87 protein-coding genes and 1 pseudogene (1 of these 88 running past the window's edge) are annotated in these 115,343 nt (G+C 67.0%); 48 read left to right on the forward strand and 40 right to left on the reverse strand.

Going from position 1 to position 115,343, the window contains the following annotated elements; genetic code table 11:
• On the reverse strand, positions 1 to 2,450 hold a 2,450-nt coding region (locus B2R83_RS20840), incomplete at its 3' end, for a glycosyl hydrolase 115 family protein (protein WP_292044605.1).
• A 264-nt stretch (positions 2,451 to 2,714) separates the two neighbouring features.
• Between B2R83_RS20840 and B2R83_RS20845 the strand changes: the two genes are divergently transcribed.
• Together B2R83_RS20845 and B2R83_RS20850 are read left to right on the forward strand one after the other, a co-directional pair.
• The gene (locus B2R83_RS20845; protein ID WP_292044607.1) at positions 2,715 to 3,422 is read left to right on the forward strand and encodes a GntR family transcriptional regulator; all 708 of its coding nucleotides are present in this window, start codon (positions 2,715 to 2,717) and stop codon (positions 3,420 to 3,422) included.
• 135 nt (positions 3,423 to 3,557) lie between these two features.
• Entirely contained in the window at positions 3,558 to 3,995 is a 438-nt protein-coding gene (locus tag B2R83_RS20850; protein WP_036211267.1) for a universal stress protein, read from the forward strand.
• Between the two features lie 102 nt (positions 3,996 to 4,097).
• Here the strand turns inward: B2R83_RS20850 and B2R83_RS20855 are convergent, their stop codons facing one another.
• Entirely contained in the window at positions 4,098 to 6,842 is a 2,745-nt protein-coding gene (locus tag B2R83_RS20855) for a Tat pathway signal sequence domain protein (protein WP_292044612.1), read from the reverse strand.
• 273 nt (positions 6,843 to 7,115) lie between these two features.
• Here B2R83_RS20855 and B2R83_RS20860 point away from each other — a divergent pair, with 273 nt between their 5' ends.
• Together B2R83_RS20860 and gudD are read left to right on the forward strand one after the other, a co-directional pair.
• Entirely contained in the window at positions 7,116 to 8,948 is a 1,833-nt protein-coding gene (locus B2R83_RS20860) for a glycoside hydrolase family 2 protein (RefSeq protein ID WP_292044614.1), read from the forward strand.
• Between the two features lie 39 nt (positions 8,949 to 8,987).
• Positions 8,988 to 10,328: a glucarate dehydratase gene (gene gudD, locus B2R83_RS20865; protein ID WP_292044616.1), complete on the forward strand. Its 1,341-nt coding sequence runs from the start codon at positions 8,988 to 8,990 to the stop codon at positions 10,326 to 10,328.
• Between the two features lie 28 nt (positions 10,329 to 10,356).
• Here the strand turns inward: gudD and B2R83_RS20870 are convergent, their stop codons facing one another.
• Together B2R83_RS20870 and B2R83_RS20875 are read right to left on the reverse strand one after the other, a co-directional pair.
• Entirely contained in the window at positions 10,357 to 11,802 is a 1,446-nt protein-coding gene (locus B2R83_RS20870; protein WP_292044618.1) for a sialate O-acetylesterase, read from the reverse strand.
• Positions 11,799 to 12,608: an NAD-dependent epimerase/dehydratase family protein gene (locus tag B2R83_RS20875; protein ID WP_292044621.1), complete on the reverse strand. Its 810-nt coding sequence runs from the start codon at positions 12,606 to 12,608 to the stop codon at positions 11,799 to 11,801. Before B2R83_RS20875 ends, B2R83_RS20870 begins: the two co-directional genes overlap by 4 nt.
• Positions 12,609 to 12,795: 187 nt before the next feature.
• Between B2R83_RS20875 and B2R83_RS20880 the strand changes: the two genes are divergently transcribed.
• The 7 genes from B2R83_RS20880 (at position 12,796) to B2R83_RS20910 (ending at position 27,918) form a co-directional block, all read left to right on the forward strand.
• The gene (locus B2R83_RS20880) at positions 12,796 to 15,756 is read left to right on the forward strand and encodes a glycoside hydrolase family 2 protein (RefSeq protein ID WP_292044623.1); all 2,961 of its coding nucleotides are present in this window, start codon (positions 12,796 to 12,798) and stop codon (positions 15,754 to 15,756) included.
• Positions 15,757 to 15,773: 17 nt separating this feature from the next.
• Positions 15,774 to 16,481, forward strand: coding sequence for a GntR family transcriptional regulator (locus tag B2R83_RS20885; protein ID WP_292044625.1), 708 nt, complete (start codon positions 15,774 to 15,776; stop codon positions 16,479 to 16,481).
• Positions 16,482 to 16,763: 282 nt separating this feature from the next.
• Positions 16,764 to 20,498 (forward strand): TonB-dependent receptor, encoded by a 3,735-nt coding sequence (locus B2R83_RS20890; protein ID WP_292044626.1) that lies wholly within the window; start codon positions 16,764 to 16,766, stop codon positions 20,496 to 20,498.
• Positions 20,499 to 20,730: 232 nt separating this feature from the next.
• Positions 20,731 to 23,925, forward strand: coding sequence for a TonB-dependent receptor (locus tag B2R83_RS20895; RefSeq protein ID WP_292044628.1), 3,195 nt, complete (start codon positions 20,731 to 20,733; stop codon positions 23,923 to 23,925).
• 74 nt (positions 23,926 to 23,999) lie between these two features.
• A complete protein-coding gene (locus B2R83_RS20900) occupies positions 24,000 to 25,052 on the forward strand; it encodes a glycoside hydrolase family 43 protein (RefSeq protein ID WP_292044630.1) in 1,053 nt (350 codons plus the stop codon).
• A gap of 635 nt (positions 25,053 to 25,687) precedes the next feature.
• Positions 25,688 to 26,767, forward strand: coding sequence for a hypothetical protein (locus B2R83_RS20905; RefSeq protein ID WP_292044632.1), 1,080 nt, complete (start codon positions 25,688 to 25,690; stop codon positions 26,765 to 26,767).
• Positions 26,768 to 27,051: 284 nt separating this feature from the next.
• On the forward strand, positions 27,052 to 27,918 hold the full coding sequence (locus B2R83_RS20910) for a hypothetical protein (protein ID WP_292044634.1): 867 nt from the start codon (positions 27,052 to 27,054) through the stop codon (positions 27,916 to 27,918).
• Between the two features lie 996 nt (positions 27,919 to 28,914).
• On the opposite strand, the gene B2R83_RS20915 is transcribed toward B2R83_RS20910, so the two are convergent.
• Positions 28,915 to 30,579: a sodium:solute symporter family transporter gene (locus B2R83_RS20915; protein WP_292044636.1), complete on the reverse strand. Its 1,665-nt coding sequence runs from the start codon at positions 30,577 to 30,579 to the stop codon at positions 28,915 to 28,917.
• A gap of 311 nt (positions 30,580 to 30,890) precedes the next feature.
• Here B2R83_RS20915 and B2R83_RS20920 point away from each other — a divergent pair, with 311 nt between their 5' ends.
• Both B2R83_RS20920 and B2R83_RS20925 read left to right on the forward strand, forming a co-directional pair.
• Positions 30,891 to 34,676, forward strand: coding sequence for a beta-galactosidase (locus B2R83_RS20920; RefSeq protein WP_292044638.1), 3,786 nt, complete (start codon positions 30,891 to 30,893; stop codon positions 34,674 to 34,676).
• 16 nt (positions 34,677 to 34,692) lie between these two features.
• Entirely contained in the window at positions 34,693 to 37,149 is a 2,457-nt protein-coding gene (locus tag B2R83_RS20925; RefSeq protein ID WP_292044640.1) for a glycoside hydrolase family 95 protein, read from the forward strand.
• A 4-nt stretch (positions 37,150 to 37,153) separates the two neighbouring features.
• On the opposite strand, the gene B2R83_RS20930 is transcribed toward B2R83_RS20925, so the two are convergent.
• The 8 genes from B2R83_RS20930 to B2R83_RS20965 form a co-directional block, all read right to left on the reverse strand.
• Positions 37,154 to 37,573: a hypothetical protein gene (locus B2R83_RS20930; protein ID WP_292044642.1), complete on the reverse strand. Its 420-nt coding sequence runs from the start codon at positions 37,571 to 37,573 to the stop codon at positions 37,154 to 37,156.
• Positions 37,574 to 37,789: 216 nt separating this feature from the next.
• Entirely contained in the window at positions 37,790 to 38,212 is a 423-nt protein-coding gene (locus B2R83_RS20935) for a hypothetical protein (protein ID WP_292044644.1), read from the reverse strand.
• A gap of 252 nt (positions 38,213 to 38,464) precedes the next feature.
• Complete coding sequence (locus B2R83_RS20940; RefSeq protein WP_292044645.1) at positions 38,465 to 39,862, reverse strand: FGGY-family carbohydrate kinase; 1,398 nt, start codon at positions 39,860 to 39,862, stop codon at positions 38,465 to 38,467.
• Between the two features lie 16 nt (positions 39,863 to 39,878).
• The gene (locus tag B2R83_RS20945; protein ID WP_084416561.1) at positions 39,879 to 40,916 is read right to left on the reverse strand and encodes an ABC transporter permease; all 1,038 of its coding nucleotides are present in this window, start codon (positions 40,914 to 40,916) and stop codon (positions 39,879 to 39,881) included.
• Complete coding sequence (locus B2R83_RS20950) at positions 40,913 to 41,911, reverse strand: ABC transporter permease (RefSeq protein WP_292044646.1); 999 nt, start codon at positions 41,909 to 41,911, stop codon at positions 40,913 to 40,915. Before B2R83_RS20950 ends, B2R83_RS20945 begins: the two co-directional genes overlap by 4 nt.
• Before the next feature lie 5 nt (positions 41,912 to 41,916).
• On the reverse strand, positions 41,917 to 43,494 hold the full coding sequence (locus B2R83_RS20955; protein ID WP_292044648.1) for a sugar ABC transporter ATP-binding protein: 1,578 nt from the start codon (positions 43,492 to 43,494) through the stop codon (positions 41,917 to 41,919).
• Positions 43,495 to 43,558: 64 nt separating this feature from the next.
• Positions 43,559 to 44,590, reverse strand: a complete 1,032-nt coding sequence (gene rhaS / locus B2R83_RS20960) for a rhamnose ABC transporter substrate-binding protein (RefSeq protein ID WP_051306714.1) — start codon at positions 44,588 to 44,590, stop codon at positions 43,559 to 43,561.
• Positions 44,587 to 45,447, reverse strand: coding sequence for a DeoR/GlpR family DNA-binding transcription regulator (locus B2R83_RS20965; protein WP_036215764.1), 861 nt, complete (start codon positions 45,445 to 45,447; stop codon positions 44,587 to 44,589). Before B2R83_RS20965 ends, rhaS begins: the two co-directional genes overlap by 4 nt.
• A 372-nt stretch (positions 45,448 to 45,819) precedes the next feature.
• Here B2R83_RS20965 and B2R83_RS20970 point away from each other — a divergent pair, with 372 nt between their 5' ends.
• From B2R83_RS20970 to B2R83_RS20980, 3 genes are read left to right on the forward strand one after another with little or no spacing between them, the layout of a single operon-like run.
• Entirely contained in the window at positions 45,820 to 47,928 is a 2,109-nt protein-coding gene (locus B2R83_RS20970; RefSeq protein ID WP_156923863.1) for a bifunctional rhamnulose-1-phosphate aldolase/short-chain dehydrogenase, read from the forward strand.
• Positions 47,929 to 47,985: 57 nt separating this feature from the next.
• Positions 47,986 to 49,281 (forward strand): L-rhamnose catabolism isomerase, encoded by a 1,296-nt coding sequence (rhaI, locus tag B2R83_RS20975; protein WP_292044652.1) that lies wholly within the window; start codon positions 47,986 to 47,988, stop codon positions 49,279 to 49,281.
• Positions 49,282 to 49,337: 56 nt separating this feature from the next.
• The gene (locus tag B2R83_RS20980) at positions 49,338 to 49,658 is read left to right on the forward strand and encodes an L-rhamnose mutarotase (protein ID WP_292044654.1); all 321 of its coding nucleotides are present in this window, start codon (positions 49,338 to 49,340) and stop codon (positions 49,656 to 49,658) included.
• Positions 49,659 to 49,832: 174 nt separating this feature from the next.
• Here B2R83_RS20980 and B2R83_RS20985 read toward each other — a convergent pair whose 3' ends face one another.
• Positions 49,833 to 50,747: an alpha/beta hydrolase gene (locus B2R83_RS20985; protein WP_292044656.1), complete on the reverse strand. Its 915-nt coding sequence runs from the start codon at positions 50,745 to 50,747 to the stop codon at positions 49,833 to 49,835.
• Between the two features lie 37 nt (positions 50,748 to 50,784).
• On the opposite strand from B2R83_RS20985, the gene B2R83_RS20990 reads away from it, so the two are divergent.
• On the forward strand, positions 50,785 to 51,423 hold the full coding sequence (locus B2R83_RS20990) for a 3-keto-disaccharide hydrolase (protein WP_292044658.1): 639 nt from the start codon (positions 50,785 to 50,787) through the stop codon (positions 51,421 to 51,423).
• On the opposite strand, the gene B2R83_RS20995 is transcribed toward B2R83_RS20990, so the two are convergent.
• The gene (locus B2R83_RS20995; RefSeq protein WP_209588483.1) at positions 51,424 to 52,770 is read right to left on the reverse strand and encodes a hypothetical protein; all 1,347 of its coding nucleotides are present in this window, start codon (positions 52,768 to 52,770) and stop codon (positions 51,424 to 51,426) included.
• 154 nt (positions 52,771 to 52,924) lie between these two features.
• Here B2R83_RS20995 and B2R83_RS21000 point away from each other — a divergent pair, with 154 nt between their 5' ends.
• From B2R83_RS21000 to B2R83_RS21010, 3 genes are read left to right on the forward strand one after another with little or no spacing between them, the layout of a single operon-like run.
• Positions 52,925 to 54,589 (forward strand): rhamnogalacturonan acetylesterase, encoded by a 1,665-nt coding sequence (locus B2R83_RS21000; protein ID WP_292044660.1) that lies wholly within the window; start codon positions 52,925 to 52,927, stop codon positions 54,587 to 54,589.
• Complete coding sequence (locus B2R83_RS21005) at positions 54,589 to 55,269, forward strand: DUF6250 domain-containing protein (RefSeq protein WP_051996478.1); 681 nt, start codon at positions 54,589 to 54,591, stop codon at positions 55,267 to 55,269. Before B2R83_RS21000 ends, B2R83_RS21005 begins: the two co-directional genes overlap by 1 nt.
• A gap of 16 nt (positions 55,270 to 55,285) precedes the next feature.
• Positions 55,286 to 56,704, forward strand: coding sequence for a glycoside hydrolase family 88/105 protein (locus B2R83_RS21010; protein WP_036211204.1), 1,419 nt, complete (start codon positions 55,286 to 55,288; stop codon positions 56,702 to 56,704).
• Between the two features lie 80 nt (positions 56,705 to 56,784).
• On the opposite strand, the gene B2R83_RS21015 is transcribed toward B2R83_RS21010, so the two are convergent.
• From B2R83_RS21015 to B2R83_RS21035, 5 genes are read right to left on the reverse strand one after another with little or no spacing between them, the layout of a single operon-like run.
• Positions 56,785 to 57,756: a glycoside hydrolase family 43 protein gene (locus B2R83_RS21015; protein ID WP_292044663.1), complete on the reverse strand. Its 972-nt coding sequence runs from the start codon at positions 57,754 to 57,756 to the stop codon at positions 56,785 to 56,787.
• A complete protein-coding gene (locus tag B2R83_RS21020; protein WP_292044664.1) occupies positions 57,753 to 59,063 on the reverse strand; it encodes a rhamnogalacturonan acetylesterase in 1,311 nt (436 codons plus the stop codon). The genes B2R83_RS21015 and B2R83_RS21020 overlap by 4 nt, the downstream gene beginning before the upstream one ends.
• Positions 59,064 to 59,073: 10 nt before the next feature.
• Positions 59,074 to 61,770, reverse strand: a complete 2,697-nt coding sequence (locus tag B2R83_RS21025; RefSeq protein WP_292044666.1) for a Tat pathway signal sequence domain protein — start codon at positions 61,768 to 61,770, stop codon at positions 59,074 to 59,076.
• A gap of 2 nt (positions 61,771 to 61,772) precedes the next feature.
• The gene (locus B2R83_RS21030; protein WP_292044668.1) at positions 61,773 to 62,993 is read right to left on the reverse strand and encodes a DUF4861 family protein; all 1,221 of its coding nucleotides are present in this window, start codon (positions 62,991 to 62,993) and stop codon (positions 61,773 to 61,775) included.
• Positions 62,994 to 63,022: 29 nt separating this feature from the next.
• The gene (locus B2R83_RS21035) at positions 63,023 to 64,921 is read right to left on the reverse strand and encodes a rhamnogalacturonan lyase (protein ID WP_292044670.1); all 1,899 of its coding nucleotides are present in this window, start codon (positions 64,919 to 64,921) and stop codon (positions 63,023 to 63,025) included.
• Positions 64,922 to 65,171: 250 nt separating this feature from the next.
• Here B2R83_RS21035 and lldD point away from each other — a divergent pair, with 250 nt between their 5' ends.
• On the forward strand, positions 65,172 to 66,305 hold the full coding sequence (gene lldD, locus B2R83_RS21040; RefSeq protein ID WP_292044672.1) for an FMN-dependent L-lactate dehydrogenase LldD: 1,134 nt from the start codon (positions 65,172 to 65,174) through the stop codon (positions 66,303 to 66,305).
• A gap of 374 nt (positions 66,306 to 66,679) precedes the next feature.
• The gene (locus B2R83_RS21045) at positions 66,680 to 67,159 is read left to right on the forward strand and encodes a DUF3016 domain-containing protein (protein WP_292044675.1); all 480 of its coding nucleotides are present in this window, start codon (positions 66,680 to 66,682) and stop codon (positions 67,157 to 67,159) included.
• Positions 67,160 to 67,581: 422 nt separating this feature from the next.
• Here the strand turns inward: B2R83_RS21045 and B2R83_RS21050 are convergent, their stop codons facing one another.
• Entirely contained in the window at positions 67,582 to 68,043 is a 462-nt protein-coding gene (locus tag B2R83_RS21050) for a hypothetical protein (protein WP_292044676.1), read from the reverse strand.
• A gap of 135 nt (positions 68,044 to 68,178) precedes the next feature.
• Entirely contained in the window at positions 68,179 to 69,504 is a 1,326-nt protein-coding gene (locus B2R83_RS21055) for a DUF3422 family protein (protein WP_292044678.1), read from the reverse strand.
• 337 nt (positions 69,505 to 69,841) lie between these two features.
• On the opposite strand from B2R83_RS21055, the gene B2R83_RS21060 reads away from it, so the two are divergent.
• On the forward strand, positions 69,842 to 72,964 hold the full coding sequence (locus tag B2R83_RS21060; protein ID WP_292044680.1) for an amidohydrolase family protein: 3,123 nt from the start codon (positions 69,842 to 69,844) through the stop codon (positions 72,962 to 72,964).
• Between the two features lie 13 nt (positions 72,965 to 72,977).
• Here B2R83_RS21060 and B2R83_RS21065 read toward each other — a convergent pair whose 3' ends face one another.
• Together B2R83_RS21065 and B2R83_RS21070 are read right to left on the reverse strand one after the other, a co-directional pair.
• A complete protein-coding gene (locus tag B2R83_RS21065; protein ID WP_292044681.1) occupies positions 72,978 to 73,754 on the reverse strand; it encodes a slipin family protein in 777 nt (258 codons plus the stop codon).
• Positions 73,751 to 75,166 carry an NfeD family protein gene (locus B2R83_RS21070; protein ID WP_292044682.1) on the reverse strand — a complete coding sequence of 472 codons (1,416 nt, stop codon included), beginning with the start codon at positions 75,164 to 75,166 and terminating at the stop codon, positions 73,751 to 73,753. The genes B2R83_RS21065 and B2R83_RS21070 overlap by 4 nt, the downstream gene beginning before the upstream one ends.
• 168 nt (positions 75,167 to 75,334) lie before the next feature.
• Between B2R83_RS21070 and B2R83_RS21075 the strand changes: the two genes are divergently transcribed.
• Genes B2R83_RS21075 through B2R83_RS21085 form a run of 3 tightly spaced genes read left to right on the forward strand, consistent with a single transcriptional unit; the run spans position 75,335 to position 79,267 of the window.
• A complete protein-coding gene (locus B2R83_RS21075) occupies positions 75,335 to 77,389 on the forward strand; it encodes a TonB-dependent receptor (protein ID WP_292044684.1) in 2,055 nt (684 codons plus the stop codon).
• 4 nt (positions 77,390 to 77,393) lie between these two features.
• Positions 77,394 to 78,530 (forward strand): DUF1624 domain-containing protein, encoded by a 1,137-nt coding sequence (locus tag B2R83_RS21080; RefSeq protein ID WP_292044686.1) that lies wholly within the window; start codon positions 77,394 to 77,396, stop codon positions 78,528 to 78,530.
• Between the two features lie 26 nt (positions 78,531 to 78,556).
• The gene (locus tag B2R83_RS21085) at positions 78,557 to 79,267 is read left to right on the forward strand and encodes a YjjG family noncanonical pyrimidine nucleotidase (RefSeq protein ID WP_292044688.1); all 711 of its coding nucleotides are present in this window, start codon (positions 78,557 to 78,559) and stop codon (positions 79,265 to 79,267) included.
• A 60-nt stretch (positions 79,268 to 79,327) separates the two neighbouring features.
• On the opposite strand, the pseudogene B2R83_RS21090 reads toward B2R83_RS21085, so the two are convergent.
• A pseudogene (locus B2R83_RS21090) lies at positions 79,328 to 80,297 on the reverse strand (IS1595 family transposase).
• 153 nt (positions 80,298 to 80,450) lie between these two features.
• On the opposite strand from B2R83_RS21090, the gene B2R83_RS21095 reads away from it, so the two are divergent.
• A complete protein-coding gene (locus tag B2R83_RS21095) occupies positions 80,451 to 80,858 on the forward strand; it encodes a CopG family transcriptional regulator (protein ID WP_292044691.1) in 408 nt (135 codons plus the stop codon).
• A gap of 12 nt (positions 80,859 to 80,870) precedes the next feature.
• The gene (locus tag B2R83_RS21100) at positions 80,871 to 81,989 is read left to right on the forward strand and encodes an alpha/beta hydrolase family esterase (protein WP_292044694.1); all 1,119 of its coding nucleotides are present in this window, start codon (positions 80,871 to 80,873) and stop codon (positions 81,987 to 81,989) included.
• Positions 81,990 to 82,001: 12 nt separating this feature from the next.
• On the opposite strand, the gene B2R83_RS21105 is transcribed toward B2R83_RS21100, so the two are convergent.
• Positions 82,002 to 82,937 (reverse strand): N5-glutamine methyltransferase family protein, encoded by a 936-nt coding sequence (locus tag B2R83_RS21105; protein WP_292044696.1) that lies wholly within the window; start codon positions 82,935 to 82,937, stop codon positions 82,002 to 82,004.
• A gap of 182 nt (positions 82,938 to 83,119) precedes the next feature.
• On the opposite strand from B2R83_RS21105, the gene B2R83_RS21110 reads away from it, so the two are divergent.
• From B2R83_RS21110 to B2R83_RS21125, 4 genes are all read left to right on the forward strand, one after another.
• A complete protein-coding gene (locus B2R83_RS21110; RefSeq protein ID WP_292044698.1) occupies positions 83,120 to 83,308 on the forward strand; it encodes a hypothetical protein in 189 nt (62 codons plus the stop codon).
• A gap of 33 nt (positions 83,309 to 83,341) precedes the next feature.
• Entirely contained in the window at positions 83,342 to 84,211 is an 870-nt protein-coding gene (ypfJ, locus tag B2R83_RS21115) for a KPN_02809 family neutral zinc metallopeptidase (protein ID WP_292044700.1), read from the forward strand.
• A 215-nt stretch (positions 84,212 to 84,426) separates the two neighbouring features.
• Positions 84,427 to 85,611, forward strand: coding sequence for a zinc-dependent alcohol dehydrogenase (locus B2R83_RS21120; RefSeq protein ID WP_292044702.1), 1,185 nt, complete (start codon positions 84,427 to 84,429; stop codon positions 85,609 to 85,611).
• 9 nt (positions 85,612 to 85,620) lie between these two features.
• Complete coding sequence (locus tag B2R83_RS21125) at positions 85,621 to 86,271, forward strand: hypothetical protein (RefSeq protein WP_292044704.1); 651 nt, start codon at positions 85,621 to 85,623, stop codon at positions 86,269 to 86,271.
• Between the two features lie 57 nt (positions 86,272 to 86,328).
• Here B2R83_RS21125 and B2R83_RS21130 read toward each other — a convergent pair whose 3' ends face one another.
• Positions 86,329 to 87,579 (reverse strand): PepSY-associated TM helix domain-containing protein, encoded by a 1,251-nt coding sequence (locus tag B2R83_RS21130; RefSeq protein WP_292044707.1) that lies wholly within the window; start codon positions 87,577 to 87,579, stop codon positions 86,329 to 86,331.
• Between the two features lie 163 nt (positions 87,580 to 87,742).
• Here B2R83_RS21130 and B2R83_RS21135 point away from each other — a divergent pair, with 163 nt between their 5' ends.
• A complete protein-coding gene (locus B2R83_RS21135; protein WP_292044709.1) occupies positions 87,743 to 89,836 on the forward strand; it encodes a TonB-dependent receptor in 2,094 nt (697 codons plus the stop codon).
• A 141-nt stretch (positions 89,837 to 89,977) separates the two neighbouring features.
• Positions 89,978 to 91,777 carry a M4 family metallopeptidase gene (locus tag B2R83_RS21140; RefSeq protein WP_414674459.1) on the forward strand — a complete coding sequence of 600 codons (1,800 nt, stop codon included), beginning with the start codon at positions 89,978 to 89,980 and terminating at the stop codon, positions 91,775 to 91,777.
• On the opposite strand, the gene B2R83_RS21145 is transcribed toward B2R83_RS21140, so the two are convergent.
• Together B2R83_RS21145 and B2R83_RS21150 are read right to left on the reverse strand one after the other, a co-directional pair.
• Positions 91,771 to 92,493 (reverse strand): M23 family metallopeptidase, encoded by a 723-nt coding sequence (locus tag B2R83_RS21145; RefSeq protein ID WP_292044711.1) that lies wholly within the window; start codon positions 92,491 to 92,493, stop codon positions 91,771 to 91,773. The two genes, B2R83_RS21140 and B2R83_RS21145, sit on opposite strands and share 7 nt — an antisense overlap.
• Positions 92,494 to 92,520: 27 nt before the next feature.
• Positions 92,521 to 93,567 (reverse strand): L,D-transpeptidase family protein, encoded by a 1,047-nt coding sequence (locus tag B2R83_RS21150; protein ID WP_292044713.1) that lies wholly within the window; start codon positions 93,565 to 93,567, stop codon positions 92,521 to 92,523.
• Positions 93,568 to 93,692: 125 nt separating this feature from the next.
• Between B2R83_RS21150 and B2R83_RS21155 the strand changes: the two genes are divergently transcribed.
• Positions 93,693 to 93,992: a 2Fe-2S iron-sulfur cluster-binding protein gene (locus B2R83_RS21155; RefSeq protein ID WP_292044714.1), complete on the forward strand. Its 300-nt coding sequence runs from the start codon at positions 93,693 to 93,695 to the stop codon at positions 93,990 to 93,992.
• A gap of 33 nt (positions 93,993 to 94,025) precedes the next feature.
• Here B2R83_RS21155 and B2R83_RS21160 read toward each other — a convergent pair whose 3' ends face one another.
• Positions 94,026 to 94,928 carry an alpha/beta hydrolase gene (locus B2R83_RS21160; protein ID WP_292044717.1) on the reverse strand — a complete coding sequence of 301 codons (903 nt, stop codon included), beginning with the start codon at positions 94,926 to 94,928 and terminating at the stop codon, positions 94,026 to 94,028.
• A 148-nt stretch (positions 94,929 to 95,076) separates the two neighbouring features.
• Between B2R83_RS21160 and B2R83_RS21165 the strand changes: the two genes are divergently transcribed.
• Together B2R83_RS21165 and B2R83_RS21170 are read left to right on the forward strand one after the other, a co-directional pair.
• Positions 95,077 to 95,262, forward strand: coding sequence for a hypothetical protein (locus B2R83_RS21165; protein ID WP_292044719.1), 186 nt, complete (start codon positions 95,077 to 95,079; stop codon positions 95,260 to 95,262).
• Between the two features lie 137 nt (positions 95,263 to 95,399).
• Entirely contained in the window at positions 95,400 to 95,549 is a 150-nt protein-coding gene (locus B2R83_RS21170) for a hypothetical protein (RefSeq protein ID WP_292044721.1), read from the forward strand.
• A 227-nt stretch (positions 95,550 to 95,776) separates the two neighbouring features.
• Here the strand turns inward: B2R83_RS21170 and B2R83_RS21175 are convergent, their stop codons facing one another.
• Entirely contained in the window at positions 95,777 to 95,965 is a 189-nt protein-coding gene (locus B2R83_RS21175) for a hypothetical protein (RefSeq protein WP_036211137.1), read from the reverse strand.
• Positions 95,966 to 96,176: 211 nt separating this feature from the next.
• On the opposite strand from B2R83_RS21175, the gene B2R83_RS21180 reads away from it, so the two are divergent.
• Together B2R83_RS21180 and B2R83_RS21185 are read left to right on the forward strand one after the other, a co-directional pair.
• On the forward strand, positions 96,177 to 96,314 hold the full coding sequence (locus tag B2R83_RS21180) for a hypothetical protein (protein WP_169728098.1): 138 nt from the start codon (positions 96,177 to 96,179) through the stop codon (positions 96,312 to 96,314).
• A 60-nt stretch (positions 96,315 to 96,374) separates the two neighbouring features.
• A complete protein-coding gene (locus B2R83_RS21185; RefSeq protein WP_292044724.1) occupies positions 96,375 to 96,752 on the forward strand; it encodes a hypothetical protein in 378 nt (125 codons plus the stop codon).
• A 4-nt stretch (positions 96,753 to 96,756) separates the two neighbouring features.
• Here the strand turns inward: B2R83_RS21185 and B2R83_RS21190 are convergent, their stop codons facing one another.
• From B2R83_RS21190 to B2R83_RS21200, 3 genes are all read right to left on the reverse strand, one after another.
• The gene (locus B2R83_RS21190; RefSeq protein ID WP_292044726.1) at positions 96,757 to 96,987 is read right to left on the reverse strand and encodes a hypothetical protein; all 231 of its coding nucleotides are present in this window, start codon (positions 96,985 to 96,987) and stop codon (positions 96,757 to 96,759) included.
• Positions 96,988 to 97,119: 132 nt separating this feature from the next.
• Positions 97,120 to 99,996 (reverse strand): bifunctional diguanylate cyclase/phosphodiesterase, encoded by a 2,877-nt coding sequence (locus B2R83_RS21195; protein WP_292044728.1) that lies wholly within the window; start codon positions 99,994 to 99,996, stop codon positions 97,120 to 97,122.
• 148 nt (positions 99,997 to 100,144) lie between these two features.
• Positions 100,145 to 100,942 carry a transferase spermidine synthase gene (locus B2R83_RS21200; protein ID WP_292044730.1) on the reverse strand — a complete coding sequence of 266 codons (798 nt, stop codon included), beginning with the start codon at positions 100,940 to 100,942 and terminating at the stop codon, positions 100,145 to 100,147.
• Positions 100,943 to 101,037: 95 nt separating this feature from the next.
• Here B2R83_RS21200 and B2R83_RS21205 point away from each other — a divergent pair, with 95 nt between their 5' ends.
• The 7 genes from B2R83_RS21205 to B2R83_RS21235 all read left to right on the forward strand — a co-directional run bounded on the left by B2R83_RS21205 (position 101,038) and on the right by B2R83_RS21235 (position 109,605).
• Complete coding sequence (locus tag B2R83_RS21205; protein ID WP_036211783.1) at positions 101,038 to 101,313, forward strand: hypothetical protein; 276 nt, start codon at positions 101,038 to 101,040, stop codon at positions 101,311 to 101,313.
• Between the two features lie 15 nt (positions 101,314 to 101,328).
• Entirely contained in the window at positions 101,329 to 102,501 is a 1,173-nt protein-coding gene (locus tag B2R83_RS21210; RefSeq protein ID WP_036211786.1) for a GGDEF domain-containing protein, read from the forward strand.
• Positions 102,502 to 102,689: 188 nt separating this feature from the next.
• Positions 102,690 to 103,835, forward strand: a complete 1,146-nt coding sequence (locus tag B2R83_RS24005) for a GGDEF domain-containing protein (RefSeq protein ID WP_292044736.1) — start codon at positions 102,690 to 102,692, stop codon at positions 103,833 to 103,835.
• A 117-nt stretch (positions 103,836 to 103,952) separates the two neighbouring features.
• Positions 103,953 to 104,771: a substrate-binding periplasmic protein gene (locus B2R83_RS21220; RefSeq protein ID WP_292044738.1), complete on the forward strand. Its 819-nt coding sequence runs from the start codon at positions 103,953 to 103,955 to the stop codon at positions 104,769 to 104,771.
• 22 nt (positions 104,772 to 104,793) lie between these two features.
• Positions 104,794 to 107,871, forward strand: a complete 3,078-nt coding sequence (locus B2R83_RS21225) for a response regulator (RefSeq protein WP_292044739.1) — start codon at positions 104,794 to 104,796, stop codon at positions 107,869 to 107,871.
• On the forward strand, positions 107,868 to 109,028 hold the full coding sequence (locus B2R83_RS21230; RefSeq protein ID WP_292044740.1) for a response regulator: 1,161 nt from the start codon (positions 107,868 to 107,870) through the stop codon (positions 109,026 to 109,028). Before B2R83_RS21225 ends, B2R83_RS21230 begins: the two co-directional genes overlap by 4 nt.
• A gap of 91 nt (positions 109,029 to 109,119) precedes the next feature.
• Complete coding sequence (locus tag B2R83_RS21235) at positions 109,120 to 109,605, forward strand: hypothetical protein (protein ID WP_292044741.1); 486 nt, start codon at positions 109,120 to 109,122, stop codon at positions 109,603 to 109,605.
• 7 nt (positions 109,606 to 109,612) lie between these two features.
• Here the strand turns inward: B2R83_RS21235 and B2R83_RS21240 are convergent, their stop codons facing one another.
• The 6 genes from B2R83_RS21240 to B2R83_RS21265 form a co-directional block, all read right to left on the reverse strand.
• The gene (locus B2R83_RS21240; protein WP_027864977.1) at positions 109,613 to 109,900 is read right to left on the reverse strand and encodes a hypothetical protein; all 288 of its coding nucleotides are present in this window, start codon (positions 109,898 to 109,900) and stop codon (positions 109,613 to 109,615) included.
• A 177-nt stretch (positions 109,901 to 110,077) separates the two neighbouring features.
• Positions 110,078 to 110,722 carry an ABC transporter ATP-binding protein gene (locus B2R83_RS21245; RefSeq protein ID WP_285377834.1) on the reverse strand — a complete coding sequence of 215 codons (645 nt, stop codon included), beginning with the start codon at positions 110,720 to 110,722 and terminating at the stop codon, positions 110,078 to 110,080.
• 13 nt (positions 110,723 to 110,735) lie between these two features.
• On the reverse strand, positions 110,736 to 111,527 hold the full coding sequence (phnE, locus tag B2R83_RS21250) for a phosphonate ABC transporter, permease protein PhnE (protein ID WP_292044746.1): 792 nt from the start codon (positions 111,525 to 111,527) through the stop codon (positions 110,736 to 110,738).
• Positions 111,524 to 112,345 carry a PhnE/PtxC family ABC transporter permease gene (locus tag B2R83_RS21255; protein ID WP_292044748.1) on the reverse strand — a complete coding sequence of 274 codons (822 nt, stop codon included), beginning with the start codon at positions 112,343 to 112,345 and terminating at the stop codon, positions 111,524 to 111,526. The genes phnE and B2R83_RS21255 overlap by 4 nt, the downstream gene beginning before the upstream one ends.
• Positions 112,345 to 113,172, reverse strand: a complete 828-nt coding sequence (locus B2R83_RS21260; protein ID WP_292044750.1) for a phosphonate ABC transporter ATP-binding protein — start codon at positions 113,170 to 113,172, stop codon at positions 112,345 to 112,347. The genes B2R83_RS21255 and B2R83_RS21260 overlap by 1 nt, the downstream gene beginning before the upstream one ends.
• A 21-nt stretch (positions 113,173 to 113,193) precedes the next feature.
• Entirely contained in the window at positions 113,194 to 114,081 is an 888-nt protein-coding gene (locus B2R83_RS21265) for a putative selenate ABC transporter substrate-binding protein (RefSeq protein WP_292044752.1), read from the reverse strand.
• A gap of 165 nt (positions 114,082 to 114,246) precedes the next feature.
• Between B2R83_RS21265 and egtD the strand changes: the two genes are divergently transcribed.
• Both egtD and egtB read left to right on the forward strand, forming a co-directional pair.
• Positions 114,247 to 115,218 (forward strand): L-histidine N(alpha)-methyltransferase, encoded by a 972-nt coding sequence (gene egtD / locus B2R83_RS21270; RefSeq protein WP_292044755.1) that lies wholly within the window; start codon positions 114,247 to 114,249, stop codon positions 115,216 to 115,218.
• On the forward strand, positions 115,218 to 115,343 hold the start of the coding sequence (gene egtB, locus B2R83_RS21275; protein WP_292044757.1) for an ergothioneine biosynthesis protein EgtB. It continues 1,101 nt past the right edge of the window; only the first 126 of its 1,227 coding nucleotides appear in the window; its start codon is at positions 115,218 to 115,220; its stop codon lies off the right edge, out of view. Before egtD ends, egtB begins: the two co-directional genes overlap by 1 nt.

Below are 115,343 nucleotides of genomic sequence, written 5' to 3' on the forward strand. Positions count from 1 at the left end.
GGGTCTGGAAGCGGTATTCGAGGGGCTTGGCCTTGGAGAGCGACGCGACGCTGCGCGTCGGCAGGTCGAGGCGGGCGCGCATGGCTTTGCCCGAGGTGCCGAGGCCGGGCTGCGCTTCCCAGTCGCCACCGGCTGCCGCGCTCCCGGCGGGCAGGGTCACGATACGCTCGCGCTCGCCCGGCAAGGCCTGGTCGCCCGCGCTGTGCGCCTGCACGTTCAGCTTGATTTGCTTGCCGCCGCATTCGAGCGCCAGCAGCGGCCTGGCCGATCCGTCGTAGTCCAGCGTGATGCGCTGCTCGTAGCCATTGGATGCGTCCAGCCTGCCGCCATGGACCTGCGCGCAGGCCCTGTGCGCCGGGAGCGACCGACCACGCCGCCGCTTCGCCGCCATAGCTGACCAGGGTCACGGTACGGCTGGCCGCCCGGCCGGCCGGCAGCACCAGGGTGCTCGCCTCGACCGAATGCGGCGCGGGATAGACCAGGCCGCAGCCGCGCCGCGCGGACGCCGTCCAGGACGGATAAAGCGGTTCCGCGAACACGGGAAGCCGGCGTGGCGCGATGTCCATCATGTGGGCCCACTTGCCGCCGCCGAGCGCGTTGTAGGCGGCGGCATCGCGCAGCAGCCCCGCATGCGCCTCCTGCGCCTGGCGGGTGTAGAAGGCGGAGGAGGGGCGCTGCTGCAGCGCGTATTCGGCGGCGAGGTCGAGCTTCAGGATGCGTTCGTTGAGCCTGGCGCTGGAGCGCACCGGGTAGAGCACCAGTTGGAAATATGCGTCGCGCAGCTCGGCCGGCAGGCGCTGTTCGATGGCCTCGGCGCGCGCCACCAGCGCGGTGTAAGCCGCCAGGCGCCGCTCGGCCTCTTCGCCGCCGCTGCGCACATACTCCGTGCCGCGCACGGGCCGCGTCGGTTCGGTCTGGCTCCAGCCCATGAATTCGGGGCGGCGCTCCCAGGCCAGGCGGTAGTACTCCTGCTGGATGGCGGCGATCTCTGCACCGTGCTCGGGGCCGAAGGCCTGCGCGGCCCAGGCGCGCAGATGACGCGCCGGGTCCTGGCGCAGCACGCTCGCATCGAAAGCGGCGTCGAGGAAGTACTGGGTCAGGTATTCGTTCGGCTTGATGTCGCCCACGTTCACTACCCACATGCGGCGCGCGCCCGTGCTCCAGGCCCGATCGAGCTGGTCGCGGATCAGGGCCGGGTGGGTCGTGCCCAGCCACAGGTAGTCGTGCGGGCGGCCCCAGTAGGAGATGTGGTAGTAGATGCCGTTGCCGCCTGGACGAGCGCGTTCCTTCGCCGTGCCCAGCTGGTGCAGGTAGCCGTAGTTATCGTCCGGCCACACCAGGCTGACGTCGCCGGGCACCTTCAGGCCCGCGTTGTAGTAGTCCAGCACCTCCTTGTACATCGTGAACACGGTCGGAATGCTCGATGCCGGCTTGCCCAGGCTGCGGGCGAGCATGTCGCGCTGCAGCTTAACCACCTGCTGCACGGTGTCGCGCGCATGTTCCGGGCTGCTTGCGCCTTCCATGGCCGAGTCGTGCACGCCGCGCAGGCCGAGCGTGTAGACGTTCTCGAAACCCTTGACCTCGTCGACGCGTTCCTGCCAGTAGCCGAGCAGGCGATCGCGGTTGCTGAAGAAGTTGAAGGGGCCGTCGGATTTCTTCCATTCGCCGACGTTGTTGCGCATCATCGGCTCGGCATGCGAGCTGCCGACCAGCATCGCGTAGTCGTCCGCCACCTGGGCATTGCCCGGCACGGTGTAGAAGGCGCGGGTGGAATCGTGCATGGCCGGCCACACCAGGTTGGCCTTCAGGCGCCACATCAGTTCGAACACGCGCGCGTAGGCAGCAGGGCCGATGTCCCTGGCCGGATCGAAGGTCTTCGCGGCCCAGGGCTGCAGGCCCCAGTCCTCGTCGTTGATGAAGATGCCGCGCCAGGCCACGGAAGGCGCGGGCGACAGGCGGCGCTCCCCGTCCAGGGAGAGGCCGGTGCGGCGGCGCGGCGCGACGTCGGCCCACCATTCCCAGGGGGAGATGCCCAGTTCGCGCGAGGCGTCCACCACGCCGTAGACGGCGCCGCGGCGGTCGGCCCCGGCGACCAGCAGCACGCTGCGGCCATCCAGCATGCCGGCGGCGCGGATGTAGCGCTCCTGCTGGCCGGCGAGGGGCGCCAGGTCGACGCCCATCGCCCGTGCGACCTGGGTTACCAGGGGCGAGCCGATGGCGCCGATCACGATGCAGCGCTCGCGGCAGTCGTCCAGGCGGTCGGTGCGTGTCGCGGGAAATCCGGTCAGCTGCTGCAGGTCGCGGCCGAGCAGCTCGCCGGCAAGGCGGAAGGTGGTGCGCGCCTCGGTGACGATGACGGGCAGGCGACCGTTGGCGTCCAGGGAAAAAGGCGCGGCATGGGCGAGGCCGTGTGCGAGCAGAAGGCTCAGAGCGAGAAGGCGTGGTGTCATGTTGGGCGCATTGCGCTAATGTATTAGTGCATTATAACGAGTTTGCATGGGAGAATATGCATCGATCAGAAACGCTCACGTCGCTGAGTGGGACGCAATGGGCTTCCCGGGCCTGCCTCCACCGAAGACCCCAGGCCGCCCTCGTTCGACTGGCACTAATGTGCTAGCATCTTGTCAATTCGGCAGGAGCCAGACTGGTACTCCGCCGCCACGCGCCGCGTGTAGCTTCGAATAACAATCATGCAGCCTTTGAAGGCTTCACCAATGGAAACAATCGCATTCAGCGGCCCGTTCACCCTCGACCGATCGCGCCAGGCCGCGGTCCAGGTGTACGAATACCTGCGCGAGGAAATCGTCAACCTCACGCTCAAGCCCGGAACCCTCCTGTCGCGCAACGAACTGTCGGCGCATTTCGAGCTGTCCGTCACTCCCATCCGGGACGCCCTGATGCGCTTGGAAGAGGAAGGACTGGTCGACATCTACCCGCAGCACGCGACGCGCGTGCGCGGCATCAGCATCGCCTCGGCGCGCCAGGCCCATTTCCTGCGGCTGTCGATCGAGCTCGAGGTGGTGCGCACGCTGGCCCGGAAGAACGACGCGGTGCTCGGCCAGTCGCTGCAAAGCCTGGTGCTCCAGCAGCGCGCGGCGCTCAAGGCGAACGACCTGGAATCCTTCTACCGGGTCGACCACGCCTTCCACCGCCAGCTCTACGTCGCGGCCGACGTCGAGGAATTGTGGCGCCTGATGCGCCACCGCAGCGGCAACATGGACCGCCTGCGCCGCCTGCACCTGCCGCTCAACGGCAAGGCCGACCAGATCCTGAAGGACCACGGCGCCATCGCCGACGCGGTCGCGCAGGGCGATGCCGCCGCGGCCGAGGCGGCGGTGCGGCGCCACCTGTCGGGCACGCTGTCGGAACTGGATGCGCTGCGCGAGCAATACCCGAACTACTGGATGCCGGGAGCGGACTGAGCGGCGCTACGAGCGGGCTGCGCTTGATCTGCATCACAAAACCCGGGCAATGGCCCAGAACATGCCGACGGCAGCATGCTCCAAAGCGTATCGGCGCCGCGCGAAGCGTGCGTCGCTTCTATTCTGGAGCCGGACATGTACAAACGCATATTGTTACCTACCGATGGATCGGAGGCATCCCGACGCGCCATCGACGCCGGCGTCGAATTCGCCAGGGAAAGCGGGGCGGAGCTCGTCGCCATGACGGCCACGGCGCCGTTCCGGGCCATCACCGCCGATGCCGAGATGCTGGAACTGACCGCGGAGCAGTACGAAGCCAGCAGCCGCCAGCACGCCCAGCGCCGCCTGGACGAGATCGCCAATCTGGCGCGCGACGCCGGCGTACCCTGCACGGCCGTGCAGGTCGTGTCCGACGATCCCGACGAGGCCATCATCGCCACCGCGCGCGAGCGCATGTGCGACCTGATCATCATGGCCTCGCACGGACGGCGCGGCGTCAAGGGTTTGCTGCTGGGCAGCGTGACGCACAAGGTGCTGGTGCACAGCGCGATTCCCGTGCTGGTGCACCGCTAGGCAGGAGGGCGGAGGCAGCATCAATACCGCAAGCTGCGGTATTGATGAGCGCTGCGCATGAATCGCCCGCTTTATTGTTGAGCTGGAGAACTGAATCCCCGTTCAGGGCAGCAGTCCGGCCGCGCGCGCCGCCTCGTCCAGCGTGTCTCCGCCAAGCGCCATGTGCTGGATCGCAGCCAGGCCCCACTGCGCCGAGCCGTTGGTGCTGATGCCGCTCATCTCGTCGACCGGACGCAGCACCGCCGGGCCGTCGATGCGGCGCACCGTATGGCGCGGGCTGCCGCGCTTGAGCCAGTCCGAGGCGAAGAACTCGCGCCAGGCCCGCAGCGCCAGCGCCCGGTCGCCCAACTGGTAGGCGGCGTAGGCGGTCATGCGCGAATTGGTGTCGCTCATGCCGCGCCCGCCCGGATCGCGTCCCAGCAGCGCCACCACCTCCTCCCTCGGCGCATTGTAGGTGCGGCAGTACTGCAGCCAGGTCTTGCGGTACTCCGGCACGTCGACCAGGGTCAGGAGCTCGGAATTCATCTCGACCACGCCGAACACGCCGTTCAGGTTCGAGAACGAGGGCTTGTCGCCGGGGCCGTGGAAGCGCCCGGTAGTGTGGTCGTAGGGCGCGCCGGCCGCGAACCAGCCGTACTTGAGCGCCGCGATGCTCTTCATGCCATTGACGATCTTGTCGCGCCAGCGGGTGTCGCCGCTGCGTTCCCACTCGGCCAGCCAGGCCGAGATCAATGAACCCCAGACGGTGCCGAATGACGCGCCGATAAAGGCGTCCGGCCGCGCGCCCGCCACCTTCAGCTTGCGCGAGATGTCGACCTTGTGCAGGTCCTTGTCCGAATCAAGCAGTTCGCGCATCAGGTCGCCGACGCGCTCGTCCGCCGTCAGGAAGTAATAGATGCGGCGGTAGGCCGCGTTCGAGACGCGCGGCTGCTTCGACGAATCGGCCCAGTGCTGCACCGCGTGGCGGGTGCCGAAACCCTTGAAGGGACCGAGGTGGTAGACGTCGACCTCGCCGGTATGGCGTGTCATCGCTTCGGCATAGCGGAACAGGTCGGCGCGCCCGGTGCGCAGGTAGCTGTACCACAGCCACAGGTCGGTCGACAGCTCCGAATTGTCCCAGGCGTAGCCGCCGATGTCGTAGCGCCACATGTGGCGGTCGGGGTCGTAGCTGTGCATCACGTCGCCATAGGACCAGAAGCCGTACCAGCGGTGCTGTTCGGTTTCACGCAGGTACTGGTCCAGCTGCAGGGCCAGGCGCTCCTCGATCAGCTTGCGCGCCGGTGTCCCGGCATCGACCGGGTCCCAGTCGCCGAACACGCCGCATTGATGGATGCGCTGCGGCGTGAGCACCAGGCGCGCCGGACGCGCCACCTGCTCGGCCATGTCGGACAAGGCCTCGTGCGAGGGCGTTCCGCCCAGCACCCACAGCTGCAGCTCGGAGCTGCGGGCCACGCCCGTGGCCGAGTCCCAGCCCGCCTCGTAGTCTTCGTAGGTGATGTTCAGACCGGCGATCTGCTTCTCGTGCGTGTCCATGCCGTCTTCGCCGCGGTAGGAGCGCACGTCCATGCTTGGGGCCGAGGGCGCCCACATCCAGGCCGTCACCTCCGCCATTGGGCTGGCCGCATTGCGCACGTCCAGCTGCACCGGGGCGCGCTGCCAGAAATCCTTCAGGCCCAGGGCCACGCCGCCCGCGGCCCCGCCGGCGTACAGCAGGCCCTTGCTGCGGGTGCCGGCATTCGAGTCGATCCAGGCGCGACCCGCGCGCAGGCGCTTCTGCAGCGTGAAGCCGTCCGGCGAGAGCTGCGCCAGCGTGAAGTCGCCCCATTCGGGGATCCACTGCAGGCCGTCCTGCACCGGCTTGGCCATGCCGGCGAGCGGCGGCAGTGCCTTGCCCGCCACCTGGGCCGCGCGGTAGGCGTCGCCCGGGTCGCGGCGCAGGCCGGTCACCGGTCGCACCGCCTCGCCCCAGACGCCGACGCCTTCGCCCGAGAAGCGCACGTGACGGTCGTAGCTCTGGTCGCTCATGGGCACCTGGGCGCTCACGCCCAGGCCCGCGATGAAGTCCTGTTCCGGATTGCCGTCGTAGATGAAGGAGTGCACGATGCGCACGCTGTCCGAGCCGGTATAGAAGTACAGGCGCACCGAGAAGGGCAGCCAGTCGCGGCTGCCGTCGCTGTGCATGCCGTCGAACTTGACCACCGCGCGCACCGGGCCGCTTTGTTCCACCGTGACGGCAAGCAGCTTGCTGGTGAAGGCCTGGCGCGCCACGCTGCCGCTCTTCTCCAACTGGGCGCCGTCCTGGCGCAGGGCCACCAGCTTCATGTTTTGCATCGTCACGCGGCCGGCTCGGGTCGCGCTGCGCACCAGCACCTCGCCGCGGCGCGGCAGCATCCACGCCAGCTCGCCCGCGGTGACCAGGATGTCGTCCGCGCTTTCCTTCACCGAGACCGTGCCGCGCGCCTCGGCGCCGCGTTTCAGCTGGTAGCCTTCGGCCGCGAACTTGCCCGCGACCCCGCCCGCGACCGCGTGCGCGGTCCACTTCAGCGAGCCGTCCGGCCAGTAGGCCAGCGGCCAGGACTGCATGGCGGGGCCGTTCGCGCCCAGCGTGAAGTCGAGCAGTTTGTTGGCGGGCAGGCGCAGCGTGCCGCGCGGCCAGGGTACGCCCAGGGTGCAGCCCTCGAAGCGGGCCGGGGCATGGCCGTCCAGCCAGCGCAGCGCGGTTTCGGACGCGGGGACCGGCTTGGCGCCGGTGTTGGCCGTTACCGCGCCGGCCAGGCCAGAAAAGGAGGCAAGGAAGGGAAGGGCGCTGGCCGAGCGAAGGAAATGTCTGCGCGATGAAATGGGCACTGTCGGTCTCCGTGCCGGCACTGCCGCTGGGCGGCGCGACGGTCTGTATTGAAGTGGAAGGGGGCGTGGTCGCTGCTGATATATTAGTTAACGAAGCGAATACTAGATCGTCTCTGGCCCGTGGTCGACATGCCGTGCTGAATCACTCAAGTGCTTGACTGAACGCGGCCAGGCCATCCGATCACAAGATTGAGTGCATCGACGGCGGTACGCCCTGTAGACTTATGTGGCATACTAATATATCAGCGCCCGTCAACCGACTACCCTGAACCCATGAAAAAACTTTTCGCAGCATTCTGGATCCTCATCGGCACGCTCGCCTGCCTGCCGGCCATGGCGGACGACCTGCGGCCTGCCTTCCTGCTCACCGGCGCACTGCACCGCGATGGCCAGGACCTGTCGGGCCAGTGGACCTACTCGAAGGACCTGTACCGCACCGGCCTCACCGACATCAACGGCTGGGTGGCCAAGTCGCGCATGCAGCGCTACCGCGACCTCGACGTCGCCGCCGTCGAGGCCAAGGGCGGGGTGGACTTCTTCGAGTTCGACCTCGACCGCGGCCCGATCGTCAACGTGCCGGGCGCCTGGAATGCCGCCGCGCCGGAGCTGCGCTACTACGATGGCCTGATCTGGTTCCAGCGCAAGTTCAATGCGCAGGCCCTGGGCGGCAAGCGCGCCTTCCTGCGTTTCGAGGCGGTCAACTACCGCGCCTACGTCTACCTGAACGGCAAGGAAGTGGGGCGCCACGAGGGCGGCTTCACGCCCTTTGTGCTGGAAGTGACCGAGCTTCTCCGCGCCGGCGACAACCGCCTGGTGGTCGGCGTCGACTCGACCCACGACGCCCAGTCGATCCCGACCTCCATCACCGACTGGGACCTGTACGGCGGCATCACGCGTCCGGTACGCCTGATCACCACCCCGGCCACCTTCATCGACGACGCCATGGTCCAGCTGCGCCCGGACGGCCGCATCGCCGGCGAAGTGCGCCTGCAGGGCCCGCAAGCCGCGAACCAGCAGGTCAGCGTGGCGATCGGCGCGCTCGCCACCGTGCGCGCCACCACCGACGCGAGTGGCCGCGCCAGCTTCGAGCTGGCCGCGCCGAAAGGACTGGAGCGCTGGTCGCCCGAGAAGCCGACCCTGTACGAGGTGCGCTTTTCCGCCGCGGGCGACGCGCTACGCGACCGCGTCGGTTTCCGTACCATCGCCGTGAAGGGCAATCAGATCCTCCTGAACGGCAAACCCATCTGGTTGCGTGGGATCTCGCTGCACGAAGAAGAGTTCGGCCCCAACCCGGCGCGCAACATGACGGAGTCGAGCTCGCGCGCGCTGCTGCACGAGATCAAGCATGGCCTCGGCGGCAACTACGTGCGCCTGTCGCACTATCCGCATTCGGAAACCACGGTGCGCCTGGCCGACGAGATGGGCCTGCTGGTGTGGAGCGAGATTCCGGTGTACTGGACGGTGGACTGGGACAACCCGGCGGTGCTGCGCAAGGCCCTGGCCATGCAGGCCGAGACCATCTACCGCGACCGCAACCGCGCCTCGGTGATCATGTGGAGCGTCGGGAACGAGACCCCGGTTGCAGACGCGCGCACGCGCTTCCACAGCGCCATGGCGGACAACGTACGCAAGCTGGATCCATCGCGCCTGGTGAGCGCGGCCCTGCTGGTGAAGCACGATGGCGACGCGCTGGCGATCGACGATCCGCTGGTCGGCAAGCTCGACGTGCTGGCGGTGAACATCTACGCCGGCTGGTACGGTTCCGACACGCTCGACGCCGTCGCCAAGCTCAAATGGAAAGTGCCGAGCGACCGCCCGCTGATCCTGTCCGAGTTCGGCGCCGACGCCCTGGCCGGCTACCGCAACGACGGCATGAAGAAGTTCACCGAGGAATACCAGGCCGAGTACTACCGCCAGACCCTGGCGATGGCCGATCACATCCCGACCCTGCGCGGCATGTCGCCCTGGATCCTGAAGGACTTCCGTTCGCCGCGCCGCGAGCACCCGGTGTTCCAGAACGGCTGGAACCGCAAGGGCATCGTGTCCGAGACCGGGGTGCGCAAGCAGGCCTTCGGCGTGCTGGCCGACTATTACCGTAACAAATAAGCCGCGGCAAATAATTTCATCACATACCTGGAGTCATCCATGAATTCGAACATCAGCGGCGCCCCGGTCGTTACCGCGATGCGGGTCGTTCCCGTCGCCGGCCAGGACAGCATGCTCATGAACCTGAGCGGCGCCCATGGCCCCTGGTTCACCCGCAATGTCGTGGTCCTGACGGACAGCGCCGGCAACGTCGGCCTGGGCGAAGTGCCGGGCGGCGAATCGATCCGCCAGACCCTGGAAGACGCGCGTGGGCTCATCGTCGGCAAGTCGCTGGGCGACTACAACGCCGTCCTGAACGCCATCCGCAGGGAGTTCGCCAAGCGCGACGCCGGCGGCCGTGGCCTGCAGACTTTTGACCTGCGCACCACCATCCATGCGGTCACCGCGGTGGAGTCGGCATTCCTCGACCTGCTGGGCCAGTTCATGAACGTGCCGGTGGCAGCCCTGCTGGGCGAGGGCCAGCAGCGCGCCGCGGTGCCGATGCTGGGCTACCTGTTCTACGTCGGCGAGCGCCAGCGCACCGGGCTGCCCTACCGCAGCGAAGAGGGTGCGGACGATGCCTGGTTCAGGCTGCGCAACGAAGCGGCACTGACCCCGGAGGCGGTGGTGGCGCTGGCCGAAGCGGCGCAGGCGCGCTACGGCTTCCAGGACTTCAAGCTCAAGGGCGGCGTCTTCTGCGGCGACGAGGAAATGGAAGCGGCCATGGCGCTGCACGAGCGCTTCCCGCAGGCGCGCGTCACGCTCGACCCGAACGGCGCCTGGTCGCTGGAGGAGGCGGTGCGCCTGTGCCGCGACAAGCACGATGTGCTGGCCTATGCCGAAGACCCCTGCGGCGCCGAGAACGGCTTCTCGGGCCGCGAAGTGATGGCCGAGTTCCGCCGCGCCACCGGCCTGAAGACGGCCACCAACATGGTCGCCACCGACTGGCGCCAGATGGCCCACTCGATCCAGCTGCAGTCGGTCGACATCCCGCTGGCCGACCCGCATTTCTGGACCATGCAGGGCTCGGTGCGCGTGGCCCAGCTGTGCGAGATGTTCGGCCTGACCTGGGGCTCGCACTCGAACAACCATTTCGATATCTCGCTGGCGATGTTCACCCACGTCGGCGCGGCGGCGCCGGGCAGGGTCACCGCGATCGACACCCACTGGATCTGGCAGGACGGCCAGCGCCTGACCAGGGAACCGCTCAGGATCGAAGGCGGCGAAGTCAAGGTGCCGGCCCGGCCGGGCCTGGGCATCGAGCTGGACGAAGATGCCTTGGCGGCCGCGCACCAGGCCTACAGGAACATGGGCCTGGGCGCGCGCGACGACGCGGCGGCCATGCAGTTCCTGATTCCGGGCTGGAAGTTCGACAACAAGCGGCCTTGCATGCTGCGATGAGAAAATGCGGCGCGATGCGCCGCTTTTCTCATATCCGCGGGGGATTCTTCGGAATCGGGTGCTCCGACCGGAAGGGGACGGCCGGCAGGCCGGCGCCGTTGACCAGGTTGGGCGTGGCCGCCTCATGCCAGCCGAAGCGCACGGACTTCGGTTCGTTCACGAGCGGGCTGTCGACGAGCACCTCGTTGTCCCGGATCGTCGCCGTCGCCGGATGGTAGCGGTCATCGCTGCCGGCGATCTCGAACCAGTCGAGCGGCTTGCCGTCGCGGGCGGCCAGCCCCTGCGCATGGTCGAAGCTGAGGATCGCCTGTCTGCCGGCGAAGCGGATCGCGCGGTAGGTCGGGCCATAGGGCTCGATACCCGGCCGCTCGTAACTCTCGGCCAGCGCCAGGTTGGCCAGGCGCAGCCCGACGCTCTGCTTGTCGCGCGGATGGATGTCGCGCAGGTCGTCGGCCAGGTCGGTGGTGACGATCATGCCCGTCTTCGGAATGCGCAGCGCATCGAGCTGGGCCTCGCGCAGGCGCGGCAGCGATTCCGGGCCTCCGACACCCTGGTCCTTGCGCACCACGGAATACAGATGCGGCGCCAGCTGCACGTAGTAGAAGGGCAGATCCTGCCCAAAGGCGCGGCGCCAGCCGCGGATCATCGCTTCCATCTTCGCCGTGTAGGCGGGACCGTCGTCGGTGTGGAGGATGTTCGATTCGCCCTGGTACCAGAGCGCGCCCTTGAGCTTGACGGGCGCCAGGCCGGCGATCATGCCGTTGTACAGCGAGGCCGGCTTGTCCTTGACCGCGGGCGGCAAGTCCAGTTGCCCGAGCAGGTCCGGCGGCGTCCACGATTCGATCCGGGTGCCGCCCCAGGTGGCGTCGATCAGGCCGACGGGCGCGCCCAGCTCCTCCTTGATGCGGCGCCCGAAGCTGTAGGCGGCCGCCGAGAACTGGGTGGCAATGAGCGCGGCAGGCGTGCTGCGCACCCAGGCGCCGCTGACGTCCTCGCCCGGCTGGGCGGCCTTGAGCCTGGCCACCTTGAACAGGCGGATCTCGGGCTGCTCGGCGCCGGCGAGCGCTTCCTCGGAACCGAAGGTGGGCAGCTGGCCCTTCTTCTCGCCGAAGGGCTTTTCCATGTTCGACTGGCCCGAGGCCAGCCACACTTCGCCGACCAGCACGTCCTTGACGACGATCTCGTTGCCGGCGCCGCGCACCGACAGCACGCCGGGCGTCGACGGCGCCTGGCTCAGGTCGAGGTGGAGGCGCCAGCGCCCGTCGCTATCGGCGACCGTGCCGAGCGTCTGGTTCCCGAAGCGTACCGATACCGCCTCGTTCGGCGCCGCCCAGCCCCACACCGGCACCCAGGCCGCGCGCTGCAGCACCATGTGGTCGGACAGCACGCTGGGCAGGCGCACCTCGGCGCCGGCGGGCAGCGCCAGCAGCAGGAACGCGACCAGGCCGGCCGCGCGGGCGTGAGGGGATCTCATGACGGGTACTTCGGTCCGATGTTCAGGAAGGGGCCACCCTGCAGGAAGGTGGTGAGGTCGTCCGGCGCCGGATACGTGACCTCGGTAGGCAGCTTGTCGAGGAACTGCGCCGAGCTGTCCTTGGCGACGAAGGCCAGGTGGCGCGAATGGCGGTCGTCCCACCAGCTGCCCGGGTTGCTTGAAACGCCAAAGGCGATGGTGTGACCGACGCGCGGCGTGACGAGGGAGCGGCGCAGCAGTTCGACCAGGTCGTCCAGGCTGAGCCAGGTGACCATCTGGCGGTGGGTGCCGGGTTCCGGGAAGCAGAAGCCGATGCGCAGGCACACGGTCTCGATGCCGAAACGGTCCCAGTAGTAGCGCGACAGGTTCTCGCCCCAGACCTTGGACAGGCCGTAGTAGCCGTCGGCGCGCGGCAGCATGCCGGCGTCGACCCGTTCGCAGGTTGGGTACATGCCCATGGTGTGGTTGCTGCTGGCGAAGACCACGCGCCGGATGCCCAGCTTGTGCACGGCTTCGTACAGGTTGACCATGCCGAGGATGTTGGCCTGCATGATGGGCGCGAATTCGACTTCGGTCGAGACGCCGCCGAAGTGCAGGATCGCGTCCACGCCTTCGCACATGCGCATCACCTGGTCGCGGTCGGCCAGGTCGCACTGCACCACTTCCTCGCCCGGGCCCGCGGGTCCGATGTCGGCGACGTCGGCCAGGCGCACGATGTCGGCGAATTCGTGCAGGCGTTCGCGCAGGCGGCGCCCCAGGTTGCCGCCTGCGCCGGTGAAGAGGATGCGTTTGAATGGTTTGCTCATGGTGCTCATGGCCTTATAGGACTGGTTGAAACGGATGCGCCATTACCGGCGCATTCGCGGCGGGTGTCAACGTTCGGTCAGCGAACGCTCACGATCTTGAGTAATTCGGCAAATGCTGAACAATAGCACGCTAAGCTACTAATATATTAGTGCGCATCCGCGCCGTGTTCTACCCTGGAGACCTTCGATGTTCCGTTCCGCTCCCCTGAGTCTGTCCGCCTTCGCGCTGGCCGCCTTCCTCGCAGCCACCCCGGCCCATGCCGAGCGTGCCCAGTACGACTTCAATCCCGGCTGGAAGCTGATGGTCGGCGACCCGGCGGGCGCGTCCCGGGCCGGCTTCGACGACAAGGCCTGGAAGCCCGTCACCCTGCCGCGCGCCTGGAACGAGGACGACGCCTTTGCCAAGGACATCGTCGACCACTCGACTGGTGTCGCCTGGTATCGCAAGCGCTTTCGCGTCAAGGACCTCAAGCCGGGCCAGAAGGTCTTCCTCGAATTCGAAGGCGCGCGCCAGGCGGCGGAAGTGTTCGTCAACGGCCGCCGCATCGGCCTGCACGAGAACGGCGTCACCGCCTTCGGCTTCGAGATCGGCGGCGCCCTGGTGAAGGGCGAGAACGTGATCGCGGTGCGCACCGATAACCGCTGGGACTACAAGGAGCAGGCTACCCTCCAGCGCTACCAGTGGGCCGACCGCAACTTCAACGCCAACTACGGCGGCCTGCCGAAGAACGTGCGCCTGCACGTGACCGAGCCGCTGTACCAGACCCTGCCGCTGTATTCGAACCTGGGCACCACCGGGGTCTACGTCTATGCGCGCGATTTTGACATCCCGGCACGCACGGCCACCATCGCCGCCGAATCCGAAGTGCGCAATGACGGGCCGCAGGCGCGCAGCTTCACATACGAGGTCGAAGTGCGCGACAAGGACGGCAAGACGGTGGCGCGCTTCGCCGCGCCGGCCCAGACCCTGGCGCCTGGCGCCACCACGGTGGCCAAGGCCAGCGCGAATGTGAAGGGGCTGCACTTCTGGAGCTGGGGCTACGGCTACCTGTACGACGTGGTCACCACCCTAAAGGTCGACGGCAGGCCGCTCGACCGCGTCACCACCCGCACGGGTTTTCGCAAGACCGAATTCGGCAATGGCGTGATCAAGCTGAACGACCGCGTGCTGCAGATGAAGGGCTACGCCCAGCGCACCTCGAACGAATGGCCGGCGATCGGGCTCTCGGTGCCGGCCTGGCTGAGCGACTACAGCAATGGCCTGGCCCTCGAGAGCAACGCCAACCTGATCCGCTGGATGCACATCGCGCCCTGGAAGCAGGACGTGGAGTCGCTCGACCGCATCGGCCTGATGCAGGCCATGCCCGCCGGCGACTCAGAGAAGGATGTCGACGGGCGCCGCTGGGGCCAGCGCGTGGAGACCATGCGCGACGCCATCGTCTACTACCGCAACAATCCGAGCATCCTGTTCTACGAGTCCGGCAACAAGGGCGTGAGCGCCGAGCACCAGCTGGAGATGAATGCGCTGCGCGACCGCTTCGATCCGCACGGCGGACGCGCCGCCGGCAGCCGCGAGATGCTGAGCACCGCGCTGCAGCAGGTGTCCGAGTACGGCGGCGAGATGTTGTACATCAATAAGAGCGCGCGCATGCCGATGTGGGCCATGGAATACGCCCGCGACGAGGGCGCGCGCAAGTTCTGGGACGAGCTTAGTCCACCCTTCCACAAGAACGGCGACGGCCCGCCGCACAAGGGCCAGCCGGCGCCGTCCTATAACCACAACCAGGACAGCTTCGCGATCGAGACCGTGCGCCGCTGGTACGACTACTGGCGCGAACGTCCGGGCACCGGCACGCGGGTCTCGAGCGGCGGCGTCAACATCATCTTCTCGGACAGTAATACCCACCACCGCGGCGCCGAGAACTATCGCCGCAGCGGCGAAGTCGACGCCATGCGCATCCCGAAGGATGCCTTCTATGCGCACCAGGTGATGTGGGACGGCTGGGTCGACGTCGAGCGCCCGCGCGCCCACATCGTCGGCCACTGGAACTACGCGCCCGGCACGGTGAAGCCGGTGCACGTGATCTCGAGCGCCGAGACGGTCAAGCTCACCCTGAACGGCAAGACGGTCGGCAGCGCACGCCAAAGCGAACGCTTCCTGTTCACCTTCGACCAGGTGGTTTGGGAAGAGGGCGAGCTGAAGGCGGTCGGCTATGACGCCAAGGGCAGGCAGATGTGCGAGACGCGCCTGGCAACGGCAGGCAAGCCGGTGGCGCTGCGCCTGAAGAACATCCCCTCGCCGCACGGCCTGCGCGCCGACGGCGCCGACCTGGCGCTGGTGCAGGTCGAGGCGGTCGATGCCCAGGGCCGCCGCAACCCGGTGGCGCTCGACACCGTGCACTTCGAACTGGATGGCCCGGCCGAGTGGCGCGGCGGCATCGCGCAGGGGCCAGGCAACCACGTGCTGGCGCGCTCGCTGCCGGTCGAGGGCGGCGTGAACCGTGTGTTCGTGCGCAGTACCACGCAGCCGGGAAAAATCACCCTGCGCGCCCGCGCCGATGGCCTGGCGCCGGCGACGCTGAGCTTCGCCTCCAGAGCGGTCAAGGTCGAGGGTGGCCTGGCCGCGCTGCCGGCGCCGCCGCCGCTGCGCCTGGACCGCGGGCCGACACCGGCTACGGCGTCCTTCACGGTCTCGCGCATCGCGGTGCCGGTGGCCTCCGCGCAAGCCGCCAGCAACGGCGAACAGGCCGCGCACTCCTTCGACGACGACGAAACCACCAACTGGACCAGCAAGACCGGCGAGGCGGCGGAGATCACCTATAGACTGGCGCGCCCCGCGCTGCTGCGCGAAATGACGCTCAAGCTGGCCGGCTGGCGCGAGCGCAGCTATCCGCTGCGCGTGTTCGTGGATGGCGTCGAGGTCTGGCGCGGCACCACCTTGACGAGCCTCGGCTACGTCACGCTGCCGCTCAAGCCACACCGCGGCAGCCAGGTGCGCATCGCGCTCGACGGCCAGGCGGACGATGCCGGCGCGATCCAGCTCACCGAGGTGGCGAACCAGGCCAATACCGACACCGGCGCCCAGCGCGTTGCGCGCACCGCGCTGGCCATCGTCGAAGCCGAGTTCTACGAATTCCCGGAATCCTGATTGCGGGAGGAGCTTCGATGAATCTTGTCGGTATTCCGTTTCGCCTCGACCGCTCGCGCAACGCGACGGTTCAGGTGTTCGAGCACCTGCGCGAGCTGATCGTCAGCCTGGCGGTCGGGCCGGGCACCGTGTTGCCGCGCCCGCAGCTGTGCGAGTACTACGGGCTGTCGCTCAGCCCGGTGCGCGAGGCGCTGCTGCGCCTGGAGGAAGAACACCTGGTCGACATCTATCCGCAGCACCAGACCCAGGTGCGCCGGATCGACCTGGCGCAGGCGCGCCAGGCCCACTTCCTGCGCCTGTCGGTGGAGCTCGAAATGGTGCATACGCTGGCCCAGCGCAGCGATGCCGCACTCGGGCGCGCGCTGCAAGGCCTGGTCGCGCGCCAGCGCGCCTGCCTGGAAGCGGGGGACCTGGCGGGCTTCACGGCGGTGGACATGGAATTTCACCGCGCCATGTACGACGCGGCCGCGGTGCCCGACCTGTGGGCCCTGGCCCGCAGCCGCAGCGGCAACCTGGACCGCCTGCGCCGCCTGCATCTGCCGATGAACGGCAAGGCGCGTTCTATCCTGGCGCAGCACGCCGAGATCGCGGAGCGCATCGCGCGCGGCGACGCCGAGGGCGCGCAGCGCAGCGTGCGCACCCACCTGTCCGGCACCCTGAACGCGATCGACGCGCTGCGCGAGCGCTACCCGGAGCTGCTGCTGCCGGTCGATTACCGGAGCTGAGCCATGCGATCGCGATCGAGCGATAACCTGGCGCGGCCTTGCGATGTCATAAACGGCATCAGTCGCCATCGGCAGATGTGGCGCTTTCGCACCAACCGCTCAAGCCCATGAGTGTTTGGCGCAATTAGTTCGAAGCTGGTTGTTGTATTGATTTCATTCAATAACAATCGACTGCGTTCATCGTTGAGCACAACGATCACATAAGACAGACAACAAGGAGGAGAGATGGCACCGTATACTAAGCATGGGTTCCCCGTAAACCGCATCAGTCAGGCAGTCGCCATGGCACTGGCTTCGCTGGTCGCGACTGGCGCATACGCGCAGCAGGCGGCGACGCCGCAGGCATCGTCGACCTCGTCCACGGCGGCAGCCGCGGCGGATGGCGCCGTCGAGACGGTGCTGGTGGTCGGCTCGCGCGAGTCGCAGCGCAGCGCGATCGCACGCAAGAAGAACGCCGCCACGGCGCAGGATTCGATCATCGCCGAAGACGTCGGCGCTTTCCCGGACCGTAACGTCGCCGATGCGATCTCGCGCATCGCCGGCGTGGCGGTCGACCGCGGCGAATTCGGCGAGGGCATCAGCGTCTCGATCCGCGGCAACGGCCCGGAACTGACCCGCGTGGAACTGGACGGCATGGGTGTGCAGCAGGCCGGCGGCGCCGACATGTTGGGCGGCATCAGTGCCGGCGCCGACACCTCGGGCGGACGCGCGGTCGAGATGCGCCAGCTCTCCTCGGACCTGATCAAGAGCGTGGACGTGGTCAAGGGCTCGACCGCCGACATGACCGAAGGCTCGCTCGGCGGCGGCGTGCGCATCCAGACCCGCAACGGCCTCGACTTCAAGAAGGACTACCTGTCCTTCCGCGTGGCGGCCCAGCAGAATTCGCTCAACAAGAAAAAGAACCCCAACCTCAACCTGATCGGCGCCAAGAAGTTCATGAACGACCGCCTGGGCGTGCTGGTCAACCTCTCGAAGAGCAAGGTCAACCAGGAAGCCCACTCGATCAACCAGGGCGGCAACAGCGGCGTGGTTGGCCAGTACCGTCCGATGGACTTCGATAATTCGCCGGAGAAGACGGTCGCGCTGCGCCCCGATACCCTGAACCTGAACGACGCGGCCTCGACCACGCCGTTCTACACGGTCCCGTACAGCAATGCGGCGATGGGCAACTGGACCAGCATGACGCCGAAGGACGTGCTGGAAGGTTCGGCCGCCGCCAAGACCAAGGCCGAGTGCTACCAGAAGTTCCCGCTGCTGCCGGCCAACGTCGCCAGCCAGCTCAGCACCGGCAGCAACGGCCGCACCAATGCCCAGAACATCACCCAGCTCGCGCTGCTGAGCTGCCTGGGCCAGTGGAACGACTGGGTGCCGAGCAATACCCGCTACTTCGTCAACCGTTGGAACGACGACCGCACCAGCGGCGACATCCGCCTCGACTTCAAGGTCAATGATGCGCTCACCGTCTATGCCAAGCATAGCCGCAGCAAGGGCGACGTCATCTCCTACAGCACCAACCTCGGCTACGGCGGCGTGGCCGTGAATCCGGCCACCGTGCGCGGACCGAACGGCTTCAGTGGCGCGCCCTTCGTCGACACCATCTCGACCACCCAGCTGGCCAACGGCGCCTGGGGCACCCGCGCCCTGAACCCGGCCTCCGGCTACTACCTCTATCCGGGCGAGCTGACCTATCGCAGCACCGGCGCCCTGAACGGCGCGGTGTCCAACGTCAACCCGAACTCGGTGACCGTCGACGGCAACCACCACGTCACCGGCTTCGAGTTCTCGGACGGCGTCTACGGCGTCGACAACACCACGATCACCACCGGCACCAAGTCCAGCTATACCCAGGCCGGCGGCACCTACAAGAAGGGCATCGTGCGCGCCGAGTTCCTGATCGGCGATTCGAAGTCCGATTTCTACCGCTATGAAAAGCGCATGGGCCAGAGCGCCTACCTCGGCACCACCAAGGCCACCGTGCTGCCGAACGGTATCTGGAACTATGAGGCGGCCGGCTCGGTGGACCTGAGCAACCCGAACAGCTGGCTGACGCTCGCCAACCAGGCGGCGCAGGCCGCGGTCGCACCGAGCTTCACCACCCCGGGCTCTCCCGCCTACACCGCGGCCCAGCTGCCGCGCGTGAACGGCGCCACCACGCTGGCGTTCCAGAACCCGCGCATCAACGAGTCGTTCGAGAAGACGGCCAAGCTGGACCTGGACGTGTACACCGACGAGTACATTCCCTTCGTCCCCTCGATCAAGGTCGGCTACAGCCGCCGCAAGAGCGGCTACGACCACTGGGGCACCGGCGGCCCGACGGTGCAGGACGCCGTCGGCACCTTCGGCACGGCGGGCTACATCCCGGGCATCTACGTCTCGACCAACAACCTGCGCACCAGCTTCCAGGTGTGCGAGAACACGCCGGGTTCGCTGGCGCCGGGAGGCCGTCCTTGCCAGTACGGCTACAACCCGAGCACCGATCCGCGCAACGCGCGCCAGGGCACGATCGTGATCTCGCCGGAGCAGTACCGCGCGCTGTTCAACCAGGGCTACACCAAGGAACCGACCGCGCAGTTCTATGCGGGCGATCCGGACCGTCCAGGCACCCTGACCAACGGTTGGACCGAGTTCGACATCGACAAGGTCTACGCGCTGCTGGGCGTGCCGAACTACAACCTCGACTGCATCAAGGAGTGCATCGGCAGCGACGGCCAGATGTACAAGCAGCCGGTGAACTCGATCGTGGAAACCGTCGATGCGGGCTACATGATGGCCAACTTCGAGGTCGACCGCCTGCCGTTCACCCAGCGCTCGCTGCCCTTCGGCATCGTCTTCGATGGCAACGTCGGCGTGCGCGCCGTGCGCACCAAGGTGATCGGCAGCGGCCAGCTGACCTTCCGCTCGATCGTGCCGACCGCCGCCTACAACCCGCTCGACCCGAACAACGCGAACGGCATCAGCACCCGCGTCTATCGCCGCGATACCGCGATCAATGCGACCACCACCGACTACCTGCCGTCGGCCAACCTGAACACCTGGCTGATTCCGGACAAGCTGGTCCTGCGCTACAACTGGGGCAAGACCATCGCCCGTCCGGCCGCCGGCCGCCTGATCCCGAACGGCACCTGCGAATACGACGGCCGCAACCTGATCGAGCTCGACGGCGACGGCAACGAAGCGTCGATGCGCTGCACCGACGTCATGGGCAACCCGGAGATCAAGCCGCTGACCAACCATAACCAGAACCTGTCGCTGGAATGGTATGCCAACCGCGACATCATGCTGGCCGGCGCCGTCTACAAGCAGGAAGGCGTCACCGGCGCCCCGACCCTGATCGAGACCGTCGACAACGTCAAGCCCTTCGCCGGCTCCGACGCGGTCGACCCGCAGACCGGCAAGTCGCTGTCCGACCTGGTGTTCACCCAGCGCCGCTGGACCAACCAGATCCCGTTCACCCGCAAGGGCTTCGAGGTCTCGGCCAAGGTCGCCTTCACGGTCCTGCCGTGGTACCTGCGCTATACCGGCGTGGACGCGAACTACACCCGCAACAAGGCGACCCTGAACGGCGGCGGCCTGCGCGACCTGATCACTGGCGAGCTGCTGCCGGTGGCCGGCGAGCCGCGCCACTCGTGGAACGCCTCGGTGTGGTACGACGACGGCGCCCTGTCGATGCGCGTCGGCCTGCAGGTGAAGGCGGATACCTTCTCGTGCACCTCGGGCTGCAACACCAACTCGGTGAACAACTACCCGGTGGTCGGCATGACCAACGTGCGCTTCCCGACCTACAGCCCGGGTGCGCCGCTGTTCCGCCTCGGCACCCGGTACGTGGACGCCAAGATCGCGTACCGCTTCAACAAGAACGTCGAGTTCTTCCTGGAAGGGCGCAACCTGGGCAAGACCCACACCGGTTCCAACACCGGCGGCTACTCGGTGTTCGCGGATGGCACCCCGAACGTGTACACCGACTCGTACGCGGGCAGCACCTACATGGCGGGCCTGAACTTCAAGTTCGGCGGCTAAACATCACGTAGGATGGCAGGGCCGGATGGCCGCCGCACTCGCGGCGGCCATCTGCGTTTACGGGCGGCCGCATCCGAAACAATCACCGTATTGATCGGTTGCCGATGCAATTTTGCCATTTCGATCAGTTCGGTGATTCTTTCGATCCTGAATGGATTAACACGACCCTGCGCACATAGAATGTTTTCAAGGCCAAGCCGTATTTCAAACTACAGAGCCCATGGAGACATCGATGAATCAAGCCATGACCAGCACCTCCGTGCTGCACCCGACCCGCTGCGCCCGCGCAGTCGCCGCAGTGATCACCCTCCTGGCGGCACAAGCCGCGCTGGCGCAGGAAACCGCGCAAGCACAGGCAGCGCCCGCCGCATCCGCTTCCACCTCGACCGCCCAGGGCCAGTCCGGCGCCGGCGCGACCGCTTCCGGTAGCGCCGACGCGGCGCCCGCGCCGCAGGTCGTCCACATCGCCGGCACCCGCCAGTCGGTGGCCTCCGCCATCACCCGCAAGAAGAACGCCGGCACCGTGTCGGATTCGATCGTGGCCGAAGACATCGGCCAGTTCCCCGACAAGAATGTGGGCGAAGCGCTGTCGCGCGTGACCGGCGTGCAGCTGTCGCGCGATTTCGGCGAGGGCACCCAGGTGGCGATCCGCGGCGTCGAACCGGACCTGAACCGCGTCGAGGTCAACGGCATGTCGGTGCTGGGCACCAATGGCGGCGCCGGCCGCGGCGCCGAACTGCGCGAGCTGGCCTCGGAGCTGATCGGTTCGATCGACGTCTACAAGGGCCTGACCGCCGACATGACCGAAGGCGGCGTGGGCGGCACCGTGCAGATCACCACCCGCAAGCCGCTCGACTTCAAGAAGCCGACCATCGGCACCAGCATCGCGGCCGAGCACTCGACCTCGCGCGGCGGCGTCCAGCCGCGCGGCAACCTGTACATGGCCGACAAGTACTTCGACGGCAAGCTGGGCCTGATGGCCAACTTCGTCTACGACAAGGTGCTGACCCAGAACGACTACGCGCGCAACACCTCGTGGCGCTTCCTGCAGGACTGGGACAACTCGCCGGAAAAGACCGTCAACAGCATCGACCCGAAGGTCGCCGCCGTGGGTAGCGCCGCCGCCTGCGCCACCTCGGGTCTCAGCGCCGCCCAGCAGACCGCCTGCCGCAGCCAGTGGTTCGATTATTCGCCGGGCATCGCCCGCTACGGCCTCTGGACCCGCGACCACAAGCGCTCCTCGGGCGAAGTCACCGCCCAGTACGCGTTCAGCAAGGAGTTCAATGCCTACGCGACCTACCAGGCCAATACCCAGCGCCAGCGCCTGAACGACCGCAACTTCGGCACCGACTTCGCCAACGCGGGCCGCCTGGCCAATACCGGCCGCGCTCCGGTCTACGGCGCCAACGGCGTGCCGACCGCCGCCGGCGCCTGCACCGCGCCGACGGGCGCGACCCCGGGCATGGTGGTCAGCAACCACCACGTGACCGAATACGTGGTCGGCTCCTGCCTGTTCGGCGCAGGCGTGGGCGGGCAGGGCGCCTTCAGCACCTCGGCGCGCGACTTCCAGCTCGACATCGACTCGCGCTACCTGTCCTCGGGCTTCAGCTTCAAGCGCGACCGCCTCGAAGTGACCGGCCTGCTCGGCACCTCGAAGTCGCTGTACGACAGCGACAGCAACAGCATCGTGCTGACCCAGAATGCGCCCGGCCTGAAGGTGGCGCTCGGTCCGGACAGCATTCCGCGCTTCACCTTCCCGGCGGGCTACAGCCCGGACAATCCGGCATCCTATGTCCAGGCCCAGCTCCAGTACCGTCCGAGCGAAACCGAGAACAAGGAACACCAGGCCAAGATCGACTTCAAGTACAAGCTCGACACGCCGTTCTTCAACAAGGTCTGGTTCGGCGCCCAGGCGCGCAAGTCTTCGTCCGAGCAGTTCAACGGCGGCGGCTACCTGGCCAGCAACGGCGCCAACCTGAGCTCGACCGCGGACGACATCAACGTGCGCGGCGCCAACGTCAACCAGACCGCGGTCTACGACCCGCTCTACACCGGCTCGGCGCAGCGTCCGAACGATACCCAGACCTTCATCAACTCGGGCTTCGCCACCCGCTACCTGAACGCCGCCCAGATGGCCGCCCTGGTCACCGCGGTGCAGGGCCGTTCGCCCGGCACCTTCTTCGACGGCTACGACAAGGTGTCAGGCCTGCCGGCCAACTGGATGTCGCCGGTCTACGCCAACGCGACCCAGTTCTTCGACACCTCGAGCTTCAACCACGCCTACCTGCGCAACGCGCCTGGCAGCGACGGCAACATGTACCCGCAGATCCCGGCCTTCATGATCGACGAGCGCATCGCCGCGACCTACCTGCGCCTGGACTACGCCACCCAGGTACTGGGCAAGGAAGTGGAAGGCAACGTCGGCGTGCGCTATACCCGCACCCGCGACCGCTCGACCGGCCTGGCGCGCTACTCGATCCGCCAGGCGACCGCGCCGGGCGCGTCGACCTTCAGCGACATCGTCGTCAGCAACTCGGTGGCGACCGTCGAGAACACCTACAACGACGTGCTGCCGAGCTTCAACGGCGCGGCCTGGCTGATCGACAACAAGCTGGTGACCCGCGTCGGCTGGTCCAAGGCCATGGCGCGTCCGCGGATGGACCTGCTGGCCCCGAACGCCACCTGCATCCGCGGCAGCGGCAATCCGCAGTTCGGCGGCGACGGCACCGACGACTGCAGCGCCGGCAATCCGGACCTGAAGCCCTACCGCTCGACCAACACCGACCTGAGCATCGAGTACTATCCGGGCGCCGACAGCCAGCTGTCCGTGGCTTTCTTCAAGAAGGACATCACCAGCTACGTGATGGAGCGCGTGCTGACCCGCGGCGTCGACCTGTTCAAGAACGGCGAGCTGTTCGACGTCACCCAGGCCGTGAACGGCGAGGGCGCCACCACCAAGGGTGTCGAGATCGCCGGCCGCACCGCGCTGACCTTCCTGCCGGGCTGGCTGAGCGGCTTCGGCGTGGACGCCAACTACACCCGCATGGACTACAAGTATGCGGCCGGCACCGAGCGCCTGAACGTCCTCGACAACACCGTGCTGCCTTACCCGGGCATGTCGAAGAACGCGTACAACCTGTCGCTGTGGTACGACAAGGGTCCGATCAACGCGCGCCTGGCCTACAGCTACCGCGACCGCTTCTTCACCGGCGGTAACGACGTCTCGGGCAACCCGGTGTTCGAAGCCGCGACCGGCTACCTGGATGCGAAGATCCAGTATCGCTACAACGACAACATCACCTTCGCGCTGGAAGGCAAGAACCTGACCGACGAAGTGAAGCGCCTCGACGCCGGCGACAGCTTCCGCCTGAACGAGCTGGCCTGGGCGGGCCGCCGCTACTACTTCACGGTGTCGATGAAGCTGTGATCGCCTTGTAACGACTCCTGTTCCGATTTGCCAGTCATCTTGCGGTGACTGGCTTTTTTACTTGCCGAGGTCCGATGAACCGTCCTGCCGTTTTCGCCGCCGCCGCCATGCTGGCGCTGCTCGCCATCCAGCCGATCGCCGCCGCGGAAATCAGCTTCGCCAACCCGCTGGTGCGCCAGCGCGCCGATCCCCACGTCACCCTGCAGCCGGATGGCTGGTACTACTACACCGCCACGGTGCCCGAATACGACCGCATCGAGGTGCGCCGCGCGCGCAGCCTGAACGAGCTGGGCGCTGCCGACGCCAAGGTGGTGTGGCGCAAGCACGCCAGCGGCGAGATGGGCGCGCACATCTGGGCGCCCGAGATGCACCGCATCGACGGCAAGTGGTACATCTATTTCACCGCCGGACGCGCCGACAAGATCTGGGAGATCCGCCTGTACGTGCTGGAGAACGCGTCGGCCAATCCGCTCGAAGGGCAGTGGCTGGAGCGCGGCCAGCTCAAGACCGGCTGGGAGAGCTTCTCGCTCGACGCCACCACTTTCGAGCACCGCGGCCAGCGCTACCTGAGCTGGACCCAGCGCGCACCCGACGGCAGCAAGGGCACCAACATCTACCTGGCGAAGATGGACGGGCCGCTGGCGATCCGCCAGCCGGCGGTGCTGCTCACGCGGCCGGAGTACGCGTGGGAGAAGATCGGCCACGAGGTCAACGAGGCGTCCTCCTTCCTGGTGAAGAACGGCAGGGTATGGATGACCTACTCGGCCAGCGCGACCGACGCCAACTACGCGCTCGGCCTGCTCAGCGCGCCGGCGGATGCCGACCTGCTGGATGCGCGCGCTTGGACCAAGTCGCCCGTTCCGGTGATGCGCAGCAGCGCGGCCAACGGACAGTACGGGCCGGGGCACAACAGCTTCACGACGACGCCGGACGGCAAGACCGACATCCTGGTCTACCATGCGCGTAACTACCGCGACATCGTGGGGGAGCCGCTGCGCGATCCGAACCGGCATACGCGGGCGCAGGTGCTTCGCTGGCGCGCGGACGGAACGCCGGACTTCGGTGAGCCGGTGGCCGATCAAGGTGCCGGAGGGGCGGTAGCGGTCGCTCGGACGGCGCCACGTTAGAACGGCAACTCCGTTCTCGGTCGGGCTAATACCATGGCAAAAGCACTGTGGGCTGAAGGGCTGTGGTCTTTTATCGCAGCTCTGCTTAATGTAAATGCCTCCCTTCCAAGCGGAAGTCCACGCCGTCAAAGACCGAGCAACTCTCACTGGGGTTCTGTTTGGGCGAGGACTAGAATAGCTGAGGAATATCTGCCGCGTGAGCTGGGTACGGAACCGCATGAACTGCTGGCGTCGATTACACGAATGGATGCAAGCTGGAGTCGGGATCGCAAACGTTCGGGAAAGCTCCATGCCGATCGAGCCTATGCTTCCAAGCAGACCGAATCCGGCTGGGGCGAAAAGGGATTGCATTACGGATCGCGCGCTACGCGTCGAGTTACGCAAGAGGCCTGGCCGACCGTGGTTGGGATTGATAGGGATTCCAGCGACTTTCGGCTGCGAATTCGCGACGAGCGTCGAGCCGATCCATTATGCCTCCACTGGACTGGTCTCTCATCTGCCTAAAAGCCACTGCAAGGTTGTATTCGAGGTCCTAAGGTCTCATGACCCCATTTAGTGATTGCAATTTTTTTCAGATTGCCACAAAGTAGAGTAGTTGTCAGAAAGAAGCGTCCGCACTCGCGAAGGGGGAACTCATGTCACCTGATGTCTTGCAGATGTTGAGGCAAAGTAATTATTTCGTCGCCTATGCGGTTAAACCTGCTGGGTTGGACAATTTTACGGTGCATGGTCAATCTGTAGCAGCGCTCGCCAGCATTGTCCAGGCGGCCGTAAAAATGGCAAAGGACCAGGACTTTACGAACTGGCAAGCGGATGTAAGTGACCAGCTTGATCAAATATTGGCGTCACTTGTAGAAATCCATAGGGAACTACGCGCTCTACGGGTTTGGATCGACGAGCGAATCAAGGAAGAAACCCGGGTAGTTTTTCACATGAGGATAAATTCCTTATGTCTCCAGATTAACGGAATACTTTCAACCCTCAGCCAACATAACAACCTCCCTTCGGAAGTGCAGACGCGTGCGCTTGAAGCCTATTTCAATGAGCTTACTGTTGTGCTCGACGATTTGATGCAAACGGATGGTTATACGCATGTCATAGGTGTTGTTACCGGGGCTACAGTCGCCTTACCTCTATTTCAGCTGGTCGGGCGTGGGTCGGAGCTCAAAATATGGGGTTCACGGGTGTTACGCTACCTGAATGAATCTTTATCGCCGACCAATCCAAAGTCGATTGAATATGCGAGAAACACCCAAGCAGCCGAATTTCTCCAGAAACAGACGCTTATAGCATCCCGGTTAAACCGGACTTGGCGCACAAATTATCTGGCTCCCAGAGAAGGAGGTATCGTCATGGTCCCCGCCCAGACCACGAACCATATCCCTGATAGAGAGCCACCTGACAGGCCGGAACGGCCGTCGAGGCCGGGAGAAGCCTGGGTGCAAAGCGCAACTGGTACGATCGACGGGGGCATAAGCCTGGCAGGTCGGGAGAAAATTGCTGTTCAACCTTACTCAGGAACCTATGATTGGTATCCTGAATTGCGGGAGCATTACGATATGGGGGACGGCCCTGCGAAGTCATGGGCCGACATGGCTGCCAATCTTGAGGCCTATCGGCAAGATGCCTTGCACACAGCAGTCAATGTACAAAAGTTGGAAGATCAGCTCAAACAAATCCGTGAAATCTCTCGAGGTTTGGAACAAATATCATAGTTCCGGGGAGATGTTGATCAAACACGAAGAAGTCTAGCAGACGGTTGCGCTTCCTCGCGCCCGAAACAGTGCCGGTTGGCTCGGACGAGTAAGCCTACCGGACGTTTGGTCCCGGAATCAGAATTAGACCTGCACATGCTGGTCAAGACGATCGATTTAAAAGGTTTCAATGTCTGTAAAATTTTGCGCCATTGGTGACGGTAATCGGTAGCTTGAGACACCCGATCTTTCATCAAATGGTAACCGAGCAGCTGCATATAACCAACGCTCTAATGGAGAACCATATGTCTGATCCAGATGTTCGTCTACTAATCTCGACACTGCTCGCGCAGAAAATATTGAATGGAATTGACTTTCCAATTGTAACCACTGTCAATCCCTTTGCTTCACCCCACGGCTTGCCGCTCGGTGAGGCCGAGATCGCAGTAGCCCCAACAAGCAGCGATCTCCCGGACTTTTTCGAGTTGTCGGCCGCAATTGAAGATTTCTTGGTTGACATCGCGGCTCAGGTAAGAGATGGGACCATCGATACTACCGGCGAAGACCCACAACTCTTGGAGGATCTCCGCCTTATTGGAAGCAAAATCCCCGGGCCCGGAAAATCCACAACGGAGATCTTCAAGGAGAGCGCGACCTCGGCGGTTGGGGAAGCGATTGCTCGGATTCTCAATACAAAGTCGCTGAAGGTTACCGTTAACTGGGTACGTGTTGAGATGGAGAAGCCTGCCTTGGTACTGGGCAACCCTATTGTTTTGAATGACACAGCTGTGAAAGTCCAGGCGCAGATAAGAGGGTGTATTAAAATTATTAAGGAGTTTTGCGCAACGGTTACGTCGCCGAGAGTGCGGATTGAAGGCAGAAAAATTAGCTTGAACCTGCGCCCTCAGGGCACGAAGATCTTTGCCACGGCGAGCGTTGACGATATCGATATCGTGGTCAAGATTAAGATTCTGAAGTGGAGTTTTGAGATCCGTATCGGGATTACGGGAATAGTCAACGGACAACTCAAAAAAGAGCCCCCGATTGAGATAGTGGACCTGTCGTCCTTTGAACAGGCAATACCGTTCAGCAACAAAAAAGCAAGGATTAGTGACATTTCCATCTCGTCCGCTGAAGGATTATTGATAACCGCCACAATGAAAGTTTCATAATCGTGGCAATGCTGCTTTGGCGCGGTCTGTTCGCCAAGGCAGCAAACTTCAGAAGGCGCTCATTGAACGCCCGGATCAGCCTGCGATAACGATTACTGTCGAAGTTACGCGCGACGACACGCCCATAGTGCGGCCATATGAGGCCGCAGGCTGTATGTTCGCCTACCTGCCGGATCGCAAGGCATCCATCCAGGCCTATTTAGCCGGCTTCGCGGGTGGCGCAAGCCGACGCATATGGCCGCTTCAATGCACTGTTCGACCATGGCGGCATCCATGCAGCGGTCTATTGGCGTATGCGCTCCGTGAGTCTATGACCCTGCATGAGGCCCGGCCGTGCCTCCTTGACTACGGGGGTCTTACGGCTGTTCGCCGAGCTGTACTGTATTGATGCCGAGATCTGGGGGGGCAAGCCGCCCCACGAACTGCGGCAGATTCGTCAGGCAAGGCCAAACCGCTGTTCGCCAATCCAGAAACCCCGCTGCACCATGTGCTGGCGTGCATCGCTGAGCACCCCATCAATCGTGTTGCCGAGTTCGTGCTTGGCGTCGCGCCGAACAGTTTCCGGCTGCTTGCATTCTCCGATTCCCAGCGGCTAATAGCATCACAGTTCGACTAGCCAACCGGTTCAAGACGGTCTGGGTTGACGCTTACCGCGCGAGGAGGAAACACGGAAAACCTGCATTGGTCCAATCGTAATAGGTTCGCATCGGGGCCGGTTGCGGTCACTCGACGATTAGCCTTCACGGCAGAAACCCTACGCCGTCATCACTATCCCGTTGTCAAAGGATTCGGGCGTCGCGAACGTGTCTAGGTGGACGGCATCGCTCAAACCATGCTGCAAGCGGATAACGCATTTTGCCGCGTCAGCGACTGAGCGTAAGCAAAGGCATGCCCTACAGCCGGCGTGACGCGCATGTCGCGAGCCTACGGCTCCAGGTTCTTGCATGTTGCCGCCTCCGGAGTTGGAGCAGGCCGGAGGCGGCTCATCATCTCAGATCACCACCAGGCCGCGTAGATGATCACCAGGATCGCGCACACCACCGCCGAACCGAAGGCAAAGCCCGGCTCCACCTTGAACAGGCTGCGCTCGACCTTGACGATGGTCGATGCCGGCTGGCGGCCCAGCAGGCTGATGATGGCCATGCCGATCACGATCATCAGGAACACGATCAGGGTGCGGTCCAGGAACGGAATCTCGTAGACGCCGCTGCCGTTGTTGGCCGCGAAGCCGATCGGCGCCAGGAAGGACAGGTCGACGAAGTCCGGCAGGAATTTCAATACGATCGACAGGCCCACGCTGGCGATGGCCGCGAACATCGCGGCGGCCCCGGTCGTGCGGCGCCAGAAGAAGCCGAGCAGGAACATGGCCAGGATGCCGGGCGAAACGAAGCCGGTGTACTCCTGGATGTACTGGAAGCCGCCTTTCTTGTCGATGCCCATCAGGGGTGCGATCGACACCGCGATCGCCATCGCGACCACCACCGTCATGCGGCCGATCCAGACCATGTGGCGCTCGCTGGCGTCGGGGCGGAACTTGGGACGGTAGATGTCGAGGGTGAAGATGGTGGCGATGCTGTTCGCCTTGCCGGCCAGGGAAGCCACTACGGCCGCGGTCAGGGCGGCGAAGGCGACGCCCTTCAGGCCTTCCGGCAGCAGGGTCAGCAGGGTAGGGTAGGCGCGGTCGGGGTTGAGTTCGCCGCCCGGGCGCAGCGAGTCGCCCAGCATGCCACCCTGGTCGAGCGCATAGGCCGCGATGCCCGGCAGGACCACGATCACCGGCATCAGGAGCTTGAGGAAGGCGGCGAACAGCAGGCCCTTGCGCGCCACCGGCAGGCTGGCGCCGAGGGCGCGCTGGGTGATGTACTGGTTGCAGCCGAAGTAGCTCAGGTTGACGATCCACATGCCGCCGATCAGGGTCGACAGGCCGGGCAGGTCCATGTAGTTCGGGTTGTCGCGCGAGAGCACCATGTCGAAGTGGCCGCCGGCGCGCTCGAACAGCTCGCGCACGCCGACCATCGCGCCTTCGTTGCCCGACAGGCGCGCCACCAGGTCGAGCGCGATCCAGGTGGTGACCAGGCCGCCGATCACCAGGCAGAACACCTGGATCACGTCGGTGTAGCCGATCACCTTCATGCCGCCCAGGGTGATGATGGTGGCGAACACCGCCAGGAACAGCATGCAGGGCAGCACGCCGATGCCGACCATGCTGTTGATCGCCAGCGCGCCCAGGTACAGGATCGCGGTCAGGTTGACCACGATGTACAGGACCAGCCAGAACCAGGCCATGACGGTTGCCACCCTGGGGCCATAGCGCTGCTCCAGGAACTGCGGCATGGTGTAGATGCGGTTCTTCAGGTAGACCGGCATGAAGAACACCGCCACGATGATCAGGGTGGCGGCCGCCATCAGCTCGTAGACTGCGATGGCCATGCCGATCCGGAAGCCCGAGCCGCTCATGCCGATGAACTGCTCGGCCGAGATGTTCGAGGCGATCAGCGACGCGCCGATCGCCCACCAGGTGAGCGATCCCTCGGCCAGGAAGTAGTCGTGCGATTCCTTGCCGGAGCCGTTGCGCCGCCGGTAGATCCAGATGCCGTAGCCGGCCACGATCACGAAATAGGTGAGGAAGACGAATGTGTCGAGTGAGGAGAACGAATTCATTGGGTAGCGGTGTCTCGTCTTGGCAGTGCGGCGCACTTCCTTGTTATCCGGCCGGCTTCGCGGCGGGCGGAGCGCCAGGGACGGGCTCCGCGGTCCCAATCTTTGCATAACGGGCAAGAACTGCGTGCCCCCGCACGAAATACTCATGCGCTTGAGCGAATGCCCGTATCCGTCCTTACATCCGATCACCCGTCTGATTCTTTCTCCACTGCGTTGATCGGTATACGGAAGAGCACCTAGAATGGCGTGCATATAATAAGGAGACAGCAATGATGTTGTTTGATTCCAGCAGTGACAGGCAGGCGGGGCGCATGCGCGCCCTCGCATTCGCAGTGGCGGCGGCAATCGGCGGTTCGGCCGCGGCCCAAGAGCTCGGCATTCCGCAAGGATCCGGCCAGCAGGCCGGGACGCCCAGCGCCCAGGCCGCGTCGAAGTCCGGCCAGGTGATCCTGATGCCCGCGCTGACCGCCGGCGCCGCGAACGCGCTCAGCCTGCTGTCGTCGAACGACGGCGCCAATTTCGTCTCGCTCGCCTCCGAGACCTGGACCCCGCCGTCCGGCAAACTGAATGATCCCACCCTGGCGCGCCATGCCGACGGCCGCTACGCGCTGGCCTATGCCGGCGCCGCGCCGGGTTCGATCGGGCTGGCCAGCTCGCAGGACCTGCGCCGCTGGGACGCGGCGCGCGAAGTCCAGCTTGCCTCGGGCCAGGTCCGTGCGCCCAACTGGGTGCGCGGCGCCGACGGGCAGCTCCACCTGGTCGTCACCATCGGGCGCGGCAGCCACGTCCTCACGCCGGACGCGCAGCTGGCCAATCTGTCGGCGCCCGTGCCGATGCGCGGCCTCGAGGACGGCTACACCGACACCGTCGTCGCCCTGGAGGGCGACGGCTTCGTGGCGGTGACGCGCGAAGCGGCCAGCGGGCGCCTGGTGCTGGCGCGCGCGGCCGACCTGAAGGGGCCGTGGCGCATCGAAGCGCAGTCGACCCTGAACGGCCTGGGCACGGACATCAAGGCGGCCGGACTGGTGCGCCTGGGCGCGACGCTGCGCCTGTACACCCGCGGCGACGACGGCCAGCGCGCCTGGTTCGCCGACAGCCAGGACGGTGGCCGGACCTGGAGCGCGCAAAGCCGCCTGACGGGCACCGCCGCCATGGCGTCCTCGTTCGGGGTCATGGGCGAAGAGGCCAAGGCCTTCGATCGCATCGCCGCGCCCAAGGGACGTCCGAAGACGATCGCCTGGGACCAGTATTCGCTGAAGGTCGACGGCAAGCGCATCGTGGTCTGGTCGGGCGAGATCCACCCGTTCCGCCTGCCGAACCCTTCGCTGTGGCGCGACGTGATCCAGAAGATGAAGGCGCTCGGCTTCAACGGCGTGGCCTTCTACTTCGACTGGGGCTACCATTCGCCGGCGCCGGGCGTGTACGACTTCTCGGGCATCCGCAACGTCGAGCGCGCGCTGCAGATCGCGAAAGAGGAGGGCATGTACGTGATCGCGCGCACCGGTCCTTACGTGAATGCCGAGCTGACCGGCGGCGGCTATCCGGGCTGGATGCTGCGCAGCCGCGCCGAAGCACGCACCGACGACCCGGTCTACCTGTCCGCCGTCGACGAGTGGATGACCCAGATTAACGCGATCATCGCGCGCCACCAGGCCACGGACGGCGGCGGCAACGTGATCGCCTACCAGCTCGAGAACGAACTGGGCAAGGTCGAGCCGAAGCACGTGCGCCAGATGGAGCACCTGGCGCTCAAGGCGCGCGCGGACGGCATCACCGTGCCCTTCTTCCACAACGCGGCCGGCCGCCTGCCGGACTGGGCGCCGAAGAATTCCAGCGCTCCCTGGGCCAACCAGGGCCCGACCGACATCTACGCTTTTGATGGCTACCCCGGCGGCAGCTGCGACGTGTTCGCCAACCCGGCGGGCGCCAACAAGGCGCCGGACTGGGGCATCTACGCGACGGGCAGCGGCAAGGTCGGCTCGCTCACATCCCCCAACACGCCCGGCTTCGCCGCGGAGCTGGGCGGCGGCTGGTTCGACTACTGGGGCTCGAACGGCACCTACAACTGCACCGCCGAGCGCCAGGGAACCGGCTACCAGCGCGTGTTCTACGGCACCAACCTGATCAACCGGATCACGATCCACAACGTCTACATGACCTTCGGCGGCACCTCCTGGGGCTGGCTGGCCGGCCCGGTGGTGTACACCTCCTACGACTACGGCGCTCCGATCTCGGAAGACCGCGGCATGCGCCCGAAAGCCTATGCACTGAAGCAGCAGGGCATGCTGGTGCAGGCGGCCGAGCAGGTGCTGGCCGAGATGGACAAGGGGCCGGCGCTGGCGCCCGCGGACGGCAAGGTCAAGGTCTACCACAACGTCAACCGGCGCCTGGGCACGCACGTGATCTTCGCCGCCCACAACCCGACGGATGGCAAGGGCGAGGAAGCCTTCAGCGTCAAGCTGGCCACCCGCGACGGCGAATATAGTTTCGGCACCACGCTGCGCGGCCAGGATGCGCGCATGCTGCTGGCTTCCTACGACATGGAGCGCCAGCGCCTGGTGTACTCGACTTCCGAGCTGCAGACCCACTTCCGCAACGGCGAACGCGACATCGTGCTGCTGCACGGGCGCGACCGGCAGGCCGGCCAGACCGTGCTGCGCTATACCGGCGCGCCGAGCGTCGAGGTGCTGGCAGGGCAGGTGAAGTCGCGCTGGGACGCGGCCAGGGGCGACCTGGTGCTGGACTACGTGCACGACGGCCTGGCACGGGTGCGCATCTCGGGCGGCGGCAGGGCGCCGATGCTGCTCCTGCTGGCGGACGAACAGACCAGCCTGCGTTTCTGGACCCAGGAGACCGGCGCCGGCCGCGCGCTGCAGCTCAGCCCTGCGCTGGTGCGCTCGGCCCAGCTCTCGGGCGGCAAGCTTGCCATGCGCGGCGATGCGGGCGAGGACAGCACGTTCGAGATCTGGGGACCCGCTTTTGAAGCCGCCAGCTTCAACGGCCAGGACCTGGCATTGACGCGCCAGCCGGACGGCAGCGTCCGCGCCGGCACCGTCAAGGGACCGGAGGCGGTGAACCTGCCGGACCTGGCGCGCCTGGCCTGGACCCGCCGCATGGACAGCCTGGAAAGCGCGCCGCGCTTCGACGACAGCGCCTGGGTGCAGGCCGACCGCCGTCCGTCCGCGGCCCAGACCTGGACCATGCCGGAACGCGGCCAGCCGACCCTGTCGATGAGCGACTACGGCTTCCACCACGGCGACGTCTGGTACCGCGGGCGCTTCACCGCCGTTGACGCGAAGGTGAACCAGCTGGAACTGTTCTACGGCGCCGGCGGCGCCGGCCTGATCCAGGTCTGGATCGACGGCCGCTTCGTCGGCCAGCATGAGCTGGACACCGGCCGTTCCTTCCCGGAGACCACCGACAGCGTCAAGCTCTCGCTGGGCGACCTGAAGCCCGGCGAGCACGTCATCTCGGTCATGGTGCGCAACAACGCCCACAACTGGAACCTGATGGCCGACGACTACCACCGCGAGGCGCGCGGCCTGATCTCGGCCTCGCTCACCAAGCGCGGCGGCCAGCGCTTCGGCGTGCCGATCGCCTGGCGCATCCAGGGTCGCCAGGGCGGCGAGGAGATCGTCGACCGCATGCGCGGCCCGATGAACAACGGCGGCCTGTTCGGCGAGCGCCAGGGCTGGCATCTGCCGGTGGCCTCGCCGAAAGGCTGGCAGGCGGCGCGCACCACCGATGCACCGCCCGCGGCCGGTACCTACTGGCTGCGCACCAGCTTCAAGCTGGACCTGCCGAAAGGGCATGACATCCAGCTAGGCCTGGCCTTCGGCGACACCACCAAGCCGCGTTCGGAGCGCGAGAACCGGGCGCTGATCTTCGTGAACGGCTGGAACATGGGGCAGTTCATCGCCCACATCGGCCCACAGCGCACTTTCGTGATCCCGCCGGGCATCCTGAACCCGAACGGCGAGAACACCATCGCGCTGGCGGTGACGACCGACGGGCGCAAGGAAAACGCGCTGGAGCCGCTCAAGCTGGTCAAGCTGCGCGCGGTGCGCGGCGGAGTTGACCTGGAAATCATGCAGTAAAACGGAGTCCGCACCGATGCCCCCATTTCGCCTGATCCTGGCCGCGCTGGCGGCCGGCCTGAGCCTCTCCGCCGGGGCCCAAGCCGGCGACGCCCTGACGCTGCACTATGACAAGCCGGCCGCCGTCTGGACCGAAGCCCTGCCGGTCGGGAACGGCCGGCTGGGGGCGATGGTGTTCGGCCGGCCGGGCGAGGAACTGCTCCAGCTGAACGAAGCCACGCTCTGGAGCGGCGGGCCGGTGGGCAAGAACATCAACCCCGGTGCGTATGCTGCCCTCGGCAAGGTGAGGGCCGCGCTGGCCAGGGAGGATTACGCCCAGGCCTACGCGCTGTCGCGCCAGATGCAGGGGCTGTATACGCAAAGCTTCCTGCCGCTGGGCGACCTGAAGCTGCAGCAGGATTTCAAGGGCGGCGAGGTCTCCGGCTACCGGCGCGCGCTGGATATCCGCGACGGCATCCAGACCACGAGCTTCACGGCGAACGGCGTGCGCTACCAGCGCGAGGTGTTCGCCTCCAACCCCGATCAGGTCATCGTCGTGCGCCTGCAGGCGGACCAGCCGCGCCGGATCAGCCTCGACTTGGGGGCCGCAAGTCCGCTGCGTTCCAGCAGCACCGTGGAGCAGGGCGTGCTTCGCCTTGGCGGCAAGGCGCCTGCCCAGGTGGACCCGAACTATGTGCGTGACAACCTTGAACCGATCGTGCAGGACGACTCTGCGGGTTGCCGCGGGATGCGCTTCGCCCTGCTGGTCAAGCCGGTGGTGCGCGACGGCACCGTGACGCAGCAGGACGGGCGCATCAGCATCCGCGACGCCTCCGAAGTGACCCTGTTGCTGTCGGCCGCGACCAGCTTCAACGGCTTCGACAAGTGCCCGGACAGCGCCGGCAAGGACGAGGGGGCGCTGGCCCGTGCCTACCTGGAGCGGGCAGCCACGCGCGACGCCGCCGCCCTGCGCGCGGCCCACGTGGCGGATTTCCGCGCTTTGTTCGACCGCATGTCCCTGGTCATCAATCCGGGGGCGGAGGACCGCAGCGCGCTGCCCCTGGAGCGCCGCCTGCAGGAATACACGGACGGCGGGGCCGACCCGGCGCTGGAAGCGCTGTACGTGCAGTTCGGCCGCTACCTCTTGATCTCCTCCTCGCGCACGCGCGGAGCCCCTGCCAACCTGCAGGGTATCTGGAACGCTGCCGTCAGACCACCCTGGAGCAGCAACTACACCACCAACATCAACGTCCAGATGAACTACTGGCCGGTGGAGAGCGCCAACCTGGCCGAGCTGTTCACGCCGCTGGATGACCTGATCCGCAACCTGGCCGTCACCGGCACGGAGACGGCTGCCTCCTACTACCGCGCGCCCGGCTGGGCCCTGCACCACAATTCCGACATCTGGGCCGCCAGCAATCCGGTCGGGAACCTCGGCAAGGGCGACCCCAAATGGGCCAACTGGGCCATGGGCAGCCCCTGGCTGGCGCGGCACCTGTGGGAGCACTACCAGTTCACGGGCGACCGCCGCTACCTGGAAAGCGCCTATCCCATCATGAAGGATGCGGCGCGCTTCCTGCTCGCCTGGCTGCAGCCGGATGCCCAGGGCCGCCTGGTCACCGCGCCCTCGACCTCGCCCGAGAACGATTTCTTCTATGGCGAAGGGCGCAAGGGCAACGTGACTGTCGCCTCCACCATGGACCTGGGGATCGCGCACGACCTGTTCGAGAACGTCGCCGCCGCCGGCGAGGTGCTCGGGGTCGATGCCGCGTTCCGCCGCCAGCTCAAGGATGCGCGCGCCAGGCTGTTGCCGTTCCAGGTCGGCGCCCGGGGCCAGCTGCAGGAGTGGCACAAGGACTTCGAGGAGGTCGAACCGCATCACCGCCACGTGTCGCACCTGTATGCGCTGCACCCGGCGCGCGTGATCTCGCCCCTGTCGACGCCGGAACTGGCCGCCGCCGCCCGCCGCAGCCTCGAGCTGCGCGGCGACGACGGCACCGGCTGGAGCCTGGCCTGGAAGGTCAACTTCTGGGCGCGCCTGTACGACGGCAACCACGCCTATACGCTGTTTCGCAAGCTGCTGCGCCTGACCAAACCGGGCGACAAGCACGGCGGCGCCTACGCCAACCTGTTCGACGCCCACCCGCCGTTCCAGATCGACGGCAACTTCGCCGGCACGGCCGGGGCGATCGAAATGCTGTTGCAGAGCCAGAACGGCGAGCTGCACCTGCTGCCGGCGCTGCCGGACAGCTGGCGCGACGGCCGGGTGAGCGGCATGGTCGGGCGCGGCAACCATGTGGTCGATATCGACTGGGAAGCGGGAGGCCTGAAGTCGGCCCGCATCACGGCCCGTGTGGGCGGACGCACGGCGATCCGCAGTCCGGTACCGGTGGCGGTCGAGGGAACGGGCATCCGCAGCAGGCCGGACAGGATCGGGCACACGCTGTCGTTCACTGCCGTCAAGGGCCGGACCTACGTGCTGCGCCCGCGCTGAGTGCTCAGCGCTGCGCCAGCCGCGACTCCAGCACCACACGCTGGCCAAGGCGCAGGTCGGGCACATAGCTCATCCGCATGTCCGCGCCATCGGAGCCGCGCTTGAAGTCCATGGTGATGTTGCCGTCTCCCGAGACGAAGCGGTAAGGCGCGATCGCGGCCAGGCGGATCGGCTTGTTATCGTCGATGATGGCATCGATGTAATGCGCGGACGTCAGCACGCGCAGATACCAGCCATTCGACATGTCGTAGGCACCGGATATTTTTTCAGCCTCCGCAGCGCGGATCCGTGCCGCCTTGCTGGGAGCACTGACCTGGACCGAGGCGATCGGCGCCGTGTCCGCAGGCGGGTAGGGCATGGTTTGGGCATCCGCGCCGGTGGCCGACAGCAGCAGGGATGCGGCAAGGAGGATGGGGGAGCGCATGGTGGTTCCTTCACGAAGCGGAAATGGACCCTGGGGCGCCGGGATGCGTCCATGCGCATCCCGGATGATTCAGTCTAGGGCGTCCACCACGGCGTGCAAGGACCAAGACGGACACATCACCAAACAATCTGTACCGGCGCAAAGCAAGACAGGTGCGACATGATTCAAAAGCCGGGGGCGGCAGTCCAGTTTTGCGTCATTTTCAAGGCACATCATTCAACGTTGCGCGAGCCGCGCGCTGAGCACCACGCGCTGGGCAAGCCGCCCGCCGGGCTGGTAGCTCATGAGCATCTCATCGCCTGCCGCGCCGCGCTTGAACTGCATGCTTACCTTGCCGTCGCCGGACACGAACCGATACGGTGCAACCGGTACCAGGCGCAAGGGCGGCTGGTCGTCGATGATGGTGTCGATGTAGCGGCGGCCGGTGTGCACGCGCAGGTACCAGCCGTTCGACATCTCGTAGGCCCCCGAGATCTGCTGCGCTTCGCGGGTCGCGATGCGCGGGGCAGTGGAGGGCGCCGTCACCTGCACCCACGAGATCGGCGCGGTGTCGGGCGGTGGGTAGGCCATGGCCTGGGCGCCCGCGCCGCCAGCGGGCAGGAGCAGGGAGACGGACAGGAGCAAGGAAAGGGGACGCATGATCGTTCCTTCGCGAAGGGGGAAGCGGCCTTCGGAACAGGCGTCGCGCGCGGGCGCGGTGTCGACCGTCGGGATGCCGCGCTGCGCAGGGCGCAACGCGGATGATTCAGTCTAGGATGAGGCCCGCGGCGCGCAAGGGCGCGCGGCGGCCCATCACGAATCAATCTCAGTGCCGGTCGAACCAGAACGCTGCGAAATGATTCAGATTCCGTGGCATTGCACGGATTTTCGAATCATATTTGAGCGTGCCGCTCAACCGGCAGCAGCGACCGGAACGCCGGCCTGCTGCAGCGCCGCGCGCCACTTGGCGCGATAAGCTTCCAGCCCGGCCAGCGCACGCGGCGGCTTCGGCACGCTCAGGCCCGGTGGCGTCGCATCGCGGTAGCGCAGCAGCCAGCCGCCGCAGGTGGTGCCGCTGGCGTCGTCCGAATAGCTCAGCGCCTGCTGCGGCCGCAGGCCTGCCAAGAGGGGGCCGAACCAGGGATTTGCGGTGAAGCTGCCTTCGACCGTGATCGGACCGCGGGCGCCCAGCGCGTCGAGGCAGTAATCCGTCATCAGCACGCAGTACAGCGTGGCCAGGGCAAAGCGCTCGCCCGCATCGCGTGGCGCCAGGCCCTTGATGCGCCCGGCACGTCCGGCGAACGGGCCGCCGCTCTCGGCAAAGCAGGGAATCGCCATGCTGCCGCGCGCCACCATCTGCTCGAGCTGCAGATAGGAACAGGTGGCCGGCTGGTCGCCCGCCAAGGCGCCGAATTCGCGCCCGCCCATGAAGCGCATGCAGGCCACCGGCTGGCCCAGCGCATTGGTATTGGCCAGCATGTCGGCGTCTTCGCGCAGGCCGTCCAGGCTGGTGCCGAAGGCGGCCGCGATCACCCAGGTGCCGGTCGAGAGCACCGTACGCGGCGCAGTAGCTGCATCGATGCCGAGGTAGCGCACCAGCGAGGCATTGCTGTCGTGGATGCCGCACAGGACTTCGCATTCCGGCGCCAGGCCGGTCGCTTGCGCGACTTCCGGCAGCAGGGTGCCGAGCGAGGCCGACGGGGCGGCGATCGGCGGCAGCTTGTCCAGCCAGCCCATGCGCGCGGGCAGCGACGAATACACCTGGCGCACCGGATCCCACAGGTCCGTATGGCAGCCGAGCGAGGTGGCCTCGCCCGCGGCGACGCCGCACAGGCGCCAGGCCCAGTATTGCGGGTACATCAGGATGTGGCGGCTGCGTGCGAACTGCTCGGGATGGCGCTGCTGGAGCCAGGCCAGCTGGCGGCCCAGGTTCAGGCCGGCCGGCAGCAGGGGCGAATAGGTCTCGGCGTAGGCCGGGCGCAGGGACGCGTAGTCCAGGCCGGGCAGGGCGGTCTCGTAGTCGAGCACCGGCAGCACCAGGCCGGCATCGTCGACCAGGGCGGCGGTGGCGCCGTGGGTCACCGGGACGATCGCGGACACCTGCGCCTGTTTCGCGAAGCCGCGGCAAGTCGCCAGCATCCACTGCCAGATGCCCTCGACGTCGTGGTGCGGGTAGGGTCCATCGTTCAGGATGGCGTTCGGGCGGCGCGCTTCCGCGATGGGGCGGCCGGCGGCGTCGACCAGGGCCAGCTTGACGTTGGTCTTGCCGATGTCGAGAACGATGAGGGCGTCGCCCGTCCTTGCTTGCATTGCGTGCTTCCCTAGGTCAGTGACGGGTCGGCTTGCCGCGCACCAGGCGCGACACGGCGATGGTGGCCAGCAGCAGCACGCCCACCACGATGGTCATGTAGATGCCGGGGACGTTGGCCAGGGCCAGGCCGTAGGTCACGGCGCCCATGGTCAGCACGGCCAGCATCACGCCGCCGATGGTGCCGGCGCCGCCGGCGATGCTGACGCCGCCCAGGATCACCATGGTGATGATTTCCAGTTCCCAGCCGGTGGCGATGTTCGGGCGGGTGCTGTCGATGCGGCCGGTGAGCAGGAAGGCTGCCAGGCCCGCCATGGCGCCGGTGAGCATGAACAGGCCGAGGCGGTAGCGGTCGACGGCGATGCCGGAGAAACGCGCGGCGTCCGGGTTGTTGCCGATGGCATAGATGCGACGGCCGGTCGAGGTCCAGTGCAGCACCAGCGCGAACAGCAGGGCGAAGGCGAGCAGGATCACGAAGGAGCGCGGCACCATGCCGAAGAACACGCCCTGGCCCCAGCTGGTCATCGCTTCCGGATAGCTGGTGAAGGCCTTGTCGCCCAGCACCACGCTGCCCAGGCCGCGGTACAGCGAGAAGGTGCCGATGGTGACGACGATCGAGGGCAGCATGAATTTCGTTACCAGGAAGCCGTTCAGCCAGCCGCACACCAGGCCGGTGCCCAGCGCCACGAACAGCAGGCTGCCCGCCGGGGCGCCGGCCTGGTGGGCCAGGCCCATCGCCACCGAGGACAGCGCCAGCGTGCCGGCCACCGAGATGTCGATCTCGCGGCAGATGATCAGGAGGGCCATCGGCAGTGCGATCAGGGCCTTCTCGCTGAAGTTGGCAGTGCCGTCCAGCAGGTTGTAGGGATCGAGGAAGTGCGGCAGGGTCACGCCGCCCGTCACGAACACCGCCAGCAGCAGCACGGCCAGCAGGGTTTCCCAACGTGCGAGCAGGTGGCGCAGCGCCGGCTTTTCGCGGTCCAGGATGGTGTAGCGCGAGGTGCTGGCGGCGGCTTCGCTGGCCGCCTCGGTTTGTGCAATGGTGGTCGCGTTCACGCGGCGCTCCTCAGGTTGTCAAGCTTGTGCAGCGGCAGGATCTGGCGGCTGCGGTTGCGGTTGCCGCGGGCATTCATCAGGACGGCGACCAGGATCACGGCGCCGGTCAGGGCGCTTTGCCAGAAGGGCGAGACCTGCAGCACCGGCAGCGCATTGCCGATCACCGACAGGAACAGCGCGCCCAGCATGGCGCCCGCTACCTTCCCGACCCCGCCGGCGATGCTCACGCCCCCGATCACGCAGGCGGCGATCACGGTGAGTTCGAAGCCGTAGGCGATCTCGGTATAGGCGACCGCGTAGCGCGCCACCCACAGGTAGCCGCACAGGCCGGCGACCATGCCCGACAGGCCATAGGTCCAGAACAGGCGTTTCGCAGTCGGAATGCCGATGTAGGCGGCGCAGTGCGGCGCATTGCCGATGGCGTACAGGTCGCGGCCGAAGCGCGTGTAGCGGGCGACGAAGACCATCAGCAGGACGGTGGCCAGGGCAATCCACACCAGATGCGGCAGGCCGAGCAGGCGCTGCAGCGGGAAGGCGACGAAGCCGGCCGGCATCTGGTGGGCCGAGACCCAGGTCCCGCCCGAGATCACGAACACCAGGCCGCGGTACACGCTCATGCTGCCCAGCGTGACGACGATCGGCGGCAGCTGCAGGTAGCCGATCAGCCAGCCGTTCAGCAGGCCGGCTACCAGGCCGGTGGCGGTGGCGGCCAGCATCACGACCACCAGCGGCAGGCCGGGGTTGGCGCTGGCCAGCATGGCCGCGACCATGCCCGCCAGGGCCAGGGTCGACGCGACCGACAGGTCGATGCCGCGCGTGACGATCACCAGCATCTGGGTCAGCGCCAGCATCACCAGCAAGGTGCTGTCGGTGAGCAGGTTGGCGAGCGAGCCTGCGCTCACGAAGACCGGCGCGCGCAAGCCGACCAGCAGCACCAGCGCGACCACCATCAGGGCGAGCAGGGGCTCGCGGTGTTTAAAAGGGTTTTTACTCATGCTATTCATGCTGCCACCTCGTTTGCGGCGTTGAGCTCGACGCCGGATGCGGCCGCGACCACGGTTTCGGGCGTGGCGTCCTGGCGCGCGAACTCGCGCACCACGCGGCCCTGGCGCATCACGACCACGCGATCGGCCAGGCCCAGCACTTCGGGCAGTTCTGAGGACACCAGGATCACGGACAGGCCGCGCTCCACCAGTTCGCTGATGAAGCGGTGCACCGCAGCCTTGGAGCCGATGTCGATGCCCTTGGTCGGCTCATCCAGGATGATGACTTTCGGATCGGTGGCCAGCCACTTGCCCAACACCACCTTCTGCTGGTTGCCGCCCGAGAGTTCGGCGACGTTCTGCTGCAGGTGGTGGGCCTTCAGTTCGAGCTGTTCGGCGAAGCGGCGCGCCACTTGGGTTTCAAGCTTGGCGCGGGTGAAGAAGCCGAAGCGCGACAGGATCGGCAGGGTGATGTTGTGGGCGATCGGCTGGCTCAGGTGCGCGCCGTGGTGCTGGCGGTCTTCCGGCACGTAGGCCAGGCCGGCGGCGATGGCGTCGCGCGGGGCGCCGAACACGGCGTCCTTGCCTTCCAGGCGCACGCTGCCGCGCACATTGCCGGTGAGGCCGAACAGGGCCTGCATCACTTCCGAGCGGCCGGCGCCCACCAGGCCATAGAAGCCGAGGATTTCACCTTTGCGCAGCGTGAAGCTGACGTTCTGGAATTCGGTCGGGTGGCACAGGTCGCGTACTTCCAGCAGCGGCGTGCCGATCTCGACCTGGGCTTTCGGGTAGGCCTGGTGCACGGCGCGGCCCACCATCAGGGCCACCAGTTCCGGCTCGCTGATGTCGGCCAGGCGCCCTTCGGCCACGAACTGGCCGTCGCGCAGCACCGTGTAGCAGTCGGCGACTTCGAAGATCTCGTCGAACTTGTGCGAGATGAAGATGACGGCGGTTCCGGCGGCCTTCAGCTGGTCGATGATGCGGTACAACTCGCGGATCTCGCGCTGCGACAGGGCGGCGGTCGGCTCGTCCATGATCACCACGCGCGCATCCTGCGACAGGGCGCGCGCGATCTCGACGAAGTGGCGCTGGGCCACCGACAGGTCGCGCACGCGCGCACGCACCGGCAGGGCCACTTCCAGGCGCGCGAACAGGCGCTCGGCCGCGTCTTCGATGTTCTTCCAGTCGATGCGCCTGGCAAGGCCGCGGGTCGGGTGGCGGCCCACGTAGATGTTCTCGGCAACGGTCAGGTCGTCGAACATGACCGTCTCCTGGTGCACCGCGGTGATCCCGGCCGCCATTGCCTCCTGCGGGCTGCCGAAGGCGACTTCCTTCCCGTCGAGCAGGATGCTGCCGGCGTCGGGGCGGTGGATGCCGGTCAGGGTCTTGACCAGGGTCGACTTGCCGGCGCCGTTCTCGCCGATCAGGGCCATGACTTCGCCCGGACGGATCGAGAGGCGCACGCCATTGAGCGCATGGACGCCGTTGAAGCGCTTGGTGATGCCGCTCAGCTGGAGGACCGGGGCATCGGCAAGATTCGCGGATGCTGCGTTTGCGCCGGGTAGGGGAGGGCTTGCAAGTTGGGTCACTGGCATACGGGTGTCGCTAAAGGTAAAAGGCGCCGCGCGGGAAAAAGATCGCGCGCGGCGGCGGAGCCGGTCAGAACAGCTTGGCGAACTGCTCGACGTTCTCGGCGTTGTAGGTGAACGGCGGGCCGAGCGCCGCTTCGCCGTTGGCGTCCAGAGTCACGTTGCCGAGGCGGCCGACCGAGACGCTGGCGCCGTCTTCCGCTTTGGCCTTGCCGGTCACGAACTGGTGGGCGGCATAGGTGGCGGCGTAGCCGAGGTCGATCGGGTTCCAGATCGCGAATTCGCGCACCGCACCGCTCTTGACGTGGCCGGCCATCTCGGACGGCAGGCCCAGGCCGGTGACGAACACCTTGCCCACCAGGCCTTCGTCGGCGACCGCCTTGCTGGCGGCGACGATGCCGACCGTGGTCGGGGCGATGATCGCCTTCAGGTTCGGATGGCTGCGCAGCAGGCCGATGGCTTCGCGATAGCTCTTGTCGGACTGGTCGTCGCCGTAGACGGTGGCCACCAGCTTGAGGTCCTTGTATTCGGGCTTTTCCAGAGTCTTCTTCATGACGCCGATCCAGAGGTTCTGGTTGGTCGCCTGGGCCGAGGCCGAGAGGATCGCCAGCTCGCCCTTGCCGTTCATTTCCTTGGCGGCCATCTGGATCTGCTTCTCGCCGATCATTTCCGGGTTCGACGGGTTCAGCTGCATCTGGCGCCCGCCGGGGGCCAGGCCGCTGTCGAAGGAGATCACCTTGATCCCGCGCTGCATCGCCTTCTTGGTGATCGGCACCAGGGCGTTCGGATCGTTGGCCGAGACCACGATGGCGTCGACCTTCTGGCTGATCAGGGAATTGATGATCTCGATTTGGCCTTCGGCGCTGGGCGTCGTCGGGCCGGTGTAGATCACCTCGACGCCGCCGATCTGGCTGGCGGCTTCCTTGGCGCCGGTGTGGGCGGCGTCGAAGAAGCCGTTGCCCAGGCTTTTCACGACCATCGCGATCCTGGTCTGTTGCGGCGCTGCCGGATCGGCCTTCTTTTCACCGCAGCCGGCCAGGCCGGCGAGGATGCCGACGGCGGCGGCCGCGAGCAGGAAGTGTTTGAACGGCTTGATCTTCAATGGGAAAGCTCCATCAGGGCAGCGGACTGCAAGTCATAGGGCGCGCTGTAGCGCGGGGCGTTTTGGGCGATTGGATCGCCGTCTGGTTCGACGGTGACCACCTTCACGCCGTACTGCTCGAGCAGCTGCACGGCCTTGTCGGAGGCATTGGTATCGGTGATGACGGTGGACACGCGGTCCAGGCCGCACAGGATCAGGCCGGCCTTGCGTGCGAACTTCGAGCTGTCGGCCAGCACGACCAGTTCCTCGGCCTGGCTGATCAGGCGCTTCTCGGCCTGGATCAGCAGCGGATCGGCTTCCATCAGGCCCAGCAGCGACAGGCCGTACACGCTCATGAACATCTTGGTGGCGTAGTGGTGCTGGGTGATGTCGTTATCAAAAGGCGAGAGGATGACGTTCTGCTCGCGGTACACGCGGCCGCCCGGCACGATGATCTCGTTCTCGCTCGAGACCAGCAGGCGCTCGGCCATCAGGAAGGAATTCGTGAGGATCTTCAGGTGCTTGTCGGTCAGGAACTCGGCCATCATGAAGGTGGTGGTGCCACCGTTGATGATGATCGTTTCGCCGTCGGTGCACATGCCGGCCGCATGGCGGGCAATGGCACGCTTGCGCGCCGCGAAGCACTGGATGTTGTTCTGGAAGGTCTCGCTGGTCAGCGAGAACTGGCGCGTCTTCGGCAGCAGGTTCTCGGCGCCGCCGCGGGTGCGGGTGAGCAGGTTGCGGCCAGCGAGCCAGCTGATGTCGCGACGAACCGTCGCGGGGGATGCGTTGAGCCATTCGACAAGCTGCTGGACCGTTGCCGTCTGATGCTCGGCAAGCAGCTTCAGCAAACGCTTGCGGCGTTTGTGATTCACCATGTTGTCTCCTCCGAAAGCCGTCTGTTTTTAATGCGGCATATATGTCGGGTGCCTGCGGCGCCCGGCCGTCGTTCCTTCTGGAATCGCGGTGTGTATCAAAAGTATTAATCAAGCACTGGCGTAACGTCAATCACCAAATGATCAACGGCCTGATTATTTGCCTTCGCTGCAACGCACAAACGCGCAATTCGCTCAAGTCGATGATTGATTGGGACTTGGTCAGCAAGTTGATTATTTCTGCGTTGACACCCCTTGCCCGGCTGCTTTCTACTGTCTGTCGATGCCGCAGAACGTGGCGGTTGCAGGACATTGGAAGAGAGACGCATCGTCCGCTCGGACGATGACAAAACAATCAACTTGGAGAATATCTTGATGGGCGCAATGAGCGAAACGAAACAACGCGAAGCAATCACTTCGCGCTGGGACGACGGTGTGGCCGCGAACATGAGCGAGCCGGAACTGTTGCTGTACCGTTCAAACCTGCTGGGTTCGGACCTGCGCATTACCAATTTCGGCGGCGGTAATACCTCGGCCAAGGTCACGATGACCGACCCGCTCTCGGGCCAGCAGGTCGAGGTGCTGTGGGTGAAGGGCTCGGGCGGCGACCTGGGTTCGATCAAGATGGACGGTTTCTCGACCCTGTACATGGACAAGCTGCAGGCCCTGAAAGGGCGCTACCGCGGCCTGGAGCACGAAGACGAGATGGTCGGCTACCTGCCGCACTGCACCTTCAACCTGAATCCGCGTGCGGCCAGCATCGACACCCCGCTGCACGCCTACATCGCCCACAAGCACGTCGACCACATGCACCCGGATTCGTGCATCGCGATCGCCGCCTGCAAGAACAGCCGCGAACTGACCGCCAAGATCTTCGAAGGTGAACTGGGCTGGCTGCCGTGGCAGCGTCCGGGCTACGACCTGGGCCTGAAGCTGGAACAGGTGTCGCAAGAGAACCCGGAACTGAAGGGCATCATCCTGGAAGGCCACGGCCTGTTCACCTGGGGCGACACCTCGAAGTCGTGCTACGAAACCACGCTGGCGATCATCAAGCGCGCCGAGGATTGGCTGGCTGCGAACATCCAGCAGCCGGTGTTCGGCGGCCAGGCCAAGCAGGCACTACCCTCGGCCGAGCGCGCCGCCCTGGCAGCCCGCCTGATGCCCCTCCTGCGCGGCAAGATCAGCCAGGACGAGTACAAGCTGGGCCACTTCGACGACAGCGACGCCGTGCTGGAATTCGTCAACTCGCAGGACCTGGCGCCGCTGGCGGCCCTCGGCACCTCCTGCCCTGACCACTTCCTGCGCACCAAGATCCGCCCGATGGTGCTGGACTTCGATCCGGCAGCGCCGGACTTCGAGCGTCTGGTCGCCGGCCTGGACCAGGCACTGAGCGACTACCGCGCCGACTACACCGCCTACTACGAGCGCTGCAAGCGTTCCAACAGCCCGAAGATCCGCGACGCCAACCCGATCATCTACCTGATCCCGGGCGTCGGCATGCTGTCCTTCGCCAAGGACAAGGCAACCGCCCGCATCGCCGGCGAGTTCTACGTCAACGCGATCAACGTGATGCGCGGCGCGAACGGCGTCGACAGCTACGTCGGCCTGCCGGAGCAGGAAGCGTTCGACATCGAATACTGGCTGCTCGAGGAAGCCAAGCTGCAGCGCATGCCCAAGCCGAAGAGCCTGGCCGGCCGCATCGCCCTGGTGACCGGCGGCGCAGGCGGCATCGGCCAGGCGGTCGCCCGCCAGCTGCTGCAGGAAGGCGCCTGCGTGATGGTGACCGACATCGACAGCGAAGCCCTGGCCGCTGCCCAGCAGGACCTGAGCAAGGTGGCGGGCAAGGACAACGTCGCTGTCGTGCGCGGCAACATCACCAGCGAGGAAGACGTCGCCCAGGTGCTGGCCGATACCGCCCTGCGTTTCGGTGGCGTCGACCTCCTGGTGTCGAACGCCGGCATTGCCTCGGCCGCGCCGCTGGACGAAACCACGCTCGACATCTGGAAGCGCAACCAGGACATCCTGGTCACCGGCTACTTCCTGGTCAGCCGCAGCGCCTTCCAGATCATGAAGCAGCAGAAGCTGGGCGGTAGCATGGTCTTCGTGGGCAGCAAGAACGGCCTGGTCGCATCGGCCGGCGCATCGGCCTACTGCACCGCCAAGGCGGCCGAACTGCACCTGGCACGCTGCATCGCGCTGGAAGGCGCCGAGCACGGCATCCGCGTCAACGTCGTCAACCCGGACGCGGTCATCAAGGGTTCGCGCATCTGGGACGGCAAGTGGAAGGAAGAGCGCGCCGCATCGAACAAGATCGGCACCGACGACATCGAAGAGTTCTACCGCAAGCGCTCGATGCTGAAACTGAGCGTTCTGCCGGAAGACATCGCCGAAGCCGTCTACTTCTTCGCCAGCGACAAGTCGGGCAAGAGCACCGGCAACATCCTGAACGTCGATGCCGGCAACGCCGGGGCATTCACCCGCTAAAATAGAAGGCTGCGCAGCGGGCATATCGTCCGCTAGCGCAGCATGAAGGAGACACGCATGAAACACCTGATCGACGCCGGCCTGGTGCAAGACCAGAACGCCAAACTGGAAGCCAATCTGCAGGCTGACTACGACGCCCTGGGCGGCGTGCTGTCGCGCCGCGGCCTGGACATCGACAAACTGACCGCACTGGCGCAGACCTTCGAAGTGGCGGTCCCGAGCTGGGGCGCCGGCACCGGCGGCACGCGCTTCGCGCGCTTCCCGGGCCGCGGCGAGCCGCGCAACGTGGTCGAGAAGCTGGAAGACTGCGGCGTGATCAACCAGCTGACCCGCGCCACCCCGGCCGTGTCGCTGCACTTCCCGTGGGACAAACCGAGCGACACGTCCGAACTGCGCGGCGTCGCGGAAGAACTGGGCCTGGGTTTCGACGCCGTCAACTCGAACACCTTCCAGGACCAGGTCAGCCAGGAACACACGTATAAATACGGCAGCCTGACCGCCAACAACGCCCAGGCACGCGCCCAGGCAGTGGCCCACAACATCGAATGCATCGAACTGGGCCAGGCGCTCGGTTCCAAGGCACTGACCGTCTGGGTCGGCGACGGCGCCAACTTCCCGGGACAGAGCAACCTGCGCGGTGCGCTGGAACGCTACCTGGAAAGCATGCGCCAGATCTACGCCGCGCTGCCGGACGACTGGAACATCTTCATCGAGCACAAGCTGTTCGAGCCCGCGTTTTACGCCACCACCATCGCCGACTGGGGCACGAGCTTCGCCTGCGCCACCACCCTCGGCCCGAAGGCCAAGTGCCTGGTCGACCTGGGTCACCATGCACCGAATACCAACATCGAGATGATCGTGGCGCGCCTGGCGCAGTTCGGCAAGCTCGGCGGCTTCCACTTCAACGACAGCAAGTACGGCGACGACGACCTGGATTCGGGCTCGATCAATCCGTTCCAGCTGTTCCTGGTGTTTAACGAGCTGGCCGACGCCGCCCTGCGCGAAGGCCCGGGCTTCAAGCCGGCCTACATGCTGGACCAGTCGCACAACGTGACCGATCCGATCGAAAGCCTGATGAGCAGCGCCGTCGAAGTGCAGCGTTCCTTCGTGCAGTCGGCCCTGGTCGACCGCGCCGAACTGGCTTCGCTGCAGGAGCAGAACGACGTGCTGCAGGCCGCCCAGTGCCTGAAGCGCGCCTTCCGCACCGACGTCGGCCCGATCCTGGCCATGGCCCGCGTACGCGCGGGCGGCGCCGCCGATCCGGTGGCGGCCTACCGCGCCAGCGGCTACCGCGACCGCGTCGCCAGCGCCCGTCCGGCCAAGGCCGGCGCAAGCAGCAGCGGCATCGTCTGATCCTGGTTGTGGCGTCCTCTCGGGGACGCCATTTTTTTTAAGAAGCAGGAGAAGAGATGAGCACCACGACGCGCGCATTCCGGATGAAACTCAAGCCGGGCAACGAGGAAGAATACCGCCGCCGCCACGACGAGATCTGGCCGGACCTGGCCACGCTGCTGCACGGGGCAGGGATCCACGATTATTCGATCTTCCTGGACGAGGAGACGCTGGACCTGTTCGCGGTCATGAAGCTGCATCCGGGGCACGCACTCGGGCCGCTGCCGGAACATCCGGTGATGAGGCGCTGGTGGGATTACATGGCGGATTTGATGGAGGTCGAGCCGGGGAACCGGCCGAAGGAGTGGCCGTTGAAGCAGGTGTTTCACCTGGCTTGATTGTGCTCGCACCGCCTATTCTCTGCGTTGACCCATGAACGTCATTCCCGCGAAGGCGGGAATCCAAGTTTGCATACGTTTCGACAGCTTATGCAGAACTTGGATCCCCGCCTTCGCGGGGATGACGTGCTGAGGGCGCGGGCACGTTCAAGCGCCACCCTAACTCGCGCAGCCTCACTTCGCACGATCGAGCAGCCCACGCATCTTCAACCACTCCTCCGCCCGCCGCGGCCAGCCAGATGCCGTCCCCAGCCCATCCCGCATCCCCATCCCGTGCGACCCCTGCTCGAACAAATACATCTCCGCCGGCACCTTGTGGCGGGTGAGCGCCTGGTAGAACAGGATGCTGTTCTCGACCGGCACCGCCTGGTCGGCCTGGGTATGGATCAGGAGCGTGGGCGGGGTAGCGGCCGTCACCTGGCGCTCCGGCGACATCAAGGCCAGGTCCGCCGCGGACGGCGCGGCCCCCAGCAGCGCCTTGCGCGAGCCGGCGTGCACGGCCGGGCCTTCCATCGCGATCACCGGGTACATCAGCATCAGGAAGTCCGGTCGCGCACTCAGCTTGTCCAGTTCCGCGCCGGTGCGCCCGAGCGGATGCTCGTACAGGGTGCCGGCGGTGGCGGCCAGGTGCCCGCCGGCCGAGCTGCCCATCACGCCGATGCGGTCCGGCTGGACCTTGAAGCGCGCCGCCTGCGAGCGCACCAGGCGCACCGCGCGCAGCACGTCGCGCAGCGGCGCCGGGTGGCCGAATTCCTGCTGGCGGTAGGTCAGGACAAAGCTGGCGATGCCAAGGGTGCTGAGCCAATGCGCGTACTGCTCGCCCTCGCGCCGGGTCGACTGGCGCACGTAGCCGCCGCCAGGGCAGATGATCACGGCGGTGCCGTTCGGCCGGTCCACCGCGGCCGGGTAGACGGTCAAGCTCGGCTCGGTGATGTTGGTGGTGCGGCCATCTTCATCCACTTTGTTGGGCCCGAGTTCTGCCTTGGCGTCGGGCACGCCTTCGGGCCACAAGGGCAGCACCAGCGGGCCGGCGACGGCGGGCAGCGATCCAAACGTCGTGAGCGCGAGGCCGGCAGCCAGCTGCGTCATCGTGCGTCTCCTGTTTTCATTCATGGAAGATCCTCTTATGGTAAAGCTGACTGAACTTTGCAGCATTTTCGCATCCGTCGCCCTGCTGGCCGGTTGCGCCACCCAGGGCGTGCGTCCCTTCGACGGCGCCGGTGAACTGGAGCTGGTGAGCGCCCCGGGCATCGACCCCTCGACCGTCTGGTCACGCGGCGCCGATGGCGTCGTCAAGGTGAGCGGCAAGCCGGCCGGCTACATCGCCACCCGCGCCGGCTACACCAACTACCGCATGCACGTCGAATGGCGCTGGCCGGGTCAACCTGGCAACGCCGGCGTGCTGCTGCACGTGGCCTCGGGGCCGAAGGATGGCGCCTGGCCGCTCAGCCTGCAGGTGCAGACCAAGCACGGATTCGCCGGCGACATCCTGCCGATGGCCGGCGCCGGCTTCGTCGAGCCGCTCACCACGGCGCCGAACGCCTACCCGGCCATCAAGGGGCATACGGGACCGGACAGCGAACGCCCGGCAGGGGAATGGAACAGCGCCGACATCCTGGCGCGCGACGGCGTGATCGAGGTGGCAATCAACGGCGTGCCGCAGAACCGCGTCAGCGCGGTGAAGCCGGCAGCCGGCCGGATCGGCTTCCAGCTCGAGGGCGTGCCCTACGAGCTGCGCAACATCGCGATCACGCCGATCGACTGATCACTTTCGCTTCAGCCAGGCGTCGGGAACGGGCACCACGACGATGTTCATCGAACGGCCGTCTTCCGACAGCATGGCCGACTGGATCTGGATCTTGGTCCCATCGGCGCTGAAGGTCGGGTGCGGGTGGTCGGCGGCGGTGGTCTTGTGGCCGGTGGTGAGCATCATCATCTCGCGGGTCTTGCGGTCGATCAGGTAGACGCTGCGGCTGAAGTCGTCGCCGACGGCGAAGCGGCCGTCGCTGGAACCGTGCACGTGCCACAGGCCGCTGCCGGACGGGGTCTGTCCAACGATCTGCATCTGCCGGGTCCGCAAATTGACGATCGCCAGGCCGGTCGGCTTCTCGCGGGTGCCGGTCTGGCCCCAGCCGTCGTCCTGGCCCGGGTTGGCGCCGCCGACGTCGGTGGCGGGGCCTTCCACGGCCTTGGCCGCGCCCGGGATCGGACGGTGGCCCATGATCGCCATCGCCACTTCATCCTTCGAGATCACTGCCTCGTGCGTCACCCATTCGTAAGAAGCTTCCGGGTACAGCGGGCGCAGGCCGCTGCCGTCCGCCATCACGGTCCAGGTGCGCTGCGGCGACTTGCCGCCGGTCTCCCAGCAGAACACGATCTCGCCCGGGTTGTACAGGTTGGCCTGGATGTGGCCGACCTGGAAGGGCACCGAGACCACGTGCTTGACTTCGCCGGTCTTGACGTTCAGGCGCGCGATGCCCTGCGGGCCGGCGCCCATCTTGCGCGGGCCGAAGGCCGGCTCGATCTTGGTGCCGGGCGCCAGGTGCTTGGCGGCCTGGCCCGGGCCCACCTTGAAGTAGACCCATTCCTCGTCCGCGTCCAGGGCCAGGTCGCCGCCGGCTTCCAGTTCCGGCGGCAGGTTGGCGGTCACGCGCTGGTAGCTGCTGGCCGGCTGCATGCGGCCGGCGGCGCTGTCGGCGAAGACCCGCGCAAGGTCGGTCTCGACGATCTGCAGGACTTTGTCGTTGTCCGGCGCCTTGCGCATGTAGTACAGCTTCATGGACTTCTGCGCGAGATTGAGCATGCCGGTGTAGCCCCCCTCGGTCACTTGCACCAGGTCGCCGGTGGCCTCGTTCACGGCCACCGCTTCGCTGCCGGCCAGGCGCGAGCGGAATACCAGCCACTTGCCGTCCGAGGTCCATTGCGGGTGGGTCGGGTAGATCTTCGAGTCGCCGTGCGGTTTGCTGGTCAGGAAGGTGAGCATGGTGCCGGTCACCGGGTCCTTGACGACTTTGCGCTCGGACGGGAAGCGCTTGCCGATCTGGGCGGACGCGTCGAGGCTCAGCGTGAGCGCGGCGGAAAGGCAGAAGAGGGTGGCTAAGCGGGATGGCATGGTGGGGTCTCCATATTGTGATGTTGTCCGCTCATTCTCCCAGCAGGAGTTGCTCAGATCTAATCATTCTGGTGATTCTTTCTGCGTCTTTACTGCCGGGTTGAGCGGTGGCGCATAGAATCAAGGGAAAGCTATAACACATGGAGACCCGTCGATGTCATACCTAGACGCCTTGATTCGCGCCGGCGCGATCCTGTTGCTGGCCTGTGGAATCGCACAAGCACAGACCCCGGCAGCTGCCGTCAATACCGATCCGGCGCGCGCCCAGGTCAAGCTGCCCGAGCCGGCCAACCCTGCGCTGCCGTCGATCATCCTGATCGGCGATTCCACCGTGCGCAACGGCCATGACGACGGCCAGGGCAAGGGCGCGGAGGGGCAGTGGGGATGGGGCAATCCGCTCGCCGCTTACTTCGATCCGAGCAAAGTCAATGTGGTGAACCGCGCGGTCGGCGGCCTGTCCAGCCGCACCTACGTCACCTCCGGCCACTGGGAGCGCACGCTGGCCTTCGTGAAGCCGGGCGACATCGTCCTCATGCAGTTCGGCCACAACGACGCCTCGGCGATCAACGACGACAAGCGCGCCCGCGGCAGCATCCGCGGCATCGGCAGCGAGTCCCAGGAGATCGACAACATCCTGACGGGCAAGCGCGAAACCGTGTACAGCTACGGCGGCTACCTGCGCAAATACATTCTTGAAACCCGCGCCAGGGGCGCCACGCCGGTGGTGGTGTCGCTCATCCCGCGCAAGGCCTGGGTGGAAGAAGGGCCGGATGCCGGCAAGGTCCGCCGCAACAAGGGCGACTACGCCGGCTGGGCCGAGCAGGTCGCGCGCATGGAGAAGGTCGGCTTCATCGACCTGAACGAGCTGGCGGCGCGCCGCTACGACGAGATGGGCCGCGAGGGCGTGATGAAGATGTTCCCGACCACCGTGCCGGACGAGCGCATCCACACCAACTGGGCCGGCGCGGCGCTCAATGCGCAGCTGGTCGTCGGCGGCCTGAAGGCCCTGGGCGACCCGCGCATGGCCAGCTTCCTCAAGCCGGTCGAGGACGTGCGCCCGGTGGTCGACGCGCGTACCGTGCGCGAAGAAGCGCCGCTGGACGCCAGGCTGCCGACCCTGTTCCTGGTGGGTGACTCCACCGTGAAGAGCGGCGGCCAGAACGGCGCCATCGGCTGGGGCGAGCGCATCGCCCAGTACTTCGATACCCGGAAGATCAATGTGGTCAACGCCGCCATCGGTGGGCGCAGCAGCCGCACCTTCTTCACCGAAGGGCGCTGGGACCGCGTGCTCGGCCAGATGAAGCAGGGCGACATGGTGGTCATCCAGTTCGGCCACAACGACGGCGGCCGTATTGGCGACCCGGCCAACAAGAACCGCGCCTCGGCGCCCGGCATCGGCCCGGAGACGGTCGAGGATACCCGTCCAGACGGGATTAAGGAGCAGGTGCACAGCTTCGGCTGGTACACCGCCAGGTACATCGCGGACGCGAAAGCGAAGGGCGTGACCGTCGTCATCGCCTCGCCCATCCCGCACCGCGACAAGTGGCAGCAGGAGCGCGACTTCGCCAACTTCGCCGACTGGGGCCGCCAGGTTGCCCAGGCGGGCGGCGCGCACTTCATGGACCTGACCATGCTGGTCACCGACGGCTACCACAAGATCGGCGCCGAGCGCGTCGACACCTTCTTTTCGGACGCGCGCACCCACACCAATGCCGCCGGCGCCGAATTTAACGCGCAGCGCGTCGTCGCCGGCCTGAAGGCGCTGCCGGGCAATCCGCTGCGTCCGTATTTCTCCGACAAGGCAACGGGCATCCAGTGATGAAGGCATTGTTCGCGACCTTGCTGCTCGCCGCGGGCAGCGCGCAGGCGGCCTGTGAGAGTTGGGGCGAGAAGGGCGCTTTGCTCCATCAGGACAATTTTGACGGTTCGCTGGAGGGCTACGTCAGCGAATATGTGCGCAAGCCGGTCAACTTCATCGGCAACCGCGACGGCCGCCTGGTCATCGATGTCGACTCCGGCGCCACCGTCTGGCTCGACAAGCCGCTATCCGGCGACATCCTGATCGCCTACACGCGCCGCGTCGTAATGGCGGGCGGCCCGAACGACCGCCTGTCCGACCTGAACCACTTCTGGATGGCGCGCGACCCGGCCAACAAGAACCTATTCACCCGCTCGGGCAAGTTCGAGGACTACGACGACCTCGACATGTATTATGCCGGCGTCGGCGGCAACCACAACGAGACCACCCGCCTGCGCCGCTACGCCGGCGGCCAGCGCGTGATGGTCGCCGAGCGCCTCGGCGCGGACTGGATGCTCCAGCCCAACCGCGACTACCGGGTCGAGATCGCGGTCTACCGCGGCTGCACCCGGATGCTGCTCGACGGCCGCGAAGTATTTTCCTATCGCGACCCTCACCCGTTCACCCAGGGCTACATGGGATTTCGCACCACCTGGTCGCGCCACACCATCGATAACCTGACGATTCACCAGCTGAAATAAAAAGGAGACACCCAAGATGACCACCCCCATGCCGCGCCGTGCACTGATCGGCCTGCTCGTTGCGAGCCTGTTCCCGGCCATGAGCGCCATTGCCCAGGACGCGCCGGCGGCCCAGGAAAAAGGCCCGGCCGCGGCCGATGCGATGCTGCACGCCCTGGACGTCAAGTACCCGACCCGCTACCAGCCGATGGAAGCGGGCGAGGTCAAGGCCGTGCTCGACCGCGTGTTCGCCTACCTGGACCGCACGACGCCGGCTGAGCTGATCCACAAGGGCGACAATTCGCCGATCACCGACCTGAGCAAGGCCGAGCCGGACGCTGTCTTGAGGCCGGGCGACTTCCGCCTGACCAGCTACGAATGGGGCGTCACCTACCTGGGCATGCTGGCCGCCGGCCAGGCCACCGGCGACCAGCGCTATACCGACTACACCCAGAAGCGCCACGCGCTGCTGTCGCAGCTGACCAGGACCTACCTGCCGGTGGTGCAGGCCGACCGCGCCAACTCGATGGCGCCGATCAAGAGCTTCCTGAACCCGCACGCGCTGGACGACGCCGGCGCCCTGTGCCACAGCTTCCTGAAAGCCCAGGTGGGCGGCTCGAAGGTCGACTACAGCCAGATGGTCGGCATCTGCGGCGACTTCGTCACCAAGCACGAGTACCGCCTGAAGGACGGCATCCTGGCGCGCGGCGGACCGGACGGCAAGGGCGGCCGCAAGATGCGTCCGCTGCCGGACACGATCTGGCTGGACGACATGTTCATGGGCGTGCCGACCATGGCCTACCTGGGCAAGGTCACGGGCAACCGCAAGCACTACGACGACGCCGTCAACCAGGTGCTGCAGTTCTCGAAGCGCATGTTCAACCCGAAGCTGGGCATCTACATGCACGGCTACGTCGAAGGCATGCGCGACCATCCGGAGCTGCGCTGGGCGCGCGCCAACGGCTGGGCGGTGATGGCCATGGTCGAGGTGCTGGAAGTGCTGCCGAAGGACCACAAGGGCTACAACCAGGTGCTGGCGCAGCTGCGCGCCCACATCAAGGGCCTGGCCGGCTACCAGACCAAGGAAGGCTTCTGGCACCAGCTGATCGACCGCAACGACACCTACCAGGAGACCTCGGCCACCGCGATCTACACCTACGCCATCGCACGCGCGGTCAACCGCGGCTACGTCGATGCGCAGATGTACGGTCCGATGGCGAACCTGGCCTGGAACGCGGTGGCCAGCAAGGTCACGACCGCCGGCCAGATCGAGGGCATCTGCGTGGGTACCGGCATGGCCTTCGACCCGGCCTTCTACGCCTATCGTCCGACCAGCGTGAAGGCGGCGCACGGCTACGGCCCGACGCTGCTGGCCGGCGCCGAGATCATCGAGATGAACAAGAAGTACAAGTTCGGCTTGAATGACAGCGGCCTGATGTTCCAGGGCGCGCGCTGACCGATGTGATGGCCGGGTCCGACCCGGCCTGCTGAAAAACTCGGGGGGTGATCGGCGTTGCCGGTCCCCCCCCGTGTCGTTTATGGTTTCGCGGCCCTGATCCTGTCAACCAAGCTGGCCGGCACCGCGAATGCCGTCCCATGCCGCACCCGCTGCGTGGTGCCGGCGTTCGGGAAGCGCAGCTTCGCAGTCACGTCCTCCCAGTTCACCATATCGCGCGTGCGCAGCGCACCGTAGTGCCCGGCCGTATAGGCGTCGTAGTACACGATCACCTCGTCGCCCACCTGCAGCACGCTCGGCCCCTCGCTCCACAGGCCCGGCGGCGTGATCGGCGCACCCAGCGCCCCGAACGGTCCCTCGAAGCTGGACGCCTGCGCCACCCGCAGGTGCTTCATCGGCGGATAACGGGTCTCGTCCTTCACCAGCAGCCAATCCTTGCCGAAAGCGTGCGCCAGCGTGGCGTCGATCACCGAGAAGCCCGGGTCGTAATACAGACGCGTCGGCGTGAAGCTGACGAAATCCTTCGTCGTGGTGGCATAGATGCGGTGGTTGTACTTCTCCTCGCTCTTGCCCTCGGTTTCCGGGAAGCGCCCCGGGACCGTGGACGACCACAGGATCAGGTAGTGGCCCTGTTTGGCGTCGTAGAAGAGCTCGGGTGCCCAGGCGTTCAGCGCGGTCGGCTCGTGCCCCATCACCGGGATCTCGCGCTGGGGCGACCAGGTCAGCAGGTCGGGCGAGGAAGCGTAGCCGATGCCGCGGTCGTTCCAGCCGCTGGTCCAGACCATGTGGTACAGGCCGTCCGGCCCGCGCACCAGGCTCGGGTCGCGCATCAGTTTCGCGCCGCCCACGGTGGGCGTGAGGAAGCTGGCGCCGCCGTGCAAGGCTTCCCACTGATAGCCATCAGTACTGGCGGCCAGGTGCAGGCCGTCGCCGCCGTTGCCGATGAAGTAGGCGAACAGGTAGGCCTGTTTCTCCTCATTGCGCAGCAGCGGCGCACAGCCGGCCAGCAGGGCGGCGCCTGCGATCGCGCCGAGGGCGGCGCGGCGCTTCATCGGGCGCTCCCGGTGCTGGAGACGCGCACCTCACGGTTGCTCTCATCGCCGGCCGGCCGCTCGGCCTTGCGGCCGGGGCTGGGCGGCACGGCGAATGCGCTGACCGGGTCGGGACGGGCCGGGTCGAAGGCGAAATCGTCGACCACGTGGCTGGCCACCGGCAGCTTGGCCTGGCGCATGCCGAGCACGATGGCCTTGGCCAGCACGTAGCTGCCGTAGTTGTTGTGGTGGGTATTGTCGAGGCGGTCCGGCGCGGGCAGGGCGAAAGCCGCCTTCGAGCCTTCGACGCCGAGGGCCGTATACATGGTCTGGCTCATCGCATGCAGGTCGATGAAGGGCACGTTCAGTTCCCGGGCCGACTGGCGCGCCGCCTCGGCGTAGTCGGTCAGGGTGAGCTGGATTTTCCCCGCCGGGTCGAAGCGGCGCCGTTCCATCGACGAGACGATGACCGGCAGCCCGCCCCTAGCGCGCACCATCTCGACGTGGGTCTTGATCTCGGCCTTGTAGGTAGTGAAGGGGCCGCCCTTGCCGGACGCGATCTGCTTCTGGTCGTTGTGCCCGTACTGCATCAGGAGCGTGTCGCCCGGCTTCATCTGGCTCAGGATCTTGTCGATGCGGCGCTTGGAGAGCGAATCGCGATAGGTTTCGCCCGATTGCGCGTAGTTGGCCACCGCCACCGAGGGCTTCAGGAAGCGCGGCAGCATCTGGCCCCAGCTGTTGTAAGGCTCGCCCGGCTGGTCGCTGACGGTGGAGTCGCCCAGCAGGAACAGGGTCGGCACCTGTACCGGCGTGATCTCAACGGTACGCACCGCCGGGCGCGTGCCGTTGAATTCCAGGGTCAGGCGCTGGTCCCAGGCCCAGGCTTCGCTGACGGTCTCGCGCGGAACGTTGAGCTTGACTTCGCCCGGCGCGACGCCGTTCGCCGCCGGGATCTGCGGAGTGCGCACGTTGACGATGAAGCTGCGCTCGAGCTTCTGGCCGGGCGCGGTCTGCACGTTCTCGAGCGCCAGGCGGCGCAGTTCGGACTTGATGGTGGTGGTAGACGGCTGGGTGTCATCGCCCAGGGTGACCGTCACGCGGTAACTCCCTTCCGGGAGGTCGACCGAAAAATAGCTGCCCTGGGCCGCACCCGGCTCGAAGCCGTAGCCGCGGCCGGCGTCGTAGATGGTGCCGGTGCTCACTGGAGTGTAGCCGGCCGGGGCCGCGCTCCCGAAGGCGAAGCGCTTCGCCTGGTCCGCCCGGGGCTGGGCAGCGCAGCCCGCGAGCAGGAGGGCGCCGATGGCGGCGCCAAGGATGGTCAATCGCATATTCGTCCTTTCAAGACGCCGGCAGCGCGTCGCCGACCAGGGCCAGGTTCTGGATCGCGGCCAGGCCCCACTGGGCGGTCTCGTTGGTGGTCACCCATGGCACCTCGTTCACCGGATTGAGCACGGCCGGACCGGCCACGCGCCGCGGCGTGAAGGGTGGATACGGCCGGTTGGCGCCGGCGAATTCCTTCCAGGCGCGCCGCGCCAGTTCGGGGGCCTTGCGTTTCCAGGCCGCGTAGGCCGTCATGCGCGAGTTGCCCTGGTAGATGGCGTCGGTGCCGCCGTGGGTCTTGCCCAGCCTGCGGCGCTGTTCCTCGGCGGGCGCGTTGTACAGTTCGCAGTACTCGATCCAGGCCTTCTCGAAAGCCTTGTCGCCGGTGAGGTTGATCAGTTCGTCGAAGATCTCGATGGCGCCGAACACCGCGTTCAGGTGCGAGGCTTTGACATCGGTGCCGATCATGTTGTGCAGGCGCCCGGTTTCCAGCTCGTAGCCCATGCGCTCGGCGTTGAAGAAGCCATGCGGCATGGCGGCGATGTCGCGCATGCCGGTCAGGATGCGGTCGCGGTACTTCGTGCTGCCGCTGCGTTCCCATTCGGTCAGCCAGTTGGCCGCCAGCGAGGCCCAGTCGGTGCCGAAGCTGGCCCGCACCGGGAACTGTCCCTTGGGCGGCTGGTTCGGAAGTTTGCGCACCGGGTCGACCGCTTCCAGGCGCTGGTCGGCGTCGAGCGTTTCGCGCATGACGTCGCCGATGCGTTCGTCGGCCGTCAGGAAGTAGTACATGCGGCGGTAGACGGCGGTGCTGATGCGCACCTGCTTGGCGCTGCAGCCCCAGTGCTGGACGTTGTGGCGCGTGCCCAGTCCGGCGAAGCGGCCCAGGTGGTAGGTGTCGACGTCGCTGGTGTGGCGCACCATGGCTTCGCCGACGCGGAAGATGTCGGCGCGGCCGGTACGCAGGAAGGAATACCACAGCCACAGGTCGGGCGATAGTTCCGAGTTGGCCCAGGCATAGCCGCCGACGTCGTAGCGCCATTCGTGGCGGTCGAGATCGTAGGTATGGCGGAAGTCGCCGTGGTCCCAGAAGCCGTACCAGCGGCGCTGCTCGACTTCCTTGCGGTAGAAATCGAAGTGGGCATCCAGCCGGTCCTCGATATGCGCTTTCGCAGGCGTGGAGCGGTCGGGCAGGGACCACATGTTGCCGAACACGCGGGTGGCGAGGATGTGGGCGGGCGCCGCCGCCAGCTGCGGCGGCGTCTGGACATGGGCCGCCATCTGCACCAGGCGCTCGCGCGCCGGCGTCGCGCCAAGGGCCCACAGGGTCAGCTCGCTGCTGCGCGCGACGCCGACCGGGGTGCCGAAGCCTTTTTCGTAGTCCTCGTAGGTGATGTCGAGGGCCTGCAGTTCTTCGGCGTGGGTGTCCATGCCCATGCCGTCGTGGTAGAAGCGCAGGTCCATGGCCGGCGCGTCGGGCGACCACATCCAGAGGGTGACCTGGGCCGCGTCCGTATGGGCGTTGCGGATGTCGAGCTGGGTCGGGTGGCGCTGCCAGAAGTCGCGCATGCCGAAGGCGACGCCGCTGGAGGCGCCGCCGATGTAGCCCAGGCCCGGCGCACGCCGGCCCCAGGCCGCATCGATCCAGCCGTGGCCGGCCTTGGTGCGCTTGCGGATGCGGAAGCTGTCGGCGGACAGTTGCGACAGGCTGTAGTCGCCCCAGGCCGGCACGTACTGCATGTTCTTGCGCACGCGCTCGCCGATCTCCGAGACTGCCACGCCCTGGCCGGCCAGCTGGGCCTTGCGTACCGCCGCGCCCGGGTCGCGCCGCAGGCCGGTGAGGTTGCGCACGCCTTCGGCCCACAGGCCGCCGGCTTCGCCACCGAAGCGTACGTGGCGGTTGTGTTCTTCGTCCGTCAGCGGCACGTCGAAGCGCAGGCCGATCCCGCGCACGAAGTCCTTCTGCTCGTCGCCGTCGAAGACGAAGGTGTGCATGATGCGCACCGACTCGGCACCTAGGTAGAAGTACAGGCGCACGGTGAAGGGCAGCCAGGCGCGGCTGCTCTTGACGTCGCGGTGCATGCCTTCGAGCTTGACCACGCTGCGCACCGGGCCGCGCTGCTCGAGCGTGACTTTGGCGAGCTGGCTTTCGTAGGCGCTCTGGCGCGTGCTGCCGTCCGGCTGATCGTCGCTCAGCGCCACCAGCTTGCCGGCGCGCGCGATCTCGGTCTTGCCGCGCCGGATGCTGCGGATGATGTCGGCGCCCTGGCGCGGCACGACGCATTCGATGACGCCGGTATCGATCACGATGGCGTCCGCAGATTCCTTGATGGCCAGCGCCTGGGCGGGCAGGCGCGCCTTGCCGGGCTTGAGCTGCAGGCGGCCAGGCATCGCGTCCTGCGCGGGCAGGGCGTGGGCGGTCCATTTCAGGGAACCATCCGGCCAGTAGGCGAGCGGCCAGCTCTGGCAGGCCAGCTCGCCGCCAGGGCTGGACAGGGCAAAGGCCTGGTCCTTGCGCAGGGCGCCGCGCGGCCATGGCACGCCGAAGGTGGTGCCGGTCATGAGCGAGGGCGCACCCTCCAGCCAGGAAAGGTCGGCGATGGTCGGGGAGGACGGCGCGGTGGGTGCGGCGACGGCGTCGACCGCACGCATGCCGAAGGGCAGCGCGGCGGCCAGTGCGCCGGTCTTGAAGAAGCTCCGGCGGGACAGCGGGGCCATGCTCAATTCCCTTTGGCGAGGGTGATTGCAACCGGCGCACGCAGGCGCGCCGCCTCCTCGGCCACGTGGCGCTGCCAGTCGGCCTGGGTGGCGAAGGGGCTGCCGCGGGTCCAGGCGGCGCCCACGTGGTAGCTCAGCGGCTGGCCGGAGCTGACCGGTGCGACCACCAGGCCGTTGCGTTCGTCGGCGGCAAAGCCCGATGCGCTCGGCACGATCACGGCGACGCCGAAGTCGCCGAAGCTGCGCTGGGTGACCCATTGCACCAGGCTGCCGTCCTTCTTGTTCTCGCTGAAGTCGACCTTGACTTCCTGGCCCTTGTCGCTCGGGCGCTTGTTCAGGCCCACGGCCGCGTTCAGGCTGGCCGGGCCCGTGAAAACGAAGGTGCTGTCGATGCGGTCGAAATAGCGGCCGGCGTCGACGGTGAAGCGCTTGACTTCCGAGACCTTGGTGCCCTGGGCGTCCCAGCCGTCATAGTGCAGCTCGAACACGGTGCGTACCGGGCCGTTGGCCAGGATCTTCCAGGTCTTGTAGTTGGTGTCGACAAACAGCTTTTGACCGTCCCAGATGCCGGTGCCGCCCGCGCCGCGGGTCGGGCCGACGTTGTACATGTCGATGCCTTCGCCTTCGTCGACGTGGTAGTGATCGTGGCCGATGTTGTACCAGCGGTCGACGATCGGGTAGGGCACGCGCTTGAACCAGATATCCATGCCGCTGGTGACCAGCACTTCCTTGTCGCTGCCGGCGGGTGCCGGAGCGGCGAGGGCCGGGCCGTAGGTGCGGTGAGCCAGCTTGTCGTTCTCCCAGGCGAAGTCGTCGAGGCGTTCCTGCACGAAGCGCGCGTAGGCCTTGGCCGGGAAGGGCGGTACGGTGGCGCCGGCCTTCTCGATGGTGACCGTGGTGCGCTTCTCGCCCGCCTTGAAGGCGACCTGGAACAACAGCTCGCCATAGCCGGCGCCGATCATCTTCGGGTCCTTGCCGGTGGGAGCGATATTGGTGACCTGGTAGGGCAGCACGCGTCCCGCGGCGTCCTTGACCACCAGTTGCTGGTTCAGGGCCTGCGGCAGGGCCTCGTTGACCTTGGTCCAGGGGATGGCAATGGTCTCGGCCGGGCGGGCGATGTCCAGCGTGTGGCTGACGGTGACGGTGAGGCGTTCGGCAGCGTTGGCGCCGGTGGCGAACAGGGCTGCAAGGGCGATGGCGGACAGGGCGAAGCGAGTAGTCATGTCGGAATGCGCTTATCGAGATGGGTGACTTATTTGGACGAATGCGGCGGCGGGGGCATGCCTTCGCCGAGGAAGAAGCTGGGGTGGGGCGGCTGGTTGTAGCCGGCGTTCTGGGCCGCCACCTGCACCCGGTACTGGGCGTCGTGCATCAGGGTCGGCAGTCGGTGCGCGGTCGGCACGGTGGTGCTGAACACCAGCAGGGCGTCGTCCGTATTGCTGCGCCAGACGACTTCCTCGCGCCAGTCGCCGAACAGGTCGGCCGACAGCACGGGGTTGGCCTTGGTGCCGTTGTTGGACGCGGCGCGCAGCGGCGCGGCGTCCAGCAGCAGGTCAAGGCGCTGGGCCTGCGGGTTCCACTTCTCGACCTTCGTGCCGTCGAGCGATTCGCGCAGCAGGTCGCCGTCCCACCAGAGGCCGAAGTTGTAGGCGCGCGGGCGCACCGCCGAGATCTGCTGGCCTTTGGCGTTGTACAGGCCGCCGGCCGGATTGGTGATGCCGCCGATCGCGGCCCAGCATTCGTTGCCCGGATGGGCGGCGTCGATGTCCATGCAGATGCCGCGGCCGACGTCGATGGTGCTCGGGATGCCCCACAGGACCTTGCCGGTGGCGGCATCGCGCATGGCGGCGCCGTTGCCGCGGTAGCATTTGGGCGACTCGTGCACCATGAAGACCTGCAGTCCCGGCAGGCTCGGGTCGTGCTTGCCCACGTGGAGGGCGTCGCCGTGGCACAGGTTCGATGAGTACATCAGCTTGCCGCTGCTGGCGATGGTGGCGGCGCCGTAGACGATGTCGTCGCGGCCGTCGCCGTCGGCGTCGGCCACCGCCATCCAGTGCGCACCCTGGCCGGCGGCCTCGCCGTTGCCGGGCGTGTCGCTGTCGAACACCCAGCGCTGCGTCAGCTTGCCGTCGCGCCAGTCCCAGGCCGCCAGCACGGCGCGTGTGTAGTAGCCGCGCGCGAACACCGCGCTCGGCTGCTTGCCGTCGAGGTAGGCCACGCCGCCGAGGAAGCGGTCGACCCGGTTGCCGTTAGCATCGCCCCAGGCCGCGCCGTTGCCGCCGCGTGCCGGCGTATAGCCGGTGGTGGCCAGCGCGGCGCCGCTGCGGCCGTCGAACACCGTCAGGAATTCAGGACCATCCAGGATGAAGCCCCGGTTGTTGCGGTAGTCGGCCTTGGCGTCGCCGATGACCTTGCCCTGGCCGTCGACGCTGCCGTCGGCGGTCTTCATCATCACTTCGGCGCGGCCGTCGCCGTCGAAGTCGTAGGCGAGGAAGGTGGTGTAGTGGGCGCCGGCGCGGATGTTCCTGCCCAGGTCGATGCGCCACATGAAGCTGCCATCGAGGCGGTAGGCGTCGATATAGGTCGAGCCGGTGTGGCCGCTGTGCGAATTGTCCTTCGCATTGGTCGGCTGCCACTTGACCAGCAGTTCGTAGCGGCCGTCGCCATCGAGGTCGGCCGCCGAGCCGTCGTTCACCTGGTAGCTGTAGGCCACGCCGTCCGGCGTGACGCCGTCCTGCGGCTTGCGCAGGGGGATGCTCAGGAAGGGCTGCTGCCAGGCGGCGACCGGCTTGGCGTCGTCGCCCGCTTCGGCATTGCCGCGCACGGCCCGCACGCTGTAGCTTGCCCCTGGAGCGACGCCCTTGTCGACGAAGTTGGTGGCGGCCAGCGGCGCATCGTTGAGGCGCTTGCCGTCGCGGTAGAGGTTGAAGCTGGTGGCCGCGTCTTCCTGGCCGAGCAGGCGCCAGCTGACGAAGTTGCCGTCCTGGGTGTGGATCGCGACCACGCCGCGGTCGAGTCGTTCGAGCTGCTTGCCGCCGAGCTGGGTGACGGCGGGCGCCGTGCTCGTGGTCGCGCAAGCGGTGCAGGCAAGCGCCAGCATGCCGAGGGCGATGCTGCGCTTGCTGGTGTCGTTACAGGTCTTGGGTGCCATGGTGTCCGGGGTTGGGCGTCGAGGGTAGCTCATCCGAGTATTGGATGCCATGCCGACAGTGTCAACAATCGGGGGGTGTGGCGGGACATTTAATCAGGCGCTTGAGCGGATCCTGCGCCGTGTGAATACAGCGCGAGCGCTCCCTTGCGATCAAGGCGCTGATCGAAGCATCAGTTGAGCAGAGCGGGATATGGACGCTCATGCGCATGCCAGCGTAGACTGTGCGGATTCGTTCTCTACCAGCCAGTACATGATCATCTCGTCCGCCACCGATTTCCGAGAGGCCGCACGCCGCCGGCTGCCCCCTTTCCTGTTCCATTACCTCGATGGCGGCGCCGGCGCCGAGCAGACGCTGCGCAGCAACGTCGACGACCTGCAGGCCGTGAAGCTGCGCCAGCGCGTCCTGCGCGGCTCCGAGCAGCTGGACCTGGGCGTGCAGTATTTCGGCCAGGATTACGGGCTGCCGATCGCGCTGGCGCCGGTCGGCCTGACCGGCATGTATGCGCGCCGCGGCGAAGTGCAGGCGGTGCGCGCGGCTTGCCGCCGCAATATCCCCTTCATTCAGTCGACCGTCTCGGTGTGCCCGCTGGCGGAAGTGGCGGCCCAGGCGGCAAATCCGATCTGGTTCCAGCTCTACGTCCTGAAGGACCGCGGCTTCATGCGCGACGTGATGCGCCGTGCCTGGGAGCTGGGCGCCACCAACCTGGTGTTCACGGTCGACATGCCGGTGCCGGGTGCGCGCTACCGCGACGCCCACAGCGGCATGAGCGGCCCGAACGGCCCGCTGCGGCGGGTGCTGCAGGCAATGACGCATCCGCGCTGGGCCCTCGACGTGGGCGTGTTCGGGCGTCCGCACGACCTCGGGAACATCTCGGCCTACCGCGGCAGCGCGACCGGGCTGGCCGACTACATCGGCTGGCTGGGGGCGAACTTCGATCCTGGCATCAGTTGGCCCGACCTGCAGTGGATTCGCGACGAGTGGAAGGGCAAGTTCATCGTCAAGGGCATCCTCGACCCGGAAGATGCGCGCGATGCGCTGGCCTTCGGGGCCGACGGCATCGTCGTGTCGAACCACGGCGGGCGCCAGCTGGACGGGGCGCCGTCGTCGGCCCAGGCGCTGCCGGCCATTGCAGCGGAAGTGAAGGGCAAGCTGGCGATCTTTGCCGATGGCGGGGTACGCACCGGGACCGACGTGTTCCGCATGCTGGCGCTGGGCGCGGATGGGGTGCTGATCGGGCGGGCCTTTGTCTATGCGCTGGCGACGCAGGGGCAGGCGGGCGTGGAGCGGCTGCTTGCGATCATGGAGAAGGACTTGCGGACCAATATGGTGCTGACCGGGGTGCAGTCGGTGCGGGAGATCGGGCCGCACTTGTTGGCCAAGTGAGGCCGATCGGGGCAGGCGGCGATCATCAATGTGTGGCGTTTGCATTGCGGCGATCAGCCGTGGCGATGCCATCTACGTCCGCTATCGACCCAAAGCGGTCCTTCACGGAAGGTGGCCGGGCTAGCGATGGACGACTTGGACAGAATGAGGCACTCGCGTTTCGAAGGCCTCGGCAAACGCGACGACGTCAGCAAGAGATTCATCTTTGTGCGATGTCGTAACGATTACATATTCACCCAGTCCTTCCTCTCCGATACATGTCCAATCGAGAGCGTCTTCCCACTAAAAGCGCGGGCATTGTGAATGAGACCGACACCTCCAAATAAGCGTATATTCATCGATTGAATGAATAGGAACACGCAAAGGGGTTGGTAATGATTAAGCTCATCTACAAAGGCACGCTGGCAGTGGCGGTGATGATCGTTGCGTTGAATGCATCGGCCGAGGCGATCGTGACGTTCGCCCATCCAGCAAACATGGCGGACGTGCCGCGCTCGGCCATCGACCGGGAAAACATGGAGTGGCACTTTAGCGAGCATTTCGCGCACCTGTCGAAACAGTTGCCGGCGGGGCAGAAACTGAAGGTCGAGATGCTCGATATCGACTTGGCCGGGGACGAGTTCCCGCGCGTGGCGATTCGTGATGTGCGCGTGCTGAAGGGCCGCGCCGACTGGCCGCGTCTGCACTTGCGCTACACCATCGAGCAGGACGGGCAGGCAGTGCGCACCGGGGAAGCCAAGCTGTCCAATCCCAACTACCTGATGGGAGTTAATCGCTATACCCACGAGATGTACTCGCACGAGAAGCAGATGGTCGAGGACTGGTGGCGCAAGGAGGTGGTGGCGGCGCACTGAGCGCCCATCTACTATCCCGCTTCTCACGCGCCCGGGCTCGCCGGGGGCGGATTACGCCGGCGCCGTGGCGCATCGAGCCAAAAAATCGCATGTTCCCGGCTGTCACCGCACATTTATCCCGACGCTTGCACCGCATAAAAGGCGGGCCGGTCGTCTCTGCAAGAACTCGGTATCAGCCAATATTTTCCGTGATCTGCCAGCGGCATCTTCTTCCAGAGGTAGCGCCGAATGACTTCATGGCATCGTGGAAGGCGCTGGCCCACCTCGGGCTCGTCCTTCACCAGGTAGACGTCGTAGGTAGCCGCAGCAGCGCCATCGCGGCCTCGTCGAACTCGGCCTGTCGCATTTTTTCGGCATTATTCAATGGAATTGACAGGGTAGGACGCTGTCTAATGTAGAATGCGTCGCCCAAAGCCGCGAGGTTATATACTGGGCCAGCCCACCGGCCATTGTTCATGGTGGCTCCGTATGGCCCTGTATGTCGAGTCACCCGTCCTGATTTCGCTAGTACAGTTGGCCGCGATCTTAAAAAATTCGCCTTTATCAATAGGCTTACCGTCTTTTCCAATGTAGAAGCTGCCTCGAGGGCCTGGCGGTGCAGGAACACGCTCCAGTTCAATAACGACTGACAAAAGTGCTGACGACAGCTCGGCGATGGGGATGTTGTGCTTTTGCATGTCCTGCAGCAGCCACCCATTAAGTTCATGTGCAATCGAGACCGAACTGATAGGACTGCCATTAAAATTGCATTTTGCCTCTAACACGTCAATATCGAGAACGCCAGAACCAAGGGTCTGAAGTTCAACGTAAGAATTCGACAGCCGCCAGCCGCAGAACATCGCACAGAAAGTTTCAGCGGCGTGATTCAACCTTTTGCGACCCATTTAAGATCTCTCACCAACCTTAATTCGAGCACGGCGCGCGAGTCTCAAACGACCGCTTCTGGCCGATGGCAGACATCGCAACGGCTCAGTGTACGGTCTTATTGCGCTTGCAACAACAACGGATTGGTCGCGCTCCTAATGCCCGCGCCGCCCAATCCGCTGATGCACCCGCCGCTGCGCCACCCACACCCCGACCGCCACCACCGGCACCAGAATCCCCAGCGCCAGGTCCGGATTGATCGGCACCCCAGCCGCCTTGGCCGCCTTCCCCGCATAGCCGAGCAGTCCCACCAAGTAGTAGGAAATCGCCGCCACCGACAATCCTTCAACCGCCAGCTGCAGCCGCAATTGCTGCGCCGCACGCGCATTCATCGATTCCAGGATGCGCCGGTTCTGCAGCTCCTGCACGATGCCGACCCGGGTGCGCAGCAGATCGTTGGTGTCGGCGATGCGGCGCGCCAGCGCGTCCTGGCGCGCGCTGACCGCGGCGCAGGTCTGCATGGCCGGCGCCAGGCGGCGTTCCATGAATTCCTCCACCGTGGGCGTGCCCTCGATGCGCACTTCGCGCAGCTCCTCGATGCGCGCCTTGACCAGGCCGAAATAGGCTTTCGAGGCCGAGAAGCGGTAGCCGTTGTCGAGCACCAGCTTTTCCAGCCGGGCCGCCAGCCGCGTGATCTGCGCCAGCAGGCGCTGCTCGTCCTGCGCGCCATGTTCGACGGGCGCCATGTCGGTCGCCACCATGGCGCTGGCCAGCGAGGACAGCTCCGCTTCGATCGCGTCCAGCTCGGTGCCGACGGTGCGCGCGGCGGGCAGGCCGAGCAGGGCCATCATGCGGTAGGTTTCGATTTCCAGCACCCGCTGCACCAGGCGTCCGCCCTGCAGGTGGCGCATGCCGAGGTCGCGGATCACGAAGCGGCTGAAGCCGTCGGACTGGATCGCGAAGTCGGTCCACAGCTCGGCGCCCTGCATCACCGAGGAACCGGCCAGGCCGTTGCGCTCGAACACCGAGGGCAGGCGCGAGGCGTCGGCCGCGCCCTTGACCAGCGCCACGTGGGCCGCAGCCATCAGGCTGCCTTCCAGGCTGGCCAGCCAGCTGGCGGGCAGGAAGGACAGGGGCACGTGGGAGAAGGCCTCGTACGCTCCCATGTCCGGCGGGAGCGGCGTGGTCACCGTATAGGTGGCGAACTCGGTATGGCATTCCCACTTCAGGCGGAAGCTGCCGAAGTCGTGGAAGAAGTGGCTGCTGCCCGGGCCGGGGGCGGCGACGCCGAAGTGGCCGCACAGGGCTCCCAACAGCTGGTGCTGGGAATGGCGCCCCGGCGGACCGGCTTGCCCGCCATGATAGACCGCCAGGTGGGTGATTGCCTCGGGCGCGTCGAGACGCATGAACGGGCGCGAGTGAAGTTCGGCGGCGAGCGGCACCCGCAGGGGATGGTTCAGCGATACGTTGAAGTCTCTCACTCGACGCTCTCTCAGTAGTAGTGAAGTATTCCTTTTCGCTATTGTGTCATTACTTGACGTTTTGTGCACTGCATCAAATGATTAGCATCGAACACTCAAGAGCTTGAGCGGAAAGTGTTGGAAATGATCATCAGACATGGCTTTTACTCACCCGACTCACTTTCCCGGGTTGCGTTCCTGCACATGCTTTGAGCACGGTCAGGCGGCCTGCGTTTAGCGGCGCTTTCATTTCTAGGCGAACTCATCTGTCAGCATTTCGTCAGACGCCCGGCCGAGGATCGATCTGTCAAGCCCGCACCATTCTGGTGCAATTTGGCAATCCATCCAGGAGGAAAACATGACTACCCGCAGCTTCCTGCGCCGCAGTTTTCACCACCCCTGCCGGCTCCGCCAACCCCGACTTTCCCTGCTCGCGTTCGCCGTCGGCGCGGCCCTGCTGTCCGCCTGCCAGTTTCCCAGCGGCGGCCGGGTCGATGAGCTGAACAAGCTGCGCGGCCCCACGCAAGACCTCACGGTCGAACTGCGCGAAGGCACCAACATGGCGGCGGCGCCATCGCCGGACGGCCGCCTGATCGTGTTCTCGGCCCAGGGCGCGCTGTGGATCATTCCGCGCGAAGGCGGGCAGGCGCGCCGTATCACCGACTGGCGCGTCGAGCCGACCGCGCCGGTGTGGTCGCCCGACGGCAGGCGCATCGCTTTCCAGAATTACGCGCCGGAAGGGAACTTCCATATCTGGACGATCTCGCCGGACGGACGCAACCTGCGCGAGCACACCACCGGTCCGTTTGACGACCGCGAACCGGCCTGGCTGCCGGACGGCAGCGGCCTGGTGTTCTCGTCGGACCGCAGCGGCGACGGCCAGTACAAGATCTGGCGCGTGGACGTGAACGGCGGCGCGCCGGCGCAGATCACCACCGGCCCTGGGGCCGAGAGCAATCCGGTGGTGTCTCCGGACGGCAGCCGCCTGGCCTATGTCGACGGCGCCAACGTCGTCACCGCCCCGATCGGCGGCGGCGCGCCGACGGTCGTGGCGCCGGGCACGGCCCCGGCCTGGACCCCGGACGGCAGCGCGCTGGTCTACCAGAACGCCGCGCGCCAGCTGGTGGTGGGCGGCACGGCGGTGACGACCGACGAGGACATCTTCCCGTTCCCGGTGCGCTTCCTCCCGGACGGGCGCTTCCTGTACACGGCCGATGGGCACATCCGCATCCGCGACGCAAGCGGCGCCAATCCGAACGATGTAGCTTTTCGCGCCGAACTGAGGCTGCGCCGGCCCGACATCCGCGAAGGCAAGGACCGCAACTTCGACAACTTCAGGCCGCGCCAGGTGAAAGGCATCAGTGCCCCGGTCCTGTCGCCGGACGGGCGCAGCATCGCCTTCGTGGCCCTGAACGACGTATGGGCCATGCGGATCGGCGAAGCGCCGGTGCGGCTGACCAACGATCCGGACCGCGACGTCAACCCGCAATGGACCGCGGACGGGCAGGCGGTCTACTTCTCGTCCGAGCGCAACAATGCCGGCCAGCTGGCGGTCGACCAGGTCGACGTGGCGACACGCGCCCGCACGCGGCTGGCCGCCATCCCGGGACGCTCGATGGCGCTGCCGAAGCTGTCGCCGGACGGCGGGCGCATCGCCTACACCACCTTGTCGGGCCAGCTCGAGATCTGGAACCGCGCCGCCGGCACCTTCGAGGTGATCCTGCCCTCGGTGAGCACCCAGGTCAGCACCCCGCAATGGACGCCCGACGGCCAGCGCATCATCGTGGTGGACAACGAGCGCATCAACAACCGCTTCCGCGAGGGCTACAACAAGCTGCGCGTGATCGACCTGGCCACCCGCACCGGCACCTTCTACGCGGTGGCGCCGGCGCCGCGCCAGATCGCCGAGCGCGACGAGGGCGCTGCCGTGCTCTCGCCGGACGGGACCCGCGTGGCCTTCATCATGGATTCGCGCCTGTACGTGATTCCCGTCGGTCCGAACGGCGCCCCGACGGGCGAGGCGCGCCGGGTTACCGAGGACATCGCCGACCTGCCGTCCTGGGGCGGCGACTCGCGGACCATCCTGTACAAGTCGGCCGAGCGTGTGCGCACCGTGCGCGTCGACGGCAGCGGCACCCGCGAGATTCCGGTCAGGCTCGAGTATCGCCAGGCCGTGCCGGAAGGGCGCACCGTGATCCGTGCGGGGGCGCTGTGGGATGGCGTCGGCAGCAGTTTGCGCCAGAACGTCGACATCGTCATCCAGGGCAATCGCATCGTGTCGGTCGGACCGCAGACCGATCATCCGGCCGGGGTGCGCGTGGTCGACGCCAGCGGCCTGACCGTGATGCCGGGCCTGATCGAAACCCACCTGCATCCGCTGACCCTGTACCAGGGCGGCCAGTTCGGCCAGATCGCCCAGCTGATGCTGTCCTACGGGATCACGACGGCGCAGTCGGTGGGTGGTCCGCTGCACCAGAGCGTGGAGATGCGCGAGTCGCTCGAGGCCGGGAACCTGCTGGGGCCGCGCCTGTTCGTCTCGCCGCCGCTGTGGGAGGGCAACCGCCAGTTCTACCACTTCGCGCGTACCCTGCGCACGCCGCTCATCGCCGAGCTCGAGATCGCCAAGGCCAAGCGCTTCGATGCGGACTTTTTGAAGAGCTACGTGCGCGCGCCGATCCCGATCATGGAACGGATCGCGCAAGGGGCGCTCGACCTGCGCGTGCCGAGCGGAACCCACATGGTGCAGCCGGGCGCGGCGACGGGCCTGGGCGGCACCACCCACCTGTCGGCGACGCAGCGCATGGGCTACGGCTGGTCGAAGTCCTTCGCGCGCGCGATCACCTACCAGGACGCGGCCGACATCTACGGCAAGGGCGACTTCCACCTGATCGACACCCTGTTTTCAAGCAGCGCGCTGGCGGGGCTGGATCCGGGCATCGTCACGGACCCGCGCTTCATCCTGGTGCCGCCGAACTTCGCCCCTGGCCTGCAGAACGCGCAGCCGCCCACCGCGACCCAACTGGCCAGCATCATCAACGACGCCACCCAGCAGGCCAAGGTGCGCGCCGCCGGTGCGCTGGTTGCCAACGGCACCGACTCGCCCCTGGTGGTGCCGGGCATCTCGCTGCACCTGAACATGCGCGGGGCGGCGATCGTGCAGGGCAACCTGACGGCGCTGTACTCGGTGACGCGCGACGCGGCGCGCATCGCGCTGGTGGGCGACGACCTCGGCACCGTGGAAAGCGGCAAGCTGGCCGACCTGATCGCCGTGGGCGGCAATCCGCTGGCGGACCTGCGCGCCGCCGCCGACGTGCGCTTCGTGGTCAAGAACGGCCGGGTGATCACGGTGCCGGAGATCCTGGCGCCGGCGCAGACCCCGGAGCAGCTGGAGGCGCGCCGGCAGGCCCTGGCCGCGCGGGAGACGCTGTGCCGCGAGGAGCCGCATCACTGCGAGGAGCCCGGCGGGGGCCACGCGCACTGAGCGCGTGATCCCGCTAGCCGGCCTCCTTGCGCGCCCGCGCATCGAGGCCGGCCAGCACGTCGATCGGCAAGGGGAAGACGATCGTGGACGACTTGTCGCCCGCGATCGTGCTCAGCGTCTGCAGGTAGCGCAGCTGCATCGCGCCGGACTGCTGCGCCAGCACGAAGGCGGCCTGCTGCAGTTTTTCCGAGGCCTGCAGTTCGCCTTCCGCGTGAATCACCTTGGCGCGCCGTTCGCGCTCGGCTTCGGCCTGGCGCGCAATCGCCCGGATCATCGATTCGTCCAGGTCGACGTGCTTGATCTCGACGTTGGCCACCTTGATGCCCCAGGCGTCGGTCTGGGCGTCCAGCACCTGCTGGATGTCGAGGTTCAGGCGCTCGCGCTCGGCCAGCATCTCGTCGAGTTCGTGCTTGCCGAGCACCGCGCGCAGCGTGGTCTGGGCCAGCTGGCTGGTGGCTTCCATGAAGTTGGCGACCTGGATGATGGCGCGCTCCGGGTCCACCACCCGGAAGTAGATCACGGCGTTGACCTTGACCGAGACGTTGTCGCGCGAGATCACGTCCTGGGTCGGCACGTCGAGCACGATGGTGCGCAAGTCCACCCGCACCATCTGCTGCAGCACCGGGATCAGGAGGATCAGGCCCGGCCCCTTCACGCCCCAGAAGCGGCCGAGCTGGAAGACGACGCCGCGTTCGTATTCGCGCAGGACCCGGATCGCCGTCGCCAGCAGCGCCAGCACCAGGAAGAAGAGGGCGGCAAGGCCGAGGCCGAATCCGGGGATGACGATCATGTTGCCTCCTTGATGGTATCGACGGGAACCACTTCGAGGGTCAGGCCGGATCGGCCGACGATGCGCACGGTCTGGCCCGCGCGCAGGGGCGTGGCGCCGAGCGCATGCCAGAGTTCGCCTTCTACCCTGACCCAGCCCTCGTGCGGCCGCGCGGCGTCGTGGCGTTCGACGCTGCACAGCGTCCCGATCATGGCCGCTGCGCCGCTGGCGACCGGGCGCCGACGCGTCTTGAGCGCCAGGTGCGCGGTGCCGAACAGTACGAGTGCGCTGCCCACGGCCAGGGCGGCGACCAGGCCGACCGGGACGCCGTAGCCGGGCAGCTCGGTATCGATCAGCATCAGCGCACCGGCCACGAAGGCGGCGACGCCGCCCAAGCCGAGGATGCCGAAGCTGGGCAGGAAGGCTTCGGCGAGCATGAAGGCCAGGCCGAGCACGATCAGGGCCAGGCCGGCATAGTTCACCGGCAGCAGCTGCAGGGCATACAGGCCCAGCAGCAGGCAGATCGCCCCGATCACGCCGGGGGCCACCGCGCCCGGGTTCATGAACTCGAACACCAGGCCGTAGATGCCGACCGTCATGAGGAGCAGGGCGAGGCTGGGATTGGCGATGACGGTCAGCGCACTGGTGCGCCAGTCGGGCGCGAATTCGACCGGCAGCGCGCCCTTGGTCTGCAGGCGGCGCTGCTGGCCGAGTACGTTCACGCTGTGGCCGTCCAGCTGCGCCAGCAGGGCAGGCAAGTCCGCAGCGACCACGTCGATCACCTTCAGCCGCAGTGCCTCCTCGGCGGTCAGGCTGACGGACTCGCGCACGGCCCGCTCGGCCCAGTCGGCATTGCGGCCGCGCAGCTGGGCCAGGCCGCGCAGGTAGGCGGCGGCGTCGTTGAGCGCCTTGGCCTGCATGGGCGAGGCAGTTTCCTTCGGGCCGCCCTTGGGGGCGTCCTTGCCGCTGCCGTTGCCGCTGGGCTGGGTCTGGCCCGGCCCAATGCCGATCTCGACCGGCGTTGCCGCGCCGACGTTGGTGCCGGGCGCCATCGCCGCGACGTGGCTGGCGTACAGGAGGTAGGTGCCGGCACTGGCGGCGCGTGCGCCGCTGGGGGCGACGTAGACGGCGACCGGCACCGGTGCGGCGAGGATGGCCTTGATCGCGGTGCGCATCGAGGTGTCGAGTCCGCCCGGCGTGTCCATCCGGATCACCAGCAGCGCGTGCCCGAGCGACGCGGAGCGCGCGATGCCGCGCACGACCTGGTCGGCGCTGGCCGGGCCGATGGCGCCGTCGATGGTCAGGAGGCCGACGGACGTGGATGCGGAACCAGGGGCGGATGCAGCCGCGCCGGCGCCCGGGAGCGCGAACAACATGACGAGCGAGAGCGCAGCCAGGACCGGCAGCAGCGCGGCGAGCTTGTGGCGCAACACGGTCGCCTCCCAGGATCGAGCCTTGCCGGCCACGAAGCGGACCGGTCACGACTTGGACCGCGATCCGCGTCCGGGTGTTCCCGGCTTGCGCTCATCCGCTCATGGTTGAGTCGATAACGATAATGCATTATCATTAGCGACTTATCCGTGCTCCGAGGTAACCGATCCATGAAACGCTCCTTCCTGCCGATGCTGCTGACCCCGGCCTTGTCCCTGTCGAGCCAAGCCGCGCTCGCCGACGATCCCGTGATGGTGATGGGCGAAGTCCGGGTGAGCGCCCAGCGTCCGGGCGGTGCGCTGCTCTCGAACAGCGTCATGAGTTCGGTCGACGTGCTCGGCGCCGACAAGCTCGAGGACAAGCATGTCGCCAACAGCTGGGAGCTGCTCGGCCAGCTGCCCGGCATGCAGCTCACCGAGACCCGCATGGGCGCGGAGTCCGGCAAGGCGAGCTTCCGCGCCTTCAATGGGGAAGGCTATATCAACGGCATCAAGGTGCTGATCGATGGCGTTCCCAGCAATGTCAACAGCGGCAACCAGCGCTTCATCGACATGGTCTTCCCGCTCGAGGTGGACTACATCGAAGTGGTGCGCGGCACCAACGATCCGTGCTATGGCCTGCACAACATCGGCGGGAACATCAACTTCGGCACCCGCCAGGGCGGCAACTACCTGGACGGGCGCCTGAGCGTCGGCAGTTTCGCCAGCCGCGAAGCCCAGCTGGCGCTGGGACGCGAGCACGGCGCCCTGGCCCAGAACTACTTCGTCGCCAAACAGCAGTCGAACGGTTCCCGCGCGCACAGCGGTTCGGACAAGTACACGGTGGGCGCCAAGTGGTTCCTGAGTTCGCCCGACAAGGCGCTCAGGGCCGGCCTGGTGCTGCGCAGCTACCGGCACGATGTCGAGGAACCGGGTTTCCTCACCGCGCAGGAGCTGGCCGCCGACCGCCGCCAGTCGCCCGCCAAGAACGCCAACGACGTCAGCGAGCGCGACATGCGCCATGCGAGCGCCCACCTGGACTGGCAGCTCACGCCGCAAACCTTCTGGAGCAACAAGCTGTACTACAACCGCTACCTGGATGACCGCCGCGTCACCTTCACCAGCAATCCAGCGGGCACGGCGCCGCGCCAGCGGCGCCTGTGGGACGAGGCCCAGACCGGCTTTCTCAGCACGCTGACCTGGCGCGCCCATGCCGCCCTGGTGGTCGAGAGCGGCATCAGCGCCGAGCGCCAGGACAACGCTTACCGCCGCCTGCGCTACAGCTTCGCGCTGCCGACGAATTTCACGACCCCGGCCGCCGTCCAGAACGACGACAGCTATACCCTCGACAATACCGGCGCCTATGTACAAGCGGTCATCAAGCCGCTCGAATCGCTCAGGATCATCCCGGGCTTCCGGCTGGATAAGTTCAGCGGCGGCTTCCTGAACAATGCGAATGGACTGCGCGCGCGCCTGCAGGACTATGGCTGGATCCGGCAGCCCAAGCTCAGCATGGTCTACAGCCCGGCGCAGGAACTGAGCCTGTACGCCAACTGGGGGCGCACTTTCCAGATCCTGACCGGTTCAGGCGCGCCGGCCTACCTGACCCCGGGACAGGAAGGCTTCGCGCCTTCGATCAATACCGGCAAGGAGCTCGGCGTCAAGTTCAAGCCAGCGCCCGGGGCCGACCTGCGCATCGCGGCCTGGCAGCAGGACGCCACCGGCGAAGTGGCCAACATGCCGGCCACCGGCACCACGGTCGGCCTGGGCGAGACCCGTCGCAAGGGGCTCGACCTGCAGGTGTCAAGCCGCATCGGCGAGCGCGTCGACCTGACGTTCTCGCACTCGCTGCAGAGAGCCGAAGTGGTGAGCGCGTTTACCGCCGACGGGGTGTCGCTGGCCGGGAAGGAGGTATTTCACACGCCGCGCCACATCACCAACCTCGGCGCCGACTATCATCTCTCGGAGCGCTGGCGCTTCGGGCTGCAGGGACGCGCGCAGGGCAGCTACTACATCGACAACGCGAATGCGCTTGGCAAGTTCGGCGGCCTCGTGCTGTTCGACGCCAGCGTGCGACATCAGCTTACCCGGACCGTGAGCCTGGACCTGCAGCTCAAGAACCTGGCCGACCGCCGCCATGCCTACGCCTGGTACGACAACTTCTTCTGGCCTGCCGCCCAGGCCCAGCCGATGTTCTCGGCGGGAGCGGGGCGCGCCGCCTATCTGTCGCTGAACGTGAAGCTGTAAGGCCATGACGAAGCTGCTCCATTCCCGCATCATGGGCATCGACGCGCTGCGCGGCCTGGTGATGGTGTTCATGCTCGCCGACCACGTGCGCGAGACCTTCCTGCTGCACCTGCAGGTGTCCGACCCGATGGACGTGGCGACGACATCCGGCCCGCTGTTCGCCTCGCGCCTGCTGGCGCACCTGTGCGCGCCGGTGTTCGTGTTCCTCACCGGCCTGTCCGCCTTCCTGTACGGAGCGCGCCAGCAGGACGGCGCAGGCGCGGCGGCAGGCTTCCTGTGGAAGCGCGGCCTGTTCCTGGTGGTGCTGGAACTGACGGTCGTCAACTTCGCCTGGACCGCGAGCTTTCCGCCCAAGGTGATCTACCTGCAGGTGATCTGGGCGATCGGCCTGTCGATGCTGGCGCTGGCGGCGCTGGTGCGGCTGCCGCGCGCATTCCTGATCGCGCTCGGTCTGGCGATCGTCGCCGGCCACAACCTGCTGGACCCGCTGCACTTCGCGCCCGGCCATCCGCTGCACGCCATCTGGGCGGTGCTGCACGAGCGCGGCTGGCTGGAGTTCGGCGACACGCTGCGCCTGCGTACCTCCTATCCGGTACTGCCCTGGATCGGCATCATCTGCCTGGGCTATGCCTGCGGGCCGTGGTTCGGCGCAAGCTTCACGCCGCAGCGCCGCGCAAGCCGACTGCTGGGGTGGGGTATCGGAGCGCTGGTCGGCTTCCTGCTGCTGCGCGCGGCGAACGTCTACGGCGACCGGCCGTGGAGCGCCGGCACCACGGCGGTCGACACGGTGATGGGCTTCTTCAACGTCACCAAGTATCCGCCTTCGCTGCTGTTCACCGCGCTGACGCTCGGAGCGGGCCTGTTGCTGCTGCGCGCGCTGGAACGCCGGCAGGGAGCACTCGTGCAACGGCTGGCGGTGCTGGGCGCGGCGCCGATGTTCTTCTACATCGCCCACCTGTACGCGCTCAAGCTGCTCTTGATTGCCGTTTCCGCATTCGACAAGGACGCGGCCCGCTTCGACGGGGTAGGGCCGGTGTGGGGCGTGAGCGCGCTGCTCTGCGTGGCGCTGTATCCGGCAGTGGCAGCGTTCGCACGGCTCAAGGCACGGCGGCGCGATATCGCCTGGCTGAAGTACCTGTAGGCCGCCGCGTGCTACCATCGGGGGTTATGAAACACCGATTATTCCTGTTCGACCTGGACGACACGCTCCTCGACTTCAAGGCCTCCGAACAGCTCTCCTTTGTCCGTACGATGGGCGAGCTCGGATTGCAGGGGGACCTCGAACCCTTGTTCCAGCAATACCAGGCGATCAACCTGGCGCTCTGGCGCGCCTTCGAGGCCGGCTCGGTCTCGAAGGAGGTGCTGAAGGTCGAGCGCTTCCGCCGGACCTTTGTCGGCAACGGCCTCGACCTGGACCCGGCGAAGGCGAGCAGCCTGTACCTCGAATCCCTGTCCGAGACGGTGGTGCTGGTCGATGGTGCGCACGCGCTGTGCGAGAGCCTGGCCGCTTGTGGCGAGGTCGGCATCATTACCAACGGCGTGCACCACATCCAGCACCGGCGCATCGCCAGCTCGGGATTGAAAGGGCACATCTCCTTCGTCGCGACGTCGGAGGCCTGCGGCCACGCCAAGCCGGACAGCCGCTTCTTCGAATTCAGCGCCCGGATGGCGCGCGCGCGGCCCTTCGCGAGGCACGAGACCGTCATTGTCGGCGACCGCCTGGACGCCGACATCCTTGGCGCCAACCGCTTCGGCATCGACAGCTGCTGGTTCAACCCCGGCGGCCTGGCCAACGACAGCCTGGCGCTGCCCAGCTGCGAAGTCCGCGCCCTGGACCAGGTCGTCCCCGCGCTGAGGCAGCTGGCGCTGGCCGCCTGAGACTTTTTGGCAACAAAAGGCGCCGGCATCCGTGCCGGCAATTTTTTGGCGCTGTCAGCGTTAGCTATGGATGACTCCCATCGCGATGCGCAGCAACTGCTCCACCGTCGTGATCCGTCCACCGTCGAGCGCCCGACGCCATCCGAGGTAGTTCGGCAGGTAGCGCGAAGCTACTCCGCGGAAGCGGCTCAACCATTGCCGGAAGCGCTGGTGGGAGGCGTTTACGTTCTGCACATGGATGGCGCCGGCAACGCCACGCCGTACCCGCACGCCTGCACGCAGGTTCACCGCCTGGTGCGCAATGCCATGCTTGCGGGCGAAACTGCGGTACGCCGCATGGGCGTCGCTGACCAAGAGCACCTGCCGGTCGAGCCGGGGCAGCAGGTGGCGCTCCAGCTGCGCCGCCGTCAAGGAGCCACGGCCGACCACGGCATCGACGGTTTGGCCACCGCGGTCGCGCGCGACCAGAATGCAGTCCAGTTCGCGTGAAATGCCGCGCTTGCTGGCCCGGCCGCCGCGCCGGCGTGCCGGACGGTTCAGCTTGCGCGCGCCTTTCTGCGATTCCAGCATGAACATCTCGTCCGCTTCGGCAATGCCGCCCAGACGTGTCGGCTGGGTATGCCTGGGGCGCTCCAGGAAGCGGTGGCGCCAGCGGAAAGCGGTATTGCGGTGCACGCCGACCTCGCTGGCGGCGGCGCGCACCGATTTCGAGTCGAGCACAGCGCCCAGGTAATCGAGCCATTTTTCACGTAGCCGGAGCCGCGCCAGCGGCGTGCCGCTCAGGTCGTTATAAGTGCGGCCGCAGGCGCGGCAGCGGTAGCGCTGCAAGCCGTTCGCTTGCCCATGCCGGTAGTAACGTTCGCAGGCACAACTGGGGCAGCGACGCACCGCTCCGCCGATCTGGCCGATAAGGGCGATCACCTTGGTCCAGCCCGGCAGCGGGAAGCAGGGCGGCCAGCGTTTGCAGGCGCTGGGGCAGGTTCAGTGCAGGGAGTCTGGCAAACCACTTCTTGAAATGCGGTGCGCGCATGGTCGTTCCCGTCTGTGGTGACAGGCGTTCGACCATGAAGCAGCTCAGCAGTTCCGCGCTCATCCATAGTTAAGGTTGACAGCGCCATTTTTTTTGCGCCGCAGGTCTTGTAATACTCCCCCTATACTCCATCTGGAGTACAAGGAGAAGATAATGCACCCAACCGTACGTGTTCCCGAGAGTGAGAAAGTCACCGTCAACGTCGGCCTGGTCGACCTGGCCCAGGTCGACCTCCTGATCAACGAAGGCTTTTATTCGAACCGGACCGACTTCGTCCGTACCGCCCTGCGCAACCAGTTGCTGGCCCACGCCGACGCACTGCGCCAGATCGTGGTGCGCAAGCGCTACGTGCTCGGGCAGCACCGCTATACCCGCAAGGAGCTGGAGGAGGTGGTCGCCAGCGGCCAGCGCCTCGAGGTCCACGTGCTCGGACTGGCCGTGATCGAAGACGACGTGACGCCGGAACTGGCAAGCGCGGCGATCGCCTCGGTCCAGGTCCTGGGCGCCTTCATCGCGTCGCCCGCCGTGAGGCAGGCGCTTGCCGACCGTATTCACACATAGAACAGGATTCCCATGAAACCCATCGACGAATTCGTGCGCCAGATGATGGCCTCGGCCGAGCGCGTCCGCGCAGGCGACCCCGGCGCCGCTACCGACGTCATCCAGCGCGCACTGCAACAGGCAGGCTTGATGACCCCGGCGGCGCCGGCTGAGGACACGCCCACCATCATCGACATCAATCCGGCACCCGGCGCGACGCAGGCGCCGCCCAGGGCCAAGGTCCGGCCGCGCTCACCAATGACTGGTGCGCGGCCAGGCTGGCAGCGCCAGCCGCATGCCCCCGCCGACCTCGGACCGGGCCGCTTCATCGACGGCAGCTTCGCCTGCCCGGAAGGCCGGCGCCGCTACAAGCTGTACGTGCCGGCCGGCGCCGCCGAGGGTCCGCGCCCGCTGGTGGTGATGCTGCACGGCTGTACTCAGAATGCCGACGACTTCGCTGCAGGCACGGCGTTGAACTCCATCGCCGAGGAACACGGCTGCCTGGTCCTGTATCCCGAACAGGACCGCTCCGCCAACCATAACAGCTGCTGGAACTGGTTCGAGCCGGGCCAGCAGCGGCGCGGCAGCGGCGAGCCGGCCATCCTGGCGGCCATGACGCGCGAGATCCTCGCCGAGCACGGCGCCGATCCGCGCCGCGTGTATGCGGCGGGCCTGTCGGCCGGCGGCGCCATGGCGGCCATCCTCGGCGCGGAGTATCCGGAACTGTTTGCGGCGATCGGCATCCATTCCGGCCTGGCGGCCGGTACCGGCAAGGACATGATCTCGGGCCTGCATGCGATGAAGCATCCGCCTTCGCCCACGCCAGCCGGACAGGGCGTGCCGGTCATCGTCTTCCATGGCGATGCCGACCACGTGGTCAACGCCGGTAATGGAGAGGCGGTGCTGCGCCAGTTCAGCGGCGCGCAGGCGGGGAGCATGCAGCGCGAGCGCCAGGACGGCAATGCCGGCGGGCGCCGCTTCACCCGCAGCTGCTGGCGCGACGCGCAGGGCCGGCGCCTGGCCGAGCACTGGCTGGTGCATGGGATGGGGCACGCCTGGGCCGGCGGCAAGGCGGCCGGTTCGCACACGGACGCCAGCGGACCGAACGCCTCGAGCGAGATGCTGGCTTTCTTCCTTGAGCACGGCCGCTAGGGCCGTCCGGCGTCAGCGCTTGATCGCGTGCAGCCACACTGCCGCGATCCGCTCCGCCTCCTCGTAGCCGGGCTCTCCCAGCTGGCCGCCGAAGATGTCCGGGTCCAGCTCCTCATAGCTCCAGTGGTCGCACTGGGCTTCCAGCTCGGGCCGGATCGCTTCCAGGAATTCGTCCTGCGCGCCGGTAATCGCCACGCCCGTGTACAGCATCAGGTTGCCGCCCCGGCGCAGCCGTCCCAGGCTTTCCTTGACGATGCGCACCGACAGCTCGGCGCCGCGCATGCCGCCACCGTGGCGGTAAGGCAGTTCGCTCGGGTCGAGCACGTAGGGCGGGTTCGACACGATCAGGTCGAAGTCGCCATCCAGGCTGTCGAACAGGTTGCTGTGGCAGGCGTGCAGGTTGGGCAGTTCCGCCAGCCGCGCGTTCACCACCGTCAGCGCCAGCGCGCGCGTGTTGATGTCGGCGCCGATCACCTCGGCGTGCGGGAAGTGGCGCGCGATCGCCAGCGCGCCGGCCCCGCCGCCGCAGCCGATGTCGAGCGCCCGCACCGGACCGGAACCGAGCCAGGGAAAGGCGCGTCCCATGGTGCCGACGAAACGGTAGGTATCTGGACCGAAGAACACGGCGTCGTCGTCGTCCGTGGGATAGGCCGAGTGGAAGACCAGCAGTTCGCCCAGGCTCGAGGCGCGCAGCGTCGAGCGCAGCAGGGCGCCATCGGGCTCGACGATGCCGGCCTCGCGCATCAAGTCCAGCAGTTCCGGCGCCACGTCCTCGGCGGCGAAGGGCCGGCTCCAGCCGAAAATGCCGCGCAGATCCAGCGCCCGTTCGTTGCCGGGGCGGCGGTTGATGCGGCGGTGCGTGGACGGAGTCACCGTGATGAAACGGTAGTCGTGCTCGCGCAGGTAGCGGCCGAGGGCAACGAGGGCATTGGCGTGTGGACTTGTCATGCCTGCCAGCGTCGCATACCGTATGCGGTGCTGCTGTGCGCCAGCTAACGCTGTTGGCGAGCTTGGTGAGGGGAAATTGCCGCGCATATGTGAACATGCGAACAGTCGAATGCGGCAGGGGTGTCCATACTCGATCACACGGGGGCGGCACGTCCGCCTGGCCCGACAACAGGGAGGGGAACATGGCGAACAGGGACGGGATCGAAGGGCCGCTCGGCCGCGTGGAGCGTGAAGTCGCGCGCGAACGCCGCGAGCGCGCCCTGCACGACGAGGCGCGCAGCGGGCTGGCGCCGCTGGAAGAGGAATTTCGCCTGAAGGATGCACGCGAACGCGCCGACACCAGCAATTTGAAACGGCATCAGGGGCGCTGATGGCGCCGCCACTGGCCATGAGGAGAACAGGCGATGAAATGGGAAGGTGATCGACAGAGCGACAACGTGGAGGACCGCCGTGGCGGCGGTGGCGGCGGTGGTTTCGGCTTCGGCGGCAAGACCGTCGGTATCGGCACCCTGGTCATCGCGCTGATCGGCAGCGTATTTTTCGGCATCGATCCGAGCGTGATCCTCGGCGGCGGCGGCGGGCCGGTGCAGGTGCAGCAGGCGCCCCAGGGACCCCAGGGCACGCCGGCGAACGACCGCGAGACCCAGTTCGTCAAGACCACGCTGGCCTACACCGAAGACGCCTGGGCCCAGATCTTCGCGGAGCAGGGCGCGCAATACCGGCCGGCGCGGCTGGTGCTGTTCGAGGGCGCGACCCCGACCGCCTGCGGCACCGGCCGTAGCGCCACCGGCCCCTTCTATTGCCCGGCCGACGGCAAGGTCTATATCGACCTGAGCTTTTTCCGCCTGATGCAACAGCGCTTCAACGTGGCCGGCGAGTTCGCCCAGGCCTACGTCATCGCGCACGAAGTCGGCCACCACGTGCAGAATCTGCTGGGCCTGTCGGACAAGGTCCACAACGCCCAGCAGCGCGCTTCAGAGCGGGAAGGCAATGCCCTTTCGGTGCGCCTCGAACTGCAGGCCGACTGTTTCGCCGGCGTCTGGGCCAACCGCACCAACAAGCGCGAGCAGATCCTGGAGGCGGGCGACGTCGAGACTGCTCTGGCGGCGGCCACCGCCATCGGCGACGACGCCCTGCAGCGCCAGTCGCAGGGCACCGTGGTGCCGGATTCGTTTACCCACGGCAGCTCGGCCCAGCGGGTGCGCTGGTTTACGCGCGGCCTGGAGACCGGCAGCGTGGAACAGTGCAATACCTTCGAGGCGCGCCAGCTATAACAGACCAGCTCCGGCTGTGACCATCCGCGAAAAGCGGGTCGCTTGTAGGACAAGCCCTCGTCGAGCGGCCCGTTGCCCGGAAAATCCGCAAAACGCCCCGTTCGTTTCCGTGCGCGTATCGCCATCCTTAGTGTTTTGACATAACGTATTTGCACGAGCCCGCCAAGCTGGCGGGCGTTTTGTATCCCGTTGCAAACAATCATCGAGGAGGAGTTATGCTGGCAATGAACTACCGCGGGCCTTACCGCGTCCGCGCCGATCACAAGCCCGACCCCGTCATCGAGCACCCGGGCGACGCCATCGTGCGCGTCACCCGGTCCTGCATCTGCGGCTCGGACCTGCACCTGTACCATGGCCTGGTGCCCGACACCCGCGTCGGCCACACCTTCGGCCACGAGTTCATCGGCGTGGTGGAAGAGGTCGGCTCCGGTGTGCAGCACCTGAAGGTCGGTGACAAGGTGCTGGTGCCCTTCAACGTGTTCTGCGGCTCCTGCTTCTTCTGCGACCGCGAACTGTTCGGCAATTGCCACAACATGAATGCGCAATCGACCGCGGTCGGTTCCATCTACGGCTACTCGCACACCGCCGGCGGCTACGACGGCGGCCAGGCCGAGCTGGTGCGCGTGCCGATGGCCGACGTCGGCCCCATGGTGATCCCCGACGACATCGACGACGACGACGCCGTGCTGCTCACCGACGCGGTGCCGACCGGCTACCAGGCGGCGGAAATGGGCGACATCCAGGAAGGCGACACGGTCGTCGTGTTCGGCGCCGGCCCGGTCGGCATCTTCGCCGCCAAGTCGGCCTGGCTGATGGGAGCAGGGCGCGTGATCGTGGTCGACCACGTCGAATACCGGCTTGAGTTCGTCAAGCGTTACGCCCAGTGCGAGGTGGTCAACTTCAAGGAAGTGCGCGACATGGCCGAGCACATCAAGAAGATGACCGACTGGATGGGGGCCGACGTCTGCATCGACGCGGTCGGCTGCGAAGCCTCGGGCAATGCGATGCAGTCGCTGACCGGGCGCTACACGATGATGCAGGCCGGTTCGGCCACCGCGCTGCACTGGTGTATCAACTCGGTGCGCAAGGGCGGCAATGTGTCGATCGTCGGCGTGTATGGGCCGACCTTCAACTTCGTTCCGATCGGTAATGCGCTGAACAAGGGCTTGACCCTGCGCATGAACCAGGCCAGCGTCAAGCGCCACCTGCCGCGCCTGATCGAGCACATCCGTGCCGGACGCCTGAACCCGAAGGAAATCATCACCCACCGCGTGCCGCTGGAAGAGGTGTCGGATGCCTATCACATCTTCTCGGGCAAGCTCGACAATTGCATCAAGACCATCCTGATCCCGCCGAACGCCAACCAGGTCAAGGCGGTTACGGCCAGCGCAACGCATTGAGGAGCGACCATGGAACCACGTAGCGACATCAAAGAACACCAGCACCACGGCCACGCCCACGATCACGACCACGACCACCTGCAGCGGCACCCGAGCCAGGGCCACATCGCGCCGCGCCGCCCCTCGCGCCAGGAACTGCAGCACATCAACGGCTGGGGCGCCGACCTCGACCGCAAGAACCGCCCCGCCGTGCCGATGGAACGCACCCCGCCGCGCTTCATCAACCAGCCCGAGGGCGATCCGGTGCAGCAGCAGGAAAAAGTGGAAGTGCTGGTCTCTCCGGAACGCCCGGGCATCACCCAGATCTTCGGCACCGTGCAGCCACCTTCCGGCCTCTCGGGCATGATCCGGCGCCTGGCCTTCAAGTCGACCGAGAACGACCTGCGCCACTGGCTGCTCCTGCTGCTGGCCGACCGCGTCAACGTGGTCGAAGGCATCGCCGACGACCTGGCGCACGGGAAGGTCCCGAACGTGCTGGGCGAGATGGGCATCAAGGCCGAAATGAAGCACAACCCGGCCGGGCTGGCCAAGAAGGTGGCGATCACCGCCGCCGTGGTGGGCACGGCGGTCTACCTGATGAAGCGGCGCGACCGCGACGACGATCGCTACGAGCGCAGCCGCTACGAGGGCGACCGTTACGGCGATCGTTACTACCGCTGAGCCTCAAGCGCTCCGATGAGCAGGGGCAGCGGGCCCTGGCGGGCCTGCTGCTTGCGCTCAACCGTAGCGTGGATCGTTCAGTACGGGCGACGCCTCGGTCTGCACCAGCACCGGTGCAGGGCGGGGCGCCGCCACCTTGGCGGGCGCCTTGCGCTTGGCCGGCTTGCGGCGGAACTTGATCCAGACCACCAGGCCGGTGATGAAGAACAGCATGGGCGTGAGGCCCACCACGCTGATCAGGATGCGCCCGGCCAGGCCAAAGGCTTCGCCGGTGTGCAGCGGGAACAGGGTGCTGACGAACCAGTCGCCGCCGCGGGCCGTGAGCGGGTCGATGGCGCGTACTATCTCGCCGCTGCCGGCATCCACGCTCACGCGGGTGGCGCCTGCACCGTGGCGCAGCTCGCCCGGCTGGCGCACCCGCACTTCATAGGGCTGGTCCGGCTTGGCCGGGATGCCGATGCGCGACACCCGGCCTTCCGGGTAGCGCACCTGCGCCGCCGCCATCGCCGCACCGGCGTCGATGCGCGGAACCTCCTTCGCGCTGGTATTCAGCGCCTTCTCGTTCTTGGTCAGCGGCGCGACGGCGCGGATGGCCGGCGTCACCCAGTCCGGGGCGTTGAAATAGACCCCCGAGAAGGCCAGCACCAGCAGCACCGGCGCCACGTAGAAGCCGGCGGCGCGGTGCAGCTGGAAGTTGAACTTGGGCCAGTTGCTGCCGCGCCGTACCGAGATCGCATGCCAGAAGGCCGATAAGGTCATCTTCGGCCACCACACCACGATGCCGCTCAAGCACAGGAGCATCAGGGCCAGGCCCTGCACGGCGATGACGATCTTGCCCGCATCGCCCGCCATCAGGTAGCGGTGCAGGTGGAACAGGGTCGGCATCAGGAGCGGCCGCGACAGGCCGGCTTCGCCCCAGTTGCGCTCCCCCAGGATCGCCAGGTTGGCCGGGTCGACCATGACCTGGCGCGTCACGCCCTGCGTCCAGCTGGAATCCGGCTTCTGCGGCCGGTACCAGGCGACGTACACGTCTCCATGCACTTCCGGCAGGAACAGGGTGTCGGGCCGTCCATAGCCGGGCTCGTCCTGCAAGCGCGCCATCACCGCCGCCACCTGGGCCGGGGCCGGGCGGGCTTCAAGGCCGGCGGGGGCGCCTGCGGGCGGGGCCACCCTCAGCAGACCCGGATTGAGCCAGGCATCGAGTTCATGGCGCCAGCCGATGACGGTGCCGGTGAGCCCTTGCAAAACAAGGATGGTGCCGAAAATCAGGCCGGCCCAGAGGTGAACGGTGCGGATGAGCGGTTTCATGTCGGGAATGATAACCTAAATGAGAATGATTCTCGATCTTGCGTCATTACATGATAACGATTATCATTTAGGAATTCCTGCTGAGCAAGCGTATTTCGTATCCATGAATAAGAACAACTCACTTAAAGCGATCCCCGCCGCCGTCGCCACCGCATGCATGTTGATGGCCTTACCCCACGCCATCGCACAAGAACAGACGCCGCAGGAGAACAAGGAAGAAAACCTTGCCTCGGTCGTCGTCACCGCCACCCGCACCGCCAAGGCCGTCGACAAGATCCCGGGCGCGGTCTCGGTCATCACCCAGCAGGAACTCGCAACCCAGTACCTGATCGCCGACGATCCGTCGCAGGCGCTGGCGACCTATGTGCCGGGCTATGCCCCGAGCCGCCAGAAGATGACCTCCACCGGCGAGTCGCTGCGCGGCCGCCAGCCCTTGATCCTGTTCGACGGCATCCCGCAATCGAACCCGCTGCGCGCCGGCATGCGCGAGGGCTATTTTGCCGACAGCGCGATCATCGAACGCATCGAAGTCATCAACGGCGCCTCGGCCATGCAGGGCATGGGTGCGACCGGCGGCATCATCAACTACATCACCAAGACCCCGCGGGTCGAGGGCACCACGTACACGGTGAACGCCCGCCTGGCCAGCCAGTTCGAATCCGACAACCTGGACTGGAAGACCGGCCTGACCGTCAGCCACAAGTCGGGCGACTTCGACCTGCTGGCCTATGCCAGCGTGCAGCGGCGCGGCATGGGCTACGACGGCAGCGGCCGCCGCCTGGGGATCGACGCGGTCCAGGGCGACACCATGGATTCGCACGGCAACGACCTGTTCGTCAAAATGGGCAAGAACTTCGGCGACCAGCGCCTGCAGTTGACGCTGAACCGCTTCGACCTGGCCGGCGACGGCGACTACCGCAGCGTGCCGGGCAACCTGGCCCAGGGCGTGCCGACCAGCTCGGCGCCCGGCACGCCGATCGGCATGCCGCCGCGTAACAAGGTGCGCAGCGCCAGCCTCGACTATCGCCACAACGACCTGGGCGGCGGCTACCTCACCGTGCAAGTGTTCGGCCACGAGTTTTCCGCACTGTACGGCGCCACCAATACCTCCACCTTCCAGGATCGGACCATCGCCCCGGTCGGCAGCCTGTGGGACCAGTCGCAGGTGGTGACCGACAAGCGCGGTTCGCGCATCACCTGGGTGCGCCCGGACCTGTGGGTAGAGGGACTGGAACTGACGGCGGGCGTCGACTGGCTGCAGGACAATCCCCAGCAGCGCCTGGCCGGTACCGGCCGCACCTGGGTGCCGGAGCTGAAATTCCGCTCGCTGGCGCCCTTCACCCAGCTCGAATACGAGTTCGGCCCGGTCACCGTGCGCGGCGGCGTGCGCTTCGAGGACGCCAAGCTCGACGTCGACACCTACACCACGCTGGCCGCCTACGGCAGCCGCCGGGTGGAGGGCGGTTCGGCCGAGTTCTCGAAAGCTGTGAAAAACATCGGCGCCGTGTGGCGCTTCGCCCCGGGCTGGTCGGCCTTTGTCGGCAGCTCGGAAGGCTTCGGCCTGCCGGACGCCGGCCTGGTGCTGCGCGGCGTGGCCGTGCCGAACCAGTCGGTCTCGAGCCTGATCAGCCTGCAGCCCATCGTCACCCGCAACAACGAGGTCGGCATCAACTGGCGCGGTCCCAAGGGCCAGTTCGGCCTGTCGCGCTACGATTCGCGTTCCAAACTCGGCAGCGTGATCCGGATTACCTCGGCCGGGATCGGCCTGGTCGAGCGCGTGCCGACCACGGTCAAGGGCTGGGAAGCAAATGCCGAATGGCGCCCGAGCAAGGAGTGGAGCGTGTTCGGCACCTGGGCCACCCTCGACGGCAAGACCGCCGCCACGCAAGGCGCACCGATGGATCTCGACCTGGGCGCCCGTTCGCAGGGCCCGGACAAGTCGGTACTGGGCGCCAACTGGACATTCCGTCCGCAAGCCCAGCTGCGCTTGCAGGCGACCCACCTGCGCGACCGCGACATCAACATCGGCCGCCGCGTCGGCACCAGCAACCTGGAAGAGCACTTCAAGGGCTACACCCTGGTCGATGCCGCCCTGACCTGGGACAGCGCCTACGGCCGCTTCGGCCTGAGCCTCGAGAACATGTTCGACAAGTACCACGTCGGCTACTACTCGCAGTCGGCGTCTGCGGTTGATGTCAATGCCACCTACGCCGGCCGCGGCCGCACCCTGGCCCTGAGCTGGAACCGCAGCTTCTGAGGCTGCCAAGGCAGGCCGGCAGCCTTGCCGCCAGCCTGCCTGCATGAGCGTTGCGCTCAAGCAAATACTTTCTGCTGAGCTCGTCCAAACTGTCCGGTGGGCGGTCCATCCCAGGACCGCGTTTCCACGATAGGGGACGAGATGAGAACGCACACCACCTTCCCGGCAGCGCTACTCGGCGCCGCCCTGCTGTTCCTGCCGCCGGCGCAGTCCCTCCATGCGGCTCCGATGATGAGCCCGCCCACGACGCTGAGCGCATCCGTCAAATCCGCGCTGCTGGCCCAGCTGGCGGCGCAGCGCCAGGCCAAGGGCCTGGACGCCGACCACCACTACCGCATCACGGCCCAGCATCCGGGCGCGAACGGCACCCAGATCGTGCGCGCGGCCCACACCTGGAAGGGCCTGCGCGTGTTCGGTTCCGAATCCGTGGTGGTGCTCGACAAATCCCTGAAGATCGTGTCGGAGTCTAGCTCGGAGCGGCGCCAGCACCTCGGCACCGGCAGCGCCAACCGGCTCGGCGCGCTCACCGCGAGCTTCAGTGTCCAGCCGCAGATCTACAGCCGTGCGGCGATCGCGGCGGCGCTGGCCTCGCTGGCGCCCGCCTTCGGCCAGAATCCGGTGACCGTGGCCAAGCCGACCGCCGAACTGCTGATCTACCCGGTGATGCGCATGCAGCGCGTGGTCGGCGCCGGCGCCAAGGAAGAAGCGGAGCTGAACGCCCTCGACGTGCAGGACGTGGTCGAGCGCTACGAGCTGGCCTACCTGGTGCGCACCCGCCTGCGCGTGGGCGACCAGCCGGTGTATCAAGACAGCATCGTCAGCGCAAGGGACGGCGCCATCCTCGACCAGTGGAGCATGGTGCAGACCGTGATCGGCGTGGGGAAAAGCCAGTACAACGGCGAGGTCCCGATCAGCACCACGCTGGCGAACGGCGTCTACCAGATGCTCGACCCCGAGCGCGGCAAGGGCGGCACCTTCGGCGCGATGGCGATCACCAATGCCAACAACGGCAGCAGCGCCGGCAAGGTCTACACCAATGCCACCAATGTCTGGGGCGACGGCAAGCAGTTCGAGGGCGGCAGCACGGTCGGGCCGAACGGCCAGACCGCGGCCGTGAATGCGCTGTGGGGCCTGATGAACACCTATGACGCCCACAAGAACGTGCTGGGCTGGCTCTCGCTCGACGGCAAGAACACCGCCACCTACATTGCCGCCCACGTCAACCGCGGCTACGACAACGCCTACTACAGCGACACCTGCAAGTGCATGTTCATCGGCGACGGCACCTACTTCACCAGCCTGGGGGCGATCGACGTGGTCGGCCACGAGATGGGACACGGCATCACCGCCTCGACCTCGGACCTGATCTACAGCGGCGAGTCGGGCGGCCTGAACGAATCGAGCTCGGACATCTCGGGCGAGGTGGTGGAAGCCTATGCGCGCGCCGGCGGCAAGGGCGATAAATTCCCGGAAGAGGGCAACGACTGGCAACTGGGCACCGAGATCAGCCGCAACGCCACGCCGCTGCGCTGGATGTACCGCCCGAGCAAGGACGGCAGCAGCCCGGATGCCTGGAGCACCTCGCTGCGCCGCCTCGACGTGCACTACAGCAGCGGGCCGAACAACCGCATGTTCTATTTCCTGTCACGCGGCTCGCGCGCAGACAGTGCCGGCGACTACTACAGCAAATACCTGGTGAAGCAGCCGAGCGCGATGACCGGCATCGGCATGGACAAGGCCTTCCGCATCTGGTTCCATGCGAATACCACCAAGTTCACCTCCTCGACCAACTACGCCGATGCGCGCGCGAAGATGATCGAGGCGGCCGAGGAGCTGTACGGCAAGGCCAGCGTCGAGTCGGTGGCGGTGCAGCGCGCCTATGCCGCCATCAATGTCGGCGCCGACGTCGACGAGCCGGGCGCCGTCGCCACGCCTTATTGAGCGGCGACGGTCTGTGCGTCCGACATCAGGGGGAAGGGATTCAGGGGAGTCCCTTTCCACCACTGCTTCTCGGGCGTCAGCTCGAACACCGCGAAATGCAGGTGCGGCGCGTTCGGATCGGAATTGCCTGTCACGCCGACATAGCCGATCACGTCGCCGCGCTTGATGTCCATGCCTTCCTTGATGCCGTCGGCGTAGCGGTCCAGGTGCGCGTAGTAATAGGCGTACTTCTCGCTCGGGTCGAACTGGTACAGCGTGGTGCCGCCCGGCTTACTCGTGAACAGCTTGGCCACCTTGCCGTCGGCGGCCGCCAGCACCGGCGTGCCCTTCGGCGCCATGATGTCGAGGGCTTCATGGTGGCGCTGGGTGCCGCGCGGCTGGTCATAGGTGTCGCTGAGGTTGGCGAGCTTGATGCCCTGCACCGGCACCAGGAGCTTGCCATGGACGGCGGCGGCTACCGCATCGGCCGGCGACTGCGGGCCGGAAGCGCCGACCGCAGGGGAGGGAGGACGCAGCGGCAGGTCGAATTCGCTCAGGTCGGCCTGGATGCTCGGCGGACCCGGCAGTTGCGGATCGATCTGCGCCGCCGGCACGCCGGCAGCCGGCGGCGCGGCGGCCACGCTTGGCGCCGGCTCGTCGGGCACGGCGCGCAACATCACGAACAGGCCGCCGGCGCCGACCAGCACGCCGAGCAGGAAGGTCATCAACCATCTCATGTCATCCTCCGTTGGGTTTCAATCCAGTCAGCTCTCCAGCACCACCTCCAGGCCCGCGCCGACCGCGCCCGCCACTTCGGCGGCGCTCCAGTTGGTCAGGCGGATGCAGCCGTGCGACTCGGTCTTGCCGACGTGGCCCGGCACCGGCGTGCCGTGGATGCCGTAGTGCTCTTTAGAGAGGTCGATCCAGACCACGCCGACCGGGTTGTTCGGCCCCGGCGCGATCTTGGCCTTCTTGTCGCCCGGCTCGGCGTCCCAGAACAGCTTCGGGTTGTAATGGTAGGTCGGGTTGGCGTGCACGCCGTTGATCTTCCAGGTGCCGATCGGCAGCGGATCGTTGGCGCTGCCGGTCGAGACCGGGTATTGCGCGATCAGGCCGCCCGCCGCGTCGTACAGCTGCAGCACCTTCGGTCCTTCCTTGACCACCACTTTCGCGGCCTTCGGCAGCGGCTGCTTGCCGTGGACGTTGGGGACGACGATCTGCTCGCCGGCGCGGCCGAAATCCTTGCCCGGATTCAGGCGTTCCAGCATGGCCGGCTTGGCGTGGAATTTCTCGCCCAGACCTTCGAGCACGTTGGCATAGCCCAGCTCGGGGAGCTTGGCCTTTTCCATCATGTCGCTCGGCACCGGGCGGAACGGACCGGCCACGTCGGCCTCGACCAGGGTATAGGTGACCAGGTGCGGGCTGTTGTCGGCATTCAGCGCCTCCCAGGTGGCGGCATCGAGCTTGCCGGTCACGGGCAGCTTGCGCAGGGACTGGAAGGTGTTCAAGGCCTGGCGCATGTTGGAGCCGTAGGCGCCGTCGATCTCGCCGGGCGACAGGTTGGCGCGGTCCAGCAGGACCTGGGCGCGCAGGTTGCGTTCGAATTCGGCCTTTTTCGCGGCGGCCGGATCCACCGGTGCGCCAGCCTGGGCGGGCGCCTGTCCGGCCACTGCCGGCGTCTGTTGCTGTGGCGCCGGCGCCGGCTGCTGTTGCGCAGGTGCGGGAGCGAGCACCGCCTGCTGTGCATGGGCCAGGGGAAGGGTGCCCAGCAGGGCAGCCACGAGAATGGGGAGTGCGTGCGATTTACTCATTTTGGTTTCCTGCAATGCTTGCTTTTGGAAACCTCAGGGTAGGCCTGCGGCCGTACCGGGTCTGTGCGAGAACGAACTCAAGCGGTCGGGGCCGCTTGCCGCCCGAGGCAAGCTACAATCGCGCCATGAGCACCCACACCATCGTGCTGCAGCCCAGCGGTTTCGCCTGCCAGGCGGGCGAGGACACCAGCATCCTCCACGCTTTCGAAGCGGCCGGCATCGAGCTGCCCAATTCCTGCCGCAACGGCACCTGCCGCACCTGCATCTGCCGGGTGCGCAGCGGCGAGGCCGCGCACCGGATCGAATGGCCGGGCTTGTCCTTCGACGAGAAACGCGAGGGCTACATCCTGGCCTGCGTGGCGGTGGCGCGCAGCGACCTGGTGATCGAGGCGCCGGTGGCGCGCCGCATCGTCTGGGGTGATTGAGGGTCCTTGACCAGCCTGTCAGTCCTGAACAGCTTAAGGTTGCGGCCGGCCCAATGCCCGCTCGATTACGCCCAGCACCTGCGGCCAGGCATGCGAACTCGCCGCCACCTCGTCGTAGTGGCTGGCGCCCGGCAGGATCACTACCTCGGCAGCATCACCCGCCTTGCGCGCCCGCGCCGCATAGTCGTGCGCCACGCGCGGCGGCGAGATCGTGTCGAGTTCGCCCGTGACCAGCCAGGTACGGCTGCCGTTCGGCATGAGTTCCGCCGCATTGGTGTCCACGAAGACGTCCGGCCGCCCCGGACCGGGACTGCCTGCCAGTTCCGCGGTATCGCGCCCGCAGCTGGACTTGATCAAGGCAGCCTCACTGCGCAGGTCGGCCAGGCCGCCCAGGCTGACGACCGCCGGCACCTTCAGGATCTGCGCACGGTGCAACGGGCTGCCGGCCGGAATCCGGGAGCGTCCCGCCATCCACTGCACCAGCTGGCCGCCGGCCGAGTGGCCGACCGCGACCAGGCGCTGCAGGTCGAGCGGATAGCGTCCCGCCTGCTTTTCCAGGGTCTCGAGCGCCGCATGCATGTCCTGGTAGGTGCCCGGATACCCGCCGCCCACTTCGTCGCTGCGCCGGTATTCGACGTTCCAGACCGCGATCCCGCGCGCCGCCAGCGCCCCGGCCATGTTGCGCAGCTGGGTGATGCCGCCGAATTTGCTGGTCCAGCAGCCGCCGTGTACCAGGACTGCGACCGGGAAGGGGCCGCTGCCCGGCGGCAGGAACAGTTCCGCGTACTGCGAGGGCGCCTCGCCGTAGGGAATGCGGGCGCTGGGCGTGGGGCCGTCCAGGGCCAGGTAATCGGCCAGCTTCATCGGGGTGGCGGCGGATGCGCCGTGGATGCCGGCTGCAAGCAGGGCTGCGAACAGAAAGGGACGAAGATTCATGGTCGGTGAGGAAATAGTCGAGCAAGCACTATAGCCGAGGATGCCAGGGCGCGGCGGGTCGCCTTCAGCGCCGCACGATTGAAAAACCCGGCTTCGGCATCCATGCTAGGCTGCATCCAAAGCCAACCACGTCAACAGGAGGAGTGCGATGAGCCAATCGAAATCCGGCGGAAGCCAGACCAACAAGCAGTCGGACAACATGTCCGAGGAAGACATGGCGAAGCAGCGCGCGGGCCAGAACACGCAGAAAAGCAGCCACGACCACATGTCGGACGTCAAGGCCGGCAAGGGTGAGGGCGCCGGCGGCGGGGCCAAGCAGAAGCATGAACGCTGATTGAAACCTAGGCCCATCGCATGGCGCGACCAGCATGCGCCGTGCGGTGGGCTTCACCCGCGGGTGCGCCCGCACCATCCGAGAGGCTGACCATGACCATGCTTGCTCAAGAAAACAAGCTGCACGGATCAACCCCCGTGTACGCCCACAGTACCCCCGAGCCGGACGTCCCGGACCCGACGCCGACGCCCGACCCGCGGCCGCCCGTGCCGGACGATGTCCCCGACCCGGTCAATGCCCCGGTCGAGGAGCCGCGCTTCCCCGAGCCGCCGATCCGGGCCGCTTGACCCCGGTGCTCAGGCCGGCCCGGGCGCGCAGCCCCTGGCCGGCCGGCCAGACCCCGTACCGCCAGCCGGACAGGGTCTGCAAGTTCTCGTATTTCCGAAGATGACGCGATGAACCGTGATTGCCACTGTGGCCGTCCGTCGACCTGACACGTCGGACAGGACGGAACGGCCCGCTGCAAGCGGGGTGGCCGGGGGAGGACGCCGGCCGTGAAGGCCGGCAGGGAAGCTCAGTTGCGCGGCTTGTCCTGGCTTCCGGACGAGCCCTGGCTGCCCGATGGCGGCAGCGGCGGAATCTGACGGATCATTTCTTCGGTTTCCAGTTCTCCAGGGGATTTCTCACCGCTGCCGATATCGGATTCGTGCAGCACGTTGGGGCCTTTTGCCGCGGGATCGACTTGGCGGGTTGCGTTGCTCATGGTGCGCTCCAGGTGGTTGTTCGACAGGATGATCCTAACAGGGCCGGACGGTCATCGGCGCGCGGGACGCCGCACTGCAACATTCGGTCAGGGTCGCAGCGGCGTGCCGATCCATGTCATGTTGCCGACATCTTGGCCTGCCTATAATGGATCTGAGAAATGGAGCACAGAAGGACCCCACAACAAGCACTGCCGGATGCCGGAGGAGACCATGGGCCGTACCCTGCACAACACCATCTACCTGGGCCGCGGCCCGCTCTACTACTCGCGCCGGGCCCAACTGGCGCTGGCGCTCGGCGTCGCGGCGAGTGCCGGCCTGGGCTGGCTGGCCTTCCGGGCGCTGCGTTGACGCTTGCCCTCGGCCGGCGCGCCGGTTACCATGGCGCGCCCTGGCCGAATAGAAAACAGCATGAAGAACGAACAACTGACGACGGACGAATACGACGCCCTGGAACTGGTACGCCGCGGCGTGAAGCGCGACACGGCGGGTGCCTGCGTGGGGCGCAATGCCAAGCGCCTGTCGGGATTGAAGATGCTCGAATACACCCGCGACGGGCGTATCGTGCTCACGGAGAAGGGGCAGCAGGTGCTGTTCCTGCGCCGCTGCATCAAATCGCTGACTGCCCTGGCGGATGACCCCCAGGCCCCGCTCGACGGCGACGTGGTCCGCTTCCTGAGCATCAAGTCGCACATCGCCCCGCTCGAAGACGGGGGCTACGCCCTGACCGACAAGGGCCGCGAGACGCTGGCCGACATCGTGCGCCAGCAACAGCAGCAGCGCCGCTAGATTCTTAGTTAGTCCGGCGGCGGTTCGGGTAGACCAGGACCCGCACGGCCACCTCGGCCGGCACGTTCATGGTCGCCAGGAACTCGGCGGCGCGCTGCAGTCCGAGCGTGGGGATCGATGCCACGGCCTGGTTGATCAGGTCGCGGGTGCGGATGTCGGTGCGCTGGCGGCGTACGCCACTGGCAGTGTCCGCTGCGGCGGCGACCGGAGTCAGCTCGCCGGTGTCATTCATCATGATGGATATCCGTTATGTCTGAGGTTGCTAAAGAGACACGGCTATTCTAAGGCTAACAATGTTGTTTAGGCTACAAATAATTAGCCTATAAGCAGCTTAGCGGATAAATGACGATGGGAAACTTGAGCCGGATCAAGCCTCGGCGATTTCCGGCGCGGTTTCACACGCCGGTTCGGGCTCGGTTTGGCGCGGCGGCGGCAGCGCCTTGCGCTGGACCAGCAGCTGTTCGAACTCCTCGGCCGCCAGCGGCTTGCTGAAGAAATAGCCCTGCATTTCGTCGCAGCCATGGCTGCGCAGGTAGTCGAGCTGCTCGAGCGTCTCGACGCCCTCGGCGATCACGGCCAGCTTCAGGTTATGCGCCAGCGCGATGATCGAGGTGACGATCGCGGCGTCGTTGGCGTCAACGGTGATGTCGGCAACGAAGGAACGGTCGATCTTCAGCACGTCGATCGGGAAGCGCGACAGGTAGGACAGGCTCGAATAGCCGGTGCCGAAGTCGTCGATCGACAGGTTCACGCCCAGCGACTTCATGCGGTGCAGCAGGTCCACCGCCGGTGTCACGTCGCTCATGAACAGGCTTTCGGTCAGCTCGATCTCGAGGCAGTCCGGGTCCAGCATGGTATCAAGCAGCACCGACTCCAGGCTGGCGATCAGGTCGGCGGCGCCGAACTGGCGCGCCGACAGGTTGACCGCCACCCGCAGGCGTCCCAGCCCCGCATCCTGCCAGGCCTTGTTCTGGGCGCAGGCGGTGCGCATCACCCAGGCGCCGATCTGGACGATCAGGCCGGTCTCCTCGGCGATGCCGATGAAGCGGCCAGGCGGCACCATGCCCAGCTCCGGATGCTTCCAGCGGAGCAAGGCTTCCATGCCGACGATCTGGCCGGTCTTGAGGTCGACCTGCGGCTGGTAGTGCAGCACGAATTCGTTGCGCTCGAGGGCGTTGCGCAGCGCGCTTTCGATGCGCACCCGCTCCAGCGACTCCTCGTTCATGGCCGGCGTATAGAACTGGAAGTTGTTGCGCCCCATCTTCTTGGCGCTGTACATCGCGATGTCGGCGTGTTCGATCAGGCTGTCGGCCGGCGTGCCCTCGCTCGGGTAGACCGCCACCCCGATCGAGCAGGTGACGAAGAATTCCTTGGTGCCCAGCATGACCGGCTGGGCCACCGAGTCCATTACGCGCTGCACGATCTCGGGCGAGAGCGGCTCGTCGTGGTGCTCGGACAGGATCACCACGAATTCGTCGCCCGACAGGCGCGCCACGGTGTCGGTGTCGCGCAGCGAGGCGGTCAGGCGCGCCGCCACCGTCATCAGGAGCACGTCGCCGGCCTTGTGGCCCATCGAGTCGTTGACGAACTTGAAGCGGTCGAGGTCGATCAGCATCACCCACATCGGGCGGCCGCTGCGGTTGGCATAGGCGATCGCCTGGCCGAGGCGGTCCTGCAGCAGCGAGCGGTTGGGCAGGCCGGTCAGCACGTCGTGCTGGGCCACGTGGTGCACGCGCTGTTCGGTGAGCTTGCGTTCGGTGATGTCGCTGCCGGTGCCGCGATAGCCCAGCAGCTCGCCGTGTTCGTCGAACACCGGCTGGCCGTTGACGCAGAACCATCGGGTGTCGCCCTGCGCGTCGACGACCTTGTATTCGAGGTTGGCGAAGGGTTCGTGCGCCTTGACCTGGGCGATGTGGGCGCGCCCGGCCTCGGTCTCGAGCAGGGCGGGGGCGTGTTCCCAGCGCGTCTTGCCGAGCACCGCCTCGACGGCGACGCCGGCTTTTTCGGTGAAGCCGCCGGTGACCATGGTGAAGCGCAGGTCGCGGTCCTGTTCCCAGTACCAGTCCGAGGACATCGACACCAGCTGGCGGAAGCGCTGTTCGCTCTGCTGCAGGGCGCGCTCGGCGCGCTCGCGCGCGGCCATGTCCTCGACCAGGCGGCGGTTGGTGCGGCGCAGGTCGGCGGTGCGCTGGCGCACCAGCTGCTGGACCTTGCGCGCGCGCTGGCCCGAGGCCTGCACGAAGGCGGTGCCGAGCAGGGTCATCAGGATGCCGCCCACCAGCAGGGCGGTCGAGGCCATGTGGTCGTGCAGGAAGGGGCGCGGCGCGCTGGCCACTTCGATGCGCCAGGGCTTGCCGGCGATGCGCAGCAGCTTGCTGGCATGGCCGGGCTGGCCCGGTGCGAGGAAGCCGGCCAGCCAGCCCTGTTCGGGCTTGCTGGTGTCGCCGGTGGAAAACAGCAGGTTCGCCGGGCTTGCCCCGTCGCCGGCATAGACCGACACGAAGATCTCGCTGGAACCCTCGCGCGGGTCGAGCAGTCCGGTGGCGGCCAGCGAGGCGCGCACCAGTTCCGGGCCGCGGATGACGATCGCGGTATCGCCGGCCAGCGTGCCGTCGCGGTCGAGCACCGGCATGACCAGGCTGAAGGCCGGCTGCTTGCGCTCGTCCTGGGCCAGCTGGAACAGGTCGGTGGCGGCGGCGCGGCCCTCGCCGCGCGCGATCGCCAGCGCGCTCATCACCTGCACGTTCTCGCCGGCATTCAGCCCGAAAGCACGTTCGTTGCCGGCCATCGGTTCGATGAAATCGACGATGTGGTAGCGCGCACGCGGTGGTGCCGCCACCAGGCCCTGGGCCTGCAGCTCGGTGAACACGGTGCCCGGGCGGATCCGCTGCAGCTCGCGCTCCACGGCCGCGCGCTGATCGCCCGGCACCGTGCGGTGGACGTTGAAGGCCTGGATGTAGCGGTGACGCTGCAGCAGGGCGGCGGTGAAGTCGCGGAAATGCTCGCGGCTGACCGGCTCCCCGCGCGCGAACAGCTGGTTGGTCACGGTCAGCACTTCGACGGCCTGGTCGATCCCCTGGCGCACTGCGGCCACGCGCTCGTCGGCGCGCTGGGCGAAGCCGAGCGCCATGTTGTCGTACTCGAGGTGGCTCACTCCCAGGAACAGGGCGCCGGATGCGGCCAGGCCGCCCCCGAGCGTGAGGGCTGCCGCGAGCGTCAGCGACAGGGGCAGGCGAGGCGCCATGGATGTGTCCAGAAGGTCCGTGATAACGACGTGCACAAGATGCCTGAAGGCTTGCCAGTAGGCATCAATACGTGGAGTGTGTCACATCCGGACAGTTTTCGGCAAACGAAATGTCGCAAGCGCGCGCCAGGCGTTTGACCCGCGCGCTTCAACGCCGCTGCGGCCGCCATGCCAGCCAGGCAAGGACCAGGCGCGCCAGCAGGCGGTTGGCCAGCGCACTCCCGAGTCCACGATTACGCAGTGTGTCTCGCAGGAAGCGCAGGGCGCGCCCTGGCGCGGCGCCGGGGAGGGAGGGGTGCTGGGCGAACAGGATCTGGTTGTTGCCGGCGATGCCGGACAGCCAGCAGACCTGGCCATCGAAGGCCGCCTGCAGGCGTTGCACCGCAGTCACATAAGCGGGATCGTAGGTGAAGATGTTTGCCACCAGTATGCCGCCGCGACGCAGGGCGCGCCGGCAATGCGCATAGAAACTGGCGCTGGCGAGTGCCGGCGGCAATCCGGCGGCGTCGAAACCGTCCACCAGCAGCACGTCGACGTCGCCAGGCGCGTCAGGCTCGCCGGCGCCGGCCCGGGCCAGCCAGTCGGCCGCGTCGCAATGCAGCACGCGCAGTCGCGCATCGTCGGGCGGGACCTGGAACTGCGCGCGCAGCGCGATCACGTCCGCACGTACTTCGAGCACCGTGATGCGGGCCTGGGGAAACCGGCGGCGGCAGAACTTGACCAGCGAGCCGCCTCCCAGCCCCACCATGAGGATATGGCGCGGGCGCGGCGCCAGCAGGGCAAAGCACATCATCGCGCGCGCATAGGGCAGCACCAGGGCATCGGGACGTGACAGCCGCATCTCGCTCTGGATGTCGCCCGGGGTGAATTCCAGCGTGCGGCGGTCGCCCCGGGTGGTGACGATCGGCGGGGGAAGGGAGGGTGGCTGGTCGGGCGAGGCGGACATGACGCCAGTATAGGCGAGCGCTCTCCCCAAGGGACTAGCTTGTTCTGCGGCATCGCTTTCTGATAAGCTGGCCATCCGAACAAAGACCGACTCCCATGTTCCTGGACCATCCTTCCATCACCGCCACCAACGCCCAGACCGAGCCCGACCGTCTCGAGCGCCTGCAGCGCGTGTACGGCTATGCGATGGCCCTGGCCGACAGCGCCGGCAATGCCGGTTTCGTCGACAAGCTGACCCAGCTTCACGACCACAAGGGCACCCTGATCGTGTTCTGGCACGCGCCCCCGAGTCCCGAGGAGCAGGATTATTTCAGCCGCGCCTGGGCCAGCAAGGTGGGCGACGGCACTACCCTGGTCGAACACGAGTACTGACAGTAGAACCGACACATGACGAACCTGGACGCGACCACGATGGTGTTGGTGCTGGCCCTGGGCAACCTGGCCCTGTGCGCGCTGCTGACCTTCTTCGACCACGGCCCCGTGCGCCCGGCGGCCTTGAGCGCCTGGGCCTTGTCGAAGCAGGTGCAGGCGGGCGCCTGGACCCTGCTGGCGCTGGGCGGAGCCGGCGTGGTGCCCGAAGCGCTGGCGCTGCCGGGCGGCTATGCGCTGCTGTTCGCCGGCGTCGCCATCGAGGGCGGCGCGTCCTGGCAGGAGGCCGGCCGCGACGGCTGGCGCCGTCCGACCCTGCTGGCTGGCGGGCTGGCGATCCTGGTGTTCCTGCTCTGCTACCTGGTCGACGAGCAGGGGCTGCGCAGCCTGGCGGCGTCGCTGCTGCTCGGCGCCCTCTACCTGAACTGTGCAGCGGCGCTGGCCGCAGGCTGGCGCCAGGCCAGCCTGCTGCAGCGCTTCCTGGCCCTGGTGACCGCCGTGCTGGCGCTGCTGGTGGCGGCGCGCGGCCTGTCGGTGCTGCTGCTGCCGGGCGGCTGGCGCTGGCTGTCGAGCGAACTGCTGCGCCAGTTCTCCAGCGCCGCGCTGTATCTCCTGATGCTGGCCAACGCCTTCGGCGTGCTGCTGCTGGGACGCGAACGCCTGGGGCGCGAACTGGCGCGCCTCGAGGTGGTGGACCCGCTCACCGACGTGCCGAACCGGCGCGGCTTCTTCAATGCCCTGGCGCCCTGGATGGCGCTGGCGCGCCGGCCCGGCCTGCCGACCGCGCTGGTGGTGCTCGATCTCGACCAGTTCAAGCGCGTCAACGACGGCTACGGCCACCCGGCCGGCGACGCCGTGCTGCGCCACGTGGTGGACCTGTGCAAGCGCCAGCTGCGCGATTCCGACCTGGTGGGGCGCCTGGTAGGCGTGGAGTTCGCGATCCTGCTGCCGCGCACCAACCTGGACGAGGCTCTGCTGGTGGCCGAGCGCATCCGCGCCGCGATCGCCAGTTCGCCGGTCAAGAGCGAACGCGCGATGATCGCCATGACGGCCAGCTTCGGCGTGACCGTGATCCGCCCGGAAGACAGCACCGTGACCCTGTTCCAGCGCGCCGACGACGCCCTGCGCGCGGCCAAGGAGGCCGGGCGCAACCGGGTCAGCCAGGCGGCGGCCGTGACTGTCGAGAGCTAGATGCCGCTGCCCCGGCCGGCTGGAATCGGCCGGGAGAGGACAGGCGACAACAAGAACATGTTTCTTCTGGACATCTTTGTCGGAGCCTGACAAGATATTGAAAGTTACATGTCCGCAAACAATGTTGACCTCAGGTTAAGAGGCGCGGTGCGGGCGACAACATTCCTTCACCAGCTCTCGATGACGTCGTGACCACCAATCAGCCCATGGGCGAATCCGACCTGGCGCTTGCGCGCGCGACAGGTTTTTCGGAATGTGCGATTGCGCTTCGTCGCGCACTGACCACCACGCCGGTCGGCTGGCTGCTTGCCGTCTGGTTCTGCCGGGACCATGTGCCGATGCAGTCGATCGCATTGTGGCTGGGCAGCGCCGCCGCGATCTGGGCCGGCAGCCTGTGGGTCCTGCAGCGGATGATCGGCGCCGGCTCGACGCTGGCGATGCATGGCGTCCGCCTGCGCTGGATCGCCGCGCTGGACGGCTTCGCATGGGGGCTCTTGACCTGGTTCCTGATCGGCTACGACCCGGCGCTCGACGCCATCCTGATGGCGCTGCTGTGCGGCGTCACCTCGATCAACGCCCAGGTGTACGGCACCTTCGTGGTGGCTTATTACGGGCAAATCGGCATGCAGTGGGCGGTATCGGTGTCGGGATTGCTGCTGCTTGCCGGTACCCCCAGCGCGCTCGACTACGCTGCCGGCCTGAGCGTATTCATTGCCCTGACTGCCTACTATACGCGCGCGATCTCGCAGCGTTTGCTCGAAGGGATACGCCTGCAGCATGCCAATGCTTCCCTGGCGGCGCAGTTGCGCGCGGCGCTGCAGAAAGTCGAGCTCGATGCGGCGACCGATGCGCTGACCGGGCACTGGAACCGCCGGGCGCTCGATGACGTCCTCAAGCAGCAGGTGGCGCAGTTTGCTTCCTCGGGCCGGCCTTTCTCGATCCTGATGCTCGACATCGACTTCTTCAAGCACATCAACGACGAATTCGGCCACATGGTGGGCGACGACGTCCTGCGCGCCTTCGCGCAGGCGCTGCGCAGCTTCCTGCGTTCCAACGATGTGTGTGCGCGTTTCGGCGGCGAGGAGTTCGTCGTCGTGCTGCCGGAAACATCGCTGGCTACCGCGATGGAGGTGGGCGAGCGTATCCGTACCGGCATCGCCCAGGCGCCCCTGTTGAACAAGCCGAGAGTGCAGGCCACGGTCTCCATCGGCGTGGCGACCATGACGGAAGGCCAGGGCATCAAGGATCTGTTTGCCGCCGCCGATGCGGCGGTCTACCTCGCCAAGAACGAAGGGCGCAACCAGGTGCGTTCGCAGATGCTCCTGGCGGCCTGAAGCGACGCGCGACCGCGCTGTCGTTTTCCATGCTGAATCCTCGTTTTTACTGTTGTTTGGAAACTTCTGGTGGCATACTTGTGTTGTTCGTTCAACCATGCCTCTTGCCAGCTTTCCATGCGCCGCTACCTGCTTTCCGCCCTGGCCGTCTGTTGCCTGCTTGCGCATGCCCGGGTGCAGGCCGCGCCGGGTGAACACCTCACCTTGTGTTTCGAGCGCCAGGAAGTGCGGCCCTGGCGCACCCTCGATGGCGGCGGGCTGAACTTCGAACTGCTGGCCGAGGTCGCGAAACGCACCGGCGTCACCTTCGATTACCAGAGCATGCCCTGGAAGCGCTGCCTCGAGCAGCTCAAGGCGAACCAGGTCGGCGGGGCCTTCGCGGTCAGCTTCAACCGCGAGCGCATGGCGCTCGGCGCCTACCCGGGCGTGGCCCCGGGCGCATCCGACCCGCGGGTCGACGCCTCCAAGCGCATGCACCTCGATACCTACATGCTGGTGCGCCCGCGCGGCAGCCGCCTCGACTGGGACGGCAAGAGCATCCGCAACCTGGACGGCCGCATCGGCTTCCAGCTCGGCTATTCGGTGGGGGAATTCCTGCGCGCCCAGGGCGTGGCGACCGACGACGGCAGCCAGCGCTCGGACGAACTGATGCAGAAACTGGTCGCCGGCCGCCTGGCGGGCGCCGCGATGGGCGGCGGCGATGCCGCGCGCCTGATGCGCGGCCCGCATGGCAAGCGGCTCGAAATGCTGCCGCTGCCGCTGATGGAAAAACCCTATTTCCTGGTGCTGTCGAACGCCCTGGCCACCAGCCAGCCGCAGCTGGCCACGCGCCTGTGGAATGCGATCGAAGAGGTGCGCAACAGTCCCGCCTACCGCAAGCGCGAACAGCAGGAGCTCGGCGGCCGGCAGCTCGGCAGCCGCGGGGGAGATCATTAACGGCCGCCGCAGCCGGGTGCGCGTGGTGCCGCGCCGCCTGGTCGAGAACTGGCGCCAGAATATCGTGTTCCGGCTCGGCGCCGGCATCGTGCTCGCGGTCGCGCTGTCGACCGGCGTGTATACCACCTATACGCTGCATACCCTGCGCCTGGACGCCGACGCGCGCCTGCAGGAGCGCATGGAGCGCCAGGCGCGCGTGCTGTCGCAGGCGCTGGCGCGCCCGCTGTTCGACATCAACAGCGCCGCGGTGTCCTCGGTGGTGGACGCGCTCGGCGCGACGCCCGAAGTGCAGACCCTGCGCGTGCTGGCCCCGGACGGCAGCCTGATCGCGGCGCTCGGCAGCCACGACGACACCCGGGCCGAACTGTGGGTACGCCAGCGCATCCATTACAACGACGGCACCCGCAAGTACCCGGTGGGAGCGATCGAGCTGGCCTTCTCGCGCGAACAGATCGACGAGGACCTGCGCAAGCAGATCGTGCATACGGCTAGCGCCAATATCCTGCTCACGCTGGCCATCGTGGCCTGCGTGTTCGTGGTCGGGCGGCGCATGTCGCAGCCCTTCGCCGACATCCAGGACGCGCTCGAGAAGCTGGCGCGCGGCGAGACCGACATCCGGCTGTCCGGCATCGGCCGGCGCGACCAGGTCGGGCGCCTGTCGTCCGCGGTGCGCAGTTTCCGCGACACCCTGAACCGGCTGCGCCAGGCCGAGCAGGTGACCAACGGCCTGCTGCGCGAGAAAAGCCGCATCGAGCAGCAGCTGCGCGAACTGAACGAGGACCTGGAACAGAAGATCGCCGCCCGCACCGAGGAACTGACCCAGTCGAACCTGCGCGCGGAGGCGGCAAACGTGGCCAAGTCCGAGTTCCTGGCCAACATGAGCCACGAGATCCGCACCCCGATGAGCGCGATCATCGGCATGGCCTACCTGGCGCTGCGCACCGACCTCAATCCCAAGCAGCGGGACTACGTCGGCAAGATCCACCGCGCCGCGCTGTCGCTGCTCGGGATCATCAACGACATCCTCGACTTTTCCAAGATCGAGGCGGGCAAGCTCGACGTCGAGCAGGTGCCGTTCTGCCTGGACGAGGTGCTCGGCAACGTGGCCAGCGTCACCAGCCAGCGCGCCGCCGACAAGCGCCTCGAATACCTGTTCCACGTGCCGCACGCGGTGCCGCGCAAGCTCGTGGGCGACCCGCTGCGCCTGGGCCAGGTCCTGATCAACCTGGTCAACAACGCGGTCAAGTTCACGCCCGCCGGCGAGATCCAGCTGTCCTGCATCCCGCTGAAAGGCGCCGAGCCGGGACGCGTGAAGCTGCGCTTCGCGGTGCGCGACACCGGCATCGGCATTGGCGAGGAGCAGCAGGCCAAGCTGTTCCGCGCCTTCAGCCAGGCCAACGGCTCGACCACGCGCGAGTACGGCGGCACCGGCCTGGGATTGTCGATCTCGCAGCAGCTGGTGGGCCTGATGGGCGGGCGCATCGCGGTCGACAGCGCCCCCAGCGCCGGTTCGACCTTCCACTTCGACCTCGATTTCGCCCTTTCGGGCGAACCCGAGTCGACGCTGGTGGCGCCGCCGGAGCTGACCGGCGCGCGCGTGCTGGTGGTCGACGACAGCGCGCTGGCGCGCGCCATCCTGCGCGAGGCCCTGGCGGCGCTGCCGCTGCGGGTCGAGTGCGCATCGGATGCGCGCCACGCCGAAGGCGCCATCATCGCGGCCGATGCCGCCGGCATGCCTTACCGGCTGGTTCTGACGGACTGCACCATGCCGCGCATGGACGGCATCGAGCTGGTGCGCCGCATCAGCGCGAACAAGGACTTGTGTGCGCCGCCGCTGACCGTGCTGGTGACCGCCTTCGGGCGCGAGGACGTGCAGGCCAGCGCGGAAGAGGCGGGCGTCAACGGTTTCCTGTTCAAACCCTTCGTGCAGTCGGCGCTGTCCGGCACCCTGGCCGGCCTGTTCACGGCCGCCCAGGCCGGCGGGGGCGGCGCCTTCGTCGCGCGCGCCCAGGCGCATGGCGCGCGCGTGCTGGTGGTCGAGGACAACCTGGTCAACCAGCAGATCGCGCGCGAGCTGCTCGAAGCCCAGGGCGTGGACGTGGACGTCGCCTCGACCGGCCAGCAGGCCCTGGAAAGGCTGTTCGACGCCGGCCCCGGCGCCTACCGCCTGGTGCTGATGGACCTCGAGATGCCGCAGCTGGACGGCCACGCCGCCACGGTCGAGCTGCGCAAGGACCCGCGCTTCGACGAGCTGCCGGTGATCGCGATGACGGCGCATGCGCTGGCCGAGATCCGCGAGCGCTGCCTGAGCGAAGGGATGCAGGATTACATCACCAAGCCGGTCGATCCGGAAAAGCTGTACGCCACCCTGGCGCGCTGGATGGGCAAGGCGATGCCGGCGCGGTTTGCGACGCCCGCGCTGCCGGGCCAGGACCAAGCCGCCGAGCTGGCGCCGCTGCCGGGCCTGGCCGGCATCGATGCGGGCTTCGGCCTGCGCAACGTCGGCGGCAACAGCGCCCTCTACGTCGAGCTGCTGGACCGCTTCCGCAGCTCCCAGCGCGACGCCGGCTGCAGCATTCGCAGCGACTTCGACGGCGGCCGCCTGCGCGAAGTGGCCAGCCGTGCGCATTCGCTGCGCGGGGTGGCCGGCAACATCGGCGCACGCGAGCTGATGTCGCTGGCGCGCGAGATCGAAGAGCTGGCCGCCAGGCCTGCGCTGCGCGAGCCCGACCTTGCCGCGCTCGAGCGCAGCGTGGCGGCGCTCGAGCGCGTCATGGCCGACCTGATGGATGCGCTCGACTGCTACTTCGCCAACGCCCCTGAAGTGCCGGCCGGGGCGCCGCTCGGGAAGGGCGAGCCGGACCGCAGCGATGCCGAGCGCGCCCGCGCGGCCGCGGCCCAGCTGGAACGCCTGCTGGCCGAGTTCTCGGGCGAAGCCACCGATTATTTCGACACCGTGCGCGCTTCCTTGGGCCGCCTGCTCGGCCCGGGCGCGCTGGCGCGCCTCGAGGCGCACCTGTCGCGTTACGAATTCGAAGAGGCGCGCCTGGTGCTGACCCAGGCCAGCGGCGCTTCTTCCTCCATTGCGGAACAACTATGAATTCATTGAAGGACCGGGTGCCGCAGGACGCGCAGCATGACCGACCATACCGGCCGACGATCCTGATCGTCGACGATACGCCGGACAACATCATGCTGCTGTCGCGCCTGCTGAAGGACAAGTACCACACCAAGGTCGCCACCAACGGCAGCACCGCGTTGCAGGTCGCCGCGGCCACCCCGGACCTGGACCTGATCCTGCTCGACGTGATGATGCCGGGGATGGACGGCTACGAGACCTGCCGCCAGCTGAAGGCCAACCCGGCCACCAGCGACATCCCGGTGATCTTCCTGACCGCGAAGAACCAGATCGAGGACGAGGCGATGGGCCTGTCGGTGGGCGCGGTCGACTACCTCGGCAAGCCGATCAGCCCGCCGATCCTGTTCGCGCGCGTCTCGACCCACCTGACCCTGCGCGCGGCGCGCAAGCTGTTGCAGGAGCATAACGAGAACCTGGAACGCATGGTCCAGCAGCGCACCGCGCAGCTGCTCCTGATGCAGGAAGCCCTGATCCTGGCGATGGGGGCGATGGCCGAGACCCGCGACGGCACGCTGGATGGCCTGAGCGGCAACCACATCCGCCGCACCCAGCGCTACATGCGCGCGCTGGCGATGAAGCTGCGCAGCCACCCGCGCTTCGCCGCCAGCCTGACCGACGAGAACATCGAGCTGATGACCAAGTCGGCGCCCTTGCACGACATCGGCAAGGCCGCGATTCCCGACCGCATCCTGCAAAAGCAGGGCAAGCTCGACCCGGAGGAGTTCGAGGTGATGAAGCTGCATGCGGCCTACGGGCGCGACACCATCATGCTGGCCGAGAAGCACCTGGGCGGCAGCAACAGCTTCCTGATGTTCGCGCGCGAGATCGCCCATTCGCACCAGGAGAAATGGGACGGCAGCGGTTACCCGGAAAACCTGAGCGGCGATGCGATACCCGTATCGGCGCGCCTGATGGCGGTGGCCGACGTCTACGATGCGCTGATCTCGCGCCGCGTCTACAAGCCGCCGTTCTCCCACGCGCAGTCGCTCGAGATCATGCGCCAGGGCCGCGGGACGCATTTCGACCCGGACGTGCTGGACGCCTTCTTTGCGCTGGAGGCGGAATTCGCCGGCATCGCGCAGGAGTTTGCGGACGAGGACGGACACGACGCGGGGTAAGCGTTCAAATCACCTTCGAGTTGATGCTCACGTTGGCACTCTAGTGGCAAATCGACTATATTGTTTAGCTTGTTGAACGATGGAGTCAGTAATGCCCAGGAAGTCCGCTGCCGTCACGGCGGCAGCCAAGGGAGCGGCGCGTGCGAAAGCCGCGCCCGCCAAAGCGGCCAGGCCCGCTGTGAAACCTGCCGCGAAGCCGGCGGCCAAGGCAGCAGAGTCTGCCAAACCCGCTGCCAAACCCACCGTCAAGGCAGCCGCGAAGGCGGCGGCGAAGTCGCTGGCCGCCCCGGTGGCGAAACGCGCCCCGCGCAAGACGGCAGCCCCGGCCGCGGTACGCGAGGCCGACACCGCGCGCCCGGTGCTGGTGCGCGACAGCTTCACCATGCCCGAGCAGGAATACGCCGTGCTTGCCGAGGTCAAGCAGGCCTGCCTGCGCGCCGGCATCGACGTCAAGAAGAGCGAGCTGCTGCGCATCGGTGTGGCCCTGCTGGGCCAGGTCGACATCGCGACCCTCAAGGCGGTGCTGGCGGCGCTGCCTCAGCTTAAGACCGGAAGGCCGCCGGCCAGCCAGGACTAAGCGCGTCCTAGTGTACCGAGGCGCTGGTGAGCTCCTTCAGTTCGCGGATCGGGATGTTCGATTTCTCGTGCATGCGCAGCAGGATCGTGGCGCCGACGTTGAGCTTGCGGTGGCGGATCTTGCTGATAATCGGCGGCTGCACCTCGAGTACACGGCACAGCTCGGCATCATTCTTCAGCTGCATGCGCTCGATCAGGGTGTCGAGCAGTTTGTTGGGCACGAAGCTCGACGGCTCCAGGGCACGGGCCCGGTGCATCGCGGCGAGCATTTCCTGTTTTTTCTGTCGTACGCTCATGGTGCTTCTCCGAATATAAAACGATAATTCGGGACAGATCGACTTGTTCTGGAAATAGCCCCCTGTGTATTGTCAGGACTTATGTGGTGGGGTCGTTGTGATATTACTACGATTGCGCTGCACGCGATTTACGAATTGGACGTAACGGACCGCAACATCGGTCTTTCTTCGCGGAATTTACGCTAATTTCAATCCGGAACGTGTCAGGAGCAGCACCTGGTCGGCCATGGCGGCGGCCGCGTGGGAGTGGGTGACCATGATGGCGCCGGCGCCGCTCGCGCGGGTTTCACGGCGCAGCAGATCGAGGATGCCCCCGGCGGTCTCGGGGTCGAGGTTGCCGGTCGGTTCATCCGCCAGCAGCAGGGCGGGGCGGTGCACCAGCGCGCGGGCGATCGCCACGCGCTGCAGTTCGCCGCCGGACAGCTGGCGCGGGAAGTCGTTGCCGCGCCCGGCCAGGCCGACCGCGGCCAGCATCTCGTCGGCGCGCCCGTCCGGTGTGCGGTTCAGCAGCAGCGGCAGCGCCACGTTCTGGCGCAACGTCAGGTGCGGCAGCACGTGGAAGGCCTGGAAGATGAAGCCCATGCGGGTGCGGCGCAGGCGGGTCGCCGCGGCGTCGTCGAGCGCCGACATCGGCGTGCCGTCCACGATCACCTGGCCCGCGTCGGGTGCGTCCAGGCCCGCGATGATGTTCAGCAGGGTCGACTTGCCGACCCCCGACTCGCCCATGATGGCCACGAACTCGCCGGCGCGGAAGGCATGCGACAGCTGCGACAGCACCGTGCGGCCACCGTAGGATTTGGTCAGGTTGTCGAGGACGAGCATGGCGATCCGGCTCCTAGCGGGTCAGCGTACGGCGCAGCGCGAAGCTGAGGGCATCCACGCTGGCCACCAGCAGCAGCATCGCGATCACGACGGTGGCCGCGCTCTGCATCTGGAACAGCGACAGGTGGTATTTCAGCATCTGGCCCAGCCCGCCGGCGCCGACCACGCCCAGCACGGCGGCCGCGCGGATGTTGTTCTCCCAGCGGTACAGGGTATAGGACAGCATCTGCGGCAGGGCCTGCGGCAGGGTAGCGTACAGGAAAGCGGCGAGCGGCGCGGCGCCGTTGGTGCGCAGGCTCGCTTCCGGCAGCGGCTCGACGTTCTCGAGGGCGTCGGCGAACAGGCGCCCCAGTACGCCGCTGGTGTGCGCGGCCAGCGCCAGGGTCCCGGCGAAGGGGCCGAGCCCGGCCGCGACCAGCAGCAGGGCGGCCCACACCAGTTCCGGGATCGAGCGCAGGATGTTCAGCAGCGCCCGGGTCAGGCCGCGCAGCACCCGGCCGATGCGGCCGGCCGCGGGCAGGGCAAGCAACATGCCACCAATCACCGCCAGCAAGGTGCCGACCAGGGACATGGCCAGCGTCTCCCACAGGGCGCCGGCGGTCTTGGCGAGGAAGGCGCGGCCGGTCTCGGGCGGCGTGAAGCCGGCCAGGAATTCCGCGCCGGACGCCAGCGCCTCGGGCGTGAAGAAGGCCGACCATTGCAGCGGCAGCGAGGCAAAGCTCGCCACCACCAGGGCGGCCAGCGCCAGCAGCAGCAGCGGGGTGCCCCAGCTGCGCGGCGGCGGTGGCGGCAGCTGCGGCGTCATCCGAGCCTCCGGCGCAGCAGCTTAGAGACCAGGTCGGCCAGCGCCACCAGCAGCACGAACATGATCAGCATGGTGGACACTTCGCCGCCCGCCATCATCTTGGTCGACTCTTCCATGCGCTGGCCCAGGCCGCCGGCGCCGACGAAGCCCATCACCGCCGAGCCGCGGATCGCGCATTCCCAGCGGTAGACGGTGTAGGACACCAGTTCGGCGCTCGATTCCGGCAGGGCGCCGTACAGCAGGGCCGGGAGGCGTCCGCTGCCGTTGGCCAGCAGGATGTCGGTCGCGTGGGCATCGGAGGACTCGAGGATCTCGGCATAGACCTTGGCCAGCATGCCCGAATAGGCCAGGGCGATGGCCAGCACCCCGGCGGTCGGCCCGAGGCCGACGATGCGCACGAACAGCAGCGCCCATACCAGTTCGGGCACGCTGCGCAACAGCACCAGCACCCAACGCAGCAGCTGGCGCACCAGCGACGCCAGCGGATGCATGCGTCCGGTGCCGAGGCGCGAAATCGACAGGCGCTCGCTGATCAGCATGGTGGCCGGGATCGCGCCCAGCAGGGCCAGCGAGAGGCCGGCGGTGGCGATGGCCACGGTCTGCCAGGTTTCGCGCAGCACCATGGCCAGGAACTCGCCCTCGAGCGAGGGACGCAGGAAGTCGGACAGGAAGTGCCAGGCCGCCGCCAGGCTTTGCGGGTCGAACAGCAGCCAGGGCTTGAACTCGCTGGCCGCCAGCATCGGCCACAGGAGCAGCAGGCCGACGAGCGTGGCGCTGACGCGGCCGCGCCAGGCCGGGTCCGGATGGGCGGCCTTCATCAGAAGCAGGCGCCGACGGCGATCCGCTCGGGCGGCTCGTGCGGATGCTGCGGAGGCGCTTCGACCGCCTCGTTCTCGTACAGGGCGGCGATCATGGCGTCGCTCACCGCGCTAGTCGCCGCATCGAACACGATGCGCCCGGCGCGCAGGCCGACCAGGCGCGGGAAGTGGGCACGCGCCATCTCGACCTGGTGCAGGCTGCACACCAGGCTAGCCTTGCGCGCCGAGGCCTCCTGCTGCAGCGTGGCCAGGGTATGGCGGGCCAGTGCCGGGTCGAGCGCGGAGATCGGCTCGTCGACCAGGAAGGCTTCGGCGCTGGAGAGCAGCAGACGCGCCAGGCCGCAGCGCTGGCGTTCGCCGCCCGACAGGCGGTCGACGCGCGCATACAGCTTGTCGCCCAGGCCGAAGCGCGCCAGGGCGGCGTAGGCCGCATCCGGGTCGCTCGGGCGCACCAGCGAGGCGAAGGCCTGCCACAGGCTCATGTGGGGCAGGCGCGCGGCCAGCACCGCGGTGACCACGCGTTGGCGCGGCGGCAGCGGCGGGGTCTGCGGCGCCAGGAACAGGCGCGCGCGCAGGCGGTGGCGTGCCGATTGCGGCAAGGCCCAGGGGTCTTGTCCGAACACGGAGAAGCCGCCCACGTCCGAGGACTGCGGGCGGTGGGCGCAGGCGAGGGTGGCGAGCAGGGTGGTCTTGCCGGCGCCGGAAGGGCCGATCAGGGCCAGCTGCTCGCCGGGCGCGACGTCCAGGTCGAGCTCATGGAGGGCGGCCGGCGCCTGCGCCGTTGCCGCCAGGTGGCGTACCGTGAGTTTCTCGAGCCGGAAAGTCATCGCGCAGCAGCCAGCTCCGGATTACTTCAGCAGGCCGGCGTTGCGCGCCGCGGCCTCGATCGCGCCGTAGTTCGCGGTCCTGGTCGGGACGAACCTGGTGGCGCGCTGCAGGTCCAGGATTTGCTTGCCTTCCGGGGTCGAGGCATCCAGCGCCAGGAAGGCGTCGGTGATCTTCTTCTGCAGGGCCGGGCTCATGTCGCTGCGCACGGTCCAGTTGTAGTCGTAGTAGCCCGGGGTGGTGTAGAACACGCGCACCGCCTTGGGGTCGACCTTCTTCGTTTCCACCAGCTTGTCCCAGACCGAGATGTTCAGGGCGCCGGCATCGACCTTGCCGCCCGCGACCGCGGCCACGGTGGCGTCATGCGCGCCCGAGAAGGCGACGCGCTTGAGGTCGGTGTCCGGGTTGATCTTCGCGCCCAGCAGGAAGGAGCGCGGCATCAGGTGGCCCGAGGTCGACGATTCCGAGCCGAAGGACAGGGTCTTGCCTTTCAGGTCTTCCAGCTTGTTGATGTCCGGCTTGGTGGTGATGAAGACCGAGCGGAACTTCTCGTCCTCGGCGCGCTGCACCAGCGGCACGACCTGGCCCTTGCTGCGCACGTTGGCCTGCACGAAGGTGAAGCCGCCGAACCAGACCATGTCGATCTTGCGGTTGATCAGGCCTTCGACCGAGGCCGCGTAGTCCGTCACCGGGGTGAACTCGACCTTCAGGCCGGTGGCCTTGGACAGGTACTTGCCCAGCGGCTCGAACTTGCGCTGCAGCTCGGTCGGCGCTTCGTCGGGGATGGCCGAGACGCGCAGCACGCCTGGCGTGTTCTGGGCATGGGCGCCGCCGGCGGCAGCGAAGCTCAGGCTCACCGTAGCAGCGGCGAACATGGTTTTCAGGACACGCGAAGTCGAGTACGAAGTCATGGTTGGCATTCTTATTAAGTAGTAGAAAGTGGTGAACCGGGGACGTCACGGCAGCACGGCTGCGGGAAACGGCGAAAATCCGGAATCCGCTATTATGGCAAAAACAGCAACTGAACCCTATGCCATGGCGCATCCGGCGGTATGGCGGCACGAATGATAACGCTTATGCACATCTCCTGCACGCAAGACCGCCCGCGCGCCGCCAATGCCCATGTGGCGGACGAGCTGCACGCCGGCCTCCAGGCCCCTGGCGCCTGGATCTCGCCCAAGTTCCTGTACGACGCGCTCGGCTCGAAGCTGTTCGAGGCCATCTGCGAACTGCCCGAGTATTACCCGACCCGCACCGAGGCCGCCATTTTCGTCCGCCACGGGGCCGAGATCGCGCGCGTGGCCGGCCCTGGGGCGACGCTGGTCGACCTGGGCGCCGGCAACTGCGCCAAGGCGGCCGCGCTGTTCCCGCTCTTGAACCCCGCCCAGTACGTGGCGGTCGACATCTCGACCGGCTTCCTGTGCGAGGCCCTGGAGCGCCTGCGCCAGCGCTTCCCGCACATCGACATGGAAGCGCTGGGCATGGACTTTTCCAGCCGCTTCGAGCTGCCCGCGCAGGTACGCGCCGCGCGCCGCCTGTTCTTCTACCCCGGCTCCTCGATCGGCAACTTCACCCCGGACGAGGCCCTGGGTTTCTTGCGCCGCCTGCGCGCCCAGTGCGGCGACGATGGCGGCGTGCTGATCGGCATCGACCTGGCCAAGGACAAGGCCACCCTCGACGCCGCCTATGACGACGCCCTCGGGGTCACCGCGGCCTTCAACCTGAATGTGTTGCGCCACGTGAACCACCTGGTCGGGGCCGACTTCGACATCCGCGCCTGGCGCCACCACGGCTTCTACCAGGCCGAGCGCGGCCGCGTCGAGATGCACCTGGAGGCGGTGCGCCGCCAAGAGGTGCACTGGAACTGCGGCGGCAAGGCCTGCTCGCGCGTGTTCGAGCCGGGCGAGCGCATCCACACCGAGAACAGCTACAAGTACCAGCAGGCCGATGCGATCGCCTTGCTGGAGCGGTCCGGGTTCGAGGCCACCCGCGTGTGGACCGATCCGCAGCGCTGGTTCGCGGTGATCCACGCACAGGCGATTCACTGATGGGCATCGGGCAGCGCGAAGACCTCCTGCACGCCTTCGACCGGGTGCGCCGCCGCTCGCTCGAGATCGCCGCGCCCTTATCTAGCGAGGACTGCTGCGCGCAGTCGATGCCGGACGCCAGCCCC

It is taken from the genome of Massilia sp. UBA6681 (assembly GCF_002454935.1).
GTDB classification, from domain to species: Bacteria; Pseudomonadota; Gammaproteobacteria; order Burkholderiales; family Burkholderiaceae_D; genus Telluria; species Telluria varians.

Excerpts from the sequence above, each read along its gene's own strand:
- B2R83_RS20845 (WP_292044607.1), top strand. The coding sequence starts at position 2,715 with ATGGAAACAATCGCATTCAGCGGCCCGTTCACCCTCGACCGATCGCGC.
- B2R83_RS20850 (WP_036211267.1), top strand. The coding sequence starts at position 3,558 with ATGTACAAACGCATATTGTTACCTACCGATGGATCGGAGGCATCCCGA.
- B2R83_RS20860 (WP_292044614.1), top strand. The coding sequence starts at position 7,116 with ATGAAAAAACTTTTCGCAGCATTCTGGATCCTCATCGGCACGCTCGCC.
- gudD (WP_292044616.1), top strand. The coding sequence starts at position 8,988 with ATGAATTCGAACATCAGCGGCGCCCCGGTCGTTACCGCGATGCGGGTC.
- B2R83_RS20870 (WP_292044618.1), bottom strand. The coding sequence starts at position 11,802 with ATGAGATCCCCTCACGCCCGCGCGGCCGGCCTGGTCGCGTTCCTGCTG.
- B2R83_RS20875 (WP_292044621.1), bottom strand. The coding sequence starts at position 12,608 with ATGAGCAAACCATTCAAACGCATCCTCTTCACCGGCGCAGGCGGCAAC.
- B2R83_RS20880 (WP_292044623.1), top strand. The coding sequence starts at position 12,796 with ATGTTCCGTTCCGCTCCCCTGAGTCTGTCCGCCTTCGCGCTGGCCGCC.
- B2R83_RS20885 (WP_292044625.1), top strand. The coding sequence starts at position 15,774 with ATGAATCTTGTCGGTATTCCGTTTCGCCTCGACCGCTCGCGCAACGCG.
- B2R83_RS20890 (WP_292044626.1), top strand. The coding sequence starts at position 16,764 with ATGGCACTGGCTTCGCTGGTCGCGACTGGCGCATACGCGCAGCAGGCG.
- B2R83_RS20895 (WP_292044628.1), top strand. The coding sequence starts at position 20,731 with ATGAATCAAGCCATGACCAGCACCTCCGTGCTGCACCCGACCCGCTGC.
- B2R83_RS20900 (WP_292044630.1), top strand. The coding sequence starts at position 24,000 with ATGAACCGTCCTGCCGTTTTCGCCGCCGCCGCCATGCTGGCGCTGCTC.
- B2R83_RS20905 (WP_292044632.1), top strand. The coding sequence starts at position 25,688 with ATGTCACCTGATGTCTTGCAGATGTTGAGGCAAAGTAATTATTTCGTC.
- B2R83_RS20910 (WP_292044634.1), top strand. The coding sequence starts at position 27,052 with ATGTCTGATCCAGATGTTCGTCTACTAATCTCGACACTGCTCGCGCAG.
- B2R83_RS20915 (WP_292044636.1), bottom strand. The coding sequence starts at position 30,579 with ATGAATTCGTTCTCCTCACTCGACACATTCGTCTTCCTCACCTATTTC.
- B2R83_RS20920 (WP_292044638.1), top strand. The coding sequence starts at position 30,891 with ATGCGCGCCCTCGCATTCGCAGTGGCGGCGGCAATCGGCGGTTCGGCC.
- B2R83_RS20925 (WP_292044640.1), top strand. The coding sequence starts at position 34,693 with ATGCCCCCATTTCGCCTGATCCTGGCCGCGCTGGCGGCCGGCCTGAGC.
- B2R83_RS20930 (WP_292044642.1), bottom strand. The coding sequence starts at position 37,573 with ATGCGCTCCCCCATCCTCCTTGCCGCATCCCTGCTGCTGTCGGCCACC.
- B2R83_RS20935 (WP_292044644.1), bottom strand. The coding sequence starts at position 38,212 with ATGCGTCCCCTTTCCTTGCTCCTGTCCGTCTCCCTGCTCCTGCCCGCT.
- B2R83_RS20940 (WP_292044645.1), bottom strand. The coding sequence starts at position 39,862 with ATGCAAGCAAGGACGGGCGACGCCCTCATCGTTCTCGACATCGGCAAG.
- B2R83_RS20950 (WP_292044646.1), bottom strand. The coding sequence starts at position 41,911 with ATGAGTAAAAACCCTTTTAAACACCGCGAGCCCCTGCTCGCCCTGATG.
- B2R83_RS20955 (WP_292044648.1), bottom strand. The coding sequence starts at position 43,494 with ATGCCAGTGACCCAACTTGCAAGCCCTCCCCTACCCGGCGCAAACGCA.
- B2R83_RS20965 (WP_036215764.1), bottom strand. The coding sequence starts at position 45,447 with ATGGTGAATCACAAACGCCGCAAGCGTTTGCTGAAGCTGCTTGCCGAG.
- B2R83_RS20970 (WP_156923863.1), top strand. The coding sequence starts at position 45,820 with ATGGGCGCAATGAGCGAAACGAAACAACGCGAAGCAATCACTTCGCGC.
- rhaI (WP_292044652.1), top strand. The coding sequence starts at position 47,986 with ATGAAACACCTGATCGACGCCGGCCTGGTGCAAGACCAGAACGCCAAA.
- B2R83_RS20980 (WP_292044654.1), top strand. The coding sequence starts at position 49,338 with ATGAGCACCACGACGCGCGCATTCCGGATGAAACTCAAGCCGGGCAAC.
- B2R83_RS20985 (WP_292044656.1), bottom strand. The coding sequence starts at position 50,747 with ATGACGCAGCTGGCTGCCGGCCTCGCGCTCACGACGTTTGGATCGCTG.
- B2R83_RS20990 (WP_292044658.1), top strand. The coding sequence starts at position 50,785 with ATGGTAAAGCTGACTGAACTTTGCAGCATTTTCGCATCCGTCGCCCTG.
- B2R83_RS20995 (WP_209588483.1), bottom strand. The coding sequence starts at position 52,770 with ATGCCATCCCGCTTAGCCACCCTCTTCTGCCTTTCCGCCGCGCTCACG.
- B2R83_RS21000 (WP_292044660.1), top strand. The coding sequence starts at position 52,925 with ATGTCATACCTAGACGCCTTGATTCGCGCCGGCGCGATCCTGTTGCTG.
- B2R83_RS21005 (WP_051996478.1), top strand. The coding sequence starts at position 54,589 with ATGAAGGCATTGTTCGCGACCTTGCTGCTCGCCGCGGGCAGCGCGCAG.
- B2R83_RS21010 (WP_036211204.1), top strand. The coding sequence starts at position 55,286 with ATGACCACCCCCATGCCGCGCCGTGCACTGATCGGCCTGCTCGTTGCG.
- B2R83_RS21015 (WP_292044663.1), bottom strand. The coding sequence starts at position 57,756 with ATGAAGCGCCGCGCCGCCCTCGGCGCGATCGCAGGCGCCGCCCTGCTG.
- B2R83_RS21020 (WP_292044664.1), bottom strand. The coding sequence starts at position 59,063 with ATGCGATTGACCATCCTTGGCGCCGCCATCGGCGCCCTCCTGCTCGCG.
- B2R83_RS21025 (WP_292044666.1), bottom strand. The coding sequence starts at position 61,770 with ATGGCCCCGCTGTCCCGCCGGAGCTTCTTCAAGACCGGCGCACTGGCC.
- B2R83_RS21030 (WP_292044668.1), bottom strand. The coding sequence starts at position 62,993 with ATGACTACTCGCTTCGCCCTGTCCGCCATCGCCCTTGCAGCCCTGTTC.
- B2R83_RS21035 (WP_292044670.1), bottom strand. The coding sequence starts at position 64,921 with ATGGCACCCAAGACCTGTAACGACACCAGCAAGCGCAGCATCGCCCTC.
- lldD (WP_292044672.1), top strand. The coding sequence starts at position 65,172 with ATGATCATCTCGTCCGCCACCGATTTCCGAGAGGCCGCACGCCGCCGG.
- B2R83_RS21045 (WP_292044675.1), top strand. The coding sequence starts at position 66,680 with ATGATTAAGCTCATCTACAAAGGCACGCTGGCAGTGGCGGTGATGATC.
- B2R83_RS21050 (WP_292044676.1), bottom strand. The coding sequence starts at position 68,043 with ATGGGTCGCAAAAGGTTGAATCACGCCGCTGAAACTTTCTGTGCGATG.
- B2R83_RS21060 (WP_292044680.1), top strand. The coding sequence starts at position 69,842 with ATGACTACCCGCAGCTTCCTGCGCCGCAGTTTTCACCACCCCTGCCGG.
- B2R83_RS21065 (WP_292044681.1), bottom strand. The coding sequence starts at position 73,754 with ATGATCGTCATCCCCGGATTCGGCCTCGGCCTTGCCGCCCTCTTCTTC.
- B2R83_RS21075 (WP_292044684.1), top strand. The coding sequence starts at position 75,335 with ATGAAACGCTCCTTCCTGCCGATGCTGCTGACCCCGGCCTTGTCCCTG.
- B2R83_RS21080 (WP_292044686.1), top strand. The coding sequence starts at position 77,394 with ATGACGAAGCTGCTCCATTCCCGCATCATGGGCATCGACGCGCTGCGC.
- B2R83_RS21085 (WP_292044688.1), top strand. The coding sequence starts at position 78,557 with ATGAAACACCGATTATTCCTGTTCGACCTGGACGACACGCTCCTCGAC.
- B2R83_RS21095 (WP_292044691.1), top strand. The coding sequence starts at position 80,451 with ATGCACCCAACCGTACGTGTTCCCGAGAGTGAGAAAGTCACCGTCAAC.
- B2R83_RS21100 (WP_292044694.1), top strand. The coding sequence starts at position 80,871 with ATGAAACCCATCGACGAATTCGTGCGCCAGATGATGGCCTCGGCCGAG.
- B2R83_RS21105 (WP_292044696.1), bottom strand. The coding sequence starts at position 82,937 with ATGACAAGTCCACACGCCAATGCCCTCGTTGCCCTCGGCCGCTACCTG.
- B2R83_RS21110 (WP_292044698.1), top strand. The coding sequence starts at position 83,120 with ATGGCGAACAGGGACGGGATCGAAGGGCCGCTCGGCCGCGTGGAGCGT.
- ypfJ (WP_292044700.1), top strand. The coding sequence starts at position 83,342 with ATGAAATGGGAAGGTGATCGACAGAGCGACAACGTGGAGGACCGCCGT.
- B2R83_RS21120 (WP_292044702.1), top strand. The coding sequence starts at position 84,427 with ATGCTGGCAATGAACTACCGCGGGCCTTACCGCGTCCGCGCCGATCAC.
- B2R83_RS21125 (WP_292044704.1), top strand. The coding sequence starts at position 85,621 with ATGGAACCACGTAGCGACATCAAAGAACACCAGCACCACGGCCACGCC.
- B2R83_RS21130 (WP_292044707.1), bottom strand. The coding sequence starts at position 87,579 with ATGAAACCGCTCATCCGCACCGTTCACCTCTGGGCCGGCCTGATTTTC.
- B2R83_RS21135 (WP_292044709.1), top strand. The coding sequence starts at position 87,743 with ATGGCCTTACCCCACGCCATCGCACAAGAACAGACGCCGCAGGAGAAC.
- B2R83_RS21140 (WP_414674459.1), top strand. The coding sequence starts at position 89,978 with ATGAGAACGCACACCACCTTCCCGGCAGCGCTACTCGGCGCCGCCCTG.
- B2R83_RS21145 (WP_292044711.1), bottom strand. The coding sequence starts at position 92,493 with ATGAGATGGTTGATGACCTTCCTGCTCGGCGTGCTGGTCGGCGCCGGC.
- B2R83_RS21150 (WP_292044713.1), bottom strand. The coding sequence starts at position 93,567 with ATGAGTAAATCGCACGCACTCCCCATTCTCGTGGCTGCCCTGCTGGGC.
- B2R83_RS21155 (WP_292044714.1), top strand. The coding sequence starts at position 93,693 with ATGAGCACCCACACCATCGTGCTGCAGCCCAGCGGTTTCGCCTGCCAG.
- B2R83_RS21160 (WP_292044717.1), bottom strand. The coding sequence starts at position 94,928 with ATGAATCTTCGTCCCTTTCTGTTCGCAGCCCTGCTTGCAGCCGGCATC.
- B2R83_RS21165 (WP_292044719.1), top strand. The coding sequence starts at position 95,077 with ATGAGCCAATCGAAATCCGGCGGAAGCCAGACCAACAAGCAGTCGGAC.
- B2R83_RS21175 (WP_036211137.1), bottom strand. The coding sequence starts at position 95,965 with ATGAGCAACGCAACCCGCCAAGTCGATCCCGCGGCAAAAGGCCCCAAC.
- B2R83_RS21180 (WP_169728098.1), top strand. The coding sequence starts at position 96,177 with ATGGGCCGTACCCTGCACAACACCATCTACCTGGGCCGCGGCCCGCTC.
- B2R83_RS21185 (WP_292044724.1), top strand. The coding sequence starts at position 96,375 with ATGAAGAACGAACAACTGACGACGGACGAATACGACGCCCTGGAACTG.
- B2R83_RS21190 (WP_292044726.1), bottom strand. The coding sequence starts at position 96,987 with ATGATGAATGACACCGGCGAGCTGACTCCGGTCGCCGCCGCAGCGGAC.
- B2R83_RS21195 (WP_292044728.1), bottom strand. The coding sequence starts at position 99,996 with ATGGCGCCTCGCCTGCCCCTGTCGCTGACGCTCGCGGCAGCCCTCACG.
- B2R83_RS21200 (WP_292044730.1), bottom strand. The coding sequence starts at position 100,942 with ATGTCCGCCTCGCCCGACCAGCCACCCTCCCTTCCCCCGCCGATCGTC.
- B2R83_RS21205 (WP_036211783.1), top strand. The coding sequence starts at position 101,038 with ATGTTCCTGGACCATCCTTCCATCACCGCCACCAACGCCCAGACCGAG.
- B2R83_RS21210 (WP_036211786.1), top strand. The coding sequence starts at position 101,329 with ATGACGAACCTGGACGCGACCACGATGGTGTTGGTGCTGGCCCTGGGC.
- B2R83_RS21220 (WP_292044738.1), top strand. The coding sequence starts at position 103,953 with ATGCGCCGCTACCTGCTTTCCGCCCTGGCCGTCTGTTGCCTGCTTGCG.
- B2R83_RS21230 (WP_292044740.1), top strand. The coding sequence starts at position 107,868 with ATGAATTCATTGAAGGACCGGGTGCCGCAGGACGCGCAGCATGACCGA.
- B2R83_RS21235 (WP_292044741.1), top strand. The coding sequence starts at position 109,120 with ATGCCCAGGAAGTCCGCTGCCGTCACGGCGGCAGCCAAGGGAGCGGCG.
- B2R83_RS21240 (WP_027864977.1), bottom strand. The coding sequence starts at position 109,900 with ATGAGCGTACGACAGAAAAAACAGGAAATGCTCGCCGCGATGCACCGG.
- B2R83_RS21245 (WP_285377834.1), bottom strand. The coding sequence starts at position 110,722 with ATGCTCGTCCTCGACAACCTGACCAAATCCTACGGTGGCCGCACGGTG.
- phnE (WP_292044746.1), bottom strand. The coding sequence starts at position 111,527 with ATGACGCCGCAGCTGCCGCCACCGCCGCCGCGCAGCTGGGGCACCCCG.
- B2R83_RS21255 (WP_292044748.1), bottom strand. The coding sequence starts at position 112,345 with ATGAAGGCCGCCCATCCGGACCCGGCCTGGCGCGGCCGCGTCAGCGCC.
- B2R83_RS21260 (WP_292044750.1), bottom strand. The coding sequence starts at position 113,172 with ATGACTTTCCGGCTCGAGAAACTCACGGTACGCCACCTGGCGGCAACG.
- B2R83_RS21265 (WP_292044752.1), bottom strand. The coding sequence starts at position 114,081 with ATGACTTCGTACTCGACTTCGCGTGTCCTGAAAACCATGTTCGCCGCT.
- egtD (WP_292044755.1), top strand. The coding sequence starts at position 114,247 with ATGCACATCTCCTGCACGCAAGACCGCCCGCGCGCCGCCAATGCCCAT.